At 42.3% G+C, this 115,343-nt stretch carries 109 protein-coding genes, 7 tRNA genes, 2 rRNA genes and 1 riboswitch (1 of these 119 cut by a window edge); of the genes, 82 read left to right on the top strand and 36 right to left on the bottom strand.

Translation table 11 applies throughout. The features are described 5' to 3' along the window. From NST73_RS00980 to NST73_RS01005, 6 genes are all read left to right on the top strand, one after another. Positions 1-863 (top strand): 23S ribosomal RNA (locus NST73_RS00980) (it extends 2,068 nt beyond the left edge of the window). A gap of 61 nt (positions 864-924) precedes the next feature. After that, positions 925-1,040: ribosomal RNA gene (gene rrf, locus NST73_RS00985) — 5S ribosomal RNA — on the top strand. Between the two features lie 43 nt (positions 1,041-1,083). Next, positions 1,084-1,158 (top strand) — tRNA-Asn (locus NST73_RS00990). A 1-nt stretch (position 1,159) separates the two neighbouring features. After that, positions 1,160-1,232 (top strand) — tRNA-Thr (locus NST73_RS00995). Between the two features lie 361 nt (positions 1,233-1,593). Continuing rightward, positions 1,594-3,033 (top strand): SulP family inorganic anion transporter, encoded by a 1,440-nt coding sequence (locus tag NST73_RS01000; RefSeq protein WP_342499307.1) that lies wholly within the window; start codon positions 1,594-1,596, stop codon positions 3,031-3,033. 61 nt (positions 3,034-3,094) lie between these two features. Next, positions 3,095-4,060, top strand: a complete 966-nt coding sequence (locus tag NST73_RS01005) for a bile acid:sodium symporter family protein (protein ID WP_237562576.1) — start codon at positions 3,095-3,097, stop codon at positions 4,058-4,060. Between the two features lie 38 nt (positions 4,061-4,098). Here NST73_RS01005 and NST73_RS01010 read toward each other — a convergent pair whose 3' ends face one another. Genes NST73_RS01010 through murQ form a run of 6 tightly spaced genes read right to left on the bottom strand, consistent with a single transcriptional unit; the run spans position 4,099 to position 11,828 of the window. Beyond that, complete coding sequence (locus tag NST73_RS01010) at positions 4,099-5,346, bottom strand: DUF1343 domain-containing protein (protein WP_024719111.1); 1,248 nt, start codon at positions 5,344-5,346, stop codon at positions 4,099-4,101. 11 nt (positions 5,347-5,357) lie between these two features. Further along, entirely contained in the window at positions 5,358-7,277 is a 1,920-nt protein-coding gene (locus tag NST73_RS01015) for a glycoside hydrolase family 3 protein (protein WP_160758210.1), read from the bottom strand. Between the two features lie 13 nt (positions 7,278-7,290). Further along, positions 7,291-8,646 carry a penicillin binding protein PBP4B gene (gene pbp4b, locus NST73_RS01020; protein WP_060832001.1) on the bottom strand — a complete coding sequence of 452 codons (1,356 nt, stop codon included), beginning with the start codon at positions 8,644-8,646 and terminating at the stop codon, positions 7,291-7,293. Between the two features lie 12 nt (positions 8,647-8,658). Continuing rightward, positions 8,659-10,038 carry a PTS transporter subunit EIIC gene (locus NST73_RS01025; RefSeq protein WP_017358875.1) on the bottom strand — a complete coding sequence of 460 codons (1,380 nt, stop codon included), beginning with the start codon at positions 10,036-10,038 and terminating at the stop codon, positions 8,659-8,661. Beyond that, a complete protein-coding gene (locus NST73_RS01030) occupies positions 10,035-10,904 on the bottom strand; it encodes a MurR/RpiR family transcriptional regulator (protein WP_007498558.1) in 870 nt (289 codons plus the stop codon). Before NST73_RS01030 ends, NST73_RS01025 begins: the two co-directional genes overlap by 4 nt. A gap of 12 nt (positions 10,905-10,916) precedes the next feature. Then, positions 10,917-11,828 (bottom strand): N-acetylmuramic acid 6-phosphate etherase, encoded by a 912-nt coding sequence (gene murQ, locus NST73_RS01035; protein WP_342499308.1) that lies wholly within the window; start codon positions 11,826-11,828, stop codon positions 10,917-10,919. A gap of 220 nt (positions 11,829-12,048) precedes the next feature. Here murQ and NST73_RS01040 point away from each other — a divergent pair. The 21 genes from NST73_RS01040 to NST73_RS01140 all read left to right on the top strand — a co-directional run bounded on the left by NST73_RS01040 (position 12,049) and on the right by NST73_RS01140 (position 28,582). After that, positions 12,049-12,123, top strand: a tRNA-Glu gene (locus NST73_RS01040). Between the two features lie 6 nt (positions 12,124-12,129). Then, positions 12,130-12,205 (top strand) — tRNA-Val (locus NST73_RS01045). A 3-nt stretch (positions 12,206-12,208) separates the two neighbouring features. Further along, positions 12,209-12,281 (top strand) — tRNA-Thr (locus NST73_RS01050). Positions 12,282-12,309: 28 nt separating this feature from the next. Further along, positions 12,310-12,394 (top strand) — tRNA-Tyr (locus NST73_RS01055). A gap of 4 nt (positions 12,395-12,398) precedes the next feature. Next, a tRNA-Gln gene (locus NST73_RS01060) sits at positions 12,399-12,470 on the top strand. A 136-nt stretch (positions 12,471-12,606) separates the two neighbouring features. Next, positions 12,607-13,518, top strand: coding sequence for an arginase (gene rocF, locus NST73_RS01065; RefSeq protein ID WP_144668375.1), 912 nt, complete (start codon positions 12,607-12,609; stop codon positions 13,516-13,518). 185 nt (positions 13,519-13,703) lie between these two features. After that, entirely contained in the window at positions 13,704-14,267 is a 564-nt protein-coding gene (gene sigW / locus NST73_RS01070; protein WP_007498553.1) for an RNA polymerase sigma factor SigW, read from the top strand. A 14-nt stretch (positions 14,268-14,281) separates the two neighbouring features. After that, the gene (rsiW, locus tag NST73_RS01075) at positions 14,282-14,908 is read left to right on the top strand and encodes an anti-sigma-W factor RsiW (RefSeq protein ID WP_008344028.1); all 627 of its coding nucleotides are present in this window, start codon (positions 14,282-14,284) and stop codon (positions 14,906-14,908) included. Positions 14,909-15,111: 203 nt separating this feature from the next. Continuing rightward, positions 15,112-15,933, top strand: a complete 822-nt coding sequence (gene cdaA / locus NST73_RS01080) for a diadenylate cyclase CdaA (protein ID WP_008344027.1) — start codon at positions 15,112-15,114, stop codon at positions 15,931-15,933. Continuing rightward, entirely contained in the window at positions 15,926-17,332 is a 1,407-nt protein-coding gene (locus NST73_RS01085; RefSeq protein ID WP_035704327.1) for a YbbR-like domain-containing protein, read from the top strand. The genes cdaA and NST73_RS01085 overlap by 8 nt, the downstream gene beginning before the upstream one ends. A 25-nt stretch (positions 17,333-17,357) precedes the next feature. Then, a complete protein-coding gene (gene glmM / locus NST73_RS01090) occupies positions 17,358-18,704 on the top strand; it encodes a phosphoglucosamine mutase (protein WP_008360584.1) in 1,347 nt (448 codons plus the stop codon). A gap of 577 nt (positions 18,705-19,281) precedes the next feature. Further along, positions 19,282-21,084, top strand: a complete 1,803-nt coding sequence (gene glmS, locus NST73_RS01095) for a glutamine--fructose-6-phosphate transaminase (isomerizing) (protein WP_046527275.1) — start codon at positions 19,282-19,284, stop codon at positions 21,082-21,084. A 481-nt stretch (positions 21,085-21,565) separates the two neighbouring features. Continuing rightward, positions 21,566-21,922: a DUF2200 domain-containing protein gene (locus NST73_RS01100; RefSeq protein WP_024719119.1), complete on the top strand. Its 357-nt coding sequence runs from the start codon at positions 21,566-21,568 to the stop codon at positions 21,920-21,922. A gap of 160 nt (positions 21,923-22,082) precedes the next feature. After that, positions 22,083-22,274, top strand: a complete 192-nt coding sequence (locus tag NST73_RS01105) for a PLD nuclease N-terminal domain-containing protein (RefSeq protein ID WP_017358881.1) — start codon at positions 22,083-22,085, stop codon at positions 22,272-22,274. A 14-nt stretch (positions 22,275-22,288) separates the two neighbouring features. Then, positions 22,289-23,206 carry an ABC transporter ATP-binding protein gene (locus NST73_RS01110; RefSeq protein ID WP_024719120.1) on the top strand — a complete coding sequence of 306 codons (918 nt, stop codon included), beginning with the start codon at positions 22,289-22,291 and terminating at the stop codon, positions 23,204-23,206. Next, positions 23,203-23,967, top strand: coding sequence for an ABC transporter permease subunit (locus NST73_RS01115; protein ID WP_301232083.1), 765 nt, complete (start codon positions 23,203-23,205; stop codon positions 23,965-23,967). The genes NST73_RS01110 and NST73_RS01115 overlap by 4 nt, the downstream gene beginning before the upstream one ends. A gap of 156 nt (positions 23,968-24,123) precedes the next feature. After that, positions 24,124-24,843, top strand: coding sequence for an ABC transporter ATP-binding protein (locus tag NST73_RS01120; RefSeq protein ID WP_024719122.1), 720 nt, complete (start codon positions 24,124-24,126; stop codon positions 24,841-24,843). After that, a complete protein-coding gene (locus NST73_RS01125; protein WP_301232082.1) occupies positions 24,812-27,277 on the top strand; it encodes an FtsX-like permease family protein in 2,466 nt (821 codons plus the stop codon). Before NST73_RS01120 ends, NST73_RS01125 begins: the two co-directional genes overlap by 32 nt. Positions 27,278-27,282: 5 nt before the next feature. Further along, the gene (locus NST73_RS01130) at positions 27,283-27,795 is read left to right on the top strand and encodes a PadR family transcriptional regulator (protein ID WP_048002314.1); all 513 of its coding nucleotides are present in this window, start codon (positions 27,283-27,285) and stop codon (positions 27,793-27,795) included. Positions 27,796-27,921: 126 nt separating this feature from the next. Then, on the top strand, positions 27,922-28,314 hold the full coding sequence (locus NST73_RS01135; protein ID WP_301232081.1) for a RidA family protein: 393 nt from the start codon (positions 27,922-27,924) through the stop codon (positions 28,312-28,314). A gap of 70 nt (positions 28,315-28,384) precedes the next feature. Then, on the top strand, positions 28,385-28,582 hold the full coding sequence (locus NST73_RS01140; RefSeq protein ID WP_041091718.1) for a hypothetical protein: 198 nt from the start codon (positions 28,385-28,387) through the stop codon (positions 28,580-28,582). A gap of 119 nt (positions 28,583-28,701) precedes the next feature. On the opposite strand, the gene NST73_RS01145 is transcribed toward NST73_RS01140, so the two are convergent. Beyond that, a complete protein-coding gene (locus NST73_RS01145; RefSeq protein WP_342499309.1) occupies positions 28,702-31,704 on the bottom strand; it encodes an amino acid adenylation domain-containing protein in 3,003 nt (1,000 codons plus the stop codon). A 386-nt stretch (positions 31,705-32,090) separates the two neighbouring features. Between NST73_RS01145 and NST73_RS01150 the strand changes: the two genes are divergently transcribed. The 12 genes from NST73_RS01150 to NST73_RS01205 all read left to right on the top strand — a co-directional run bounded on the left by NST73_RS01150 (position 32,091) and on the right by NST73_RS01205 (position 41,773). After that, entirely contained in the window at positions 32,091-33,218 is a 1,128-nt protein-coding gene (locus NST73_RS01150; RefSeq protein ID WP_144668345.1) for a DUF418 domain-containing protein, read from the top strand. A gap of 173 nt (positions 33,219-33,391) precedes the next feature. After that, complete coding sequence (locus NST73_RS01155; RefSeq protein ID WP_008343911.1) at positions 33,392-33,763, top strand: GntR family transcriptional regulator; 372 nt, start codon at positions 33,392-33,394, stop codon at positions 33,761-33,763. Between the two features lie 5 nt (positions 33,764-33,768). Continuing rightward, positions 33,769-34,644, top strand: a complete 876-nt coding sequence (locus NST73_RS01160) for an ABC transporter ATP-binding protein (RefSeq protein WP_144679773.1) — start codon at positions 33,769-33,771, stop codon at positions 34,642-34,644. After that, complete coding sequence (locus NST73_RS01165; RefSeq protein WP_341014715.1) at positions 34,628-35,233, top strand: ABC-2 transporter permease; 606 nt, start codon at positions 34,628-34,630, stop codon at positions 35,231-35,233. The genes NST73_RS01160 and NST73_RS01165 overlap by 17 nt, the downstream gene beginning before the upstream one ends. A gap of 185 nt (positions 35,234-35,418) precedes the next feature. Next, positions 35,419-35,634, top strand: coding sequence for a helix-turn-helix transcriptional regulator (locus NST73_RS01170; protein WP_193804009.1), 216 nt, complete (start codon positions 35,419-35,421; stop codon positions 35,632-35,634). Further along, on the top strand, positions 35,631-35,930 hold the full coding sequence (locus tag NST73_RS01175) for a hypothetical protein (RefSeq protein WP_008343907.1): 300 nt from the start codon (positions 35,631-35,633) through the stop codon (positions 35,928-35,930). Before NST73_RS01170 ends, NST73_RS01175 begins: the two co-directional genes overlap by 4 nt. 55 nt (positions 35,931-35,985) lie before the next feature. After that, positions 35,986-36,933, top strand: a complete 948-nt coding sequence (locus tag NST73_RS01180) for an alpha/beta hydrolase (RefSeq protein WP_342499310.1) — start codon at positions 35,986-35,988, stop codon at positions 36,931-36,933. Positions 36,934-37,026: 93 nt separating this feature from the next. Then, a complete protein-coding gene (locus NST73_RS01185; RefSeq protein WP_342499311.1) occupies positions 37,027-37,917 on the top strand; it encodes an AraC family transcriptional regulator in 891 nt (296 codons plus the stop codon). Positions 37,918-38,046: 129 nt separating this feature from the next. Continuing rightward, positions 38,047-38,679: a TetR/AcrR family transcriptional regulator gene (locus NST73_RS01190; protein WP_173408444.1), complete on the top strand. Its 633-nt coding sequence runs from the start codon at positions 38,047-38,049 to the stop codon at positions 38,677-38,679. 28 nt (positions 38,680-38,707) lie between these two features. Then, positions 38,708-39,379 (top strand): hypothetical protein, encoded by a 672-nt coding sequence (locus tag NST73_RS01195; RefSeq protein WP_045034667.1) that lies wholly within the window; start codon positions 38,708-38,710, stop codon positions 39,377-39,379. Between the two features lie 27 nt (positions 39,380-39,406). Further along, the gene (locus NST73_RS01200) at positions 39,407-40,165 is read left to right on the top strand and encodes a DUF4097 family beta strand repeat-containing protein (RefSeq protein WP_342499312.1); all 759 of its coding nucleotides are present in this window, start codon (positions 39,407-39,409) and stop codon (positions 40,163-40,165) included. A gap of 219 nt (positions 40,166-40,384) precedes the next feature. Beyond that, positions 40,385-41,773: an amino acid permease gene (locus NST73_RS01205; protein WP_024719138.1), complete on the top strand. Its 1,389-nt coding sequence runs from the start codon at positions 40,385-40,387 to the stop codon at positions 41,771-41,773. A 40-nt stretch (positions 41,774-41,813) separates the two neighbouring features. Here NST73_RS01205 and NST73_RS01210 read toward each other — a convergent pair whose 3' ends face one another. The 5 genes from NST73_RS01210 to fabF all read right to left on the bottom strand — a co-directional run bounded on the left by NST73_RS01210 (position 41,814) and on the right by fabF (position 48,717). Continuing rightward, complete coding sequence (locus NST73_RS01210) at positions 41,814-42,695, bottom strand: glycerophosphodiester phosphodiesterase (protein ID WP_017358710.1); 882 nt, start codon at positions 42,693-42,695, stop codon at positions 41,814-41,816. A gap of 92 nt (positions 42,696-42,787) precedes the next feature. Beyond that, positions 42,788-44,122, bottom strand: a complete 1,335-nt coding sequence (gene glpT, locus NST73_RS01215; protein ID WP_008343899.1) for a glycerol-3-phosphate transporter — start codon at positions 44,120-44,122, stop codon at positions 42,788-42,790. A gap of 218 nt (positions 44,123-44,340) precedes the next feature. Next, entirely contained in the window at positions 44,341-45,111 is a 771-nt protein-coding gene (locus tag NST73_RS01220) for a SurA N-terminal domain-containing protein (protein ID WP_342499313.1), read from the bottom strand. 152 nt (positions 45,112-45,263) lie between these two features. Then, positions 45,264-47,327, bottom strand: coding sequence for a thioredoxin domain-containing protein (locus NST73_RS01225; protein WP_342499314.1), 2,064 nt, complete (start codon positions 47,325-47,327; stop codon positions 45,264-45,266). Positions 47,328-47,484: 157 nt separating this feature from the next. Continuing rightward, positions 47,485-48,717 (bottom strand): beta-ketoacyl-ACP synthase II, encoded by a 1,233-nt coding sequence (fabF, locus tag NST73_RS01230; protein ID WP_335364812.1) that lies wholly within the window; start codon positions 48,715-48,717, stop codon positions 47,485-47,487. 103 nt (positions 48,718-48,820) lie between these two features. Here fabF and NST73_RS01235 point away from each other — a divergent pair, with 103 nt between their 5' ends. After that, on the top strand, positions 48,821-49,657 hold the full coding sequence (locus tag NST73_RS01235; RefSeq protein WP_008359338.1) for a helix-turn-helix transcriptional regulator: 837 nt from the start codon (positions 48,821-48,823) through the stop codon (positions 49,655-49,657). 186 nt (positions 49,658-49,843) lie between these two features. Continuing rightward, positions 49,844-50,053, top strand: a complete 210-nt coding sequence (locus tag NST73_RS01240; RefSeq protein ID WP_039169340.1) for a hypothetical protein — start codon at positions 49,844-49,846, stop codon at positions 50,051-50,053. A gap of 145 nt (positions 50,054-50,198) precedes the next feature. Here NST73_RS01240 and NST73_RS01245 read toward each other — a convergent pair whose 3' ends face one another. Further along, positions 50,199-50,705: a hypothetical protein gene (locus NST73_RS01245; RefSeq protein ID WP_058336284.1), complete on the bottom strand. Its 507-nt coding sequence runs from the start codon at positions 50,703-50,705 to the stop codon at positions 50,199-50,201. Positions 50,706-50,823: 118 nt separating this feature from the next. Between NST73_RS01245 and NST73_RS01250 the strand changes: the two genes are divergently transcribed. The 10 genes from NST73_RS01250 (at position 50,824) to NST73_RS01295 (ending at position 56,346) form a co-directional block, all read left to right on the top strand. Further along, positions 50,824-51,138, top strand: coding sequence for a metalloregulator ArsR/SmtB family transcription factor (locus tag NST73_RS01250; RefSeq protein WP_008343888.1), 315 nt, complete (start codon positions 50,824-50,826; stop codon positions 51,136-51,138). Between the two features lie 83 nt (positions 51,139-51,221). Then, positions 51,222-51,650, top strand: coding sequence for a DMT family transporter (locus NST73_RS01255; RefSeq protein WP_008343887.1), 429 nt, complete (start codon positions 51,222-51,224; stop codon positions 51,648-51,650). Between the two features lie 13 nt (positions 51,651-51,663). After that, a complete protein-coding gene (locus tag NST73_RS01260) occupies positions 51,664-52,128 on the top strand; it encodes a DMT family transporter (RefSeq protein ID WP_039169334.1) in 465 nt (154 codons plus the stop codon). Between the two features lie 122 nt (positions 52,129-52,250). Further along, on the top strand, positions 52,251-52,511 hold the full coding sequence (locus NST73_RS01265; RefSeq protein ID WP_003217059.1) for a metal-sensitive transcriptional regulator: 261 nt from the start codon (positions 52,251-52,253) through the stop codon (positions 52,509-52,511). Positions 52,512-52,636: 125 nt separating this feature from the next. Further along, complete coding sequence (locus NST73_RS01270; RefSeq protein WP_008343885.1) at positions 52,637-53,119, top strand: DsrE/DsrF/DrsH-like family protein; 483 nt, start codon at positions 52,637-52,639, stop codon at positions 53,117-53,119. 14 nt (positions 53,120-53,133) lie between these two features. Further along, positions 53,134-53,490: a rhodanese-like domain-containing protein gene (locus tag NST73_RS01275; RefSeq protein ID WP_144679760.1), complete on the top strand. Its 357-nt coding sequence runs from the start codon at positions 53,134-53,136 to the stop codon at positions 53,488-53,490. 52 nt (positions 53,491-53,542) lie between these two features. Further along, complete coding sequence (locus tag NST73_RS01280; RefSeq protein ID WP_056703615.1) at positions 53,543-54,103, top strand: sulfurtransferase TusA family protein; 561 nt, start codon at positions 53,543-53,545, stop codon at positions 54,101-54,103. 15 nt (positions 54,104-54,118) lie between these two features. Beyond that, positions 54,119-55,246, top strand: a complete 1,128-nt coding sequence (locus NST73_RS01285) for an MBL fold metallo-hydrolase (protein ID WP_342499315.1) — start codon at positions 54,119-54,121, stop codon at positions 55,244-55,246. A gap of 34 nt (positions 55,247-55,280) precedes the next feature. Continuing rightward, a complete protein-coding gene (locus tag NST73_RS01290) occupies positions 55,281-55,511 on the top strand; it encodes a sulfurtransferase TusA family protein (RefSeq protein WP_008343881.1) in 231 nt (76 codons plus the stop codon). Between the two features lie 58 nt (positions 55,512-55,569). Then, positions 55,570-56,346, top strand: a complete 777-nt coding sequence (locus NST73_RS01295) for a sulfite exporter TauE/SafE family protein (RefSeq protein WP_144679753.1) — start codon at positions 55,570-55,572, stop codon at positions 56,344-56,346. Positions 56,347-56,398: 52 nt separating this feature from the next. Here the strand turns inward: NST73_RS01295 and NST73_RS01300 are convergent, their stop codons facing one another. Together NST73_RS01300 and proS are read right to left on the bottom strand one after the other, a co-directional pair. Continuing rightward, a complete protein-coding gene (locus tag NST73_RS01300; RefSeq protein ID WP_164071373.1) occupies positions 56,399-56,575 on the bottom strand; it encodes a hypothetical protein in 177 nt (58 codons plus the stop codon). A 309-nt stretch (positions 56,576-56,884) separates the two neighbouring features. Then, a complete protein-coding gene (gene proS / locus NST73_RS01305; RefSeq protein ID WP_017358725.1) occupies positions 56,885-58,318 on the bottom strand; it encodes a proline--tRNA ligase in 1,434 nt (477 codons plus the stop codon). A gap of 398 nt (positions 58,319-58,716) precedes the next feature. Beyond that, positions 58,717-58,816, top strand: a riboswitch (purine riboswitch). Positions 58,817-58,893: 77 nt separating this feature from the next. Here proS and NST73_RS01310 point away from each other — a divergent pair. Beyond that, on the top strand, positions 58,894-60,066 hold the full coding sequence (locus tag NST73_RS01310) for an MFS transporter (protein ID WP_072367560.1): 1,173 nt from the start codon (positions 58,894-58,896) through the stop codon (positions 60,064-60,066). A 53-nt stretch (positions 60,067-60,119) separates the two neighbouring features. On the opposite strand, the gene NST73_RS01315 is transcribed toward NST73_RS01310, so the two are convergent. Both NST73_RS01315 and NST73_RS01320 read right to left on the bottom strand, forming a co-directional pair. After that, positions 60,120-60,497 carry a hotdog domain-containing protein gene (locus tag NST73_RS01315; RefSeq protein WP_203144052.1) on the bottom strand — a complete coding sequence of 126 codons (378 nt, stop codon included), beginning with the start codon at positions 60,495-60,497 and terminating at the stop codon, positions 60,120-60,122. Between the two features lie 138 nt (positions 60,498-60,635). Then, positions 60,636-61,403, bottom strand: coding sequence for a GNAT family N-acetyltransferase (locus NST73_RS01320; protein WP_203144053.1), 768 nt, complete (start codon positions 61,401-61,403; stop codon positions 60,636-60,638). A gap of 207 nt (positions 61,404-61,610) precedes the next feature. Between NST73_RS01320 and NST73_RS01325 the strand changes: the two genes are divergently transcribed. The 4 genes from NST73_RS01325 (at position 61,611) to NST73_RS01340 (ending at position 64,450) form a co-directional block, all read left to right on the top strand. Further along, positions 61,611-62,069, top strand: coding sequence for a MarR family transcriptional regulator (locus NST73_RS01325; protein ID WP_024719151.1), 459 nt, complete (start codon positions 61,611-61,613; stop codon positions 62,067-62,069). A 348-nt stretch (positions 62,070-62,417) separates the two neighbouring features. Then, positions 62,418-62,879 carry a DUF523 domain-containing protein gene (locus NST73_RS01330; RefSeq protein ID WP_039169309.1) on the top strand — a complete coding sequence of 154 codons (462 nt, stop codon included), beginning with the start codon at positions 62,418-62,420 and terminating at the stop codon, positions 62,877-62,879. Positions 62,880-62,908: 29 nt separating this feature from the next. Further along, positions 62,909-63,325 (top strand): DUF5301 domain-containing protein, encoded by a 417-nt coding sequence (locus tag NST73_RS01335; protein WP_008343869.1) that lies wholly within the window; start codon positions 62,909-62,911, stop codon positions 63,323-63,325. A gap of 297 nt (positions 63,326-63,622) precedes the next feature. Further along, on the top strand, positions 63,623-64,450 hold the full coding sequence (locus NST73_RS01340) for an aldo/keto reductase (RefSeq protein WP_008343867.1): 828 nt from the start codon (positions 63,623-63,625) through the stop codon (positions 64,448-64,450). A 51-nt stretch (positions 64,451-64,501) separates the two neighbouring features. On the opposite strand, the gene NST73_RS01345 is transcribed toward NST73_RS01340, so the two are convergent. Then, positions 64,502-65,584 carry an iron-containing alcohol dehydrogenase family protein gene (locus NST73_RS01345; RefSeq protein WP_058336291.1) on the bottom strand — a complete coding sequence of 361 codons (1,083 nt, stop codon included), beginning with the start codon at positions 65,582-65,584 and terminating at the stop codon, positions 64,502-64,504. A 199-nt stretch (positions 65,585-65,783) separates the two neighbouring features. Here NST73_RS01345 and NST73_RS01350 point away from each other — a divergent pair, with 199 nt between their 5' ends. Both NST73_RS01350 and NST73_RS01355 read left to right on the top strand, forming a co-directional pair. Further along, positions 65,784-66,752: a rhodanese-related sulfurtransferase gene (locus tag NST73_RS01350; protein WP_007498459.1), complete on the top strand. Its 969-nt coding sequence runs from the start codon at positions 65,784-65,786 to the stop codon at positions 66,750-66,752. Between the two features lie 343 nt (positions 66,753-67,095). Further along, complete coding sequence (locus NST73_RS01355) at positions 67,096-68,715, top strand: APC family permease (RefSeq protein WP_024719047.1); 1,620 nt, start codon at positions 67,096-67,098, stop codon at positions 68,713-68,715. Between the two features lie 34 nt (positions 68,716-68,749). On the opposite strand, the gene NST73_RS01360 is transcribed toward NST73_RS01355, so the two are convergent. Then, positions 68,750-68,950, bottom strand: coding sequence for a hypothetical protein (locus NST73_RS01360; protein WP_035390601.1), 201 nt, complete (start codon positions 68,948-68,950; stop codon positions 68,750-68,752). Between the two features lie 185 nt (positions 68,951-69,135). Here NST73_RS01360 and NST73_RS01365 point away from each other — a divergent pair, with 185 nt between their 5' ends. The 4 genes from NST73_RS01365 (at position 69,136) to NST73_RS01380 (ending at position 74,428) form a co-directional block, all read left to right on the top strand. After that, complete coding sequence (locus NST73_RS01365; protein WP_008343858.1) at positions 69,136-69,972, top strand: PRD domain-containing protein; 837 nt, start codon at positions 69,136-69,138, stop codon at positions 69,970-69,972. 236 nt (positions 69,973-70,208) lie between these two features. Further along, on the top strand, positions 70,209-72,068 hold the full coding sequence (locus NST73_RS01370; protein ID WP_008343857.1) for a beta-glucoside-specific PTS transporter subunit IIABC: 1,860 nt from the start codon (positions 70,209-70,211) through the stop codon (positions 72,066-72,068). 18 nt (positions 72,069-72,086) lie between these two features. Further along, on the top strand, positions 72,087-73,508 hold the full coding sequence (locus NST73_RS01375) for a glycoside hydrolase family 1 protein (protein WP_008343856.1): 1,422 nt from the start codon (positions 72,087-72,089) through the stop codon (positions 73,506-73,508). Positions 73,509-73,690: 182 nt separating this feature from the next. Beyond that, the gene (locus NST73_RS01380) at positions 73,691-74,428 is read left to right on the top strand and encodes a hypothetical protein (protein ID WP_203144057.1); all 738 of its coding nucleotides are present in this window, start codon (positions 73,691-73,693) and stop codon (positions 74,426-74,428) included. Between the two features lie 15 nt (positions 74,429-74,443). On the opposite strand, the gene NST73_RS01385 is transcribed toward NST73_RS01380, so the two are convergent. Beyond that, complete coding sequence (locus tag NST73_RS01385; RefSeq protein ID WP_203144058.1) at positions 74,444-74,779, bottom strand: hypothetical protein; 336 nt, start codon at positions 74,777-74,779, stop codon at positions 74,444-74,446. 439 nt (positions 74,780-75,218) lie between these two features. On the opposite strand from NST73_RS01385, the gene arr reads away from it, so the two are divergent. Next, entirely contained in the window at positions 75,219-75,635 is a 417-nt protein-coding gene (gene arr / locus NST73_RS01390) for an NAD(+)--rifampin ADP-ribosyltransferase (protein WP_342499316.1), read from the top strand. 61 nt (positions 75,636-75,696) lie between these two features. On the opposite strand, the gene NST73_RS01395 is transcribed toward arr, so the two are convergent. The 6 genes from NST73_RS01395 to NST73_RS01420 are packed head-to-tail and all read right to left on the bottom strand — an operon-like array spanning position 75,697 to position 83,186. Further along, positions 75,697-77,616 (bottom strand): BglG family transcription antiterminator, encoded by a 1,920-nt coding sequence (locus NST73_RS01395; RefSeq protein ID WP_342499317.1) that lies wholly within the window; start codon positions 77,614-77,616, stop codon positions 75,697-75,699. Then, the gene (locus tag NST73_RS01400) at positions 77,613-78,497 is read right to left on the bottom strand and encodes an ROK family protein (protein ID WP_342499318.1); all 885 of its coding nucleotides are present in this window, start codon (positions 78,495-78,497) and stop codon (positions 77,613-77,615) included. Before NST73_RS01400 ends, NST73_RS01395 begins: the two co-directional genes overlap by 4 nt. A 57-nt stretch (positions 78,498-78,554) precedes the next feature. After that, a complete protein-coding gene (mngB, locus tag NST73_RS01405) occupies positions 78,555-81,218 on the bottom strand; it encodes a mannosylglycerate hydrolase (protein WP_326111505.1) in 2,664 nt (887 codons plus the stop codon). Positions 81,219-81,246: 28 nt separating this feature from the next. After that, on the bottom strand, positions 81,247-82,365 hold the full coding sequence (locus NST73_RS01410; protein ID WP_017358746.1) for a PTS fructose transporter subunit IIC: 1,119 nt from the start codon (positions 82,363-82,365) through the stop codon (positions 81,247-81,249). Positions 82,366-82,401: 36 nt separating this feature from the next. Beyond that, complete coding sequence (locus NST73_RS01415) at positions 82,402-82,731, bottom strand: fructose PTS transporter subunit IIB (RefSeq protein WP_007498438.1); 330 nt, start codon at positions 82,729-82,731, stop codon at positions 82,402-82,404. Beyond that, the gene (locus NST73_RS01420; RefSeq protein ID WP_024719036.1) at positions 82,728-83,186 is read right to left on the bottom strand and encodes a PTS sugar transporter subunit IIA; all 459 of its coding nucleotides are present in this window, start codon (positions 83,184-83,186) and stop codon (positions 82,728-82,730) included. The genes NST73_RS01415 and NST73_RS01420 overlap by 4 nt, the downstream gene beginning before the upstream one ends. Before the next feature lie 242 nt (positions 83,187-83,428). Between NST73_RS01420 and NST73_RS01425 the strand changes: the two genes are divergently transcribed. After that, positions 83,429-86,095, top strand: a complete 2,667-nt coding sequence (locus NST73_RS01425; protein WP_342499319.1) for a S8 family serine peptidase — start codon at positions 83,429-83,431, stop codon at positions 86,093-86,095. A gap of 108 nt (positions 86,096-86,203) precedes the next feature. Further along, the gene (locus tag NST73_RS01430; RefSeq protein WP_007498435.1) at positions 86,204-86,686 is read left to right on the top strand and encodes a hypothetical protein; all 483 of its coding nucleotides are present in this window, start codon (positions 86,204-86,206) and stop codon (positions 86,684-86,686) included. A 346-nt stretch (positions 86,687-87,032) separates the two neighbouring features. Here NST73_RS01430 and NST73_RS01435 read toward each other — a convergent pair whose 3' ends face one another. The 3 genes from NST73_RS01435 to mmuM all read right to left on the bottom strand — a co-directional run bounded on the left by NST73_RS01435 (position 87,033) and on the right by mmuM (position 90,155). Next, a complete protein-coding gene (locus NST73_RS01435) occupies positions 87,033-87,653 on the bottom strand; it encodes a hypothetical protein (RefSeq protein ID WP_017360397.1) in 621 nt (206 codons plus the stop codon). A 113-nt stretch (positions 87,654-87,766) separates the two neighbouring features. Beyond that, a complete protein-coding gene (gene mmuP / locus NST73_RS01440; RefSeq protein ID WP_073415794.1) occupies positions 87,767-89,170 on the bottom strand; it encodes an S-methylmethionine permease in 1,404 nt (467 codons plus the stop codon). A gap of 46 nt (positions 89,171-89,216) precedes the next feature. After that, positions 89,217-90,155: a homocysteine S-methyltransferase gene (mmuM, locus tag NST73_RS01445; protein ID WP_259254092.1), complete on the bottom strand. Its 939-nt coding sequence runs from the start codon at positions 90,153-90,155 to the stop codon at positions 89,217-89,219. A 336-nt stretch (positions 90,156-90,491) separates the two neighbouring features. On the opposite strand from mmuM, the gene NST73_RS01450 reads away from it, so the two are divergent. The 4 genes from NST73_RS01450 (at position 90,492) to NST73_RS01465 (ending at position 93,076) form a co-directional block, all read left to right on the top strand. After that, positions 90,492-91,322, top strand: a complete 831-nt coding sequence (locus NST73_RS01450) for a YitT family protein (RefSeq protein WP_025206673.1) — start codon at positions 90,492-90,494, stop codon at positions 91,320-91,322. A 689-nt stretch (positions 91,323-92,011) separates the two neighbouring features. Then, on the top strand, positions 92,012-92,329 hold the full coding sequence (locus NST73_RS01455) for a PadR family transcriptional regulator (RefSeq protein ID WP_025206674.1): 318 nt from the start codon (positions 92,012-92,014) through the stop codon (positions 92,327-92,329). Further along, complete coding sequence (locus NST73_RS01460; RefSeq protein ID WP_144679718.1) at positions 92,322-92,909, top strand: DUF1700 domain-containing protein; 588 nt, start codon at positions 92,322-92,324, stop codon at positions 92,907-92,909. Before NST73_RS01455 ends, NST73_RS01460 begins: the two co-directional genes overlap by 8 nt. Continuing rightward, positions 92,906-93,076 (top strand): hypothetical protein, encoded by a 171-nt coding sequence (locus tag NST73_RS01465; protein ID WP_162835678.1) that lies wholly within the window; start codon positions 92,906-92,908, stop codon positions 93,074-93,076. Before NST73_RS01460 ends, NST73_RS01465 begins: the two co-directional genes overlap by 4 nt. 209 nt (positions 93,077-93,285) lie before the next feature. Here the strand turns inward: NST73_RS01465 and NST73_RS01470 are convergent, their stop codons facing one another. Further along, positions 93,286-94,503: a multidrug effflux MFS transporter gene (locus tag NST73_RS01470; RefSeq protein WP_144679716.1), complete on the bottom strand. Its 1,218-nt coding sequence runs from the start codon at positions 94,501-94,503 to the stop codon at positions 93,286-93,288. Positions 94,504-94,714: 211 nt separating this feature from the next. Between NST73_RS01470 and NST73_RS01475 the strand changes: the two genes are divergently transcribed. After that, complete coding sequence (locus NST73_RS01475) at positions 94,715-95,251, top strand: GNAT family N-acetyltransferase (RefSeq protein WP_008342165.1); 537 nt, start codon at positions 94,715-94,717, stop codon at positions 95,249-95,251. 57 nt (positions 95,252-95,308) lie between these two features. Here NST73_RS01475 and NST73_RS01480 read toward each other — a convergent pair whose 3' ends face one another. Further along, positions 95,309-95,515, bottom strand: a complete 207-nt coding sequence (locus NST73_RS01480; protein WP_008342164.1) for a hypothetical protein — start codon at positions 95,513-95,515, stop codon at positions 95,309-95,311. 114 nt (positions 95,516-95,629) lie between these two features. On the opposite strand from NST73_RS01480, the gene NST73_RS01485 reads away from it, so the two are divergent. Further along, positions 95,630-96,166 (top strand): DUF402 domain-containing protein, encoded by a 537-nt coding sequence (locus NST73_RS01485; protein WP_144679714.1) that lies wholly within the window; start codon positions 95,630-95,632, stop codon positions 96,164-96,166. A 37-nt stretch (positions 96,167-96,203) separates the two neighbouring features. Here NST73_RS01485 and NST73_RS01490 read toward each other — a convergent pair whose 3' ends face one another. After that, complete coding sequence (locus NST73_RS01490) at positions 96,204-97,817, bottom strand: S8 family serine peptidase (protein WP_342473840.1); 1,614 nt, start codon at positions 97,815-97,817, stop codon at positions 96,204-96,206. 188 nt (positions 97,818-98,005) lie between these two features. On the opposite strand from NST73_RS01490, the gene NST73_RS01495 reads away from it, so the two are divergent. The 4 genes from NST73_RS01495 (at position 98,006) to NST73_RS01510 (ending at position 102,497) form a co-directional block, all read left to right on the top strand. Next, entirely contained in the window at positions 98,006-99,490 is a 1,485-nt protein-coding gene (locus NST73_RS01495; RefSeq protein WP_144679709.1) for an amidase, read from the top strand. A gap of 45 nt (positions 99,491-99,535) precedes the next feature. Further along, positions 99,536-100,099 (top strand): TetR/AcrR family transcriptional regulator, encoded by a 564-nt coding sequence (locus NST73_RS01500; RefSeq protein ID WP_024719023.1) that lies wholly within the window; start codon positions 99,536-99,538, stop codon positions 100,097-100,099. A gap of 80 nt (positions 100,100-100,179) precedes the next feature. Beyond that, positions 100,180-101,202, top strand: coding sequence for a quercetin 2,3-dioxygenase (locus NST73_RS01505; RefSeq protein WP_144679707.1), 1,023 nt, complete (start codon positions 100,180-100,182; stop codon positions 101,200-101,202). A gap of 161 nt (positions 101,203-101,363) precedes the next feature. Further along, on the top strand, positions 101,364-102,497 hold the full coding sequence (locus NST73_RS01510) for a zinc-dependent alcohol dehydrogenase (protein WP_035390568.1): 1,134 nt from the start codon (positions 101,364-101,366) through the stop codon (positions 102,495-102,497). 21 nt (positions 102,498-102,518) lie between these two features. Here the strand turns inward: NST73_RS01510 and NST73_RS01515 are convergent, their stop codons facing one another. After that, the gene (locus NST73_RS01515; protein WP_007498406.1) at positions 102,519-102,956 is read right to left on the bottom strand and encodes a MarR family transcriptional regulator; all 438 of its coding nucleotides are present in this window, start codon (positions 102,954-102,956) and stop codon (positions 102,519-102,521) included. A 262-nt stretch (positions 102,957-103,218) separates the two neighbouring features. On the opposite strand from NST73_RS01515, the gene NST73_RS01520 reads away from it, so the two are divergent. The 4 genes from NST73_RS01520 to NST73_RS01535 all read left to right on the top strand — a co-directional run bounded on the left by NST73_RS01520 (position 103,219) and on the right by NST73_RS01535 (position 107,617). After that, complete coding sequence (locus NST73_RS01520; RefSeq protein ID WP_061417791.1) at positions 103,219-104,727, top strand: AMP-binding protein; 1,509 nt, start codon at positions 103,219-103,221, stop codon at positions 104,725-104,727. Between the two features lie 67 nt (positions 104,728-104,794). Continuing rightward, positions 104,795-106,177, top strand: coding sequence for an amino acid permease (locus NST73_RS01525; protein WP_019743569.1), 1,383 nt, complete (start codon positions 104,795-104,797; stop codon positions 106,175-106,177). 100 nt (positions 106,178-106,277) lie between these two features. Beyond that, positions 106,278-106,643, top strand: a complete 366-nt coding sequence (locus NST73_RS01530) for a VOC family protein (RefSeq protein WP_008342155.1) — start codon at positions 106,278-106,280, stop codon at positions 106,641-106,643. A 113-nt stretch (positions 106,644-106,756) separates the two neighbouring features. Further along, positions 106,757-107,617, top strand: a complete 861-nt coding sequence (locus tag NST73_RS01535; RefSeq protein WP_144679705.1) for an alpha/beta hydrolase — start codon at positions 106,757-106,759, stop codon at positions 107,615-107,617. 39 nt (positions 107,618-107,656) lie between these two features. Here NST73_RS01535 and NST73_RS01540 read toward each other — a convergent pair whose 3' ends face one another. Both NST73_RS01540 and NST73_RS01545 read right to left on the bottom strand, forming a co-directional pair. Next, positions 107,657-109,084 carry an alanine/glycine:cation symporter family protein gene (locus NST73_RS01540; RefSeq protein ID WP_017358609.1) on the bottom strand — a complete coding sequence of 476 codons (1,428 nt, stop codon included), beginning with the start codon at positions 109,082-109,084 and terminating at the stop codon, positions 107,657-107,659. Between the two features lie 33 nt (positions 109,085-109,117). After that, positions 109,118-110,098, bottom strand: coding sequence for a glutaminase (locus tag NST73_RS01545; RefSeq protein ID WP_008342152.1), 981 nt, complete (start codon positions 110,096-110,098; stop codon positions 109,118-109,120). A 517-nt stretch (positions 110,099-110,615) separates the two neighbouring features. Here NST73_RS01545 and NST73_RS01550 point away from each other — a divergent pair. The 3 genes from NST73_RS01550 (at position 110,616) to NST73_RS01560 (ending at position 114,130) form a co-directional block, all read left to right on the top strand. Then, the gene (locus NST73_RS01550) at positions 110,616-111,902 is read left to right on the top strand and encodes a sensor histidine kinase (RefSeq protein ID WP_144679703.1); all 1,287 of its coding nucleotides are present in this window, start codon (positions 110,616-110,618) and stop codon (positions 111,900-111,902) included. A gap of 4 nt (positions 111,903-111,906) precedes the next feature. After that, on the top strand, positions 111,907-112,845 hold the full coding sequence (locus NST73_RS01555) for a response regulator (RefSeq protein ID WP_024719015.1): 939 nt from the start codon (positions 111,907-111,909) through the stop codon (positions 112,843-112,845). 193 nt (positions 112,846-113,038) lie between these two features. After that, on the top strand, positions 113,039-114,130 hold the full coding sequence (locus NST73_RS01560) for an SEC-C metal-binding domain-containing protein (RefSeq protein ID WP_024719014.1): 1,092 nt from the start codon (positions 113,039-113,041) through the stop codon (positions 114,128-114,130). Positions 114,131-114,178: 48 nt separating this feature from the next. Here NST73_RS01560 and NST73_RS01565 read toward each other — a convergent pair whose 3' ends face one another. Next, positions 114,179-115,219 carry a DUF4352 domain-containing protein gene (locus tag NST73_RS01565; protein WP_135010205.1) on the bottom strand — a complete coding sequence of 347 codons (1,041 nt, stop codon included), beginning with the start codon at positions 115,217-115,219 and terminating at the stop codon, positions 114,179-114,181. Positions 115,220-115,343: the final 124 nt, after the last annotated feature.

The raw sequence follows: 115,343 nt of genomic DNA on the forward strand, positions 1-115,343 counted from the left end.
AGGTTACCCGCGACAGGACGGAAAGACCCCGTGGAGCTTTACTGCAGCCTGATATTGAATGTTGGTACAGCTTGTACAGGATAGGTAGGAGCCTTGGAAACCGGAGCGCTAGCTTCGGTGGAGGCATCGGTGGGATACTACCCTGGCTGTATTGACCTTCTAACCCGCTGCCCTTATCGGGCAGGGAGACAGTGTCAGGTGGGCAGTTTGACTGGGGCGGTCGCCTCCTAAAATGTAACGGAGGCGCCCAAAGGTTCCCTCAGAATGGTTGGAAATCATTCGCAGAGTGTAAAGGCACAAGGGAGCTTGACTGCGAGACCTACAAGTCGAGCAGGGACGAAAGTCGGGCTTAGTGATCCGGTGGTTCCGCATGGAAGGGCCATCGCTCAACGGATAAAAGCTACCCCGGGGATAACAGGCTTATCTCCCCCAAGAGTCCACATCGACGGGGAGGTTTGGCACCTCGATGTCGGCTCATCGCATCCTGGGGCTGTAGTCGGTCCCAAGGGTTGGGCTGTTCGCCCATTAAAGCGGTACGCGAGCTGGGTTCAGAACGTCGTGAGACAGTTCGGTCCCTATCCGTCGCGGGCGCAGGAAATTTGAGAGGAGCTGTCCTTAGTACGAGAGGACCGGGATGGACGCACCGCTGGTGTACCAGTTGTTCTGCCAAGGGCATCGCTGGGTAGCTATGTGCGGACGGGATAAGTGCTGAAAGCATCTAAGCATGAAGCCCCCCTCAAGATGAGATTTCCCATTCCGCAAGGAAGTAAGATCCCTGAAAGATGATCAGGTTGATAGGTCTGAGGTGGAAGCGTGGTGACACGTGGAGCTGACAGATACTAATAGATCGAGGACTTAACCTATATTCTAATGTGAAAAATGAACATTGTTATCTAGTTTTGAGAGAACATTCTCTCCATCAGGTTTGGTGGCGATAGCGAAGAGGTCACACCCGTTCCCATACCGAACACGGAAGTTAAGCTCTTCAGCGCCGATGGTAGTTGGGGGTTTCCCCCTGTGAGAGTAGGACGCCGCCAAGCTTTTTGTTTATATCCTTCCAATGGAAGAAGTTACTTTATCCATTCCGCAGTAGCTCAGTGGTAGAGCTATCGGCTGTTAACCGATCGGTCGTAGGTTCGAGTCCTACCTGCGGAGCCATGCTTCCATAGCTCAGTAGGTAGAGCACTTCCATGGTAAGGAAGAGGTCAGCGGTTCGAGCCCGCTTGGAAGCTTTCCTCTATATGATAATGGTAAATGTTAAGGTTTCTCGTTGATGAGAAGGCTTTTTTTGTTTGTTTTAAAATAAGTTGACGTTTATTGATCTTAGTTACTCATGAAAATAGAAAATGACTCGAGCGATTTTGATGGAAGCTTTGCCTTAGCTTTCTATATACTCCTTCTATTTGTTCTTGATTCTTCGGCGTATTTCTTTTATCCTTACTAAAGTGATGACTTCCTCTCTTACAAAAGACTCTGTACGTTCCTCTTTTTCTCCGAAATTGAATGGTTATTGTTTTTTCCTTTTTGTATCTCCGGTTTTTTATTCGCCTACTTTTTCCTTGTACGGTATGTATATAAAAAGGAGTAGATGGTTTGAAAGATTTATTTGTAAAGCAAGAATGGTTTGGACATGTGCGTCAGGATGTGCTGGCGGGTATTTTAGTGGCCTTGGCTTTGATTCCTGAGGCGATTGCGTTTTCGATTATTGCGGGCGTTGATCCTAAGGTCGGTTTATATGCTTCGTTTTGTATCGCGATTGTGATTTCGTTTGTTGGTGGACGGCCAGGTATGATCTCTGCCGCTACTGGGGCTATGGCGCTGGTTATGGTCAATTTGATTGCAGATCATGGATTGCAGTATTTGTTCGCAGCTACGATTTTAACAGGCTTGATTCAAATTGTGTTTGGATTGTGCCGTGTTTCTCGTTTGATGAAATTTATTCCGAGGTCTGTGATGGTTGGTTTTGTTAATGCATTGGCAATTATGATCTTCATGGCACAGCTGCCGCATTTCGTTGGGGAATCCATGGCTATGTATGTCATGACAGGTGGGGCTTTGTTCATCATTTATGTATTACCGATGGTCATCAAAGTTGTTCCCTCTCCACTCATTGCGATTATTGTGATGACGATGATTGCTGTATTTGGGCATATTGATGTCAGAACAGTTGGGGACATGGGAGAGCTTCCTAGCTCTTTGCCAACTTTTCTTATTCCCAATGTACCGTTTAGCTGGGAAACACTTGCTATCATTTTTCCTTATTCCTTAGCACTTGCGATGGTTGGTTTACTTGAATCTTTATTAACAGCACAGATTGTAGATGATATGACGGAAACGTCTAGTCGTAAAAATAAGGAAGCGAGAGGCCAAGGAATTGCCAATGTGGTGGCAGGATTTTTTGGCGGTATGGCTGGCTGTGCGATGATTGGTCAATCTGTGATTAATACAAAGGCAGGGGGACGAGGCAGGCTTTCTACCTTTGTGGCTGGTGCATTTTTAATGGTATTGATTTTTGTTTTGGGTGATGTGGTTGTTCAAATTCCGATGGCTGCTCTTGTTGCTGTCATGATCATGGTTTCTATTGGTACCTTTGATTGGAGTTCATTCCAGCAGCTAAAAAAGAACCCCAAAACAGATTCTCTTGTGATGCTTGTCACGGTCGTGACGGTGGTGTTCACTCATGATTTATCCAAGGGTGTTTTTGCAGGGGTGCTGCTTAGTGCCGTATTCTTTGTGGCTAAAATATCAAAACTTCATATCACCTCTACAGAAAGCCAAGCTGGTACATGGATTTATCGAATTAAGGGACAAATTTTCTTTGCTTCCGTGACTGAATTGATTCAAGCCTTCCATCATGGAAACGACCTGAAAACGGTTGTGATTGATTTGTCTGAAGCGCGTATATGGGACGAATCAGGTGTGGCCGCAATTGAACGTGTGAAGGAAAAATATCGTACAGCTGGTGTAGAGGTGGACGTAGTTGGAATGGATACGTCTAGTCAAAAACTTATGAAACAAGTGATCGGATCTTAAAGAGACTTTTCTGTTTGTTACAATAGAACAAGGAAGAAAGTGAAGGATGGAGGTGGCCGGCATGCTTGTCCGTTTGAATCAGGTGCTCGGCCGGATGATGCCGCTCATTACGCCTGTCAGCGTGCTACTTGGTGTATTATTGGCGGCGTATTTAAAAGATTTCACCTTTTTGGTGCCTTGGGTGTTTGCTGTGATGACATTTTCAGGGAGCTTGTCATCTACTTTTTCAGCTTTAAAGCATACGGTGATGCATCCATTGCCTTTGATTTTATCGTTTATGATTTTGCATGTGCTGATGCCCCTTTATGCATGGTCGGCGGGGCATTTGATATTTGCAGGTGATGCTATGACGATCACCGGTTTGACGCTTGCGATGGTGATTCCGACAGGTGTGTCTAGTTTAATATGGGCGGCAATGTATAAAGGGAATGTGGGGTTAACGTTATCTATCATATTAATTGATACATTGCTTTCGCCATTGATTGTGCCAGTAAGCTTGTCAATCTTCGTTGGTACACAGGTCCATATGGACATGGTGGCGATCATGAAAGGACTATTCGGTATGGTGGTGCTGCCCTCTATTTTAGGGATGCTCGTTCGTCAGTATGCAAAGCCATCGGTGACAAAAGCAATGAGTCAGACCTTGGCTCCTTTTTCAAAATTAGGCTTGTTTGTTGTCGTATCGATTAACAGTTCTGTTGTCGCCCCATATTTGCGTGAACTGGATGTTGCATTTTTTAGCAAAGCAGCGACTGTCTTTTTCATTGCGATGAGTGGGTATGCTTTTGCGTGGTTGATTGGAAAGGCGATGAAATGTACCCAAGGAGAAATTGTGGCGATTGTGTATACGGGCGGTATGCGGAACATTAGCGCGGGTGCTGTGCTTGCCATTAGCTTTTTCCCGCCTGCTGTTGCTGTTCCTGTTGTGATTGGCATGCTGTTTCAGCAAGTGCTTGCAGCCTTGTTTGGCTTTTTACTTCATCGTTTCGAGCTGAAAGTACCTGCTGTGACTAAGTCTTTATCATGAAAAAACCTCCATCCTTTAAGATGGAGGTTTTTTTGCGATTAATAGATGAGGTATTTCTTCCGTTTCTTTTCGAACGTTTTCAGGTCATGGTGGTATTGTTTCATGATGTGTTTAATGGAAGTGCCTTTATTGATTTCTTCTTTGATCCAGCTATTCCCGATGAGTTTATCAAAGCTGCCTGTTTGTAGGAATTGAAAGTCATTAGGATACAAGTCATGTATTGCTTTGATGATGGATAGACCTGTTTTGACTGCTTCGAATGATTTTCGGTCTGTGACATAAAGCTGTACCCCGTGAGACAAAGTCCCGGCATGTTTTGAAAAGGTAGGGGTAAATGAAACAGGTCTAAATTGAACGCCTTTTAGTTTTAACCCATTTAAATGATCTGCTAGCTCGTTGCTATTGATATATGGAGCGCCAATGAGTTCGAACGGTTTTGTCGTTCCTCTGCCTTCAGAAACGTTTGTGCCTTCGATTAATCCTGTTGCTGGGTAAACAAAGGTACTATCAACGGTCGGCATGTTAGGTGAAGGGAGGACGAACGGCAGCTTCGTGTCATCGAACGTCATGGATCGTTTCCAATGTTTCATTTTGATCACTTTTACATCAGCGTTGATATGAAACTCTTTATTAAACATGTATGCAAGTTCTCCAGTTGTCATCCCATGTCTTAATGGGATGGGATAGAGACCTACAAAAGAGGCGTGTTCTGGCTCTAATACAGGTCCTTCTACTTTTAGCCCGTCTATTGGGTTTGGACGATCTAAGACAACAAATGGAATGTTGTTTTCCTTAGCTGCTTCCATTGCATAAGCCATCGTGTAAATATAGGTGTAATAACGAGTACCAACGTCTTGAATATCAAATAGCAGGACATCTACATTTTTGAGCATTTCAGGAGTTGGCTTTCTTGTTTTTCCATAAAGAGAGTAAACAGGCAGGCCTGTTTTTTCGTCAGTATACGATTCGACGCCTTCTCCTGCTTGTGCATCACCGCGGACGCCATGTTCAGGCCCATACAAGGCAGTCAGTTTAATATCGGGGTGTTCAAATAGCAGATCGACACTGCTTTTCATGTTTGCATCAATGCCTGTAGGATTCGTAATAAGCCCTACTTTTTTCCCTTTAAGCCAAGAGAGGTTACTTGAGAGTAATGTTTCGATACCTGTTTTGACTGTTGCTTTTTTTCCTTTTGTATCTGTTCGTTCTGAATCTGCGGGGGAGGCGGCGGTCAATGTGCTGATCATGAGAATGCTAGCGAGTATCAAGCTTGCTGTCTTTTTCAAGAGAATCCCTCCTATTTGATCTGTTTTCCTTTTAAATTGAGTCCATAGCCAAATGGGTAAAGGGTTTGATTAGGATGAGTGACTGATGGGATAGCGACGGGTAATTTCCCTTTAGGTGAGGCCGCTCCAAAAATCACTTCTAGTCCCGCAGGAATATTCGGTTGATTGAATTGTCCGTTTGAGTACCCTTTAAAACCGTACACAGCTAGTAAGGCATCGGCTTCTTCAAAATTTGCCGCATCATAAGGGTTTCGGAGACTCATGATGACCAATTTTTTGTTTTGTGCTGCTGCTTCTTTCATGACAGCACGAGGGAAGGCCGTTGCCCATTTTTTCGGATCCTGTACACCGTCATCAATGACGCCATCATTCACAGCCGGGTCATTTTGGACAACGTAAGAGCCGGTAATGACATAGTCAGCATTTTGAATGAGTTTGGCTGTTTCTTTGGAGAAGCTCTTATCTGCAAATGCGTATGATTGGATTTGCACAGGTTTGATCTTTTTCTGTTTGATCAGAGATTCAATTGTGACGGACATTGCTTTTGTTTGATCTTCGTACGGTGCCATGAGTACGATTTTGTCATTCTTTTTAGGCTTAAAAGGCAAGGTTTTGTCGTTGTTTTTAAGGAGAGTGATTCCTTCGCGTGCCATTTTTTGTTCTGCTTTTCGGTGCGACTTTTGACCAACGAGCTGTGTGGCTTTTTTGATTTTCTTCTCAAGGCTTACTGATTTATTGGCGGAAATGATGCCGCGTTTGATCTTTAATTGAAGGATTTTTTCGACAGATTGATTGATCTGAGATATCGGAATTTCGTTTGTGAGAACTGCTCTTTTTAAAGCATTGAACACATTCTCTAGGTTTTTTTCTGTCTTTAAGGACGTGACAGGTGCTGGCATGAGGGCAATGTCGACGCCTGCTTTAATAGCCATTACTACAGCTTCTTCCTGTCCGAAGTTGTCTGCAATCGCTTTCATATTGAGGGCGTCTGTTACAACCACTCCTTGAAAGCCCATGTCTTCTTTTAATAAGTTTGTGATGACTTTTTTTGATAAGGTTGCTGGAACCATAATGTCCTCGCCATCTTTTTTGCTTTTATACGTTGTGTCATCAATGGCTGGGAATTGAACATGAGCGGTCATGACCATATCTGCCCCTGCGTTGATTGCTTGTTGAAATGGATACAGCTCCACCTTTTTAAGACGATCTAGATTATGTTCTACAAGCGGAAGACCGTAGTGACTATCAACAGCTGTATCACCATGTCCTGGGAAATGCTTTAATGTGGAAATGGTCTTTTCCTTTTGAAGTCCTTTCATGGTTTGCAGACCAAGTCTCGTGACAAGTTCAGGGTCAGAGCTAAAGGAACGGACACCGATGACGGGGTTATTCGGGTTATTATTTACATCAAGAACAGGAGAGAAATTTGTATTGATACCTAGAGCGTTTAATTCTTTGCCGATGATTTTTCCAGTGTCATAAGCATTTTTCTTACTTCGAGAGGCACCAATCGACATATTTCCTGGGAAATGTGTTCCCTTTTGTAGTCTTGTGACGATTCCGCCTTCTTGATCAATGGAAATGAGTAAAGGAATGTTGGGTGATGCTTGTTGAAATTCATGTGTGAGTTTGACGGTTTGTTTCGTATCAACGACATTTTCTGCAAATAAGATGACACCGCCTAAATGATATTTTTCTACAAGGTGAGAGACTTCTTTATTCATTTTTGTGAAGCCTGTGGGAGCTGATTCACCTTCTGCTTGCCAATTGCGAAAGTCTGGCATGAGCATTTGGCCAATTTTTTCATCCAAGGACATGTCCTGAACCATTTGTTTGGCAGTTGGGAGAGGGGCGGAGCTCACCTTTTCCGTTGGAATGGAAGAGGTGAGCAGGGCCAAAACGAGTGCAGTGGGGAACAGAGCTTTTAACATCGAATTCCTCCTTTTACTTAAAAGATTCGTAGATTGCAGTCATGATGCTTCCATAAGTACCAGTTGGGAAAAGGTCACCTTCAAATTGATTTGGGTTGACTTCAGGTGAAACGACGGGTGAATGTTTTTTATTTGTCAGCAAGACGACGCCTAGATTGTGTTTTGGATCAATCAATGTCATCGTTCCGGTCCAGCCTGTGTGTCCATACGCTTCTTTACTTGCGTATTTCCCAAACATCCATTCCATGTCAGTATTGCCGTTTTTCCGCCAGCCTAGCCCGTAAGTTGGGTTCGTGTCTGATGATTCCGTAAAGAGATCGATAGAAGCTTGGTCAAAGATGGTTGTTTTCCCATAGCCTCCTTTATTGAGCATCAGTTGAAGCAGTACGGCCATATCTGATGTGTTAGAGAAAAGTCCAGCATGTCCGGAGACACCTGCCATTGAGTAGTAGGCTTTCTCATCGTGGACTTCACCTAGCAAGGTATACCTGCGAATGTTTTCAAAATCAATGACACCGTCGCGTGTATTGCCTAGACGCTCGGTTGCTGCAAAATGCTTTGGCTTGAATCCCTTTTTCAGCGGATTGAACATGGTATGTTTTAGACCAAGCGGTCGATAAATCGTCGACTCTACATATTGATCAAGTGGCATACCGGTTTTTTTCTCAATGATCATGCCTAACAGCATGTAATCAATATCACTATAAATATGCTGAGTGCCTGGCTTGTATTGCAGAGGCACCTTTGGCAGCCATTTCATGGTTGTTTGTCTATCTTGAGAGAAAAAAGAGCCCGCTTGCTCTTTGCTATAAAATAAAACACTGGAAGGCAGTCCGGCAGAATGGGTGAGAAGATCCTTGACTCGAAGCTGATCTTTGCCGGTTACCTTTGCATCTGGTTCATCTTGAAAGTCAGGCAGGATGGTTTGTATTTTTTCATTTACATCTAGTTTTTGTTCATATACTAGCTTTTGCAGGGCATAGTTGGTGGCATACATTTTTGTGTTGGATGCCAAATCGAACAGTGTGTTCTTTTTCATTTTCTTATAGAATTTGAGTTCTGTTGTCCCTTTATATTTTTGTCTGTAGCCATAGGCTTTTTGATGGACGATCTGACCATCCTTGATAATGATGAGTGCTGCCCCTGGAAACCCTGCTTTGATATCGTTTTGAATCATGTGATCAACCTTCCTAAGCTGCCTAGAAGAAAAACCTACTTGTTCCGGTCGTTTTGCTTTTTTTAAGACGGGATATTCTTCAGGTGCTGTTTTAGACAAAGACGATACAGGATGGGAGCTAGTTGCAAATGTTTGTACTGGTAACCCTAGGAGCATGAACAGACTTGTGATGATGAGAAAATATTTCTTCAAGAGCTAGACCTCCTATTGCTTATTTTCCTCGAATTCAACAGCCATATCATCATGAAATCCGAATAAGTATGTGAAGATAAATCCAGCGACATATGCAATGAAGAGACCTATTAAGTAAAGCAGCATTTGATGTGTGTGAACGATAAAGGTTAATGGGAGACCTGATACCCCGATTGCTTTAGTGGCGATTTGGAAATAGGCTTGAAATGCTCCGCCGATTCCTGCGCCGAGACAAGCAGTGAGGAAGGGTCTTCCGAGCGGGAGTGTGACACCGAAAATGAGCGGTTCTCCAATTCCAAGCATTCCTGAAGGAAGTCCGCCTGCAATGGCTCTTTTCAGCTTTTTCTTTTTTGTTTTCATATAAATGGCAAAAGCAGCACCGACCTGTCCTGCGCCTCCCATAGCGAGGATTGGCAGAAGCGGGTCATCTCCAATTGAATTAATCAGTTCCATATGAATAGGTGTTAGGCCTTGGTGAAGTCCAGTGACAACAAGAGGAAGGAAGGTCGCACCAAGAACAAATCCGGCAAAAATACCGCCAATGTTTAATAGATAAGTAAGTCCAGAGGTGATGGCATCAGATATAAATCCGCCGACTGGCATGAAGATAACGTACGTGAAAATGCCTGTAATGAGTAGTGTGATGGTTGGTGTGACGATGATATCGAGTGATTGCGGGACGAAGCGTCTGATCCGGGTCTCAACAAGTGCCATAAAAATAGCTGCAAGAAGAACACCGATAAGTCCGCCTCTACCTGGTAGAATATTAGTGCCAAATAACATAATATCAGCGGCAGCTGGGTTAATGATGAGAATACCTGCTAATGCGCCTAATGCAGGAGAGCCACCAAATTCTTTTGCGGCGTTTGTTCCTACTAATATACCGAGATAAGCAAACAAGCCTGAGCCTATAACGGTTAGGATAATCGCAGCTTGAGATTTTTCATCGAGCCAGCCTGCTTGCACGACCGCTTTTGTAATACCCGTTATAAGACCCGATGCAACGAGTGCTGGAATAATGGGAATGAAAATGCTGGCGATCCGCCGTAAGAACAGCTTGAATGGTGTGCGGTTCTTTTGTGAAATAGCTTGTTTGTTTTTCTGTGCTTCGTTGTTTAAGTCATATGAACCTGAGGCATTGAGTAGCTGTTCAAACGCACTTGATACTTGGTTGACAACACCTGTTCCTAAAATGATTTGCAGTGTTTCCGCTTCGACGACGCCAATGACGCCATCGAGTTCTTTGATCGCGGTGGTTTGCACTTTTTCACGATCAATGGGTGTAATTCGGAGACGTGTCATACAATGTGTGTGGGAAGAAATGTTTTCAGAACCACCACAGAGTGAAAGGATGTCTTTCGCCAACTGCTGATATTTCTTTTGATGACTCATGTTGAATCCCCCTTTGTTTTTCGTTTCATGGAGCGGATGGCATGCCTTGTTTTGTCAATATATTGTGCTGTCTGTTCATATTGACGGGAGGCTAAACTGAGGAACAAGACATCGATTAAATAAAGCTGTGCCATTCTAGAGGAAGTGGCAGCACTACGAAAAGGTGCTTCATTGGAACCAGACGTCGATAGATGAACATCACACAATGCAGAAACGCTTGTATGCCCTGGATGCGTTAAAGCAATGGTTTTTACTTCATTTTCTTTGGCGAGCTGAAGGGCTTGGATGATGTCTAACGTTTCTCCAGAAAAGGATATACCGAACACAATGTCATTCTTTCCAGCATTTGCGATGACCGTAGATGCGATGTGCATGTCAGTAAAGGCTGTAGCTGCATAATTGATTCTGAGAAATTTCTGCTGGGCATCAGCTGCGACGATGCCAGATGCACCCACACCGATAAAATGGATTTGGTTTGCATTCAGCAGCAGTTGAACAGCTTTTTCTAAAGCTTCTACATTTAAAATAGAGGCTGTATCTTTGATCGATTGAATGGTGTTTCCTGCTGTCTTTTGAATAATGGATTGAAGTGGTTCATCTTGTTCGATATCCCGGTAGCCTTGTTTATCAGTGTGCATTAAATCTCCAGCGATCCGCATTTTCAAATCGTGATAGCCATCCAGCCCGAGAGACTTACAGAGGCGGATGACGGCAGAGCTGCTTGCACCGGCAGCCTGACTGATTTCATGCACTGTGCTTTTAATGACTTTGTCAGGATGGGCAAGGATATAGTCTGCAATGATTTTTTCAGATTGGGGAAGCTTTGATTTCATTGTGTGTAGTAGGGTGAGTCCGCCTGCTGACATGAGTTTCCTCCTTTAAGATTGATGACGTAAGATGGCTTTGTCGATGTGACCATCTGCTTTGTTGAGCAGGTCTTTGGCTGTCTTTTTATCTGTTTTGGTTTGGAGCATGACGATGGCTGTTTTAACTTCTAAATCGGCTGCTTCAAGGGCTTTTACGGCTTGTTCGTAGGAAGCATTGGTCACATGCTGAATGATGGTGATGGCGCGTTCTTTCAGTTTATGATTGCTTACTTTTACATCTACCATCAGGTTTTCATATACTTTGCCTTGTCTGATCATGACAGAGGTGGAAATCATATTTAAAATCATTTTATGAGCGGATGCGGCTTTCATTCGTGTTGACCCAGTGATGGCTTCTGGTCCTACGACGACTTCAATGGCGCAGTCTGCTAGTTCGCTAATCTCTGCTTGTTCATTGCAGCTGAGGGCTACTGTTTTTGCTCCAATGGTTCTAGCATAGTTTAAAGCGCCAATGATATAGGGTGTTCTACCGCTCGCCGCGATGCCGACAACCGTATCTTTTGATGTCAGGTGAATGTGTTCTAAATCTTTTTGACCAGCTTCTTCACTGTCTTCCACATCTTCTGCTGCATGTGAAAAGGCAGAGTCGCCACCGGCCATGATGCCTACGATGACATCAGGTGAAATGCTATAGGTAGGTGGACATTCGACCGCATCCATTACCCCAATTCTGCCGCTTGTTCCAGCGCCTAGATAAATGAGTCTGCCCCCATTCGAGATGGATTCAAAGGCAAAGTCACTTGCTGTCTTTACGTCTGGAAGGACACGGTTGACGGCTTGAGCGACCTTCATATCTTCCGCATTTATCATTTGGAGTATTTCTAGCGGGCTTGCTTGTGAAATTCTCATGGTGTTAGGGTTTCTTGATTCTGTTGTCAAAGAACGCAGTTGAGATGGCTGCATGTGACATACCTCCTTATTTCTTCATTTTCAGTATATTGAGTATGACATGAAATTTCAATATTATATTTAAATACTGAAATTATATTTCAGTTGAAATGTTGTGCTGATGAGGGTTGAATAGTTAGAAAATAAAAAAAATAAAAATCCCCTTTACAAAAGGGGGACAACCTGTATATAATAACTTTTGTCAGCTTCACGGAAACAGTAAACTTGACAAACTGGCCCGTTGGTCAAGCGGTTAAGACACCGCCCTTTCACGGCGGTAACACGGGTTCGAATCCCGTACGGGTCACCATCATGTGGAGGATTAGCTCAGCTGGGAGAGCATCTGCCTTACAAGCAGAGGGTCGGCGGTTCGAGCCCGTCATCCTCCACCATATGCCGGTGTAGCTCAACTGGTAGAGCAACTGACTTGTAATCAGTAGGTTGGGGGTTCAAGTCCTCTTGCCGGCACTGTTTTTCTTTTATCAATTCCATATGTGGAGGGGTAGCGAAGTGGCTAAACGCGGCGGACTGTAAATCCGCTCCCTCCGGGTTCGGCGGTTCGAATCCGCCCCCCTCCACCATTTTTGGGCTATAGCCAAGCGGTAAGGCAACGGACTTTGACTCCGTCATGCGTTGGTTCGAATCCAGCTAGCCCAGTTAAGACACCTTTTTTAAAAAGGTGTCTTTTTTTATTTTGACGATTGGAATGTATAACTATTCAAAATATTGTTGAGTTGAGTCAGAAGGCACCGAGAAAGTAAAATATAAGCATGAACGGAAAGGGGATGTACATATGGGAGATCAAAAGAAGGTCACGATTGTTGGGGTGCCGATGGATCTCGGTCAAATGAGAAGGGGCGTCGATATGGGGCCGAGTGCCATTCGCTGTGCTGGTGTAAAAGAAAAATTGGAATCGCTTTCATTTGATGTCGAGGATTTAGGGGATATTCCCGTTGAGCAAAGGGATGATGAGAAAGGTCTCTATACAAGTGAAAAACTGAAAAACTTAACGGAGAATGCTGGCGCAAACCAGCTTCTTGCTGAAAAGGTTAGCAGTATTGTGCAGTCAGGTTCGTTTCCGCTGATTTTAGGCGGGGATCATAGCATTGCAATTGGTACACTAGCCGGTGTAGCCAAGCATTATGAAAATTTGGGTGTCATTTGGTATGATGCACACGGTGATTTAAATACAGAGGAAACCTCTCCTTCTGGAAATATTCATGGGATGCCGCTTGCTGTCAGTCTCGGCTTTGGGCATGATGATCTAATCAATATTGGCGGTTATACACCTAAAGTAAAGCCTGAGAATGTGATCTTGATCGGTGCTCGTTCTTTAGATGAAGGAGAGCGGGCATTGATTAGAGAAAAAGGCATTAAAGTGTATACGATGCATGAAATCGATCGATTAGGGATGACGAGAGTAATGGAGGAAGCCATCGCGTATTTAAAAGAAAGAACAGATGGTGTTCATTTGTCGCTTGATTTAGATGGGCTAGATCCTGCAGAGTGCCCTGGCGTGGGAACGCCGGTTGCTGGCGGCATCAGTTATAGAGAGAGTCATCTTGCAATGGAGCTTTTAGAGGAAGCAGGTATTTTGACTTCTGCTGAGTTTGTTGAGGTGAATCCGGTATTAGATGAGAAAAATAAAACAGCAGAAGCGGCAGTTGCATTAATTGGTTCTTTAATGGGTGAAAAGCTATTATAGAGCGGGACTTGTTCCCGTTCTTTTTTTAATTTTGGGGAAATTTAAGGATATGTTAAGGTTTTTACCGGCTGATAAGCGTAACATGCTGTCAAAAATTTGTTACACTATTTTTTAGAGGAGAATGAAACCTTTTGGAACGAGGTTCGTATACATAAAGACCGGTGAAGGCAGAGGTTGAATATACTATGGAAACAATGATTAAAAAGAGAATTAAGCAAGTGAAAAAAGGCGACCAGAACGCATTTGCAGACATCGTAGACCTGTATAAAGACAAAATTTATCAGCTGTGCTATCGTATGCTTGGGAATGCACATGAAGCAGAAGATATTGCGCAGGAGGCGTTTATTCGTGCCTATGTGAATATTGAGAGCTTTGATGTGAATCGTAAGTTTTCCACGTGGCTGTACCGCATTGCAACCAACCTGACCATCGACCGTATTCGTAAAAAAAAGCCGGATTATTATTTAGATGCAGAGGTGGCAGGGACAGAAGGACTGAATATGTATTCTCAAATTGCGGCTGACGGCATTTTGCCAGAGGACGAGGTGGTGTCGCTTGAATTATCGAGCACCATTCAGCAAAAAATTTTAAGATTACCCGATAAATATCGCTCGGTCATCGTATTAAAGTATATTGATGAACTCTCGTTAAAAGAAATTAGTGAGATTCTGAATATACCAGTTGGTACGGTGAAAACGAGAATACACAGGGGTAGAGAGGCTCTCCGGAAACAGTTGAGAGACCTTTGAGTGAGGTGATTTTGATGAGCTGTCAGGAAAAAATCGTCCTGCTTATGCATCAGTATTTAGACGGGGACATTGAGCCCGAAGATGAAAAAGAATTAAAGAGCCATCTGCAATCGTGTGAGGAATGCCGTACTCATTTTCAACAAATTGAGAAATCCATCGCGCTCGTGCAGAGTACATCTCATATAGAAGCACCATCTGATTTTACTGCAAAGGTGATGGCAGGTCTTCCAAAGGAGAAAAAGCGTGTGTCGATTCAAAGATGGATCAAAGCTCATCCGCTAATGGTCGCCGCTGCCCTCTTTGTCATATTGATGGGAGGCAGTCTGTTTACTAGCTGGAATACGGATCATAATTTCAGTGTGTCAAAGCAGCCGAATCTCGTGGTTGAAAATGATACAGTGACGGTCCCTAAAGGGGAAACCGTCAAAGGTGATGTCACTGTGAAAAATGGCAAGCTGATTGTAGAAGGCAAGGTTGATGGAAACGTAACAGTCGTCAATGGAGAACAGCTGACTGCTTCTGCCGGACAAGTCACTGGTCAAATCAATGAAATTAATGAAGTGTTTGATTGGGTTTGGTACAAAATGAAGTCTACAGCACAAGACGTGATGCGGGTCATTGGGCCAGAGGAACAAAAGTAAATCAAACAGTGTGAGAGCAGTCTCTAAGGGACTGCTCTTTTTCTATTGATGGACAGACTTGAATGCCAGCCAGATATGGCAACTATTTTCCTTGCTGAAACAAAATGTGGTATAATAGCCACGCTATGTACTTACACATAGGCTCTTTTTTTATAAAAAATAAATCGAACGAAGAATAACTGAAAATTCTGGAGGACGAGGAAATGGCTTTAGGGGATATTCCTTTTTTGCAGTACCTCGGTAATGCTGTTGATATTCTCGTTGTTTGGTATGTGATATATAAATTAATGATGGTCATCCGCGGAACAAAAGCGGTTCAGCTTTTAAAGGGAATTGTCGTCATTGTTCTCGTCAGGATGGGAAGTGCGTATCTCGGTCTTAACACACTTCAATGGCTGATGGATCAAGCGATTACGTGGGGGTTCCTTGCGATCATTATTATTTTTCAGCCAGAGCTAAGGAGAGCGCTTGAGCAGCTTGGGCGCGGCCGTTTCTTCTCTAGAAGCGGAACACCTGTAGAGGAACAGCAGCAGAAAACGATCGAGGCAATTACAAAAGCAATTAACTATATGGCAAAACGAAGAATAGGCGCGCTATTAACGATTGAGCGCGATACTGGGATGAATGATTACATAGAGACCGGAATTCCTTTAAATGCAAAGGTGAGTTCTGAGCTGCTGATTAATATCTTCATTCCGAATACACCGCTTCATGACGGCGCTGTGATTATGAAGCGTGATGAGATTGCAGCTGCAGCGTGTTATTTACCGCTGTCTGAAAGTCCTTTTATTTCTAAGGAGCTCGGTACACGTCACCGCGCGGCAGTTGGTATTAGTGAAGTAACGGACAGTTTAACCGTCATTGTCTCCGAGGAGACAGGCGGCATTAGTGTCGCAAGAAATGGTGATCTCCATCGAGAATTGACAGAAGAAGCGCTTGAAGAAATGCTGATTGCTGAGTTTAGTAAGAACAGCAAAGATGCTTCCTCGACCAAATGGTATTGGAGGGGCAAGAAAAATGGATAAGATTTTGAATAATCGCTGGGCCGTTAAGTTTCTTGCATTGGTCTTCGCTTTATTGCTGTATGGTGCAGTCAATTCAGCGCAAGCGCCCACGCCGAAAAAAATCGGTGAATCCTTTTTCCCAACATCGACAACAGACGAAGCAACCTTAACGGACATTCCTGTTAAAGCGTATTATGATGACGAAAAGTATGTAGTCACTGGTGTGCCGCAGACAGTCAATGTCACGATTAAAGGATCAACTAGTGCTGTGAAAACAGCAAGGCAAACGAAAAATTTTGAAATTTACGCAGATATGCAAAACCTTACGACAGGTACACATAAAGTCGAATTGAAGGCAAGAGATGTATCGAAAGGAATCACGTTAACGATTAATCCGTCTGTGACGACTGTGACGATACAGGAAAAAACGACAGCTGAATTCCCTGTTGAAACGGAATTTTATAATCAAAATAAAATCAAAGACGGCTATTCACCAGAGCAGCCTATTGTGAATCCGAAAAATGTCACGGTTACTGGCTCAAAAGACGTGATCGACAAAATTTCTGTTATTAAAGCATTTGTGAACTTAGAGGATGTCGATCAGCAAATTGAGAAAGAAGCGAAGCTCACTGTGTATGATAGCAGTGGGAATGAGCTGCCAGTCGAAGTGAGTCCGTCTGTGGTAGATATTACGGTCCCGATTACGAGTCCAAGCAAGAAAGTTCCGTTTAAGATTGAGCGGACGGGCAGCTTGCCAGATGGGATCAGTATCTCAAGCATCGAGACAAGCCCAAGTGAGGTTACAGTCTATGGTTCTCAAAAGGTGCTGGATGCACTTGATTTTATTGACGGCGTTAAGCTCGACCTAAGCAAGATTAAAGATGATACAGAGATTGATGCTGACATTCCACTGCCAGATGGTGTGAAAAAGGTATCGCCTGAAACTGTTAAAATCAAAGTGAAGGTTGCAACAGCTGAAGAAAAAAAGATCGATAATGTCCCAATTTCTGTCGTGGGTCTGAGCAAGGATCTTAGCTCTGCATTTGTGAGTCCGTCTTCTGGGCGTCTCACACTAACAGCAAAAGGTTCAAAGAGTGCAATTGATAAACTAAAGGCTTCAGATATTGAAGCCTATATCAATGTCGGGGACTTAAACGAAGGAACACATGAGGTCAAAGTACAAGTGAATGGCCCTCAAAATGTGACGTGGACATTATCTAGATCGAAGGTCAAAGTGAAACTGACTTCTACTGATACAGAAGATCAGCCGGCTTCTACGAATGATCGGAAAGATCAATCATCCGATGATGATCAGGAAGAGAAGAGTCAAAAGGAATCAACACAAGATAAAGCAAAAAAAGAATCGAGTCAAAGACAGCGGGTCAAAGAAGATAATAAAGAGGACGCAGCGTCCTCTTGAATGGTAAAAAAGGAGCGATTGAAACATGGGCAAGTACTTTGGAACTGATGGTGTAAGGGGTGTGGCTAATAGCGAATTAACGCCAGAGCTCGCATTTAAAATTGGGAGATTTGGCGGCTATGTGCTCACGAAGGATAAAGAACGTCCAAAGGTACTCGTTGGACGAGACACGCGTGTATCTGGTCATATGTTAGAAGGAGCACTCGTAGCAGGCTTACTGTCAATTGGGGCTGAAGTCATGCGTTTAGGTGTGATCTCAACACCTGGTGTGTCTTATTTAACGAAGGCAATGGATGCAGAAGCAGGTGTCATGATTTCAGCTTCGCATAACCCAGTTCAAGACAACGGAATTAAATTTTTCGGCGGTGACGGTTTTAAACTGTCAGATGAACAGGAGAATGAAATCGAGCAGCTGATGGATCAGCCGGTCGATCAATTGCCACGCCCAGTTGGAGCGGACCTTGGAACAGTAAATGACTACTTTGAAGGCGGTCAGAAATACTTGCAATTCTTGAAACAGACAGCAGACGAGGATTTCACAGGTATTCACGTAGCGCTTGACTGTGCACATGGTGCAACATCTTCTCTTGCAACACATTTATTTGCAGATTTAGATGCAGATGTGTCAACAATGGGAACATCACCAAACGGATTGAATATCAACGATGGCGTAGGTTCTACTCATCCAGAAGCACTTTCTGCTTTTGTGAAAGAAAAAGGAGCAGATATTGGTCTTGCGTTTGATGGTGACGGCGACCGCTTAATTGCAGTCGATGAAAAAGGTGATATTGTAGACGGCGATCAAATTATGTACATATGTGCACGTTATCTAAAGGGTGAAGGCCGATTGAAGGATGACACGGTCGTGTCAACGGTCATGAGTAACCTTGGTTTCTATAAAGCGCTTGAGAAGCAAGGCATTAAGAGCATTCAAACCGCTGTTGGTGACCGCTATGTGGTCGAAGCGATGAAAAAGGATGGCTATAATGTCGGAGGCGAGCAGTCAGGCCACTTGATTTTCCTTGATTATAATACGACAGGTGACGGCATGCTTTCTGCGATCATGCTCGTGAATACACTAAAAGCAACAGGAAAAACATTGTCAGAGCTTGCAGCTGAAATGGAGAAATTCCCGCAACTTCTAGTGAATGTGAAGGTATCCGATAAGTATAAAGTGGAAGAAAATGAAAAAGTAAAAGCTGTGATCCAAGAGGTTGAAAAAGAGATGAACGGTGACGGACGTATCCTTGTGCGTCCATCAGGAACAGAGCCGCTTGTACGTGTCATGGCAGAGGCGAAAACAAAAGAGCTGTGTGATGAATACGTGGCTCGCATTACGGCTGTTGTCAAAGAAGAAATGGGTATTGAGTAATTGATGTAAAGCAAATCGCTAAGCAGCGGTTTGCTTTTTTTCGAATAAACGTCATAAGAGGAAAGTTCTATACGAATGATATAAGCGAGGGCAATTTGCTGCTTGCTTTCATACATAAGAGAGCACATCAAAGGTAGAACATGACAAGCCTCATCGCATATAGTGTAGGGAGGTCTTACTTTCTAACATGATGGGGATCACCCGCTAAATTGTGATTGACGGAGGTCAGACCTTATAGTACAATCATCCTTGTGTTACTGGATTTTTATTCTAGCAGGAAAGGCAGGGTAGATGTTCAGCCACTCTTATAATTATAGCGCCCGAACTAAGCGATCGAACGACAGATGCTTAGTTGACGAGGATGGAGGTTATCGAATTTTTCGGCGGATGCCTCCCGGCTGATCAAATATAGAGATCACAGCCGTAAGTGTTTCTTTAAAGCAAAGAGGTGACTCTTTGTACAAAGGGAATACACATGATCTCCCAAATTAAACATGTAGAGAGGGACGAAGAAATGTCCCTTCTATTTTAGTAGGCTTTCTTTGTCCCTTTCACATGATCGGGAGGAAGAATATTTATGTGTGGAATCGTAGGTTATATTGGTCAGAATGATGCGAAGGAAATCTTATTAAAAGGTTTAGAGAAGCTTGAGTACCGTGGGTATGACTCAGCAGGTATCGCTGTGGCAAACGAAGATGGCGTGCATGTGTTCAAAGAAAAAGGACGTATCGCTGAGCTTCGTGAAGTCGTTGATGCAAACGTGGCATCTTCAGCAGGAATTGGACATACACGCTGGGCAACACACGGTGTACCAAGCCATTTAAATGCGCATCCGCATCAAAGTGCTTCTGGCCGTTTTACGCTTGTTCATAACGGTGTCATCGAGAACTATGTACAATTGACACGCGAATATTTACAAGACGTCACACTAAAAAGCGACACAGATACAGAGGTTGTTGTTCAAGTCATCGAACAATTTGTGAACAGAGGTCTTGATACAGAGGAAGCTTTCCGTCAAACGCTTCTTCAACTAAAAGGCTCTTACGCAATTGCTCTTTTCGATAACGAAAACAAAGAAACAATCTATGTGGCGAAAAACAAAAGCCCATTATTGGTTGGTTTCGGCGAAGATTTCAACGTTGTGGCTTCTGACGCAATGGCGATGCTTCAAGTAACAAACGAATATGCGGAATTAATGGATAAAGAAATGGTCATTGTCACAAAAGACGAGGTTATCATTAAAAACCTTGACGGTGATATCATGACACGTCCTTCTTATATCGCTGAGCTAGATGCAAGCGACATCGAGAAAGGCACATATCCTCACTACATGTTAAAAGAAACGGATGAACAGCCGCTTGTTATGCGCAAAATCATCCAAGAATATCAAGACGCAAACGGCAAGCTGTCAGTCGCTGGCGATATCGCAAGCGCAGTAGCAGACGCAGACCGCATTTACATCGTGGCTTGTGGAACGAGCTATCATGCAGGACTTGTTGGTAAACAATATATTGAAGACTGGGCAAAAGTACCTGTAGAAGTCCATGTAGCAAGTGAATTCTCTTACAACATGCCGCTTCTATCGAAAAAACCGTTGTTCATCTTCCTTTCTCAATCTGGAGAGACTGCGGACAGCCGTGCTGTACTGGTTCAAGTCAAAGAGCTTGGTCATAAAGCATTAACAATCACAAACGTACCAGGATCTACGCTTTCTCGTGAAGCAGACTTCACATTGCTTCTTCATGCAGGACCAGAAATCGCAGTGGCTTCAACAAAAGCTTACACAGCACAAATCGCTGTTCTTGCGATCCTTGCATCTGTTGCAGCTGAATTAAATGGTCAATCACTTGACTTTGATCTTGTGAAAGAGCTTGGGATTGTGGCAAACGCAATGGAAGCCCTTGTCGATCAAAAGGATGAAATGGAACAAATCGCTCGTGACTTCTTCACAGTGACACGTAACGCATTCTTTATCGGAAGAGGACTTGACTACTATGTGTGCCTTGAAGGTTCACTCAAACTAAAAGAGATCTCTTACATCCAAGCAGAAGGATTTGCTGGCGGAGAACTCAAACACGGCACGATTGCTTTAATTGAAGAAGGCACACCGGTCATTGCCCTTGCAACACAAGAGCACGTGAACCTCAGCATTCGCGGTAACGTCAAAGAAGTCGTTGCACGTGGTGCAAACCCATGTGTCATCTCACTAAAAGGCCTAGAAGACGAAGGCGACCGTTTCGTCCTTCCAGCTGTACACCCAGCACTTGCACCACTTGCATCTGTTGTGCCATTACAGCTAATCGCTTACTACGCAGCACTTCACCGCGGGTGTGATGTGGATAAACCACGTAACCTTGCGAAGAGTGTGACGGTGGAGTAGGTTTTAAATAAAATCGGTTTTTTGATACCCCTTTAGATATAATTGTCTAAAGGGGTATTTTTGTGTCAATAGAACTAGCAGTTGAAAGATTTAAGCTGAACTTTGATTGATAGATACTATTTCCATGATGCTATGATGATAAATATTCTTAGGGGGAAATATTATTTTTATTCGATACGTAAAAAAAGAAAAATGGGGAATTGTTTTTTTCATAATTGGTTATATTGCATTGTTTGTCATTTCTTATTGTTTAATTGGTGGTCCTGTCTCAAGCGGAGGACCAATTGGTGTATTCCTTGGATTTTGTATCGTTCAATTTCTTAAATATAGAGCTTTCAAAAAAGATGAAAGAAATAATAAAGGCATATATCATCGTTTATAAGTTGTATTTTTAACACATTATACTAAGTGCATAATGAGAGGGAGTTCCCTTGAGAAAGCGTGACAGTTTAAATATTTAACGAAGAAAGAGAGCAGACACATGACCAAACATAAAATTTACACAATGAGCTTTGCAAAAGTCTATCCTCTCTACATCGCAAAGGCAGAGAGAAAGGGTCGAACGAAGGCTGAGGTTGATACGATTATTTGTTGGTTGACGGGGTACAGTCCAGCAGAGTTACAGCAACAGTTGGACAAGCAGATAGACATTGAAACCTTCTTTGCTGACGCCCCTGAGCTTCATCCTTCCCGCAGTTTAATCAAAGGAGTCATCTGTGGTGTTCGAGTAGAGGACATTGAGGAAGAAACCATGAAAAATATTCGGTATCTAGATAAGCTGATTGATGAGTTAGCCAAGGGAAAGAAAATGGATAAGATTATGCGAGATTCATCATGACCATCACAAGCAAGCCCAGTGAATAACCCTCACTGGGCTTTTTTATATTTATAGACCATTCGATTGATAAAAATAAAAACCATTTGAACGAATTCCCTCTTCATGTCGTCAAAAGAAGTAATACCAAAACAAATTAACGTTTGAAAAGGGAGTGGCGTGGATGGATATGAAGCTGATTTTACCTCTTATTTTGCTACAAGCCATTTTAATGGTGATTGGTTTGTTTGATTTGTTGAAAAGAGATCCATCGAGGATTAGGGGAGAAGTGAAGTGGGTTTGGGCCTTGGTGATTGTGTTTGTGGCGAGTGCCGGTCCTATTGCGTATTTCATTTTTGGTCGTAAACAATCTTAGTAGGGGGGATTCGCTTGAATATGTTGGAGTGTCACGGGCTGACGAAATCGTATGGACGGCATGAAGTGTTAAAAGATGTCTCGTTTTCTGTTGGGGAGGTTGGATGTGTTGGCTTTTTAGGAGTCAATGGAGCGGGGAAGACAACGACGATCCGGATTTTGACGGGGCTTGCTCGTCCTACGTCTGGCGTTGTGAAGGTGGCAGGTTTTGATGTCGAAAAGGACATGGATCAAATCAGTCAGGTGATTGGGTACTGTCCGCAGCATCCTGCATTTTATCAGGACATGACGGGGCAGGAATGGATGCATTGGGTTGGCGGGTTATTTCATTTAGAGAAACACACCATTCGTTCCAAAACAGAGGAGCTGTTGAAGCTTTGCCGGGTGTATGAGGCGAAGGATCGTGCCATTGGCAGCTACAGCGGAGGGATGAAGCAGAGACTTGCCATTGCGCAGGCATTGATCAACAGCCCGAAGGTCCTCATACTAGATGAACCAGTGTCGGCACTTGATCCTATGGGGAGAAAAGACGTCCTGACTTTGATTGAGCGTCTAAAGCATGAGATGCTGATCTTTATGTCGACCCATATTTTAGATGACATTGAACGAGTGGCGGATCATATTATCATGATCAACAGCGGCAAAATTGAGATGTCCTCTTCGATGAAACAGCTCAAAGAAGACTATATCCAGCCCGTGATTGAATTTCAATTAGAACAACAGAATCCGAAACTAGTGGCTTTGTTAAAAGAACGGGATTGGGTGGAGGAATGCATGGAGACAGGGGACACTTATCAGGTACGAGTGAAAGATCAACAAATGGCATTGAGAGAGCTGCCGGGTCTCATCACTGAAGCTGGCGGTGTTCTTCTCCAATATCGACTATCTAAGCTAACGCTTGAAGATATTTTTATGAAGGTTGTGACGGCATGATGATGTTGAAAAAGGAATTTAGGGAGTTATTCACTAGTTATAAAATCTTATTTGTGCCAATCATTTTTACGATTTTAATGATCACCCAGCCTATTACGCTCAAAATGCTGCCAGATCTTTTGTCGAAATCAGTGAATCTACCTGAAGGGTCTACATTTTATATACCAGAGCCTAGTGCTGGAGAAGCTTTAGCCAGTGCATTGAGTAAATTTGATTCGCTCGGCGTGTTTATCCTCATTATGATCGTGATGGGGACGATTGCTGGAGAGCGTGCATCTGGTGTGACAGCCATGATTATGGTGAAACCGATCAGTCGAATGAGTTATTATGTCTCGAAACTATGCGCCTATGCCTGTTTAACTTTGTTTAGTTTGATAGTGGCGGTGCTAGCTTCCGTTTATTATGTGAACATTCAATTTGGGCATGTGGCTTGGGGCGATGTGTTAAAAGGAACGCTTTTGTATTATCCAAACCTACTGCTTATTGTGGTGTCGACCATTTGTGCATCGGCATTCTTTAAGCGTTCAGTGACTGCGGGCGGCGTTTCCCTTTTGATCAACCTCATCCTGTTTACCGTTCCTTCGTTTTATGAGGATGCATTAGGGAAGTTTGCACCTAAAGGCGTCACAAGTGCGGCTGAGGAGATGATTCATAGAGGGACTTATTCGGATCAGGCGCTTACAAGCTTTCTTGGTGTATCGGTATTGATTGGTTTCTTTTTTCTCATCGGATGGTTTCTTTTTAGAAAACAAGAATTATAGCATGATGTACCCTTTGGATATGAAAATCTAAAGGATTTTTTTATATATTTAGTAAGTAATAAATAAGATGTAAATACATATTATCATGATTTAAATGTTGAAATAATATATACTTAGTATATAATTACTCCGTAAAGGGATGGGAGGAGTTTGCAGATGATTCAGATCAAGCATGTGAAGAAGGAGTTCATTCAAGGCCAGGAGCGGACTGAGGTGCTGAGGGGCGTTGATTTGACGGTAGAAGAAGGGGAGTTTGTAGCGGTGATGGGACCGAGTGGTTCTGGAAAAAGTACATTACTTCAGCTGTTAGGCGGGCTTGATCTGCCTACTGATGGAGAGATTTTGATAGATGAGCATCAGTTAAGTGAGATGAATGAGAAAGAGAGAACGATTTTTCGCAGAAAACAGATTGGGTTTGTGTTTCAAAATTATCAGCTGCTGCCTACATTAACTGTCGAAGAAAATGTGGCGTTTCCGCTGCATGCAGATGGACGTTTAACAAAGGAGAATCAACAGACGGTTGTAGAGCTGTTAGAGGCTGTTGGCTTGAATGGGCTTGGGCGGAAACGGGCTAGTTTGCTGAGCGGCGGGCAGCAGCAGCGTGTAGCGATTGCAAGAGCTTTAGTCAATCAGCCGTCAGTGCTGTTAGCAGATGAGCCAACGGGGAACTTGGACCGACATAGAGCGGAGGATATTTTGGCGTTAATGTGCAAGTTCAATCGAGAAAGCAAGCAGACGATTATTATGGTGACGCATGATATTTTCGCAGCGGGGTTTGCGGACCGAATCATCCTTTTTAAAGACGGTGTCATTGATCAAGTGATTTCTAGAAAGGATGATGATTATGCTCAGTATGTGGCGAATTTCATGGCGTAACATGCTTCAGCATAAAAAGCGGTTCGCCATTTCTGTCTTAGGCATCATGGTGGGGATCGCTTTTGTCACGTCGATGCTCATTGCCGATCGAACGACAAATGATGTGTTTCATTACTATGAGCAAATGTATGTCGCTGATGCAGATTATTGGGTGTTGAGTGATGATCATACGTATGATGAGGAACAGATCTCCTCCATTTTAAAACATCCTGATGTGACAGGATCATTATTAGCGCTGGATAAACAGACGTTTTTTGAGGTAGAAGGTGATCACTCTCTTAACCAACGGGCGGTGCGCATTACCGGGGTGCAAGATCAAACGAGCTCTTTACTGAAGCTGCCTGTGATTGAAGGGCGTTTGGATAATCAGGGGTTGGTCATTCCAGATGTTGTGGCGAAGCTGCTGAATAAAAAAGTGGGAGATACCATTCGTTTTTCTGATTTGGGCGAAGCGAAGGTATCTGCCATTGTGGAATATACACAGCTGCTTTCAAGTCCGAGTGACTGGAAGAGTGCAGAATCATCGAGCTTTCGTGTGATGGCGCCGCTTGATTTATTGAGAGACTGGACGGGACTCGATCATCAGCTTTCTTATATGAGATTTCAGACGAATGATGGCGGAGAGCAGCTCTTTCAATCTTTACAGAAAGAGTTCAAGGATGCCGATGTTTTTGTCCAGCCTGTGGTGGCGGATGACCGGCAAAGTAATGACATTGGCGGGTTGTACACGTTCTTTTACCTCATCGCAGGGCTGTCGATGTTTATGAGCGGTTTTATCGTGTTTAATATGATTTATACGAGTGTGATGGAACGCAAAAAAGAATTTGCGATTATGAAGAGCTTCGGTTATACACAGGGCTCTGTTTCTAAGCTGATGTTAATTGAGGTTTTGATCTTGGCATGTATTGGAACCGTCATTGGGGTGCCGATTGGCGTTTGGCTTGGGGATGTGTTCATGCAAACACTGCTTGGTGTGTTTGCTTTTGATATGGTGTATTCGTTAGATTGGCAAGTGCCTGTTGTAATAGCAGTGATCATTGGTATTGTGTTCCCTGTGCTGTTTTCGTTATTTCCGATCTATCATGCAGGGAAAACGTCTGTGCTGCTGACTTTAAAATCCACAACCCAAACTTCTGCACCGAAGAAACAATCGGTCATTAGAGCGGCGATAGGGATAGGCTTGCTTTCATTTGTATGGGTGGATCATCCGGCTGCTTATCTTGCCATTTTAGCCAGCATGGTTCTGTTATTCCCATTTTTTCTGCTCTTTTTGAACCGGTTGTTGGCGCCTCTTTTGAAGCTTGTTTTTGGCTATCCAGGTCATCTATCAGCGCAGCATGTCACGCAGCAACTGAATCGAAATGCGAATACGGCGGCGATTCTAGCTGTTGGGATTGCTGTGATCTTGCTTTTAAGTGCGGTCATTGAATCGGCTCCAGATGGCTACGAAAAAGAGATTCGTCAAACGTATGGAGGCGATCTCAGGGTTACTTCTGAAGCCCCATGGACGAAAGCGGATCAAGAAAAGCTGTCATCCTATGAGGCTGTTGAGCGGGTGGAACCGATGATGGAAGCGGCTCCTTTGACATGGGAAACGGCTGATGGAGAGAAAAGACAATTTTCTCTGATCGGCGTAGAGGAAAAGGGACCGTCTTTTATAGAAGATGACAATAAAGGCGATTTGTATCAACATTTAGCAGAAAAGCCCTCTATCGTGTTAGGAGAGCGTGCGTTTGATGAATGGGGTGGGCGTATTGGAGAGAGTGTGTATCTCAATGCACCTTCTGGTCGGCAGCAGTTACAAGTCATTGATGTGGTCAAGACTTCTCATCATTCAGGTTATGTGGCATTTGTCGATCAGACATTTTTACAAGAGGATTTAGGGTGGACGCAGCCCCTTGATATCCTGCTTACGTTAAAAGACAAAGGGGCCGGTGAGTCTTTACGAGATCAGCTATGGGAAGACTTTGGGCAGCGGCTTTCAAAGGTGAAAACAGTAGAGGATGAGATTGAATCAACGACATCGGCTTTAACTGGTATGAACGAGTTAATTTCTATGATGCTCATTTTCATTATGGGGCTCGCGAGCATTGGAACAGCCAATACACTGTTGATGAATACGCTTGAACGTACATCTGAGATTGGCACCATGCGGGCGCTTGGGCTGACAAAACAGCAGGTGAGAAAAATGATCGTCGGAGAAGGTCTGCTCATTGGGTTATCAGGTGTGATTGGCGGCATTTTATTTGGTGTGATTCTTCTATATGTCTCAAGCCAATCTGATTGGCTCGGTGGATTTGTTTCATTCCAATTGCCGCTTGTGCATCTACTGCTGGCAGTGATCGTAGGAATTGCACTCAGTTTAGCGGCTTCGTGGATTTCTAGTGCGACAGCGAGTAAAATAGAGATGATATCATCTCTCAAAGAAGGTTAAATCATATGTCAGTGAAATACGGAATTTTAACATCGCTCTGTCAGCAGCAACATCATGGATATGAATTAAAGCTAGAGCTGGAGTCATTGCTCGGAATAAAAGGAAAAATCAACCCGGGTCAAATCTACACGACGCTTGATCGGTTAATTCGTGATCAATTGGTGACAGCAGTGGGAATAGATGACCAAGATCGAAAGCTGTACGACGTGACGGAAGAAGGCAGACAAGAGCTGGAATCATGGCTGTTGGCGCCTGTTCCGTATCATGCTGCAAAGGATGATTTTCACTTTAAATGGGGCTGTGCACGGAAAATCAGATTTCATCAAGAAAAAGAAATGCTTCAGCAGCAGAAAGCCGTCATCATGAAAGATGTGATGGAACTCACGAAGCTGAAAACGGAATGTCTTGTGCAAGGTGATGAGAGTCGGTACTTATTGATTTCTGGCACGCTGCTTCATTTAGAGGCGGATTTGAATTGGATTCATCAAATTGAGCATCGGAGCGGAGCATCATTTTAGAGAGGTCTTTCTTTTGAAGAAAGGTCTTTTTTTTGGCTTCGTTCGGAGCATACGCAGATAGGATGGGAAGAAAGTTTGGTATGATAGGTGTAAATTGATTGTATTTTCAGAAAAGGGGTTTGATCAATGAAAACATCACGTAATCCTGAGACCATTCACGCGCCAGTTGCACCGTACATCCATCAAATAGAGACAACAGGGCCGCAGCGGTGGTTAACCTTATCAGGGCAAGTGGGGATGGAAGTCGATGGGACCATCCCAGCGAGCCCGATGGAACAGCTCGAGCTAGCGTTAGAGAATGTAAAACGCAATGTAGAAGCGGCAGATATGAAAGTAGAAGATATAACGAAGCTTGTGTTTTATTTGGTAGGTGAGTTTGATGCTGAGAGAAGAAAACGAATCATGGGTCAGTTTTTAGGAGACCATCTGCCTTGTATGACGATGATTTATGTGGTGGCTTTGGCTTCACCTGCTTTAAAGGTTGAGGTGGATGCTTGGGCTTGTCGGGATATGGATTGATGAAATGATTGTTTATATCAGTTGAATATGCTAAAAATGGTATAAAAAGTGTTAATAAAGAGGTGGTTTTTTGTTTCAATCAAACCAAGAATTGAAAAAAACGGTGGTCTTTTATGCAGGTGTGGGAGCTGTTTTGCTGATTCTCATGATGTTGAAATGGCTGCCGGTTTCTGCAGATTGGGAGTTGCCGTTGATTTTGTTTGGATTGGGGATTTTGTTTTATGTGAAGCGTGTGCTTTTTAAAGAAGAAAAAGATCATAAGGCATAAGTTTTCTACCGAGGTGATCTAGAAAGGTACAGCTGATGAAAGGTAAGTAATAAAAGGTTGGATGTTGCATCCAACCTTTTATTACTTCCTGTACTGAGTTTAAAAACAAGGGAATGCTTTTATATTCTCAGGGCAGTGTTTGAATCAAATTTTAAAAATCCAATGTCCTCCATGTATTTGAAATAGCGTTTGATTAAATGATCATCCATAGGGGGATAGGTCATTCCATGTGCTTGGAGAACCGTTTGAGTATTTGTTGAGTCAAAGTGCGCCATGTTTTCGTATAGTTCCCAGACTGTTTTGTCTCGTTCTACCTTTTCAGTGAGCATTGGAAGAAATGGCGTAAGGGCGTTGTCTGCGTGTTGGTCGCTTGCTTGAATGAGAGCTTCTACCCAATCGTTATATGCTTTCTTTTCTAATGGATAGCCTATTTCTTCTGTGATTTTTTGAAAAAATTCACCTAATTCCATGCTTTCTTCTTGAGGTGGAACGAGGTGATAGGCTTTGCCGAAGTTGGCTGGATCCTTGCATATGGTTGTAATGGCTTTTGAAACAAAGTCGACGGGTACGAATTCTTTTCGTTGATTCGGTAGCTCACCGTAAGCCTTTAATTGGATGCATCCTTTGATTAGTCTCGCCATGTAATCCTCTGTATTATGAACGCCTGTTTGACTGTCGCCCATGATGAAGCCGGGGCGAAGGACTGTGATCGGCACGCCACGTTTTTTTGCTTCCCACATGATTTTTTCTGCCACCCATTTACTTTGAGAGTACCCAATGTCCTTTTCTACAATAGGAAGATAAGCATCGATGGATGTATCTTCAAAAAGAACGGTCGTGCCATCTAGATACCCGGCAGGTCCGAATATGGCAATGGTCGATAAGAAATGAACAGGCTTTACCTGTTCTGTGCAGGCGAGTTTGATGATATTTTCTGTGCCGGTGACATTTGTATCCTTGTGCATGTGATAGGGCTGAACGTAATTGACTTTTGCTCCATTATGATAGATGGCATCAATGGTTTGGGCGAGTTGTTGAAATTCCTCTGTTGAGAGTCCTAGTTGAGGCTTGTCCAAGTAACCTACAATCGGTTTTAGTTGTTTCAGATAATGTTCGTCCCATAGGTGATATTTCTCCATATTTACTTGTATTCTCTGTCTTGCGTGCTGTTTGTCCCTTGCTCTGATGACACAATAGATTTGGATGGAGGGATTCATTCGAACAAGCTCTTTAATGAGATAAGCGCCTAGAAAGCCGGTTGCTCCTGTTAATAACACGGCATTCTGCTTAAAGGATTTAGAATCGAATAGGTGCTTTGGCTGAATCTTTTCATCTAAAAATCCCTCTGATGTGAGCTGTTGTTTCGGCTCAGGTGTTTGATTTTGTAGCATAAGATGAACTTGTTGAATCGTAGGATGTTCATAAAGGGTGCTGGCAGGTAGTTCAACGTGTAATGTCTCCTGCATACGCATTAAGGTTTTGGCGGCAAGGATGGAGTTTCCTCCTAAGTCGAAGAAGTGATCGTTTGTGCCAATGGGCTCTACCTTTAATAGATCTGTCCATATTTCACAGAGTGCTTCTTCGGTTTGATTAGTTGGTGCGACATATTCAGTTTGCAGTTTGGGTCTGTCGAAATGATGTCTTGGTAGTGCTTTTCGATCGACTTTTCCATTTGTGGTCGTAGGGAAGTTTGTCAATAGAACATAATGTGCAGGGCGCATGAAATCAGGGAATGTTTTCTTTGCATAAGTTTGAATGGTATATAGATCCCATGTCTTTTTGTTGGACGGAATGATGTATGCAATGATGCGCTTATCCCCAGGTATCACTTCTGTGGCTGTCACCAAACAGGATTTAACACTTGGATGCTGGATCAACACATGCTCAATCTCGCTAAGCTCAATACGAAAGCCTCTAATTTTGACTTGGTCATCCTTTCTACCAATATATTCAATCAGCCCATCAGGTTGTTGTCGAACAAGATCCCCTGTTTTGTAATAGGTTCTTCCATTCCGTTCGATGAAACGTTCCTTTGTTAGGTTTTCTCTTCGCCAGTAGCCTAATGCTAGTCCATCTCCTGAAGTGATGAGTTCCCCTATTTGTCCTTGAGAGACAGATTCACCTTGTTCATTTGTGATGTCAATGATGGTTCCTGCTACAGGTCTGCCAATTGGTATACTGACGAGATCATCCCAGGTGTCTGGCAGTTGAAAAGTTGTTGTGAAGATTGTATTTTCTGTCGGGCCATAGCCATTAATGATGGTCGTATGTGGGAGCTCCTTTAATGCTTGATGAACGACTTGAGGAGACATGACATCTCCGCCAGAGACGATGTATTTAACTGATTTGATATCGTTCAGGTGTGACTCCATCATCAAGTTGAACAATCCAGTAGTTAAAAAAAGAATCGATACATCATAGTCTTTAATGGTTTGACTGACGAGTTCAGGAGTCAGTTTTCCAGAAGGAGGAATAGCGAGTGTCGCTCCATTTAATAAAGCGGACCATATTTCAAATGTAGAGGAATCAAAAGAGATGGTAGATAATAATGCTAAGGTATCAGAAGAATTAACGGGCAGAAAGGAAGGGTTATGCGTTAGGTGCATGATACATCTATGTGTAATGACAACACCTTTTGGTTTTCCTGTTGTGCCAGAGGTATACATGATATAAGCGGCATCAGAAGGTTTTACATCAAAAGACGGGTTTGACGTTGATTGTGTAAGGATGAGATGTTTTTCTTTATCTAAGTAGATAGTAGGAATAGGCAAGGAGGTTAGGCTTTGAGTGACATGTGATGTTGTGAGTAAAAACGATAGTTCGGCATCTTCAATCATAAATTGAATACGTTCACTAGGGTAATTTATATCTATAGGCACATAAACGGCTCCTATTTTGGTGATAGCGAGAATAGAGACAATCAATTGTGGTGATCTTTCTAAGGCTAGGCCAATATGAGAAGCTTTCGTTACGCCCATTTTGATAAGGTAATTGGCGAACTGGTTACTTTGTTTCTCAAGTTCAGCATATGTGATGTTCTGATGGTTGCACGCTAAAGCTGGATGATGCGGCGTGTGAGTGGCGTGGTGTCTCATGATATCACATAAATTTTGATCATTCATGATGATATTCCCCCTCTAGAATTTGATAGATTAGGAATGTTATTCCTAAATCCACCCAAAGTGTATATGAAGAAATATTCATTGTCAATGAAGGTTATATTAACAATGAAATGTAAAATTTATATAATAATTGAAATAATATGCAGATATATTGTCCTATTTAGAGATAAAATGTATGGGACCCTCGGCTTTTTCCTTGAATGAGCGTTTTGATGATCAAGAGGAGATGAAAATAGGGGGAAATTGAATCATAAGATAGGCTGGATTCACTGATAGGATGAAAGATCACTTTTTTATTAGAAATATATATACTATTTCGAAAAATATTTGGTAAAATATACAGGTATATCTTAAATTTGTTATATATTGTTTAAGGAGCTGTCGTGTTGAAGGGATCTAGGGTTGAGTTTATTGATAGTTTACGTGGTTTTAGTTTATTAGGTATTTTGATTGTGAATATGCTTAATTTTCAATATGATTATGATTTTGAGAAGATGTTTGATCCGAGCATATGGGGGCAGGAGTTTGGGGTATATGTGACGGAAATCTTGTTCCAGGGGTCATTTTATCCGATTTTCTCCTTTTTGTTTGGGTATTCTTTTATCAAACTGATTGAATCTACAAAGGCCAAGGGGCTGAATACGAATGCCATCGTCGTCCGCCGCGGCTTTGGTCTTATTGTGCTTGGGATGCTGCATTTAATCTTTATTTGGAGTGGCGACATTCTTCTCTATTATGGAGCTTGTACGTTTTTCCTAATGATGTTTATACACAGCCGAATCAAAACAGTGTTTATATGGTCGGGAATTTTAGGTGCCATATCTTTAGTGATTTATCCATCTCTAATGAATTTTATTTACGGAAATTCTGAATTATTAACAAATGTATATGGAACTGGTACATATGGCGATATTGTGTTGAGCCGGATTACAATCGAAGATGATATGGTAATCGTCTCCATCATGATGGCAATTGTAACACTTACTCTGACACCAATTTTAAGTCTTCTCTATGCTCCTATCATGATCGGTCCATTTGCACTGCTTGGCATGGCGATCGGGAAAAAAGGTCATTTGACAGAAGAAGATCGAGGCATGGCTTATCGTAAAGGCTGGGTTTGGATGATTATCATCGGGCTCGCTTTAAAATGTGCGACGTTCAGTGATGCTCCTTGGAGTGAAATGGTGTTGACGTTAGGAGCCTATGTCCTGACGATCGGTTATATTCAAGCTTTTATTGTCTTCTACTATTCAAAGGCTGCACAAGGGTTGAAACGTCTGCTTGCAGGACTGGGCCGATTGTCTTTATCAAACTATTTGGCTCAATCTATTATTTGTACAACGATTTTCTATTCTTACGGACTTGGGTTATTCGGACAAATGGGCTCAATGTTTGGACTGCTACTTGCTGTTGGACTTTACACAGCTCAGCTGTTCATCAGCTATCTATATTTGAAAAAGTGGAGAAGAGGGCCTGTGGAATGGCTTATGGGAAAATGGGTATATTGGAGATAAATTGATTTGTTGAGGAACCGCATGGCTGAAGAGCTGTGCGGTTTTTTAGTTGGATCGCATTCAAAAAAGTTAATAAAAGGAGTTGAATATTTTTTCAGTGTGTATATAATGTATATATAGCGTATATACAATATTTCATTGCGAATACCAGTACAGAAAAAAGAGGTTTTTATATGCAAATTACGATTTCTAACCATTCTAAGGAGCCTATCTATGAGCAGATTACGACGCAAATCAAATCGTTGATCTTAACGGGGGAGCTTGCAGAAGGTGCGGGACTGCCGTCTATCCGAAAGCTGGCGAAGGATTTACAAATCAGCGTCATCACAACAAAACGTGCATATGAAGAGTTAGAGAAGGCAGGATTTATTTATTCGATTGTCGGTAAGGGATCATTTGTTGCCGAGCAAAACCTAGAGGTCATGAGAGAGAAAAAATTGAAGGTGATTGAGGAACAGCTTGGAGCGGTTGTTACAAACGGCAAGGAATTAGGCTTATCTTTTGATGAATTGCAGCAGTTATTAAAGTTCTTGTATGAGGAGTGAGATGAGTGGAGCACGTGATTGAATTCAAAGGAGTATCAAAACGGTTCAAAGACTTTTCTGTGCAGAATCTCGATTTACAGGTCAAAAAGGGCTTTGTTACTGGGTTTATTGGAGAAAATGGAGCTGGTAAGTCGACCACGATTAAAATGATCATGAATTTGTTAAAACCAGATTCTGGTGAGGTTAAAATTTTTGGATTAGATTATCGCACCCATGAAAAAGAGATTAAGGAACGAATTGGCTTTGTTTACGATGCTAACGTTTTTTTCCCAGGATTGAATTTAAAGGACATCAAACGAATTGTGGCACCTGCCTATAAACGCTGGGATGACCATCTTTTTTATCAATATATTGAACAGTTTGGTCTGCCGCTGAATAAAGCGATCAAGACATTTTCAAAAGGGATGCAGATGAAGGCGTCACTTGCGATTGCGCTGTCGCATCATGCCGAGCTGATTATCATGGATGAACCAACTGCTGGTTTAGATCCGGTCTTTAGAAGAGAGCTGCTCGGCACGTTACAAGAATTGATGATTGATGGAAATCGAACGATTTTTTTCTCAACGCATATGACGACTGATTTAGATCGCATCGCGGATTATATTGCGTTTATACAAAATGGAAGATTGGTCTTTCAACAGTCGATTCATGAGGTGGCGGAGAATTATGCGCTGGTAAAGGGGAGCCTGGATTTGCTGGATCGAGACACAGAAAAGGCGTTTATCCATATTCAGCGTACGGCAGCCGGATTTGAAGCATTAACAGATCGGATTGATGAGGTGAAGCTTATTTTCGGGGATGCTGTTGTGATTGAACCGGCGTCGCTTGAGGATATCATGTTTTATTTGAAAGGCGGGGTTGCGCATGTTTCATTTAATTAAGCGTGATGTGATTTTGCAAAAGAAGCAGTTACTTATTTTTATTCCGTTTATCTTATTTTTCATTTTCATGGATGTCCATCCAGTATTAACGTTTCTAGTCGCTAGTGTCTTCATTCCATTTAACACATATGCTTATGATGAGAAGGCAGAAACGAATATTCTATTAAATTCCTTGCCCTATACACGTAAAGAAATTATCGCATCACGTTATCTTGGCGCCATTTTCTATATGAGTATTGCGATCGTGCTGACAAGTGCTGGATTATTTGTGTTTGGGAAGCTGTTTTCGCTGTCAGATATTGCGATTGGCAGCGGGTTGTTTTTATTGTTCGCAGCATGTACGTTTCCATTGTTTTATATCTTAAAGCCTGGTTATATCACAACGGCAGTGATCATTGGCTTTATCGTATTATCTGCTATGGGACCGCCTGTTGTTCTCTATTTAGCAGAGCAATTCAGTGGGATCACTGATTTTATCATGAATTTATCGATCCCTATTGTCTATACGGGGTCAACTGTACTGATTATGCTCATCTACTTGCTGTCTTGGGGACTTTCTACTGCGATTTACCAGAGGAAAGTGTTTTAAATCAGAAGATCACATCATTTATAGAAGAATCATTCATTTTGAGGTAGGCCTTTCAAAATGGATGATTCTTTTTTGCATCCGGTGAAATTGACATACAGAAGAAAAGAGGTTATTGTTAATTAACATAATGTTAATTATTTTTAACATATTGTTAAATAAATCATCCTTTAAGAAAGGAATTTGAAATGGAGATTAAAAATAAAATTAAGGTATTACGGGCAGAAAGAGACTGGACACAAAAGGATTTGGCAGAGAAGTTAGGTGTGACTCGTCAAACTGTGGCAGCGATTGAAAATGGTAAATATTCTTTGTCTTTAAAATTAGCATTTCAAATTGCTAGGACATTTGAAGTTGATTTGTATGACGTATTTCAAGAGGTCGACAAGGAGGAACAACAATGATAACGACGATCATACTTTATTCTCTCATTACCCTTTCTATTTTAAGCACGGCCTTTCAATTTAAGAAAAACCGTGAATATAAACATGATGAACGAGGTCAATTTATTTTAGCGAAAGCCGGAAGTTTTTCCATTATAGGTGTGGCTTTAGCCTATATATTGGTTGCTGTCGTTCAATCTTTGGTCCATCAATTCTCATCTCCAACAGAGTGGTTTTATATAGCAATTACGTTTATGTATGTATCAAGTGTTTGCGCAAATACAATCGGCATCATCTATTGTGAAAGAAAATATTAATTTTCATCGATGGATGTAAGCTAGAGTTCTTCATCATGAAGGGAAGAGAAAACCAATGAAAAAAATATTGAGAATCATGTTGATCTCCATAGGCACCATTATCACGGTCATGGTTGTTTTTCTAGCTACTGTTTATTTTGTAAACCTCGTTAGTAATGAACGGGAGAAAGGGAAAATAGAAGCTTATGGGCAAAAGGTCTTGGTGGATGGGAAGGAGATGAATGTGCTCATTGAAGGCGATGGGAAAGAAACGATTGTCCTTCTCCCAGGCTATGGAACTGCTTCACCCGTGCTGGATTTTGAACCGTTAGTCAAGGAGTTATCGCCATATTATAGAGTCGTAGTGATTGAACCGTTTGGTTATGGTTTAAGTGACGACACAGATAAAGTAAGGACAAGTCAAAACATTGTGGATGAGATTCATGAATGTTTGCAAAAACTCAATATTAAAAAATATACGCTAATGGGTCATTCGATTTCTGGCATTTATGGATTAGAATATGTGAATCAATACGAAAAAGAAGTCCAAGCCTTTGTTGGAATTGATAGTAGTTTTCCTAAGCAGGAGGATGCAGATGAATTGCCAGTTCCCAGCTTACAGCTGCTTCATCAATCCGGCTTTTACAGATTGATAGTGAAAATGAATCCAGATCAACTGGTGATGCCTAAAGTAGATGATCAAACGAAAGCTCAGATTAAAATGCTGACTTTCCGAAATTTCTTGGATGAAAGCCAAGCTAGTGAGGCAGAAAACTTTAAAAACAATTTTAAAAACGCTCAACGCCTACATTTCCCTAAGAAGCTCCCTGTTGCTTTCTATCTAGCGGATCAAACGGAGAAAGAAACACCAAACTGGAAACCAATGCATGAAGAGCTGCTGAAAAATGTAGACCACGGAAAAGTCGTTACTTTCAAAGGCGGCCATTATTTGCATCATACGAAATCAAAAGAAATCGCAGATGATGTGAGGGAGTTTCTATCGAACAACGAGCGCTCACGTTAGCGTTTTTCCTCCTCAGCTGGACAGATGAAACATCGCAATTTTGATCAAAACGAGTGAACTGATTTGTTTTATGATCAAGAAGAGGTGAGGGAGATGATGTATAGTCGGGTGACGCAAGAGGTGATTTCTTATTTGGAGTCGCATTTGATGGATGAGCTGTCGCTGAAACAGGTGCATGAGAAAGTAGGATATTCACATTTTCATTTGCTGCGTGTATTTAAACGAGAAACCGGGCTGTCGATGGGGGAATATGTGCGGAAACGAAGATTAGCTACGGCTGCACAGCTTCTTTTGTATACGGATCAGGGGATTTTAGACATCGCTTTTTCGTTACAATTCCAATCGCAGGAAGCCTTTACGCGTGCTTTTAAGCATCTTTATTCTTTACCTCCCGGAATGTACAGGTCCATGATGAGAGACATGCAAATGAAAAAGGAGGAAGATTCGATGACATTACATGAAGCAGTACCTGGCTGGGGTTTGAGTGGTTCACATCCGCATATGTATGAGATGGGTGTTGATACAGCAGAGTTTCATACGGGAAAGCAATCAGGTGTTTTATCATCTAAAGAAGGCGTACAAGAAGGACAGTTTGCGACGATGATGCAGGGGTTTCAAGCAAAAGAGTATGTAGGCAAGCGGTTGAAGCTCTCTGCTTTCTTGAAAACAGAGAATGTATCTTCAGCAGGAATTTGGATGCGGGTAGATGACGGAAAGGGTGATACGGTGCAGTTTGATAATATGCAGAATCGACCTGTGACAGATTCTACGGAATGGAATCAATATGCGATCGTATTAGATGTTCCTATGCGCAGTGAATCCATTCATTTTGGAGTGCTACTCAGCGGTCATGGAACAATCTGGGCTGACGGTTTTCGATTTGAGGAAGTGGATGAGAAAACACCTACAACGAATATGGTGGAGGCTTCGGCTCTGCCAGATGTGCCGATGAATTTGCATTTTGAGCTTGAGAAGACCGTGTGAGCGGTCTTTTTTTGTTGTATACAAATCTGCATGAACCGTTTATAATGAAAAATATAATTAAACATACCGACGGTCGGTATGTAAAAGGAGGCGTTTGAACTGGCGCGAAATAAGTATCCAGAAAAGACGATGCAGCAAATTTTGGACGTGTCGACAAAGTTGTTTCAGGAAAAGGGATTTGAAAAGACAAGTTTGCAAGATATTATCCATGAATTGAATATGTCAAAAGGGGCTATTTATCATCATTTTAAATCGAAGGATGAAATATTACGCGGCGTGATGGATCGGCAGTTTCGTTATGCAACCGAGAAGCTAGAGGAGTTAATTGAGCATACGGAGGCAGCTCATGCGAAAGAGAAGCTGCAGCTTATTCTGGAGCAGCTTGTGGCAGACCCGCAGTCTCATTCGATTGATGGGATCTTGGTTGATCAGATGAAAAACCCACAATTTGTGATTGAAGGCATGAAGACAGGTGTCAATCAGGATGCTTTGAGAATCAAACAGTTAATCATTGAAGGGATTGAGGATGGTTCGATGGAAACTGCGTTTCCTGGTGAAGTGGCAGAAGTATTTTTGCTTCTTGTGAATATATGGTTGAATCCCACCTTGTTTGTACGCAATCATGAAGAAACGGTCCAGCGTTTGTGTTTTTTAAAGCAGATGATGAAGGGTCTTGGCGTGGATATTGTGAGTGATCTATTTATTCAAAAGGTGACAGCGCACTATGCTGAAATTGGCGGGTATGATCTGCCCGAAAAGTAAAGAATGCCAACTGATAGGAGGATGACGTATGATTCATTTTATGAAGGTTGAGCTAAGAAAAGGCCACATGAAGCAGTATATTCAAGCTAGTTTCATCGCGAGTATTGTGCTGCTAGTATTCATCTATTTTATTGCGTTTGCTGCAAAAATTGAACGCGAACCGGGTTTTCAGCAATATACGAATATTTATTTGTTAACGAGTACAGTATGGATGATCTTTTTTTCTATCATCACAGCTATGCTGTATTGGCGTGTAGGCAAGACTGTTTATCAGGAACGCACATCCAATTCAGTGAGATTCCTTTCTCATATGATATGGATGGTGTGCCTTTCAACGTTTGCGATGATGTGCAGTATCATTCCTTCGTTTGTTGTGTTTAGTGTGACTGAATTGTTTTTCCCTATTGTTCACGATACGCTGACGGCAGGTTCTCTGTTTCAATTGATGAAAACATTCTTTATGTTGATTGTTTGTGTTCAAGCGATTGGCATGATGGCGATGAGAATAGGGTTGAGCAAGAAATCTGTTTTGATGACCGTCCTGACTGCAATTGTTTTATGTGCTGTTTTAGGAAATGTATCGCTCGCCATTTATGGCAATGATCAAATGAACCTCATCCTGTCAGGAGTGATGATTGCAGCAGTCCTCATTGTGATCTTGGAATTGTGGAGCCGCATCGGCCGGCTGCAAACGAGGTAATTCATGATGGGAAAAGGATGGAGACATGTGAAGCATACGGTTCAAATTGAAGAAGCAATAACGGAACTTTCATTAAACTGGCTGGTGGGAGATGTTCGCCTTTATCACCATGATCATCCTTATTTATTGGTGAAGCAGACCACCAATCACGTATTCCCCCATCGGTATTTACTGCATCATCAAGTGCAGGAAGGCAGGCTAGTCATTCAAGATAAAAGAAAACGAGCGATCAGCTTGGGGCTTCATCTTCATCAAACGAATTTGGAGATTTACCTCCCTCAGGCACAGTTACAGTCCTTGTCTATTCATTGTAAAGGAGCAAATCTACTTTTGGATGGACTGAAGGTGAAGGAGGCTGACTGCCAATTGATTTCTGGAAAGTCCATGTTTACGGGAGAAATCAAGCATCTGCGCTTGCAGACAGTGGGTGGACTTATCTCTAGTCAACAGCTCAACACGCAGACATTGAGCCTGCGTACTACTTCGTCAAAAGTGGAGATGGTAGGTGCTTTTTCAGATATTGATCTGAATTTAATAGGCAGAAGGGTACAGATACATTCAAAGGCCATGCTGCATTCGCTCAAATCGACGTCAACTGGATCATCTGTCAAAGTGGCGATTCCGGAAAATGATGGATTTATTTGTTATGTGAAGAAAAGATCAGGTACTTTTCACAATGACTTTCCTTGTGTTGATGATCAGGATAGAATGGTTTATAAAAATGGAGGGAAAAGCTTTGAGGTCGATATAAGGGGAGGTTCTTTTCTATTAAGTGATGGTCATTGAAGCGATGATGATCCTCTGATTCGATATATCAATATAAAATAATTTGAATATCTTTTTATGTCAGAATATTTTGTTAATAGTGTTTTCCTCAAAAAAACAATTGTTTTTTAAGGGTAGATTTATTATGATAATATACATCGAAAGATTGAAGATTTTGAATCAGAATGAAAATTCTGATTTTTTATTTTTTATGTTGTTTGTTGATGAGGGGGAATAGAAGTGGCTCAAAAGGAATTAAAGAGAGGGTTAAGTGCTCGTCATATTCAAATGATTGCGCTTGGCGGCACAATTGGTGTTGGCTTATTTATGGGGTCAGCTAAAGCCATTCAATGGACAGGTCCATCGGTTCTTCTCGCGTACGCAGTGTGTGGTATTTTTATCTTTTTTATTATGCGTGCGATGGGAGAAATGTTGTATCTTGAACCGAGTACGGGATCGTTTGCTACATTTGGGCATCAATATATTCATCCGCTTGCGGGGTATATGACAGCTTGGAGTAACTGGTTCCAGTGGGTCATTGTTGGAATGTCTGAGATTATCGCCGTAGGCGCTTATATGAAATATTGGTTCCCGGAGTTACCGGCGTGGATTCCCGGATTAATCGCCATGATCATTTTAGGTGCGGCCAACTTGATTTCGGTTAAGTCATTCGGTGAGTTTGAATTCTGGTTTGCGATGATCAAGATTGTGACGATTATTTTAATGATCATTGCAGGTTTAGGCATTATTTTCTTTGGGTTTGGCAATGGTGGAACAGCGATTGGTTTGTCTAACCTTTGGGCGCACGGCGGGTTCTTTACAGGTGGATTTAGCGGTTTCTTGTTTGCATTGTCCCTAGTGATTGCTGCCTATCAAGGGGTAGAGCTCATTGGGATTACTGCAGGTGAGGCGCAAAATCCGCAAAAGACGCTGACAAATGCCATCAAAAGCATCATCTGGCGTATTTTGATTTTCTATATCGGTGCGATCTTTGTCATCGTAACGGTGTATCCGTGGGATCAGCTGAATACGCTCGGCAGTCCATTTGTGGCGACGTTTGCGAAAATTGGAATTACGGCAGCAGCAGGTATTATTAACTTTGTTGTCATTACAGCAGCGATGTCCGGCTGTAATAGTGGAATCTTCAGTGCGGGGCGTATGCTTTATACATTAGGTGTGAATGGACAGGCACCTGCTTTCTTTACAAAAATTTCGAAGAATGGTGTACCGTATTTTGGGACATTTGCTGTGCTGATTGGTTTAGCGGTTGGGGTGGTCTTAAATTACGTTTCTCCGCCAAACATTTTCGTTTATGTGTATAGTGCGAGTGTCCTTCCTGGTATGGTGCCTTGGTTTGTGATTTTAATTAGTCACATTGGCTTCAGAAAGGCGAAGGGGGCAGCGCTTGATCAGCATCCGTTTAAGCTGCCGCTTGCGCCATTTTCTAACTATTTGACAATCGGATTCTTGCTGATGGTGCTTGTGTTTATGCTGATTAATCAGGATACACGAATTTCTCTCATTGTGGCAATTGGGTTCTTGATTTTAGTGGCGCTTAGCTTTTTTGTATTTGGAATTGGTAAACGAAAACCGATTGAAACAGCTTCTTCTGATCAAACGGTGGAATAATCAAAAGCCTTGCGGAGTGGACCCGCAAGGCTTTTGTCGTTTACAGAGAAGCTTTGACACGCTGAAAGACATCTGGAAAGTTGGTGAAAAGACCGGTGACGCCGTATTGCAGAAGACGTGTCATGTCTGCTTCGCTGTTTACCGTATATGGGTGAAGGAGGAGTCCGTGGCTTCTGACCTGCTGTACATTTTCAAGTGTCAAAGCTCTAAAATTCGGTCCGACCCCCACTGCATACGATTTGATGAAGTCGAGCTGATCATCTGTAATAGACGTCATTTGCGCTCTATCTAATAGCTGTACTTTTGGAAGCCGAGGGGCGAGTTTCTGCAATTTTAATAGACTTTCTTGGCTGAAAGATTGGATGATGACCTGCCCTTTTCTCGTATGTTTTCCAAGAAGATGATGTTTCTTTAAGACGGCCAATAGTTTTTCTTCCATTTGCGGATAGATGTCTGGTTTTTTGGTTTCAATATAATAATTTTCTCGTTTACCGAAGTAGCGTAATACCTCATCTAATGTGAGGACTTGCTGTCCAATAAAGTGGGCATTTTGTTTGTCGGGGTTGGCTTCGTTAAACCATGCACCGGCATCGAGCTGTTTGATTTCGGCAAGTGTGAGGTCTTTGACCCAGCCTGTTCCGTTTGTCGTCCGGTCAACCGTTTCATCGTGCATGACGATGAGGTGTCCATCCTTTGTCATTTGAAGGTCAAGTTCGAGGTAATCTGCATTCATCTTTGTGGCGAGCTTGTAGGAAGCTAGGGTATGCTCTGGGGCATACCCTGATGCTCCGCGGTGTGCAACGGTTAAAATGCGATCTGGAGATAAAAGATGTTCATGTGCCGATATGGTGGTCGGCACCCAACCAAAAGACAGTAAAGCAAAAGAGAGTAACACGAAAGCAAGTAATCTACTTTTCTTCATATTTTATCCTCCTTTTACGGTAACTGCCTCCATCATAAGAAATAGATGTAAAGGGCATGTTGGGCGGAGATGAATCTTTTATGTGATTTTCATTAAGCTTGCTCTACGCGCTTTCCTGTATTCCATGTCATGGCGAGGAACACAATTGCAAGGATACAAGAACCAACTAGTAAAATGAAACCTCCTGTCCAGTCATAGTGATCGACGACGACACCCATCATGGCATTAGCAAAAGCAGAGCCGCCAATATATCCAAAGAATCCTGTCAACCCGGCAGCAGTGCCAGCGGCTTTTTTCGGAGCGAGATCAATGGCTTGCAGTCCAATGAGCATGACGGGTCCGTAAATTAAAAACCCGATGCTGATGAGGGCAATGTTATCAACCATTGGATTGCCAGCAGGGTTTAACCAGTACACAAGAACCGCAATTAATACGCCAATCATAAAGAGGACGCCAGCAGGTGCGCGGCGGCTTCTAAAGAAGCGGTCACTAATCCACCCGCACAATAATGTACCAGGGATGCCTGCATATTCATAAAGGAAATAAGACCAGCGTGAATGCTCTGGTGAGAATCCTTTTGCTTCTGTTAAATAGGTAGGTGCCCAGTCTACGACCCCGTAACGGACAAAGTACACAAAGACGTTGGCAATGGCGATATACCAAAGGAATTTATTGTTGAGTACATATTTGAACAAAATCTCTTTTACGGTTAATTCTTTTTCTTGATCTTCATATTGTTGTGCCGGATAGTCATTTCGGTATTCTTCAATTGGCGGAAGACCAGCGGATTGCGGGGTGTCCCGAACGAGAAGAATGATGACGAAAGAGACGATAATGGCGATGATGGCAGGGAAGAAAAAGATACTTTTCCACGTCGCAAACAAAACAATTCCTAATGTAATAAGCGGTGCAAGAATCCCCCCGCCGATATTGTGAGCGACGTTCCAAATGGACATTTTCGTACCACGTTCACTCACCGAAAACCAATGCGCCATCGTTCGTCCGCATGGCGGCCATCCCATTCCTTGAAACCAGCCGTTTAAGAACATGAATAAAAACATGATCCATACACTGGATGTCACCCATGGAAATGAGACAAATAGAATATTGATAAGAGCTGATAGAAAGAGTCCAGCGGCTAAAAAGTATCTTGGGTTACACCGGTCTGAGATCATCCCCATAATGAATTTACTAAAGCCATAAGCGATTGAAACAGCCGCCAGTACAAAGCCTAATTCACTCTTTGTGAACCCCTCTTCCTGTAAATAAGGGATGGCAAATGCGAAATTTTTGCGCAGCAAATAGTAGCCCGCATATCCGATAAAGATTCCCAAAAAGACTTGCAGCCGTAGCCGTTTATAGGTTTCGTCTGTTTTGGCATCATCGAGCCTGTCGATATGCGGAGCTGGTTTAAACCATTTGAACATAAACATCCTCCTCTTGTAGATATGACTGAAACAAAAGTACGAGGTCTGTCTTTGATCTTGTACTTTTTCAGAGACAAAAGAATTGATAACGCTTTCTTTTGTACTCCCATCATATCGGATGGAGAAGATGTTTATGATGAGGCTTTTGTCATTATTTTGGAAAAACAGTTCGTGAAGTGATGAAAAAAATCCGCACAATGGCGGATTTTTAATAGTGGTTAAATTGATACATCAATTTTTGCAGATTTCTTTAGTTGATCAATTTCTTTTTGTACTTCTTTTTGCTTTTCTTGAGATTCTAACTGCTTCTTGATTTGTGATTTGACGTCTTTGAAATCAGGTGCTTTTTGTTTTTGCTTTTTCATTTGTTCGGCGTATTGGTCATAGTACGCTTTGACGTCTTTTTCAGACACAGAGGCTGATTTAATTTCTTTGTCGACATATTGGCTGTATTTGATGCTGTCGGCAATATCATTTTTCAGCTGATCCATTGTCAGTCCGCTCTTTTTGAGTGCTTCTTCAAATTGAGCATTGTCTTTAAATTGTTTCTTTTCTTCTTTTAGCTGCTTATCGACTTGCTTGTCAGAGGCTTTATAGCCCTTCTTCTCAGCATCTTGCAGGATGAGCTCTTGACCTACTAGCGCATCAATGGTTTGCTTCTTGACAGCTTTTGCGCCTTCTTTAGATGTTGGGTCTTGTCCTGACTGCTGAAGTTGACCTTGAATGGTCGATAAGGCGCTATTGTATTCACTTCCTGTGATTTTATCTTTGTTGACGGTCGCAACGACCTTTTGATCATCAATTTTTTGTGCGTCTAATTTCTTTTGCATCTCTTCCATTTGCTTTTGCTGCTCTTTTTGGTCAGCCTGTGTTGTTTCCTTGCTTTTGGCTGAATCGTTTTGCTTATCCTGTTTCGCATCGTTTGATGAGCAGGCTACAAGCCCCACTGATAACAGACAAGCAATGAGTGTATATGATACTTTTTTCAATTATTTTCTCTCCCTTCGGTATGAGAACATCTAGTGCGCATTCTAACCGTTTTAGAGGAAAAATAAAACCGTACAGATGAATTGTTAGCGGATTGACATGTTTTTTATCTGTTTGTCCTCATTTTGTCTTCTCATAGTCATCATATGACAGCTCAAATTTGAAATAATTGTTCCATCGCTTCGTCGAGATTGGTGATCGGCTGGCGGCAGCTGTAGTTTTCACAAATATAGACTGTCGTGCTGTCGTTGATCGTTTTGTAATCTTTTGCAAAAGGTGCGAGCCTTGCTAATTCTTGCCCTGTTTCGGCAGTTAAAATGAGATCAAATGGCATGAATCGTTTTTGCAATGCTTGTAGAAACTGTTCTTTTTGCGGATCGCCCTTTTTCCCGAGAATAATGATTTCTCGTTTTACGGCATATTGGCTTAATAGTCCTTGTAAAAAGGCGGTATGTCCGCTTGGATAGGAAGAGACATCGACGTAAAAGGCGCTGAACATCTTCTCTAGTGTTTCGATCCAGTCTTGACGTCCGATCATTCTGCTTAGTTTCAGAAGCTGTTGGAGTGCAGTACTGTTACCAGACGGCATGGCCCCGTCGTATACTTCTTTTTCACGAACAATAAGCGCTTCTGCATCTGAGCCTGAGAAGAAAAAGCCCCCGATTTGCTCATCCCAAAACAGTTCAAACATATTTTCAGCAACGGCTCTGGCTTTTGTCAGCCAATCTAGGTCAAAGGTCGCTTCGTATAAAGACATATAAGCTGTGAGCATGTGCGCATAATCTTCGATAAAGCCTAGATGCTTCACGTCCCCTTCCCTGTAGCGGACCATGAGCCGTCCCTGTTGAACGAGCTGTGTTTCGAGAAAAGACATTGCCTGTTTTGCCATGCGTATGGTTTCTTCTTCATGAAAGACACTCCTTGCTTTGGCAAGTGCGGAAATCATCAGCGCATTCCATGAGGTGAGTACCTTGTCATCGATTAGCGGTGCAGGTCGCTGCTGTCTTACAGTGAGTAAGATGTGTCGAGCGGATTGCAGTTTGGAATGAAGGGTTTTGTCGTCGATTGAATATGCTGCCTTGATGTCATCAAATGAGGTGGAAATGGTATGAGGGATGTTCTGTCCTTCAAAATTTCCTTCCTCTGAGATGTGGTAGACCGCACAAAATAAAGTGCCGAGGTCATCGCCTAAATGGGTCATGATCTCCTTTTTTGTCCAAACGTAATATTGCCCTTCCTTTCCTTCTGAATCGGCATCGATTGCCGAATAAAAAGATCCGTCACGATTCATCATGTCTCGTTTGATAAAATGAATGAGGTCTTGGACAAGCTTTTCGTACTCAGGGTGTTGAGTGATTTGATAGGCTTCGGTGTAGGCATCTATTAGCAAGGCGTTATCATACAGCATCTTTTCAAAATGCGGCACAAGCCATTTTTCATCGGTTGAATATCGAGTAAATCCAGAACCAATATGATCATAAATACCGCCGTTTGCCATACCGTTTAACGTTTTTGTGACAGCATATAACGCATTTTCTTGCCCTGTCCATTCAAAATAACGCATGAGAAACGTGAGCATATGAGGCGCAGGAAATTTAGGCGCAGAACCGAAGCCGCCATACAGCGTATCAAAGCTGCTCATGAGCTGATAATAGGCTTTGTGAATCGACTCCTGAGTGAGCGTATTCTCTGTCTGTCCTGCTGCCTTGATCCGCAAATTATTTGTTGCCTTTTCTGCCAATGATTCAATATGATCTCGATCGTTGTGATACGCATCCAGCAATTGCGTCAGTGCTTCAATGAAGCCAGGACGGCCGTAAGCACTTCTTTTTGGAAAATAAGTCCCCGCATAAAACGGCTTTTGATCAGGCGTGACAAACACGTTGAGCGGCCAGCCGCCTTGCCCAGTCATCATCTGACAAACGGACATATACATCGAGTCAATGTCTGGACGCTCCTCACGATCGACTTTGATTGAAATGAAATGCTCGTTTAGGATGTCGGCGACTTGTTGATCTTCAAAGCTTTCGTGTGCCATGACGTGGCACCAGTGGCAAGTGGCATAGCCGATGCTGACAAGCACCGGTTTATTTTCACGTTTCGCTTTGTCGAAGGCTTCTTGCCCCCACGGATACCAGTGAACTGGGTTGTGAGCGTGCTGAAGGAGATAAGGTGATTTTTCCGTGATGAGTGGGTTGGGTGTTTGGTTCTTTGGCATGGGTCACCTGCTCTTTCAATTTTTTAAGTATTTTCTTTTCTCCATTTAATATATCAGATTGCTGAGGCTCGTCATATTTTGTCTGTGAGGTATTCCCATCATAAAAAAACAAGGGCTATAAACCCTTGTTTTGTCATTATTTCACCTTTTCACTACTTCAATCGTAATGTTTTAACAAGATGGCTGAATTATGTCCTCCAAAACCAAAAGAATTGGATAGCCCATATTTCAATGGAAGCTGTCTCGCTTCTAATACAACATCTAAATTGCAATCTGGATCTTGTTTCTCTACATTAATAGTTGGCGGAATCATTCCTCGTCTCAAACTTTCCACTAAAGCAATCGCTTCTACTCCGCCTGCAGCACCAAACATGTGCCCAGTCATTGACTTGTTCGCAGTTGTTGGAATTTCACCTGATCGATCACCAAATAATTTCTTAATGGCTAGAACTTCTGAACGATCACCTACTTGTGTACTTGTTGCATGAGCACTAATAACATCGATTTCACTTGTTGATATATCTGCACTGCTCAATGCTTTCTTCATGGCTAAGTAGGCACCCCTACCTTCTGGGTGTGAAGCGACCATATGATGTGCATCTGAACTAGCCCCGTATCCCACTACTTCACATAATATCGGCGCATCTCTAAGAATTGCGTTGTCTAATGATTCTAATACTAAGATACCTGCGCCTTCACTCATAACAAAGCCATCTCTATCTGTATCGAATGGACGGCTGGCTCGACTTGGGTCTTGGTTTCTAGTAGACAGTGCATGTGCGTTTCCAAAACTAGCCAAAGATATCTGGTTGACGGCAGCTTCTGCTCCACCGGCAAATATAATATCTGCTTCATCATTTCGGATCGCATTGAAAGCTTCACCAATAGAAGTGTTACCGATAGAACAAGCTGTGACTGGTGACAATGATGGCCCTTGTGCGCCTAATTTAATGCTGATTTGGGCCGCAGCTGCATTTGAAATCATCATGGGGACAAGGCTAGGGCTTACTCTCGATGGACCTCGTTTATCTAATACATTCACCTGATCAACAAGCGATTGTATGCCCCCGATTCCTGAACCAACATATACGCCTAAACGTTCAAGATCTACTTGATCTAACTGTAATTGCGAATGTTCTAATGCTTGTTCGGCTGCTGCTAAGGCAAACTGACTAAAACGATCTAATCGTTTTGCTTCTTTTCTCCCTAATATTTCATCTGCATCGAAATCACGAACGATTCCAGCTATTTTTGTTTTATAATCAGTCGTATCAAAAGAATCAATGAGAGATATTCCCGATTGTCCTTGAACTAGTTGATTCCAAAAGCTATCTATATCATTTCCAAGTGGAGAAATAACTCCCATTCCAGTAATGACAACTCTTTTCATGATCATTCCCTCCTTGTTTTTATTAACTTTAGCCATTGTGTTATCCTATTACAAGTTGTTGTTTATCCTAGTATAATGAATAATATTTTAAAGGGTGATCATATTGAAACCTGAAACAAGACTTCAAGCATTATCAGAATTTCTAAAAAACCAACGTTCAAAAATCACGCCTCAAATGGTTGGTTTACCTGTAGGAACCCGCAGAAGAACACCAGGGCTCAGAAGAGAAGAAGTAGCTCAACTAGCCGGTGTGAGTCTTACTTGGTATACATGGTTAGAGCAAGGCAGAGATATAAAAGTATCTACTTCGGTATTAGATGCTATTTCTAGTGCATTACAATTAAATAACGATGAAAGGAGATATTTGTACGCTTTAGCGTTAGAGGAAGGTGTGAAACAATCCTATATCATTGAGAATGAGAAGGAAATCAGTCCGGCTTTAGTGAAAATTTTGCAGGAACTTCGTTATTGCCCAACAATTATATCTGATAGAAGAAGTCAGATTGTTGGGTGGAATCAAGCAGCAGCTAATGTATTTTTGGACTTTGAACAAATCATCCCGGCAGAAAGGAATATCATACGCTTACTATTCGCAAGAAAGGAATTTAAAAGTTTAGCCGTGAATTGGGAGCATTTTGTAAGAGGATATATCGCCATATTTAGAACGTATTATGGACAGTATGTGGCGGACGACTGGTATGAGCAATTTATAGAAGAAATGGAGCAGGCATATCCTGAGTTTCGTAAAATTTGGAATGAAAATGAGATCAGTTATGCACCTGAAGTATTAATTGAATTTCGTCATGCTAAGGTAGGGAAAATGTTGTTTAATCTCACTTCATTACAAGTGTACGGGGATACTGATTTAAGATGCAGTGTCTATACTCCAGTTGAGGATACTGAAACGGAGCTTAAGTTGAAACGTTTAATTGAAGGGTAGCTATTATTTGGAGAGAAGAATAGATTTGAGGTATCCTTCCATGTTCAGAAAGTAAATAAATTAGGTATTTATGATAGAAATTATTTCTTTACTTCTTAAAACTTAATCATGACATTTAGCTTCTTCGGATATCGCTGTTTGAGACATGCCGCCTATTCGCTTATCTAGTTCAAAAGGAGAGATAAAATGGATTATGTTTATCAGAAAAAGGAGAAGAAAAACGGTAATTGTGTTATTTCCGTTAGAGATAGATGGGAGAATTCAATAATTGAATTTGAAAAAAAGCAACATCATATTGATATAGTGGTTAATTACCGTAATGATAAGACTACGAAGTATTCAATACCAATAGACATTTGTGAAAAAGTTTACGATGATTTGCAAAGAGGTAATTGAGGGGATTTTGGTTCTTTCAACTACCTCCGTGTTACATTTATATTCGCTTTTCTATTCATAACTTCAATTTATCTTTGCTTAACCAAGGTTACGCTTCTACAATCTCTAATAACACAGCATTTTGATGTAACTTGTCAATTCTCCACTACCTCTTCACTAGTACATATTGTAAGTTTTCTAATTCAAACATATCAATCAGTTCATCGATCCCTTTAAAATCGATATGTTTTCCAAACCGTTTTGTGCTTAGGTCAATTTCTACATCCAATTGATCGTCCTTTTCTTTCATTTCGAGTTCATTTAGACAAGAATAGATTTCGATGTTTTCTCCTTTTGACAGCTCTTTTTCAATGAATTTAAAAAGTGCACGAAGAGAATGAATGATGTCTAATTCATAAACAAAAGGGTGCGTGAATTTGTTTCTTACCGCTTCATTGACGGGATCTAGATAATCAATGTGAATGCCTTCGAAATCCTCTTCTGTTTCAAATACTTCTATCAAAAGATCATCTTTTTGATAGATTTTGGGCTTTTTTTGTTTTTTATCAAACATGCTGATATTGAGTTCAGAGAATGGTTTATAGGTAGGATTTTGACCAATGGTACCAAGTGGCAGTTCTTTGTTTGATCCAATATAATGCTGTAAAGTCATGGGTTGCCCTCTTTCCTTGAAATATTCCTTATAGCGTTGATTATTTCCTTTTTACCAATTTAGAGGTGAATATGCAATGGCTTGACATATCGGTATTTCTAGATATACAATGTCTGCCATGGAACCTATTGATGTGTTTAAGGCATTATCGAATGAAACAAGGTTGAATATTTTAAAGTGGCTCAAGGAACCAGAGAAGCATTTTCCTAAGCAAGGCGCTCATTTACCGAAGGAGGTTAGTTATAAGGGGGGCGTTTGTGTTGGGGATATTCAAGAAAAGGCGCAAATTTCTCAATCAACGGTCTCTAGCTACTTACATTTGATGCAAAAGGCTGGTCTGCTTGAATCGGTACGGCATGGACAATGGACATACTATAGACGAAATGAAGAATTTATCCAACAGATCGGACAATATATGAAAACAGAGATCTAAAGGATGTGTGATTTCTGTTTTTTTCTATTCTATATATCTGTTTATCTAGATATATAAAAATATGAATCAAAGGAGATTTGATGATGCGTTTAATTTTTTATGTGCTTGCACTATTAGCGGGTGCGGCACTTAGTTTTGAAGGAGCCATCTATGCGGAGCTTGGGAAGTCGATCGGACAGTTAGAAACGAGTTTTTATAACTTTTTTGTCGGTTCAATTATTATGGGGCTATTGTGGCTCTTTTTTGGCAAAGGTGACCTTTCCTATACGTTGAAGGCACCAAAATGGTCGCTACTTGGCGGAGCGATGGGGGTTGTGTATTTAACGTCTATTGTGGTGAGTGTTCCATTCGTTGGTGTGGGGGTAACGATGGTCGCTGTCATTATTGGTCAGCTGTTGATGAGTATGGTGATTGAGCATTTTGGCTGGCTTGGGAGTCAGAGAACGAGAGTAAACAAAGAGAAGGTATTTGCGGTCATTTCGATGATCATTGCCCTTATTCTTATTCATTAGGAGGAAAGTCGATATGGCATTATTGTTAATTATATTTACTTTAATCGGAGGCATTACGTTAAGTGCGCAATCTTCCATAAACGGTACGTTTAGCAGGAGAGCGGGTACGATTGAAACGACCTTTTTGACCTTTTTAACGGGTACGATGTTTTTAATCATTCTGATTTTATTCTTTGGGAGCGGCCATCTGTTGAATCTCTTGCATGCACCAAAGTGGCAGTTGAGTGCGGCTTTTCTTGGAACGGCTTATTTAATCCTGACAGTGATCGCTGTTCCGAAAATCGGTGTCATTGCTGCGAATATTGCGGGGATTGCTGGGCAGCTTGTCATTGGAATGGTCATTGATCATTTTGGCTGGTTCCATAGTCTGGTGATTTCACTTGATCTCAAACGCATATTGGCATTGTTCTTTATGCTGATCGCTCTTTATTTTATTTACAAAGGAAATAAGCGCTCTCGAGAGGAAGCGAGTGCTTAAAGAGAACGGGCTGCTGCGGCATTTGCTCTCAGCAGCTCTTTTATACTGATTCATCATGTTTGACTAAATACCTATCAGGGTATACTATCTGATCATAGGGACAAGAGAAAGGAGTGTTAAACGTGGAGTATAATCAGCAGATGAAGAATCGTCTTCGCCGGATTGAGGGACAGATTAAAGGGGTTCTTGCGATGATGGAGCAGGGAAAGGATTGCCGCGAGGTGGTAACACAGCTATCTGCATCACGCAATGCCATTGATCGTGCAATGGGTGTGATTGTGAGTACAAACCTTGAACAATGTGTCCGTGAAAGTCTTGAGCAGGGCAAGGATACAGAGGGGCTTGTCAAAGAAGCGGTTGAGCTCTTGGTGAAAAGCCGGTAAGAAATTCCTCAGCCTTTGGAGGTTGACGAATTTTTTTACTTGTTATAATATACCCTTACCGGTATGTGTATATATTTTTTGTTTTCTATATACCCCCATGGGTAATTAAGATAAGGAGGATCATGATGGAGGAACAGAAAAAACGAACAACAATTGTTTTATTTAGTGGAGATTATGATAAAGCGATGGCCGCTTATATTATTGCAAATGGCGCAGCAGCTTATGATCACGAGGTGACTATTTTTCATACTTTTTGGGGGCTGAATGCGTTGCGTAAGGAAGAGATGGTGCCACTGAAGAAGGGATTTTTAGAAAAAATGTTTGGCAAAATGATGCCGCGTGGCGCTGATCGAATGGGGCTGTCAAAGATGAATTTTGCAGGAATGGGACCGAAGATGATCAAGCATGTGATCAATAAACACAATGCCATGACCCTGCCGCAGCTCATTGATATGGCGAAGGAACAAGAGATCAACCTCGTGGCATGTACGATGACGATGGATCTTTTAGGGCTGCAGGAGAATGAATTACTAGCAGACATTCAATATGCCGGTGTGGCAGCGTATTTAGCAGAGGCAGAAATCGGGAATGTGAACTTATTTATCTAGGGGGGTGTCCATACATGATTCAAACGCTTTTGCTCATTATTGTGATCGCTTTGCTTGTGAGCCGTTTTCTTCCCGTACGGGGTGTGAAACAAATGGACGCAGCTCATCTGAAACCTAAATTGCATAGTCGGCATCAACAGCTGATAGACGTGCGATCACCTTTAGAGTTTCAAACAAATCATATAAAAGGATTTCAAAATATCCCCTTACCACAGTTAAGGAATCGATCGCATGAGCTTGAGAAAGACAAAGAAGTGTATGTGATCTGCCAGAGCGGGATGAGAAGTATGCAGGCGGCTAAATTGTTAAAAAAACAGGGATTTACCCACATTACGAATATCAAGGGTGGCATGAATGCTTGGCGATTATAGGTATAAATAGGCTTTAAAAGATACCCCCACCCCTATAAAAGGAGGAAAAACAATGCAGCAACCAACAGCAATTCTAGATGCAAAAGGATTGGCATGCCCAATGCCCATTGTCAAAACGAAAAAACAAATGAATGAGCTCTTGCCAGGAGATGTGCTTGAAGTGCAAGCAACCGATAAAGGGTCTACAGCGGATTTAGCAGCTTGGTCAAAAAGCGCCGGTCATGAATTTTTAGGAACAAAAGTAGAAGGACAGGTGCTTCATCATTTGATTCGTAAAGGCGGAGCGAAACAGGGGGAGGAGCAGTCAATGATTTCGGAAATGTCGTTGAACATGTTTCAACAGAAGGTAAAAGAAGATCAGTCATTGTTTATTTTAGATGTACGAGAGCCAGATGAATACGAAGCGGGTCATATTCCAGGAGCTGTTCACATCCCTCTCGGTGAGGTGGAACAACGTGCTGAAGAATTGAACCGAGAGACGCTCATTTACCTCATCTGTCATTCAGGCAGAAGAAGTGAATTAGCCGCACAAAAGTTAAAAGAAAAAGGATTTCATCAATTGATCAATGTAGTGCCAGGCATGAACAGCTGGACAGGAGAGATTGAAAAATAGGAGCTGAATGAACCAATGACTGTAAAAGCAATGACAGCAGAACAGTTAACAAAAAGGATCATCAACAAAGAGCCGATCTTTTTGTTGGATGTACGAAACGAATCAGATGTGCAGGACTGGAAAATTGAAGGGAAAGCCGTTGAATATTTAAATGTGCCTTACTTTGAGCTTCTTGATGGCGTAGAGGATATGGTGGAGAACATACCGGATGACCTAGATGTACTGGTCGTTTGTGCGAAAGAAGGCTCTTCTATTATGGTGGCAGAGATGCTGTCAGAGGCAGGCAGAACGGTCCATTATTTGCAAGGCGGCATGAAGGCATGGAGTGAGCATTTAGAGCCAGTGAAGATCGGTGATTTAACTGGCGGTGGAGAGTTGTACCAATTTGTGCGAATGGGCAAGGGGTGCTTGTCCTATATGATCATGTCGAATGGGGAAGCTGCGATTATTGATGCGGCTAGAATGACGGAGGTCTATACGCAATTTGCTAAAAAACATCAAGTCACGGTGACGCATGTGTTTGATACGCACCTTCATGCGGACCATATATCTGGCGGGAAAAAGCTGTCTGAACTGACTGGTGCTATCTATTGGCTACCGCCAAAAGACGCCGAAGAGGTGACATTTGATTACAAACACCTTGAAGAAGGACAGCGTGTGACGATTGGAGCGACGGAGATTGAGATTCATGCCCTTTATTCACCGGGCCATACGATTGGTTCAACCTCTTTTATCGTAGACGGCCGTTACCTCCTTTCAGGTGATATTTTGTTCATTGATTCGATCGGAAGACCTGACCTAGCCGGTATGGCGGAGGACTGGGTAGGTGATTTGAGAGAAACCCTTTATACACGATATACGGCGCTTTCGGCAGAATTGATTGTGCTGCCTGCACATTTTATGATCGTGGATGAGCTGAATGAAGACGGGAGCGTTTGGAAGGCGCTAGGCGCTTTGTTTGAAGAAAATCACGGGCTGAACATTGAAGATGAAGACGTATTTAGACAAATGGTCACGCAGCATCTCCCTGCACAGCCAAACGCTTATCAAGACATTCGGTCTACCAATATGGGGAAGCTGCATCCAGACGAGGAAGCGCAGCGAGACATGGAAATTGGTCCAAACCGTTGTGCGATTCGATAATGTTCAATAAAATAAAGAAGCGAGGGATGATCAGATGACATCAGATCACATTTTAGACGTAACCGGGCTTGCATGCCCGATGCCGATTATTCGGACGAAGAAAAAAATGAACGACTTGGCAGAAGGTCAAGTATTAGAAATACATGCAACAGATAAAGGAGCCAAAGCTGATTTGGCTGCATGGGCTAAGTCAAGCGGACATGAATTGATCACGCAGACGGATGAAGGACATGTGCTGAAGTTCTGGGTGAGAAAAGGGTCCTAAAGGGGAGAGGGGTATCTATGAGGGAGCCCCTTTTCCTTTTGCAAAGGAGGAGACCAGCGTGGATTTTGCATTTTTCATTACTTTATTTATCATCGGATTTATTGGTTCCTTCTTATCAGGAATGGTCGGAATAGGAGGATCGGTGATCAACTATCCCATGCTGCTTTATATCCCGCCTCTTGTCGGAGTGATGGCATTATCGGCACACGAGGTTTCAGGGATTGGTGCCATTCAAGTACTATTTTCGACACTCGGCGGTGTGCTGGCGTATCGAAAAAGCGGATTTTTACATCGACCATTGATTTTATATATGGGGAGCAGTATATTGGCAGGGAGTTTATTAGGCAGCTATTTATCACATTTCCTTCCAGAGAAAGGCATCAATGTAGTCTATGGCCTGCTTGCCATTGTCGCTGTCATTTTAATGCTTGTTCCGAAAAAAGGTCAGCAGGCAGAAGCGGATGGAGAGGTGACCTTTCATAAAGGACTGGCGGCTGGTATTGCCTTTGTGATCGGAAGTGTATCGGGTGTATTAGGTGCAGGCGGTGCCTTTATTTTAGTGCCGGTGATGCTATCGATTCTCAAAATCCCTGTGCGGATGACGATTGCCTCGTCTTTGGCGATTACGTTTCTCTCTGCGATCGGCGCATCGGCTGGGAAAGTGCTGACTGGTCAAGTCATGTTCTTGCCTGCTCTTGTCTTAATGGTAGCCAGTTTGATGGCCGCGCCGATTGGGGCGAAAATTGGCCAGAAAATCAATGCCGTTTATTTGCAATGGGCGCTTGCCGTGATGATTACAGCCACAGCGATCAAAATCTGGGTGGATTTATTATAAGAAAAAGACCAACAACTGAGAGCAAGGGCTCTTTTCCATGTGTTGGTCTTTTTTATTTTATGTCATCGTGCTCGATATACGTTTCAAGTGCAGGGTGGTACTCTTTTTGATAATGAAGATTGGGGCATGTTTTCACGACTTTGCCTTGCAAGGCATTGGACTTCGAGACATCTAATGCTGTTTTACATTTTGGACAGCGTTCGTTAAAAATTGAGAGCCAGCGCTTCATAGATCACCACTCCAGTTAAAGTCTTAAAAACCGATTATATTAATATGAATTATAGGGGATTGTGTGAAGGAGGTCAATGGATATTTGGCTCTTTTTAACAAAAAAGAAGCATCGTATAAGATGCTTCAGCGTATAGACAAACCCTTGCATTCTTTGTCAGCCTTGCATGCTGGCGCTCATGATTTTTAATTTCGCTCCGCGCAAGTGCTCGTCTTTCCTAGAGTCCAAAGGCTTTCCGTCACGCTGAAAAGAAGACAAAGGGCTAAAATAAAGTTCATTTTAGCCCTTTGTCAACAATTTGAAGTATGATTAATAGGCTTTTGCCCAGAACACCATATCAGAAGCAGGTTTCCCGCAGCAGACACATGTGTCAGAAACGGATTCTTGTTCAAACGGGATACAGCGTGATGTCGCCCCTGTTCTCTCTTTGATGTCGTTTTCGCAGTCTTCATCACCGCACCACATGGCTTTGATCAACCTGTTTTCTTCGGCAAGAAGCTGCTCGATGTCTTCGATTGTGTGGGCGTTTGATGTTTTTTCATGTAATCGTTCTTTTGCTTTTTCGTACATCGTCTGTTGAATGTCTTCAAGCGTGGACGTGATGGTTTGTTCAAGTGCATCTAATGTGACGGCTTGCTTTTCACCAGTGTCTCGTCTTGCGAGCATGACCTGGCCTTTTTCCATATCCTTTGGTCCTACTTCTATGCGTAATGGGATGCCCTGCATTTCGCATTCGTTGAATTTCCAGCCAGGCTGTTTATCACTTGCATCGATGTCAGCGCGTGCGATGCGGGCGAGTCGATCCTTTAATTCATAGGCATGATCGAGGACACCTTCTTTATGGGAAGCAATTGGCACAACACGTACTTGGGTTGGCGCAATGTTTGGCGGCAGGACAAGCCCTCTGTCATCGCCATGCACCATGATCATAGCGCCAATGATTCTTGTGGTGAAGCCCCATGATGTTTGTTGGACATGCTCTAATTTTCCTTCTCGATTTAAAAATTCAATGCCAAACGCCTTGGCAAATCCGTTGCCGAAGAAGTGAGAAGTGGCGGTTTGCAGGGCTTTTCCGTCATGCATCAAGCTTTCAACCGTATAGGTGAAGCGAGCGCCAGCGAATTTTTCTTTCTCTGTTTTTCTTCCTTTAATGACAGGGATCGCTAGAAGCTCTTCACAAATAGACGCATAGACATGGAGCATTTTTTCTGTTTCTTCAATCGCTTCTTGCTCAGTCTCGTGACAAGTGTGCCCTTCCTGCCAGAGGAATTCAAGGGTTCTAAGGAATGGACGTGTTGTCTTTTCCCAGCGGACGACATTGGCCCATTGGTTATATAGCTTTGGTAAATCACGATAGGAATGAATGATGTTTTTATAATGCTCGGCGAACAGCACTTCAGAGGTTGGTCTGACGCAGAGTCTTTCTTGTAATTCCGAATCACCGCCATGTGTCACCCACGCCACTTCAGGAGCAAAGCCTTCGATATGATCTTTTTCCTGCTGGAGAAGGCTTTCTGGGATAAAGAGCGGCATATAGACATTCTCGTGACCCGTTTCTTTGATTTGACGATCAAGTTCGTCGCGAATATTCTCCCAAATTTTAAAACCGTATGGCTGAATGATCATACTGCCTCTAACGCTTGAATAATCGACGAGACGCGCCTTTGTGACAACATCTGTATACCACTGGGCAAAGTCGTCTTCCATGCTTGTAATTTTCTCAACAAATTGTTTCTTTGACATTGCAGGTTCCTCCTTTTTAAAAACAAAAAAGCTGTACTTTAAGTTAGGGACCATTCCTGGTGGTACCACCCTAATTTAAAGCACAGCTTTACACTCGATCATGATAACGGTATGAACCGCTGTATGAAACAGAACTAAATCGGCAGGTTCACTTGAAGATGTCAGTAGGAACTTCTCAGCACCGTTCCCTCTCTGGTAAAGATCGATTCAAGCTACTATTCCAGATCTACGTTGATCCTTGTTCGTTGATTTTTCATCAGTTTACCTGTAAATGGGGGAGAAAGCAAGTTGGTCCGCAAGTTCATTTCATGCCTTTCTGAGGTCGTTTATGTCGAAGAGCCATTGGCAAACATTTTCTGTTTTTGCAGCTTGCACGTTATGGAAGGCTATGCTAATATATTTGAAGAAAAAAATAGACTTGTATAACCTCAATAATATGGTTTGAGGGTTTCTACCAGGATCCGATAAATCCTGATTACAAAAGCGCGCTTTCCTTTTTTGTAATCAGGGTTTTTTTGTTTGTCTGCACCCTGTATCAAAAGTGAAAGCCATGATATAGAGAAGGGATGTTAGACATGAACTGGAGAGTTTATTTATTAGCTGTTTCTACTTTTGCGGTTGGATTAGTTGAGCTTGTGGTCGGGGGCATTTTGCCAAGTTTAGCAGAGGATCTCAATGTGTCTCTTGCGACAGCTGGGCAGCTGATCACGGTATTTGCGATTGTGTATGCTATTTCAGCACCGGTGCTACTGACCGTCACAGCCAAAATCGAACGAAAGCGTCTTTATTTAATCGCATTATTGGTCTTTACATTAGGCAATGTATTCACATATTTTAGTTCCACCTTTGCCCTTGTCATGATCTCTAGGGTCTTGATTGCCATGAGTACAGCGCTTGTTGTGGTGTTATCATTGACGATTACGGCCAAGCTGGTGGAACCGGCGCATAGAGCGAAAGCATTAGGTCTGATTTTTATTGGGATTAGCTCATCACTTGTTCTCGGTGTACCGATCGGTATTTTTATTACAGAGAGCTTTGGCTGGAGAGTGATGTTTTTAGGAATCAGTATTCTGTCAGCCATATCTATGGTACTCATTTATTTTCTATTGGAGAAAATGCCTGTTGAAAAAGTCACGCCGCTTAAAGAACAAATTCGTTCTTTAGGGCATCCGAAAATTTTCAGTGCACATTTGATTAGTTTGTTCATGCTTGCTGGTCATTATATGCTGTATTCTTATTTCACGCCATTTCTGATGGAAGTTCTCCATATGACTCCGTTTTGGATTAGTATTTGTTATTTGGTCTTCGGGCTTGCGTCAATTGGCGGGAATGGGTTTGGCGGCTGGCTGAGTGACAAACTAGGATCAGGAAAAGCCATTTTGCTTGTGACCATGGCGTTTGCCATTGTGATGTTTATCCTTCCTTATACAGCGGGAGTGTTTATGCTCTTTATGGTGATGGTTGTCCTCTGGGGTGCTCTTAGCTGGGCACTGACACCTGCTTTGCAGAGCTATTTGATTCAAACAGACCCTGTAACGTCTGATATTCAGCAAAGTTTAAATACATCCGCTTTGCAAATTGGGATTTCCATTGGATCAGCAGTGGGCGGCGTCATGTTTACAATGACTGGTTCATCTGTTGATTTGGCTAAATTCGGCGCTATTTTTGTGCTGATTGCCTTTAGCTGTGCAGTGATTTCATTAAAGAGACCGCCGCTTTATATGGATCGTCAGCATCACGCTGAATAGAAGAGAATAAGAACGTTTTCGTGTTAGTTAGCTGCCTCCTCGTAGGCAGCTTTTTATTTTTTTAAAACCACACCTTCGCTTTTACCAGTAATGACTTCTTCTCCATGCTGATTGATATAACGGGAAAAAAGGTGGACACGATGGTATTTTTCAAGGGGTTCTACCTTGGTGACGGCCATCTGACAGGTAATGGTGTCACCTGTATAAACAGGGCGAATGAAGGTACATGTCATCTCTTGACCGATAAAATGAAACTGACCGCCAAGCTTCGTGGCTAGACTTGCTGTGAGAAAACCGTGTACCATGAGCCTGCCTTGATCATCTAGCACGGTATGATGTTTGCCAAGATCACCTGTCATGTTTCCAAATTGAATCACATCTTCATGCGTATAGGTTTTGCTTGTTTGAAATTGATCGCCTGGTCGAACCATCTGTTTTTTCAGCTCCTTTTTTTAAATGTACCAAAGGAGTGAATGAATGTACATTCATTTTTGTGGTGAGATGTTGGAAGCAAAGAAGAGACAGGATGCCTTTCTTTGCCCTTGATACGTCAGGAAAAATGTCATCTTCTATTCAAAAACTACCATTTCTCCAATTGGTTGAAATCCGGCACGCTGATAGATATGTTTGCCGCCATTTGAGGCTTGTAACATCACACACTTTTGTTTGTTATCTGTCTGGGTCAGAAGGTAATGAAACATGTCACTGCCAAGTCCTCTTCCGCGGTGTTCTGCCTTTGTGATGACATCATAAATACCGTAGCTGTCTGCTGTTTCGATCAATAAGCCCGTTGTGACCGGTTTGTTGTGTTCATATCCAACGAACATGCGGGTACTCGGGTGTAATCGTTCAATCGAAAAGCGCTGGAAATAGCTGTTTAAAGCGATTGCCTCAGGTGATCCTTCGAAAAGTTCGGTAAATAAATGTTGATAATCGAGAAAAGTTTGATCGTCAGTCACTTCCTTGATCGTAAGCGATTGAGAGGTCCTTTGATCGATGTCGTTTGTATGTTCAAGCATCATGATGGTATTGCGTTCCACTTCTTGAAACCCATATTTCTGCATGATATTCGACCAATCGGGGTGAAGCAGGCTTTGAGTGATCCATGTGCTGAATGTTAGTTGCTGTTGCTGCATTTGTTCGATGGCAGCTTCCACTTTTTGTTGATCTTGTATGTGCGCTGAAATGGGTAATAACAAATTGAACGTGTCAGTTGATATATGCGTGTTTGATAGAACGAAATCTTCCGTTGATAGGAACGATCCGTTTACAACAGAAGAAAACAAATTTATTTTTTCTTCTAACTGGCGAATGGCCATTTGCTGCTCTGTTTTCATTCTCTCACCTTCTTTTTTTGATTGAGGGTTACCTATCATAAATAATAGCAAAGAAAAGGAAATTGTGCGGTCTCTTGTAATCTAGTAAAAAAGTTCTCTTATTTATCAGGTCTGATGACCCATTCTTTTCCTCATCCCCACATTTCTTTTGACTCCTTTATTGATTATTAGTACCATTTTATTAACCAGTTAAGAGTGGAGGTTCAGATGGAAACAAACGAGCAGATTGTCTTAAAAGCGATTCAAGATTTGATTATGCATAGGGAAAAGAAACGGAACGATCCAACAGATCCACTGATTACCACGACTGATACACTCAAGCAAGATTGGACACTTACACAGCTTCATATTTTATCTATGATTCAAGCAAACCCTAATGAATCCAATAATACATTTCTTTCACAACAACTAAAACTATCAAAACCAGCCATTACAAAGGCTGTGAAAAAGCTCATCGAAAAAGGCATGGTCGACTATTGCCACCGGCAAGGTGACAAGAAATCCGTCTATTATTCACTCACAGAGGAAGGCACACAGCTTGCGGCACTGCATGATGAGCTTCATGAACAGGCAGTCTCCTCCTACTTAGAATTCCTCCATGAATTTAATGAAGACGAGTTACAGGTTATTGAGCGCTTCTTAAAGGCTTGGAAGGAAAAGATATAAATAACGGACCGAAAGCTTTCTATAAACTAGATGCTTTCGGTTTTTTTATGGTAAAATTAACATATATTGACGTTATTCGTGATGATGATTGAGGGAGGGAGCCGTGTTGGTGAAAGAGATGATGGAGAATTTTAAAAAATCTATTTTTATCATGCCGTTCGTCGGATTGTTTGTCAGCTTGCTATTATTTGTTTATTTTTTTGGGATCACAGGAGTTGAAGGGTCCATGTGGGCGGCTGTTTTGTATTGTGCTCTGCCCTTTCTGATGTACACGATACTCTGTTTGCCTTTATGGATTTATTTTAAAGTCAGCAAAAAACGTTCAATACATAGAAATGAGGAACATACATGATCGTTGTTAGCGCTTGTCTTGCGGGATTAAAGGTCCGTTATAATGGCAGCCATCGATTAGATCAACGTATCGAGGAGCTTGTGCAGGAAGGAAAGGCGGTAACAGTTTGTCCTGAGCTGCTTGGCGGCTTCTCTACACCAAGACCTCCCGCAGAAATTATTGGTGGAGATGGTCATGATGTCTTACGGGGGCAGGCTTCTGTTGTTGATGTTCATGGAACAGATGTGACAGAGATGTATGTAAATGGTGCACAAGACACGCTTAAGCAGGTTCAGACTCTTGGCGCAACATCCGTCGTGTTAAAAGAGTACAGCCCTTCTTGCGGAAGCCGGATGATCTATCGGGGAGAGTTTAACGGGAAGACAAAGGCTGGGGACGGTGTGACGTCTGCCTTGCTGAAACAGCATGGGATTCAAGTATTCTCTGAGGAGGATGATTGGACCTCGCTGTTTGTATAGGGATGGCGTGAATTGAAGGAGGAGTTAGGTTGAAGAAGTGGATCATTGGTTTAGTAGTCGTTATTTTCATCGGAATAGGTCTTTATTTTATGATCAATGCCAAAACATATGCTTTTGATGATGTGGTCTCGATTGATAAAGATAAAGTGACTTCTATTCAAATTGAGCATGATGATGAGCGCGTTGTAGTGGATAAGAAAGAGGATATTCAAAAGTTGCTGAAAAAATTTTCGGGTATTCAATTAAAGAAAATAAACGAGGCTAAAAAAGCCTCAAAAGAATCTTATTGGATCAGAGTGTACGAGAACGAAAAGCAAACTTATGGTCTGACTTTTTATGACCAAAGCTTTTTAGAGACATATGATGGTTCTAAAACAAAAAATCGAATCAGTGAATACCAAATCGTTGATGCAAATCAAGTCGATATGGGACAATACATCAAATAAGATCATTCAGTATATGAATGGTTTCAGCGTGTAGACAAACCCTCGCATTCTTTGTCAGTCCTGCGTGCTGGTGCTCACGAATGTCAAATTCGCTCTGCACCAGTACTCGTCCTTCCTAGGGCTGCAAAGGTTTTCTATCACGCTGAAAAGAAGACAAAGGGCTAAAATCAAGTTCATTTTAGACCTTTGTCAACTATCTGAGATCATTCAGTCTATGAATGGTTTATCTTCATGCATGATCTTTCGCACATTCGGGTATAGTGCATGGTAAGCAAAAATGAAGCGGAGGTTTGTTTGATGAGTGGATTAACAGATACAGTCACATTAGCAAACGGAGTGAAAATGCCGAAGCTTGGCTTTGGTGTGTGGCAAGTAAAAGATGGGGATGAGGCTGTAAATGCAGTCAAAGACGCACTAGAAGCGGGCTATCGCAGTATAGATACAGCAGCGGCCTATCAAAATGAAGAAGGTGTTGGCAAAGCCATTCAGCAATCAGGCATCTCTCGCGATGATCTGTTCATTACGACAAAAGTGTGGAATAGTGATCAAGGATATGAGTCAACGCTTGAAGCCTTTGAAACGAGTATGAACAAACTTGGTCTGGATGTATTGGATCTTTATTTAATCCATTGGCCGGTTGAAGGCAAATATAAAGAAACGTGGAAGGCGCTAGAAAAGCTGTATAAGGATGGCCGCGTGAAAGCCATTGGCGTGTGTAACTTCCATCAGCACCATTTAGAAGATTTATTAGAAGAGGCAGAAGTGGTACCAATGGTCAATCAAATTGAGCTGCATCCGAAGCTGACGCAGGAGCCTTTACGTGACTACTGCAAGGCAAAAGGCATTCATGTAGAAGCATGGTCGCCATTAGGCAGCGGAAAACTTCTTAACCATCCGGTGCTTCAAGATATTGCGAAAAAACATGAGAAGTCAGTGGCGCAAGTCATTCTTCGATGGGACTTGCAGCATGGCATTATCACCATTCCGAAATCTGTGACGAAGAGCCGAATCATCGAAAACACAAACGTATTTGATTTCGAGTTGTCCGCCCATGAAATGAGTGTCATTGATCAGCTCAATGAAGATGAGCGCACGGGTCCAGACCCAGATAACTTCGATTTTTAATATAAGAAAAGCACGGGCGGGATGCCTGTGCTTTTTTATTTGCCGGTATGTTCAGACCGTTTTTTGAGGCTGATAGGTCTCAATGATTTGAATGGCGTCGACAATTTGCTCTTTCGTATAGTCTCCAATCAAACAAAAGGTTTCATCTTTACTTGCAGCATGGTTTGCCACTGTATGTGCTGCTTCCTCTAGATGAGCTGTGATGCCAAGCTCACGCATCGTTCTAGGTAATCCGAGTGTTTGATAAAGCTCAAGTAATTCTTCTACTTCCGTCATACGGTTTTCTGCAGCAAGTTGAACGAGAATGCCATAGGCCACTTTTTGTCCATGTAACACATGATGTGTTTCATCAATAAATGTTAATCCATTATGAACGGCATGGGCTCCTGCCATTCTGCCATAACGTCCTCCGTAGCCGCCGACTGTTCCGGCTAACGTAATGATCGTATCTGTTACATCTGCAAAGGCTTGAGAAAGCTGACCTGTTTTTAAACTGCTAACGGCTTCTTCACTATGAGTCAGAAGAATGTCACGAACGTACACTGCCTGCTTTAATGCAGCATGTACCATGAGCGGCAAGGTGCCTTTTGTGTTGCGAATAATGGCTTCCGCTTCATACCATTTTGCGAGCGTATCCCCAATTCCGCTTTGGAGATAGGAAAGAGGAGATGAAAGCAAAAAAGTATGATCAATTAACGTGAGATAGCTGGACCGCTTATGATAGTCGACCCTCATGAAATTCCCCTTGTCATCATAAATGACGCTGAGCGGTGTAGAAGCCGCACATGTCCCAGGAATCGTCGGCACCATGATCACTTCAATTTGGAGAGCGTCGGCAACAGACTTCGCTGTATCTAAAATCGTGCCGCCACCGATCCCGATGATCACGTCTGAACTCTTGAGTTCTTCCGCAATTCGTGTGATCGCATTTGGTGAACTGTAACCTTTATGCTGAACAACAGGCCACTCGGATGGAAGCTTTGTGTACTGTGAAAAGGCTTGATATGAGTCATATCCTGTCACTATAGCTGGTGACTGAAAGGGAGTAACAAATGACTCGATTTCATGATAAATCCCCTTTTGAGAAATAAACTGGTTAGGACCGCTTCTGACGATCTCTTCTGGCTGGATCATTGACTTATGCTCCTTTACGAAATCATATAGTACTTAAATCATCTCATTTTACAGAAAGTTCTGTCAAATAAACGGACAATATGAGACCATAGACTCTTCCGTTTTATGGAATTGAACTGCTGACATTGCCTTAAGGTATGTATTTCCTGTATGATATAAAATGGTATGTTTTGATTAAATTTAAGAGGTGTTTATATATATGGAAAAACAATATCGTGTATTACTTTACTATCAATATGTCCCCATTGAGGATCCAGAAACGTTTACAGCAGAGCATCTAGCATTCTGTAAGGAACTTGGTTTGTTAGGTCGTATTCTTGTTTCATCTGAAGGCATAAACGGAACCGTTTCTGGTACCATTGAGCAGACGGACAAGTACATGCAAGCATTGAAAGAAGATCCACGCTTTGCGTCCATGCCAATTAAAATTGACGAAGCAGATGGTCATGCGTTTAAGAAAATGCACGTCCGCCACCGAAATGAATTGGTGAATTTAAGTCTTGAAGATGATGTGAATCCGTTAGAATTAACGGGGAAACATCTCAGCCCAGTTGAATTTTACGAGCAAATGCAATCACCTGATACGGTCGTGATTGATGCACGTAATGATTATGAGTTTGATGTCGGTCACTTCAGAGGTGCTGTGCGCCCTGACATTGAGACATTCCGTGAATTACCTGAGTGGATTCGTGACAACAAAGAGATTCTTGAAGGGAAAAAAATTCTGACGTATTGCACAGGCGGCGTACGCTGTGAGAAATTCTCAGGGTGGTTAAAGCGTGAAGGCTTTGAAGATGTATCCCAGCTTGACGGTGGAATTGTCACGTACGGAAAAGACCCAGAAGTTCAAGGAAAGCTATGGGACGGTCAATGTTATGTGTTTGATAACCGCCTAACGGTTCCAGTCAATCAAACAGAGCACGTCGTGGTAGGAAAAGATTTCTTCACTGGCGAACCTTGCGAGCGTTATGTGAACTGTGCGAACCCTGCGTGTAACCGCAAAATGATTGCAACAGAAGAAAGCGAGCATAAATATATGCGCAGCTGCAGCCATGAATGCCGCACAAGCGAACGTAACCTTTATGTGAAACAGCACAATTTATCTGAAGAAGAAGTTCAAGAAAGACTAGCTGTCATTGAAAAAGAACAAGCAATCTCACAAGGATAAGAGGGTTTCCCTTTTATCCTTTTTTCTTTGAATGATACGTGTTCAGAGGGAAGAGGAAGTCATTTCCTCTTTCTTTTTTGTTTTGTTTTTTTCAAAATAAGGGTAAAGGTAGTTAATCAGTCTAATAGATTGAATAGTTGAAAAAGCGCTTTCTTTTGAAATAAGCATGTTCGACTATTTCAGAAAATGGAGAATTGAGAGATAATATAACAGGCAAAAAAATGAACAAAGATAAAAGTTCAGATCAGAAAGTATTTGCCAATGGAATGAAAGGTGAGCTGCTATAAAAGAAAGGCGCTTGCTCGACACATGCTCTGTATTTTAATCGAAAGGTGTTATGAACATGAATCATTTGCATCGTAGGATGGGAACTTTCGCTTTAATGATGGTAGGTCTTGGCTCAATCATTGGTTCAGGATGGCTCTTTGGTGCGTGGCGGGCTGCTCAAATCGCCGGCCCTGCTGCTATTTTGTCATGGTTGATCGGGATGGTTGTTATTTTATTTATCGCATTGTCTTATAGTGAACTCGGGTCGATGTTTCCAGAGGCAGGCGGAATGGTCAAATATACGCAATATTCACACGGCTCTTTTATTGGATTTATCGCCGCTTGGGCAAACTGGATTGCGATTGTCTCAGTGATTCCTGTTGAGGCAGTGGCCTCCGTTCAATACATGAGCTCATGGCCTTGGGAGTGGGCAAAGTGGACAAGCCATTTGGTCACAAAAGGGGTTTTGACGACCGAGGGGCTCATGGTGGCAAGTGTGCTGCTGGTGATTTATTTTCTGCTCAATTATTGGACAGTTGGGTTGTTTTCAAAGGCGAATACATTCATTACGGTTTTTAAAATCGTCATTCCAGGATTAACAATTGGTGCGCTCTTATTCGTAGGTTTTCATAGTGAGAATTTTACTTCTGGAACAAGTATTGCGCCGAACGGCTGGGCGAGTGTGCTCACAGCTGTGGCAACATCAGGGATTGTATTTGCTTTTAATGGCTTCCAAAGCCCGATTAATATGGCAGGAGAAGCGAAAAATCCAGGGCGTTCGATTCCAATCGCCATTGTTGGATCGATTTTGATTGCAACGGTCATTTATGTGCTGCTGCAAATCGCTTTTATTGGGGCTGTCGATCCATCAATGATAGTGAATGGCTGGGGGCATTTGAATTTCAACTCGCCATTTGCTGACCTTGCCATTGCGCTAGGGATCAACTGGCTTGTCCTTATTTTATATGCAGATGCGTTCGTTTCTCCTTCTGGAACAGGGATTACGTATACGGCGACGACGTCTCGTATGATTTATGGGATGGAAAAAAACAAGTACATGCCGAGTGTACTTGGCCGTCTGCACCCAATTTACGGTGTGCCTCGTCCAGCGATGTTTTTTAACTTAGGCGTATCGTTTATCTTTCTGTTTTTGTTTAGAGGATGGGGGGTTCTCGCTGAAATTATCTCTGTGGCGACCCTGATTTCCTATTTGACAGGACCTGTGACAGTAATGACGCTGAGAAAGACGGGCACAGATTTATATCGTCCACTGCGAATTAAAGGACTCAGCATCATTGCTCCGCTTGGTTTTGTCTTTGCATCATTGACACTGTACTGGGCGAGATGGCCGCTGACGGGTCAGGTGCTGTTCATTATTCTCATCGGTCTGCCAATCTATTTTTACTATCAAGCAAAAGCGAAGTGGAAGGGCTTTGGCCGTCACTTTAAAGCAGGTGCTTGGATGGTTGTGTATTTGCTTGTGATGATGACGATTTCTTGTCTCGGCAGTGATAAATTTGGCGGGTATAACGTCATTCATTATGGTTGGGATATGGCGCTCATTGCAGTTGTGGCGTTGTTATTTTATATGTGGGCACTCAAAAGTGGATTTGAAACAGAGTTTTTAGAAGATGCGAAAAAAATTAATGATGAACTGCGTGCTTCTCAGAAAGAAGCCGCCTCATCTAAGGAATAACGGAAGGGCTGCCTGAATACGGAGGGCAGCCTTTTTATTTGGATAGATGATGCATGACATGCTGCTTTAGCCAAGTGGTAACGCCGTGTAGAACGGTGGCTGTCACAAGACAGATAAGCGCATATCTCCATAGCTGATCTAAGCCTTGTCCACTAAGCCAAAAAACAATACCTAGAATAAAGAGAGTCAGAATGAACATGAATAAAAAAGATGCTGACCAGAAAAAAGCCTTCATCGAAGGTCACCTCCTCGGGGTATTGTATGCAGGCCGAGGGAGGATCAGACCAGCAAGAAAGAAGTGAAAATATCGTTAAATCTATTTCAAAAGTCAGATAAAAACGCCAAGTGATTTGACAGTTGTGTTAAGATGAGAGCATATTTTGAGTGTAGATGGCTGGTTATAGACGGAGGTGTTTGGAGATGCAGATTCAAAAGGTTCTAAACAATAATGTCATTAGTGTGATAGATGAACAAGGAAAAGAAATCGTCGTCATGGGCAGAGGCATCGCTTTTCAAAGACGTCCCGGCGACCCGGTGGACGAGGCGTTAATTGATAAAGTGTTCCGCCTAGAAGATCATTCCGTACATGAGCGGATGAAAATGTTGCTTCAAGAGGTTCCATATGATGTCGTCAAGGTGACCGAGGAAATGATCCAATACGCACATACAAAGCTGAACCGAAGATTAAACGAAAGTCTGCATGTATCGCTGGCAGACCATATTCATTACGCCATCGAACGATTAAAGAAAAACCACTTGATTGAGAATTCGCTGATTTGGGAGATTAAACGTTTATACAAAGATGAGTTTCTCGTGGCGAAGGAATGCCTTGAGATGATTGAAGATCGTCTTCATATTGAACTGCCTGAAGATGAAGCGGGCTTTATTGCCATGCATATCATTAATGCAGAGCTCAATGAAGACATGAATACAACGGTCAATATCACAAAAGAAGTGAATGCCATACTGACCATTGTGAAATATCACTTGAACATGGAATTTGATGAAGACTCGCTCAACTTTTATCGTTTTCTCACACATTTACGCTTTTTCGTACAGCGTCTCATCAACGAAACGTTACTCGTCAGTGAAGATCAAGATTTATATCAGCTGATTAAAGTGAAATATCCGAAGGCGTACGAATGCGCAAAGAAAATCGCGGAATATGTGTATCAAACGTATCATCGCGACCTGACATCAGAGGAGATGCTCTATCTATCGATTCATTTGAATCGACTCATCAAACGAGAAAAATAAAGATAGAATTTTAAAAGAAAGCGTTGACATCATAAAAAGTGAGTGGTACTATTTGCTCATAAACATAAAAGAATACGGTTTCACAATGATCGTCTTAGAGGATTGTGACTGTTCGGCAGGCAAAACCTAAACGTTCACTGAAAAAGCGCAATAGCAAGTTGCGACTATTTTTGGTGCCCGTTTAGGTTTTTATTTTGCCTAAAAACGTATTTTTTTGAAAAAAAGGGGGTTTTTGTATGAGTCATCGTCAATTAGCAGAAGACATTATCAAACATATCGGGACAGAGAAAAATGTTCATTCATTGGTTCACTGTGCCACAAGACTTCGCTTCACATTAAATGACAGATCAAAAGCAGATAAAGCGGCCATTGAAAAATTAAATGGTGTGGTGACTGTCATGGAAAGCGGCGGCCAGTTTCAGGTGGTCATTGGCAACACCGTACCAGAGGTATATCGAGAGATTGGGGAGTTTACGAATCTATTAGAGGATTCCACTTCTTCATCTGCAAGATCAAGTGAAGAAAGTACAAGTCTTTTTGGAAAATTCGTCGACATTGTTTCTGGAATTTTCACACCGCTTCTAGGTGTCATGGCGGGTGCCGGTATTTTAAAAGGACTTCTAGGCATCTGTATCAATGCAAAATGGTTATCTCCTGAAGATACGTCGTATCAAATTTTATTTGCCGCATCAGACAGCTTGTTCTACTTCCTGCCGCTGCTGCTCGCATTCACTTCTGCTAGGAAGTTTAAAGCGAATCCATTTGTCGCTGTGACGATTGCAGGTGCACTGATCTACCCGACTATTCAAGAGCTCACAAAAGGCGGCGGAGATGTGTCGTTCTTCGGCATTCCGGTTGTCTTAATGTCTTATACATCAACGGTTATCCCGATTATTTTGGCAGTGTTTGTGATGGGATATATCGAACGTTTCTTTAACAAAGTCATTCATGAAAGTGTGAAAAACTTTATTACACCACTGATTTTACTGGTCACGGTCGTTCCACTGACACTGATCGTATTTGGACCATTTGGTGTGTATGCAGGGAACGGAATTGCAGCCGTCCTGCTGAAAGTATTCTCCTTTAGCCCTACACTTGCCGGTGCTTTAATTGCGATGGCATGGCAGGTTCTTGTCATTTTCGGTATCCATTGGGGGCTTGTGCCAGTCATTTTAAATAATATTGCGGTTCATGGAAAAGATCATATTAAGCCGGCTACTGCGCCAGCTGTATTTTCACAAGCCGGTGCTTCAATCGGTGTTATGCTGAAAACAAAGAACAAAAAGCTGAAATCATTAGCTGGATCGACAGCGGTTTCTGCTGTATTTGGAATTACAGAGCCTGCTGTATACGGCGTCACACTTCGTTTGAAAAAACCATTTATTGCAGCGGTTATCTCTGCCGGTGTCGGTGGTGCCATTATCGGTTATTCACAAAGTATTGCGATCGCATCAGGTCTTCCGAGTTTACTCACACTTCCGATCTTCTATGGTCAAGGGTTTACAGGATTCTTAATCGGAATTTCCGTTTCATTTGTCCTTTCAATCGTCTTAACCTATTTGATTGGATTCAAAGACCCTGTGGATGAAGAAGATGCTCCTGCAGCTAGTTCTGCACCAGCATCTGAAAATGAACATGGTGTCAAAGCAGCTCATGTGAAAAGTCCTTTATCTGGCGAAGTCATCAAGCTAGAAGAGGTGCAAGATAAAGCCTTCTCATCTGGCGCTTTAGGTAAGGGGGCAGCCATTATTCCATCAGAAGGCAAGCTGTTTGCACCAGTAACTGGGGTCGTGACAACGGTATTCCCAACAGGACATGCATACGGTCTCACCTCTGAAAGTGGGGCAGAAGTACTCATTCATATTGGACTGGATACTGTACAACTTGGGGGCCGTCATTTTACGCCGAAGGTTGAGCAGGGCCAAACCATTACAGAAGGTGAACTGCTTGCGGAGTTTGATATTGAGGCCATTCAAGCAGCGGGTCTTTCTGTCACAACACCTGTGATTATTACCAATTCCGGTGAGTTTAGCGATATCATTGAGACAGAAGAAAAACAAGTGACACCAGGACAATCATTTTTACACTTAGTTTAAGAAAGGGAGGACATAATCATGAGATATTCAACACTAGCACCATTTCCAAAAGACTTTTTCTGGGGCGGATCGACTTCCGCCTATCAAGTAGAAGGTGCATGGAACGAGGATGGCAAGGGACCTTCAGTCATTGATATGAGAGAAAGCTATCCTGAAGGAACAACTGATTTTAAGGTAGCCAGCGATCACTATCATCGATATAAAGAGGACGTGAAGATGTTTGCAGAAATGGGCTTGAAGGCTTATCGTTTCTCCATTGCATGGACACGTATCATTCCAGATGGAGATGGGGAGATCAATCAAAAGGGAATTGACTTCTACCATTCTCTCATTGATGAATTGCGCCGCTATGACATTGAACCAATTGTGACGATGTATCACTTTGATTTACCTCATGCGCTTCAAGTGAAAGGCGGATGGTCAAATCGTTCGACAGTCGATGCGTTTGAGCGTTATGCGGAGGTTTTGTTCCAGGAGTATGGCGAGAAGGTAAAATATTGGCTGACCATTAATGAACAAAACATGATGATCTTACATGGATCAGCTTTAGGTACACTGGATCCAAATTTAGAAAATCCAAAAAAAGAACTATATCAGCAGAACCACCATATGCTTGTGGCACAGGCGAAAGCCATGACGCTTTGTCATCGTTTGCTGCCTGAGGCGAAAATCGGACCAGCGCCAAACATTGCCCTAATTTACCCGGCATCTCCAAAACCTGAGGATGTCATTGCTGCGGCTAATTACAATGCGATCCGCAACTGGCTATATCTTGATATGGCGGTATTCGGTCGTTATAACAACCTTGCATGGGCATACATGAAGGAAAAAGACATTCTTCCTGTGATTGAAGAGGGAGATATGGATATTTTGAAAAGTGCAAAGCCAGACTTCATTGCCTTTAACTACTACACATCTCAAACGGTTGAAGCGAGTAAAGGAGATGGCAATGATGAATTTGCCCGCGGCGGAGATCAGCATTTAAAATCTGGTGAAGATGGCGTCTACAAAGGCGGCAACAACCCGTTCTTAAGTAAAAATGCATTTGGCTGGGAGATTGACCCTACCGGTTTCCGATCAACGATGCGTGAAATTTACGACCGCTATCAGCTACCTCTTATTATTACGGAAAACGGACTAGGCGCTTTTGACAAGTTAGAAGCGGATGGATCGATTCAGGATGATTATCGAATTGATTATTTAGAAAAACATATTGAACAAATCAAATGGGCGATCACTGACGGTGTTGAGGTATTCGGGTACTGTCCGTGGTCAGCCATCGACTTAATCAGTACACACCAAGGCTGCTCAAAACGTTACGGTTTTATCTACGTCAACCGTGATGAATTTGACCTGAAAGACCTGAAGAGAATTCGGAAAAAGAGCTCTTATTGGTATGAAACATTGATCGAGCAAAATGGAGAGAACATCGGGAAGTAACAGAAAAAAGCCAGTCACCTTATTAGCGGGTGGCTGGCTTTTTTGTTCGTTCACTTTATCGGCTTGTGTCATTTGTCTATCATAGAAGTTTCCTTAAATCTATCTTAAATCCATTGATACACTCATTTTGATTTGATAACCTTGATTTTGGAATTTAATACAAAAGGAGGAATATAAACAAAATGTTCAAAAAAACACTTTTAACCCTAATTACCCTAGCTCTTGTCATATCAATATGGACTCCATTTTCATCAGAAGCATCAGCAGAAACACACTCTATCAATTCACAAGAATTAAAAGCGTTAGTAACACCGACGGTTCTACAAAATGAACAAGCTAACAAAGAATTAGACGAACTTGAAAAGAAAATGGGGGAATACATAGAAAACCTTCCATTTACAGAAAAAGAATTTGAAAACATGACAGAGTCAGAACAAAATAAAGTGATCGATCAATATTTCAACAATGAAGAATTTTTAGCTTTAGAAAACCGAATGAAACAACTTGACTCGAAAAGTAGTCAGAGTGAAATCACAACACAAGCACTACCAATATTTTTCGTACCAATCGCAATGACCGTAGGAAGAGTTGCTTTATGGGCCATAAGATCAAAAGGCGCAAAAGTTGCACTGAAGTATTTGAAAAACAGAATAAAAGGTTTTGGGAAGAACTATCATATCGATTGGTATGTAAAAAATAGAAAAGGAAAAGTCGAGAGTCTTGTAAAAGTGTTCCATAAAAAAGGAAAAAAGAAAATACGAGTATTTGCAGTTGATAACGGAGTCATACCACTAAAACCAGGATCATCAAACTGGTACTGGCATTTTCACGTAGCTCCAAAAATTAATATACACCATGCTCTGAGAGCATCAGTACCAAGTAAACACAAAGCTGTAAAAGGTAGAACAATACTCCACTAAAAAAGAAAAGCCCTATTAGGAGGGCTTTTCTTTTTTAGCATCGTAATCTTTAATAATTTCAATTGGATCAATTGCATCATCATCTTGTACATATTGCTCTACATAAGGAGTCATCAACTTCTCAAACTTATTTTCATCATCTACTAAAGCAATACAAGTTTCATATCCTTCAAAATCAGATGGGTATAAATTTGCAACAGCACTACCAGTTTTTAAAGCCTGATCTATCGCATTTTTTAATTCCAATAGACCTTTCCTGTTTCCTAAAATCAATGCTTCTCTATGATGAGTTTCTTGAGCATATATATTACACATCTCTAAAACATCATCATCATCCACTTGAATAGACATACAAAAAGCACCTCCAAAGTAAAATTTAGTTAATTATATAATTATTGATGCCAACATGCCAAGACCTCAAACGTCTCATTGGCTACTTTATCCTCATCTTCTTCAATCCTGCTCAGAGTTTCTTCCTAGGCATCAATACGCTATTTCCAAAACTGTCACCAACATTTTTTTGCCCTTTTTTTCCTCCTGCTCCGTTGCCGTAATTAATTTTTTAGTTTCTTGAGTTTCTTTTATGGCGTCTAACAGCTTTTTATCTCTTTCAAGAAGACTGCTTTGTATGTATGCTTGCTGTTTTTTCAACTTGCTGGAGTTTACCGATCACATCTTACTCTCTACTATCATTATACCCCGAATTTAATCTCATTTATAGACTGTTTTCCGCCCGCATCAGCCCGTATACTGTTATACGCAAGTCAAAAACGATAAGGGATGTGGCTGTATGAATGACAAGAAAGATGTTTTAGATCATGGGCCGTTTTTTCATGGGACGAAAGCGGAATTGAAGATTGGGGACCTGCTTGAACCGTTGCATTTATCCAATTATCAGGATAAACAATCGAACCACATCTATTTCACCGGAACATTAAATGCAGCCAAATGGGGAGCTGAATTAGCCCGGTCTGATGCAAAAGAGAGAATTTATGTTGTAGAACCGACAGGCGAGTTTGAAGATGATCCGAATTTGACTGACAAAAAATTTCCCGGTAACCCGACCCGTTCCTATCGATCGAAATCCCCTTTGAAAATTGTCGCAGAATTAGGCGATTGGGAAAGACATTCCGATGAAGAAATCAACCATATGCTGGCGTCGTTAAAAAAGTTAAGGGAAGAAGGAAAAGATGTCATATACGATTGATTTGTATGTGAGGAATAGATGAATAAAAGGCCGCCCGATTTCACTTGGGCGGCCTTATGTGCTATTGAAACAGGACATGCATCAGCTCATCAAATGTCCTTGCATGTGTCAAGGAGTGAAGGCGGTCAGGACTGTCTAATAAATCGACAGCTTGTTCAAAAAATTGATTCATGCAGGCAGCGTCATCTTTCTGAATGGCTAACAAGAAAATCAGAGATACTTGATCTCCCTGCCAATCAATTGGCTGTTTCAATCGTGCAATTGCCACGCAGGAGGTGCCTTCATTTGTGATGAGCGGGTGAGGCATTGCAATCCCCTTGCCAAGATAGGTCGATGACATTTGCTCCCGCTCCAGCACGGAGGAACGAAAAGAAGATGAAACAAGCTGATGCGCCTCCAGCCGGCTGCAAAGCGTATCTAATACCTCTTCTTTGCTTGAAAGGTCCACATCCAACAAGGTCAATCGTTTTTGGAAAAAAGCCATCAGCTCCTGCGAAGGGGCACCGTGTCCGTTTAACAGGTGAATGACCTCACTCACACGCTGGACATCATGATGTTCAAAAAAAGCATTCACTTGAATGATTGGTTTCCCCTTTGGTGCGAGAGGTACGGTTGTAATAATCACATCACATGGCAAAGTCGTGCTAAAAGCGTAATCCTGATAAGAATAAAGCTCAACAATCTCAAGCTCATGTTGAAAGGCCGCCTTCAATTTAATTTCAAGTAGCCGTGCCGTTCCTAGTCCAGATCCGCATACAATAATGGCCCTCTTTTTTTGCGAGGTGTCAAGATGACTTCTTTCAAATGAAGCAGCAATATGTAAGGCAACATATGCCGCTTCATCTTCATTTGGCGTCCGCACCAGCTGTAAGGCATTGAGTCCGCTGACGGCCAAATCAAACGGATAAGGATAAGAAGTTTTGATCTCATGCAAAAGCGGATTTTGTAAAGACACGCCGTATTGAATTCGATTTAATAATGGCTTCATATGCAGCATCAAATCTTGACGCAGGATATCGTCATCTACAAAACGATGACCGCTTGTTTTTTCAATGTGCTGGAGAAATCGTGTCACTGCCTGACGTACTTCTTCTGTTGTTTGGTGCTCATCGATTTCTTTCCACGTTTGATTCGCTAAGAGATGCATCACCAAGTAATCTGTTTCATCCTCTGATAAGGTGACATGAAACGTGTCGCTTATTTGATGAGTGATCTTTTGAGCGATTCTTGTTAACACTGGCGGTCTTTGTGTATGAGTGGTACTGGCGGGTATTCGCTGTTTTTTTTGCGTTTGTTGAATGGCAATCGCTAAGTGAATCACTAAATTCTTTAGGGCAATATCTTTAATGAGCAGTGATTCTTGATATAGATTTGTCAGCACAATGGATCGAATGGTTTCAAGGGAAATGTCAGGGAAATGAAGCTGTTCCCGCTCAGTTATATGAGATAGGGCGGGTTCTTCTTCAAGCAGTAAGTCTGCGTAGCACGTCCTTTTTTGCAATTCGTCTCCGTCTACTTTTAAGCCAAATCCAGGCTTTGAGACAAGGGTCATACCGTAACGGGCTAACAGCTCCCGTCCTTTTTTTAAATCACTGCTGACTGTCATACGGCTGATGAACAATTCTTCTGCTAATTGATCAATTTTTAAGTAGTCTGATTGAAGCAATAGTTTTCTCATCATAAATCGTATGCGCTCTTCTGGCATGACGGGGACGAGAGAGCGGGCAGGAAGCTTTTGCTGATGGAGCCAAAGCAGGAAAGCGTCTTGGTCACTTGTTAAGAGCGTATACCCTTTCCCGCGGATGGTCTTGATCATGGCTCCAGCTTGTGTTAACAGCTCGTTTGCTTCTTTGATTAGATTGCGGATGGAACGGTCAGATAAGCGAAAAGAGGTAGTGAGCTCCTCCAGCTTCACGAACCCTTTCGTTTCAAATAGCCGCTGAATGAGCTGGTAGGTTCGAGTATCTGCCGTCATCATCATTGCGCCGCTCCTTGTTCCTTTAAGGCATCAGCTCCAAGGGCGATGGCTCCCATTAAACCAGATAATCCGTCAAAGGAAGGCTTTGTGACGATTTCATTTAATGGCTTTGGTAATTGTAAGTAACCATGAAGACGTTTGTCTGTTTCTTCAAGGATGAGCGGCAGCAAGGCCGGCTGTTTCATGACACCTCCACCAAATATAATGCGTTCTGGTGAAAGAGTGAGTAATAAATTTGCGGTCATTTGCCCAAGATAATAAGCTTGAAGTGACCAGGCAGGGTGCTCCTCTGGCAGCATTTGTGCCAATGTATGATAGCGGCCTTCTATGGCAGGTCCAGATGCTAGTCCCTCTAAACAATCATGGTGGATCGGGCAGCAGCCTCCATAGTTGTCATGAGGGTGGCGCTGAACAGTGATATGTCCCATTTCTGGATGAAGCAGTCCGTGAATGAGGCGGTTTTCAATATAGGCACCGCCACCGATTCCCGTCCCAACCGTGATATAGATCAAGGAATTTGGTCTGTCTGTTTCCGTTGAAAAACGAGCTTCACCGAGCGCCGCACAGTTCACATCCGTATCAAGCTTCATAGGGAGACCGAGTGCTTGTTTTAAGGTTGAGAGTAAAGGGAATTGGCGCCAAGCTGTTTTGGGTGTTTCGAGAATCGTTCCATAGCTGGGGCTGTGTTCTTTTACATCGACAGGTCCGAATGCGCCTATGCCAATCGCATCAACTGGATGCTCTGTAAAGTATTCGATCACTTGCCGGCATGTTTCTTCTGGGTTCCCTGTTGCAAAGGAAGTCATATGTTCAATCGTTCCGTCTGTTGTTCCGTAGCCGCAGACAAATTTTGTACCGCCTGCTTCGATGCCTCCAATTCGCATGATCAATGCCCTCCATTAAAGAGAGGCGGAATCCAAATGGATCCCGCCCCTACATGTTCATTTTTTCTTTACAATGTAGGTTTGTACCTGACAAGGTGTGAGCGGTTCAATGTGTAATGATCCATGTTGTGCTTTCAGTATATGTCCTTCAGGTGTTTCGCCTAAATTCGCTGTTTCTCCATGTTGTAGAGATGAACTATTGATTGAAGCGGCTGTTTGACGTGTTAAATATGGATTGAAGAGACGAATGACAATGCCTGTTCCATGCTCTTCCTTTTTCAAAGCGCTTAGAACGGCCCCGTCTGTTTCAATGTCAAGCAGGCTATAAGTAGATTGTAAGTCTTCTTTTTCATCTCGGAAAGAGAAAATTAAACGACCGTTTAAAAAGTCTGCCCGCTCGTAGCACTGAACCGGGGTGGTGTAACGTTTAGCAAGCTGAGCCAAGTGTCCTTCACTTACCGCTTCTTGGCTATAGTGCATGCCAAAGGAGAAAGATAGCGATCCTTGAAGCTGGGCGTCAGGTGTTTCCACGATTTTTTCTCCAGAAGCCCGGCCGGGACGGTAAAGAAGGTTTTCTTTCCCCATTTTTCCGAAACAGCGGAAGAGTGTGTAAGCAATGGTTGTGTAGCCCGCGCCTGTGATTTGGTATTCTCTGACGCAGTCCGTCAAAAGAGAGACACCATATGCTTCATCGCGAAGTGCAACAAATGATTGCATGGGTTCAATGGTAATCGGTTTTTCTTCCCAATGTTCATTGTTCCACCATTCAAGCTCTTGCGTCAGCTCCGTTGGACGTTCGATGGTGCCAAACTGTTGATCGCTGAGTGATACGTTTGATGCAATACCAGTATCAAAGAGTACCCGTAGACGGTGGTCTAGTGCATGGTTGTCAACATTCACATGAAAACGGATGACCGCTTCATCTTTATTTAAAGCCACCTTCGCTGTGATCGGTAGGGAAGTCGTCCCCTTTTGCTCCGAACGTTCCTCTAAATCATATGGGACAGTCAATTGAAGCTTGATGGTGAGCTCTTCCTGTAAACTGCTTTTCGATACGGTAATGTCTGCTGATGAGATATCTTTAGATGATACATAAAGATCCTCACGCGGTGGTGAATAGTTATAAGAATCCCCATCATCTCCGTTGTCTTCAAAGATCATTTGCTCAGAGAATGTTCGTCCAGTCTGTTTATCCGTAATTTCTAATGACCCATTGTCATTTGCTGTAATGTGGTAAAACGTATTTTCAATGACACGGCCTTCTGTTTTTTCCAAAATGGATTCACTAGATTCATCGAAAACCATGCTGACTTGTGTATAACCAACGGATGGCAAGTCGACTGCTTCAATGAGTAAAACAGCTTTCCATACTTGCTTTGGCATGTACACTTCTTTGCTTGGGTTAAGTGAAATCTGCTGTGCTAAGACATAATCTGTCACATCGGTTTTGCTTTTGACTGTGTAGTGAAGAGTTCGTCCATCAGCGTCTTTTAGTGTAAATGGACGTTCTGTGATAAAGGTTTCGACTTCAATGACTTCAGAGCGCTTTGAAGGCAGTGTATTAAATAAAGTGAACGTGATTTCTTGCTCAGTTTGCAGCCGGATGGCGATGAGACGCATGTGTAAGTCCACCAGATTCTCGGCGATTTCTTTTGCCTGTTTATAGCGGAAGAAGACATCTTGATTCGTCGTATCACTATTACAGCCGCCAATGCTGTCATGCGCTGCATTTTCAAACATGAGGTACCAAATATCACGTACCGTGTCATGCGGATAGTCATGTCCGAGTGAATAGCTGATTGTAAGGATCGGCTCCATCACATTGACAAGATAGTTTTCAATTTGGTTGTTTAAGATTTTCAAATCTGCTCTTGTTGAAAAAATGGACTTATGAATTCGCATATGCTTGGCATGAATGAGTTCTCCTTCTAATGTCTCAAAAGAAGTCCGCTCTTTTTTCACTGCTGCAATGTAGTCTTCTAAACTGCTGATTTGATAGTTATGCTCGTCTATTTCATTGGCTTTTTCTAATAAGTCAGGCAGGTTTTTACGAATAGGCGCTTGGTCAAAGCCATTTGGGAAATAGACATTCTTTGTCGTGGCTTTTGCTTGCAGCGCCCCGATTTTTTCAGAAAGAAAGGCTTGCAGGTCTTCATCTTTTTCAGGAATATTTCCTCCGTAGTAGTAGCCGAATGGCAGATTCACTGCAAACACTTCACTGCCATCCGCCCCGCGCCAATTAAATTCTGTGTGATTCGTCATATGATCAGAAACGCCGCGCCAAAAGGCTGTATCGACTATACCAAAGCCTTGATAAATTTGAGGCATTTGTGCAGATTGACCGAAGGAATCAGGGACATAACCGACCTTCATGACATGTCCAAACTGCTGACAACGCTCAATCCCATATTGCAGATTCCGTACAATCGATTCCCCAGAAATAACGAGCTGATCCGTTTGTGTATACCACGGACCGATGATGAGGCGTTTTGCTGTGACGAGCTGTTTGATTCGATTTTCATCCTCTGGGCGCCATTTCAAGTAATCATCTAGCAAGGATGCTTGTGCATCGAGCATGAAGTAATGGAACCGTTCATCTGTTTCGAGGGTGTCCAATATGTCCATTACGCTTTTCATTAAGTAGATACGGGAGCGGGAGGTGGTAAAATACCATTCCCGGTCCCAGTGAGTATGTGGAATCACATGTACATTGACAGTCATTGTGTAACGACACCTTTCTTTGTTCAAATTATCCTTCTAGCACAAGGTCAAAATCATCTTCTTCTTTCTGCTTCTGATCATGTTCTGGCTTTTGGGGTTCTTTTTTCTCAGAGAAGTTCACAAGTAGGTTGGCACCAATTCCAATAACAAGTGCGCCAGTTAGCGCGCCGATTAAATACGCCCACCAGTTTCCTACTGAGAAGAATCCGTATAGTCCACCAATTGGCGGCATGATGTCATGGACACCTAATAAGGCAGCGACCCCGCTTCCTGCAGCACATGCGACGACATTCAGCGGAATCAATTTCAAAGGATTGACGAGTGTAAAGGGAATGGCTCCTTCTGTAATCCCGATAATCCCCATCACAAGACCGCCTCGTCCGGCTTCTCTGAAGGTAGGAGAGAAGTTGCGTTTTCGAATTAATGTCGCAAGCCCGTATCCTAGCGGCGGAATGACAATCGCGATATTGACGAGAATGGCAGGAAGATAGACACCTGATAGGAAGAGTGCGTTACCAGCCATCCAAGCTGATTTATTCACTGGGCCGCCAAGATCAAAGCCAATCATGGCGCCTAGAATGAGAGCAAGTGCGAGTGTGCTCGTTCCATCTGCGACCATGCCTTTGATCCATTCAATTAATGCGGTGTTCAAAGCCCCTAATGGACCGCCTAGCAGAACGGACATGAGAAGTCCGGTTAAGCCAACAGTAATGAGCGGTAAGATGAGCAGAGGGACGAGTCCAGCTGCGGAGCCTTGAATTTGAATTTTTCTTTTCACAAAGAGAGCGACATATCCGGCAAAGAAACCTGCAATGACGGCGCCGATAAAACCAGCATTTGTTGAGCTGGCAAGAGCTCCGCCGATAAAGCCGGCCGCAAGACCAGATTTATCTGCAATCGAATAGGCAATAAAGCCAGCGAGCAGTACGTTCATTAAGCCAATGCCTGTCCAGCCAACCTGTTCCATCAAATAGGCACCATGTAAAATGCCGCCTGCATCTTTATAGGCGTTTAAATCTGACACACCAAAACCTAACCCGACTAGTTTGGCTAAACCAACGATAAGTGAAGCTCCGATGATCACCGGAAGAATATAAGAAATACCGGTCATGAGGTGGCCTTCAATGACTTTTAATTTTGCTTTCATTCTGCTTTGCTCCTTTCTATATGGCATTGCTCTTGTTTATTGGGATTCAGATTTTTTCTTTTCAACCAGCGCAACGGCTTTTGTGATGATTTGCTCGGCATTTTTTAGGGCGCGTCCGATTTCGACACGAACAGTAGGAATACCTGAGAAGCGTTCAGCGTCGTTAATGTGCTGATTGGAGGCAATGATGCAAAGGTCTGCCTGCTTGGCTTCCTCTGCTGTAATGCCATTCACCTGTCCCATAATTCCTTGCTGTTCGATTTTAATCTCGTGTCCAAGCTGTTTACCCGCATTCTCTAATGCTTTTGCTGCCATTGGTGTATGAGCTAACCCTGCTGGGCATGAAGTGACACCGACAATTTTCATTGTGTAATCCCCTCTTTCAATTGTTGTTCAATGACTTCGTAATAATAGTCTGCTGTTTGACCGGGTTGAATCTTTTCGATGAAAGCAGGCTCCATTAAACTTGTGGCAATGCCAGACAGTAATTTGAGGTGTGTGACATTGGCCTCTTCAAGTGGAACGAGCAGTGTAAATAAATAGCTTGTTGGCAAATCGTCGAAGCTTCCCCATTCAATGGGTTGTTCAAGTTCTAAAAAGAGAAGTGAAGCCGTTTGAACAGCAGAGCTTTTTGTATGAGGAATCGCAAAACCTTGCTGAAGTCCTGTTGAGACTTCGTCTTCGCGTTTCAACAAATCTGTTAATAACCCTGACTGATCGTTTGTAATGTGAAGGTCTTCAGCTTTCTCGGAAATGTATTGTAAAATCTCATTCTTTGATCGACCGTTTACTTGTGTAAAAACATGATCTTTTTGGAACAAGCTGATCCCTTCTCTCTTGTTTGTTAAGCGCTTACAATTTGATTGTAATGTACTTTTCGACATGGTTAAATAGCATCATTTTCCGTTTGAAATGGCAAAAAGTTTATGAAGCGAACAGACTAGTCATCTGAATATCTCAAATCCTAGCTTAAAACGAGTTTAATTATGTCAAAAATAGATTCTACTAAAAAGGATTCTGTGATATTCTTCCAAGGTATTGTAAAAGATAAGGGGGTCTTTTCATGTTTAAAAAGCAGGTCAAATCCTGTGTGGTTGTACTCATGGCCATCATTCTATGTATGGCTGCATTACCTGGGTACGAGGCATCAGCAGTTAGTAAAGGCACAAGTGTCAATGAAGCCATTGGGTTGAAAGATGGTGAAGTCATCTCAGGTACATTACAGAATGAAAAAGAAGAGTCATGGTACCAAATTACGCCATCTGCAGATGATGTGGCAAAACATACACATATGCAAATTTCTGTCAAAAGCAAACAAGTGTTATCTGTATCGGTCTACCCAAGTAAGGATAGAGCGATAAAGGATGACACTTATTCGAGATATCGTGTGGACACAGCAAGTGGAGAGACAGAAATCAACTTCCCGCATGCATGGTCAGGTCCTTACTATGTCAAAGTGCTGTATTTAGGTTCAGAGGAAGATAGCCGTGATGAGGAAGAGGATGTAGCATATACAATCGGGTATAAAGGTGCGAATCTTCCGCCATCTGAACCGATTTTCCCTGAAGAAGAAGAGCCAACGATCATCATTATTGAGAAAAAGCATGGACGTGAAATTCTTCAATCCATTCGTACGATCGAAGACAAACGATTCAATGAAACAGCCGATGGTCAGAAGCTGACACGTCTGCTACAAAAAACAAAGCCGTTTCTCAAATCTAAACTCATCAACAATCAAAAAAAGCAGCAAACGGTGTACAATCATTTGCTTACATTAAAATCATTGCTGAATGACGTAGAGAAAAATGGTGCATTCAGCGGTCATATCGTCACAGAGAAAGAGCAACAGGCGATCCGTTCCCTTTTTGATATGCTCAAAGAGGCAAGTCCAGCCTATTTAAAAAAGGAATTAGAAACAGTGGGGCAAAAAGTAGGAATCGATCAGCTTGAAGGAAAATCGATCGGTTATGTATTAGAGAAACAAAAGCTTGTTCCAGAAGAAAAGGTCAACACAAACAAAATCATCTTTAAATTAAAGGATGGACAAACGCTTCAATCCGCAAAAAAGAAAATGAAAAGCTACGGAATTCAAGAAAACCGTGTGACATCTCAGTCAGTAAATCCTTTATTTAAAGGAATGTATGTTTATGATGTACCGGCAGGGAAAGAATCAGCAGGCAAAACGCTTAAAGCAGGCAAAGCTGTGATCAAAAGCACGGCGAGAAAGCTTTCTAGTATGCCGAATGTTGAATTTGCAGAGCCTGTACAAACGTATCGTGCGCTCAGCAATGACGCGCAGTATGGTTACCAGTGGCCGCTGAAAAACAGTGCCCAAAACAGTGGGAAAAAAGGCGCTGATGTGAAGTTTGAACAAATGAATACATTGATTGGTACAAGCAAAATGAAGCAAACGTTAATCGCTGTTGTGGATACAGGTGTCGACAGCCGTTTGTCTGATTTAAGCGGAACGGTTCGTACAGACTTAGGTGCCAATCTGATTGGCCGTAATAAAGATGCAATTGATGACAATGGCCACGGTACCCATGTGGCAGGTATCATTGCAGCAAAAGCCGATAATCATTACTCCATGGCAGGGCTGAATCAACATACAGGAATCATCCCAGTCAAAGTGCTGGATGCGTATGGATATGGAGATACAGAGCATATTGCTCTTGGCATTAAACATGCAGTGGACAAAGGTGCAAAGGTCATTAACATGAGCCTTGGCGGCTACTACAGCAAGGTCATTGAATATGCGATGAACTATGCTGCACAAAAAAACGTATTAGTGGTAGTGGCGAGCGGAAACGATGGCATTCCAGAAATGGGTTATCCTGCGACTTCCAAGTACGCCATGGCAGTTGGTGCAAGCAATCGCATGGATATTGCCGCTGAATTCTCAAGCTATGGGAAAGGGTTAAGCATGTCTGCACCAGGATCTGATATCCCAAGCTTAATGCCTGATGGGAATGTTTCATACCTGAGCGGGACATCAATGGCTACACCGTACGTTGCAGCAGCAGCAGGATTACTGCTTTCTAAAAATCCAACCCTGAAACCAAATCAAGTGAGAAATATTTTACAAAATACAGCGGATGATATTTCATTTAAAGCTGTTGATGGAACAGATGACATTTTCTATGATGAATATGACGAGCCTGTTGTTGATCCGAAAATTCCGGGTATCGATTGGATGACAGGACATGGCAGACTCAATGCTTTTGCCGCGTTAAGCGCTGTTGAATTAAACGCATCAGTTAACAAAGTAGAAGATCAGCATCAAAAGGTGACAGGAAAGGCGAAAGCCGGCGCTGCCATTTCTGTGTATAGAGGCAAAACCCTGCTTGGAAAAGGCACGGCAAGCAAAAAAGGAACCTTTAGTGTGAAGATCAAGCATCAAAACAAAAATAAAGTGCTTCACATCAAGATGTCAAAAGGAAAGGCTGCGACTTCGCTCAAAACGGTCGTGAAAAAGGGCAAAGCGCCAGCTAAGCCAAAGGTGAATCGAGTAACAGTGAAAAGTAAAACGGTCAAAGGAACTGCGGGTGCAGGCTTGACGATCAAGGTGAAGAACAAATCAAAGAAAGTCATTCAAACGGTCAAAACCAATAGCAAAGGCGCATTTACGGCTAAAATCAAGCCGCAAAAAGCCAAAACCGTCTTGTATGTGACAGCTTCAGATGTGAGAAAAAGAGAAAGTAAAGCAGTGAAAGTTGTTGTGAAAAAATAGTCTTGTAGCTTCCCTTTTGAATAAAAAGGGGAGTTTTTTGTTTTTTACTGGAAAAATGACAATAACTGTCGATAGTAATATAGTAGGAAAAAAAAGGAGGATTTATCGATGAAAAAAATCATGTTTGCTTTCTTTCTATCATTGCTTCTCGTTTTCCCAAGCTTTGCACATGCAGAGGAAACAGGAGCAGTACCAGCATCCGTACAAGTAACAGGCGTCACAGCAGCAGACGGTGGTATGGTCAATTACGGTTCTGGCAGTAAATATCGTGTAGGTTCATATTATCCAGCTACTTTTAAAGGAACATTAAAGGACACAAGTGGTCAACTCATGGCGAATCAGCCAATTCAGCTTTATTTTGAAGCAGCAATCAAATCATATGCTCAAACAGCGACAGGTACAACAGACGAGAATGGACAATTTTCACTAACGATTCAAGTTCCTGCAGGTGCAGGCTACCGTACATACAATAATGCAGGCTGGTCTACACATTACTACGATATCGTTCCAGTGACTTTCACTTCAAACGACATCACGCTATCTTCAAATGTGACAAGTGTGTATCATTTGGCATATACATCACGTTACTAATCTGCTAGAAGAGGCGACTTGGCGCAAGCCCTGTCGTTTTCATAGAAAAAAAGGATGTCAGCTAGTGACATCCTTTTCTTTTTGTTAGCAAACCTGCTGGGCGGCAACCGAAAGAGTCGATAAACAAACACTCATGAGCCGTTTCTCCCAGATTCGATCGAGCATTGAGCTTTACATCTTGAGCTTTGATGGATAAGAACTTTGAATACTTGAGCTTTCAGCTTTGAACGTTCAGCTTTGAGCTTTTATCATGGATCATCCTAAGATGATCATCAGATGAGGAGGGAATGACCTTTCCCTCGGAGGTGTTTAGTCCTATCGATTTTCGGCTCACTAACAAAATCGACTAGTCGATCTGTATTTTTGTCAAGGTATTGCTTTCTGATAAGGAGAAATCCACTTCCATTTGGAAATCTTCAATCTCTTTCGAAAGCTGTTCAATCTTCACTCGAAGACGAAGAGGGTCAATGATCGCCGCCTCATTTTCAGCTAGGAATGACTTGACGATCTCTTGGTTGGCAGCGGCTTGTGTTTTTCCGTCTTTCCCAAATAGTGTTTCTAAATGTTGATCCAGTCTCTTTTTCACATCTTCATTGATTTGTTCTGACCGGTCAACCAGCTCTGTGTAGACCTTTTTTAATTTTCGTAAATAACGAATATCGTAATCTATGGATGTCTTGCGTTCAATGGCTTCTGCTACGGTCATGCTAACACCCGCCACCTCAATCGTTGTCGTAGCATTCGACACAACGATGGCTGATTTAATGGCATTTCGGCGTTTGATTAATGCTTGAATCGATTGGTCATCTGCTTTTGCCTTTTTTTCTACTTCTTCTTGATTTTGAAATCCGTTCTGTATATGTTTCCCGATGACCAAGCCACCGAGTACAGCTTCATCAATTGTTCGGTTGATTCTTTTATCTAACATTTTCAGTTCACTTAATGCTCTTGTAATGGTCATTTCCATATTAAAAACAGCTCCCTTGATTCGTCCTGAAAATCATAGATTCCTATCATATACCAAAATGTCTTTGTTTTGCTAGTGATATCCTTTTTTGGGACAAACAAAAAACCCTGGTGCTATACACCAGGGTTTTCTCGTTTTTTCTGAATCCATGTTGTCACGTAATAGGCAGCATAGCAGAGTGCGATAAAAGGGATACCGCAGATAAGAGCAATACGCTGATTTGGATCAAAAGCAATGCCGATCACAGATGCAAGGCATAGGAGGAAGGCAGCAATCGGAACCACCGGATAGAGCGGGGTTCGGAAAGATAAATCATGAAGCTGTCCGCCATCCTGTAAGAATTTTTTGCGAAACATGAACTGTGAAGCTGCAATTCCCATCCATACAACAACAACGGCGAGTCCAGAGATTGACACAAGAACCAGATACACCGTTTCAGGTGCGATGACACTCGATAGCAAAGAGAGAATGCCTCCAATCATACTCAAAATGAGTGCATTCAAAGGAATTCCCTTTGACGTCAATTTTGCCAGCTTTTTAGGTAATGTTCGTTCTTCAGAAAGGGACCATAGCATGCGAGATGAGGCGTATAGCCCTGAGTTTGCAGCAGATAAGATCGCCGTCAGAATGACAAAATTCATGAAATCTGCCGCATAAGGAATACCGATGCGGTCAAAGACCACAACGAAAGGACTTTTGATCACCCCGGCTTCTTCTACTGGAATTAAGCCGGCTAAGACCACGATCGTTCCGACGAAAAACAGGACAAGACGTAGCACAGTCGTGCGAATCGCCCGGGGAATGGTCTCATCTGGATTGACACTTTCGCCCGCAGCAATCCCAATTAGCTCAGTACCCGAAAAAGCAAAATTAACAGCCAGCATGGTCATTAAAATCGGTAAAAAGCCGTTTGGGAAGAGACCCCCATCTCCAGTGAAGTTAGAGAAGAACGGAGCGGCCTCACCGCCTTTTAGTGGAATCAATCCAAACATCGCCGCTCCGCCAAGAATAATAAAGAGAATAATAGCCATGACTTTAATGCTAGAAAACCAAAATTCCGATTCTGCAAAAAACTTAACTGTAAAAGCATTGAGTAAAAAGATGAGAAGCGCAAAAACACCGCTCCACATCCAAACCGATGTGTCCGGGAACCAGCGCTGCATTAAAAGACCTGCCGCTGTAAATTCTGAACCAAGTGCCACGGTCCATGTCAGCCAATAAAGCCAAGCCACTGTATAGCCAGTGCCGGGCCCAATGTATTTTGTTGCATATGTGTGAAAAGCGCCTGTAACCGGCATTGCGACAGACAGTTCACCTAAACAGAGCATCACGAGGTACACAATTAATGCCCCAACCAGATAAGCCAAAATCGTTCCCGCAGGTCCGGCCTGATTGATCGTATATCCTGAGCTTAAAAAGAGTCCTGTGCCAATCACGCCGCCTAAAGAAAGCATGAACAGGTGACGGCTTGTCATTTTTCGTTGATATTGTTGTGACTGATCTTTTTCTTGTTCCATGTCTTCCCGCCCTTTTGCTTATAAGTATGTGTGTTGAGTCATGATGCTACGATGTTGCTTGTTTTAAGATATCTGTAATATCTTCTGGTGTCGTCCGGCAGCAGCCGCCGATGATTTGTGCACCGTCTTTATACCATTGCTGCGCACATTCACCAAATGTATGGTGAGACGTATCTCCGCTCCAAACCTTTTCTTCAGGATCATATAATTCCCCTGAGTTCGGATACACGACAATCGGTTTGCTCGTCCCTTTTTTCATCTCCTGAATAAGAGAAGACATATATTGCGGCGGTGTACAGTTTACGCCAACAGCAGCGATCTGCTCATATGGCTCAAGTGCTTGTACACAGTCTCTCAGCAGATCCCCTTCACTAATATGCTTGCCATCCTTTGCGCTAAACGTGATCCACGCATACACACCGCTGAATTCATCCTCCAGCAGTTTAGCGATGGCGATTGCTTCAATGAGACAAGGGATGGTTTCACAAGCGAGAATATCTGCACCAGCCTCTACCAATGCTTGAATTCTTGGTCTGTGAAAATCAATGAGCGCCTGTTCTGTGAGTCCGTAATTTCCCTTATATTCTGAACCATCAGACAAATAAGCGCCGAAGGGCCCCACAGATCCAGCGACAAATGGTTTCGTCCGCTCTTTACGATGTGTCTCATCCTGCCAAAACTGCTCACATGCTTCTTTTGCTAACGTGACAGATCGTTTCATTAATTCGATGGCTTCTCCTTTTGTATAGCCTTTTTCAGCAAAGCCATCAATTGTCGTTTGGTAGCTGGCTGTTGTTGCACAGTCAGCACCTGCTTGGAAGTAGTCCAAGTGTACTTGCTGAATCAATTCTGGCTGTTCAATGAGGATTTTGGCTGACCATAAACTGTCGTTTAAATCACAGCCCTTTCGTTCAAGCTCTGTTGCAAGTGCACCATCTAAAATCAAAGGTGTGTGAGCCTGTAAACGGCTTTGAATAGGATTCATATAAATCAAACAGCCTCCTTTGTCGATCGGAAATAATGGATATGATATGAGGCAGTAGTTTAAATGACTAAAGTGTTTTTGTCAAGGAGAGGAATAAGCATCATACGACGGAAAAACCCTGAAAACATGCGGGTTTGAGTGCATAAACATACAGTTGAAATAATAGAAAACCAAGTCATTGACAGCCTCTAAAAAGAGATATATATTATGGAAAGGTTCATTTCAGAAAGCTTCATCAAAAGGCGCCGTCTTTTGATTTTTATTTTGTCCAACGACTGTCTTCTTTCGTGCAGAAAGAGGGTTTTTTATATGCTTAGAAAAGGAGGAAAGAAGAAATTGAAAAAATGTGTAAAAGATATTGCAATGATTCTAGTTGGTTCTTTTTTATTTGCTGCAGCTGTGAACATGTTTGTCATTCCACTTGAGTTTGGTGAAGGCGGCGTAACGGGGCTGTCCATCATTTTCTACTATATGTTTGAGATTGCGCCGTGGCTGACAAACCTTGTGTTGAATGCGATTTTATTACTTGTGGGGTATAAATACTTGGACAAGAAGACCACGATCTACACAGTGGTAGCTGTCGCAAGTAACTCTCTATTTTTACATTTGACCACTACATGGGTGGTGAATGTCCATGAATTGATCATTGGTTCTATTTTCGCAGGGATCATCATTGGTATTGGCATTGGTCTTGTTTTAAGAGCGGGCGGTACAACAGCGGGATCTGCCATTCTTGGGCGAATTGCGAATAAGTATCTAGACTGGAACGTGAGCTACGCCATCTTGTTCTTTGATCTAATCGTTGTTTTTGCTTCTTACTTTATTATTGGTGCGGAAAAATTAATGTTTACGATTGTGATGCTGTATGTGGCGACTAAGGTGATGGATTTCGTCATAGAAGGGCTTAACACGAAAAAAGCAGTGACGATTATTTCTTCATGCAAAGATGATATTGCAGAAGAAATCAATCACACCTTGGATCGAGGCGTGACCATTTTAAACGGTCGCGGTCATTATTCGAAGGAATCGAAGGAAATTCTCTATGCAGTCATTCAAAAACAGGAGCTGATGCGTTTAAAGAAAATCATTAAGAAAATTGATCGAGACGCATTCGTTGTTGTCCATGACGTGCGTGATGTGTTTGGAGAAGGATTTGTGAATATATAAAAAGTGAAAAAAGACACCTCCACTATAAAGTGGGGGTGTCTTTTCATATGTTGAGTGATTTTATGTTTAAGGGACTATTTTTTCAAGGTATCATCTTTTTTCTCGTTACTTTTCAGAAAGAAAAAACGTATACACTCAGCAATGGCGGCTCCCACCACAAACAGGATGATGGGTGTAATGGTAAAAGGTTGTTTGAAGATGAACAAATACACGATATAACACAAAGTTAGTGTAATGACTAAAGTGAGATAATTACTCCACATTTTTTTCAAGGTCATCAGCTCCTCGTTTTTTAAGGTCTACCATTATTCGGTATTGGTTGGGTTGAAAAGAACTAGCCACTTTCAGCCGTTCTCATCACTTTAATTCGAGTTGAGTGTTTGTAAAACTTAGTATGAAGTTCATAAGGATACGCCATTGTGAATGAACTTCTTAATTCCATAAAATTCAGCTTATCCCTTTAAAATAAAGAGATTAAATGAGTTGTTTTCTATGATATTCGTTCCTGTGTATGTTTGTTGTCTACAATAGACACACGCTAGATTTATCTTGATCAGGTGAAGCCTTGAAGAAAGAGAAACTTCCTGTATGAAAATTTATAGGGACGTTGAGAGTGAAAAGTTGCAAAAGATACCTCTTGTCACATCATACTATGTATTGTATAGTATAAATAGTTAGGAGTTGTAAACATGAATGCACAACTAAAAAAAGGATTACTGGAATTCTGTGTACTGGCGGTATTAAAGAAAGGCGATTCCTATGGTTATCAAATGATTAAAGATATGTCCCATTGTATTGAGATTTCAGAATCGACATTATATCCGATATTAAAGCGGTTAGAGCAAAACAATTATGTGGAGACCTATTCACAGGAACATAACAGTCGATTAAGAAAATACTACCGGATGACAAAGAACGGACGGGAGCATATCGCGCAATTTTTAGCGGAATGGGATCAAGTGATGGCGATTTACGACTTTATTTCTGGAGGACAGAGCAATGAATAAAAAAGAATTTTTAGCCAGCTTAGAGAAGCACCTGCATCGTCTAGGCGAAAAAGAAAGTGATCGGTTCATCGAGTATTACGATGAAATGATCGAGGATTATCAGGAAGATGGCTACAGTGAACAGGAGGCAGTTCATCAAGTCGGTCAGCCTGCCATTATTGCTGAAGGGATTTTAAAGGAACAAGGAATCAAAACCATTCAGGTGCCGACGTTTGGAGAAAAAGCCACAAGGCTCTCCATCCTCATTTTAGGCTTTCCGTTATGGGGCAGCATTCTAGCAACAGTCTTCCTGCTGATTCTTTCTGTGTATATGGTGATTTGGTGCGTTCCACTCGTGACAGGTACAATGACGCTAGTTGGTTTGCTCGGTGGTTTTTGGAGTATCATTGGTTCTCCATTTATTTCTCAGGATGGTTTGCATGTGGTGGTGACGCAGATCGGAGTTGGGATTCTTCTATTAGGTGTCGGATTATTAAGCGGCATAGCCACGGCGTATTTAACAAAGCTATTTGTGCAAGTGACTGTTCAAACCACTAAGGCATTCATGGGAATGTTTAAAAAGAAGGTCGTGAGAGTATGAACGTGAATGATTTAAAAAAGCAATGCATCAAATGGGGGATCATCTTCACCGTTGCCGGAGGAATTGTCATGGCAATTGGTTTTGGACTTTCAGGCTTTGACCTAGATGCATATCAAAACAATGACCAGAACAATGTGTTCCGCACGATCAATTGGAGCAAGCCATAAATGAAAGACCCGCTTATGCGGGTCTCAGCGTGTAGACAAACCCTCGCATTCGGTGTCAGTCCTGCGCTTCGGTGCTCACGAATGTCAAATTCGCTCCGCGCCGATGCTCGTCCTTCCTAGGGCTGCAAAGGTTTTCTATCACGCTGAAAAGAAGACAAAGAGCCAAAATAAAGTTCATTTTAGCCCTTTGTCAACAATCTGCGACCCGCTTATGCGGGTCTTTTTTTCGCTCTGGCAACAAAGAAAAAATAACAGCAAAGTGCGCCAAGGTCACAGAGCATAATAATCAGTCCCATGGGAAAGGCAGTCTGGCTTCCAGCTAAGCCGACAAGGGGTGTCATGCATGCGCCAAGAAGCATTTGTGCCACACCGATGAGGGCAGCGGCACTTCCAGCATGCGCACCGTGATGCTGCATCGCAAGAGAAGGAGCAGACGTGCCGACAATCCCAACGCTAGAGACCACAAAAAAGAGCGGAATGAGGATGCCATAAAGCCCTGCATCAATAGAGATCATCACACATAAGGTGACGCCTCCTAAAGCAGCTGTCAGCAGCCCAATGCGAAGGACTTTCTCCTCACCAATTTTCGCAGCAACGCGGGCAAATACTTGTCCGGCTGTGATGATGCCAAGACTATTCACCGCAAAGGCAGCACTGAAGCCCTGCGGAGAAAGGTTGAAAATCTCCTGCAATACAAACGGTGATCCAGAGATATACGCAAACATGGCGGCGAAGACAAGTCCTTGTGAGAGAGCATATCCGACAAAGAGTCGATCGCTCGCTAGAATTTTCATCGCACCTAGGATCTGTTTGAAGCCTCCAGTCTGTCTACGTTCCACAGGTAAGCTTTCTTTCAATGAAAACATCGATCTTAGAAGCATGAGCGCCCCGAGGATTCCTAGCAGAACAAACACACCCTGCCACGTCGTGAACCGTAACATTTGTCCGCCCACGATCGGTGCCGCTGCTGGAGCCACTCCGTTGACTAACATGAGCAAAGCAAAGAATTTCGTCATTTCTGAGCCTTCAAAATGATCTCGCACGATGGCTCGTGCAATGACAATGCCTGCTGATCCAGCAAGTCCTTGAATCAGCCTTAAAAGAATGAATGTCCAAATTGATGTGACCACTGTGCATAAAAGAGAGGCCGCAATAAAAATGATTAATCCAACCATCAGCGGCTTTCTTCTGCCGACTGTATCACTGATTGGACCTGCAATCAGCTGTCCAAGCGCAAGTCCAATCAAACAAGCCATGAGACTTAACTGAGACAGCGCCGTGCTTGCTTCAAAGTCACGGGCGATATTAGGTAAAGCAGGTAAATACATATCCATTGCCAGCGGTGCAAGGGCTGTTAAAGAGCCAAGAAGCGCGGCAAGGAGGAATCGATTTTTTTTCGATTCTTGGGGATAAGATAAAGAATTCATATGATGCCACTCCTTGTATACGTCCTCAAATCAGCATAATGAATCAAGCTTTCCATTTCAATCAAAATTTTCAAAGAAAATTTCGTGCAAAATAATTGATCTTTAAAAGAAGACTCTTTACATTGAATGAGTAGAGAAAAGAATCAGATCATCGGCATGCAGTGATTGCATGATACGTATATCCATTCATAGACAAACAGGAGGTGCTGGCATGGAGCAACAAGAGTTGATCATTCGTCAAGCAGTGAGTGAAGATCATGAGGCGATCACACATGTGCTGATCAAATCATACGCACAGTATGAGCCTCAATTTACAGAGGAAGGCTGGCAAAACTATTCTGCAGCACTGCGGGCGGCTGTAGATAACCCAAACATGGAGTTGATGCTTGTGGCCGAGCTTGAGGGCAAGGTCGTGGGGACCCTTCAAATGTTCCGATCATCAGAACAGGCATATGACAAGCCTGAGATGGGGATTACTTCAGCGATTGTCCGGTTTTTAGGGGTAGATCCTGATGTGAGAGGAAAAGGCATTGCAGAGTCATTGTTGCGTAAAAGTATAGAACTGACGCAATCGTGGGGCGAGAACGTCCTGTACCTTCATACGTCGGATAAAATGCAGGCCGCCATTCGTTTATATGAAAGAATGGGCTTTGAACGGGCACTTGATAAAGAATTTGTGAATCAAAATGGGACGCATGTGAAGAGCTATCAGTATGTGATCAAAAAAGAACAGCCGGCTGGCTCATAACACGCTGTATAAGAAGAGGAAGAGCATGTCCTGCATGGACGGGGCTCTTCCTCTTTCTCATGATACCCATACGTTCAGTGCCATATATGAAAAGCACCATGAGATTAATCCGAACATGACAAAGAATTTCAACACATGTTCATAAGGGGTCAGCTTTCGATCTCTTTTCGTTTTCACAAGCCGCCAGTAAAGGGCATAGCCACAAAAAACCAAGATGATTTGTCCGAGTTCTGCTACGGTTTCGATGATTGTGATTCCGTTCATTTGTTTTCACCTCACCATATGTCTTCCATAGGCAGCAGCAGTGAACCTTTATTTCTTCAAAAGAAAGCAGTGTATACTAGAATAAGAAGTAGATGCAGAAGGGGTTGTGACCGATTGTTTCCGCTATATGCAAATTCTTGGGATGACGTCATTGAGAGAAAAATCAAATACGATGATCAGGTTGTGGAACATATGTGTCAGCTGTTAGACGCACAGGAGCAGCAAGTCGTGTTGTTTCATAAAATTCAAGAACCATTTACAATGGTTGCTGGTGATGGCACTGTCACGATTCCAAAAGGGAGTTATACGACCGCCTATTATTGGACGGACCGGCCTTACAATGTCTATTTTTGGCGGGATGATCAAGGCAATGAACTTGGCTCTTATTTGAATATCGTCAGACATACATGGTTTGAAGAACGGACGGTTGTTTTTGAAGATTTATTGATTGATCTACTCGTTCTTCCGAATGGTGATTTCTTTGTTTTGGATGAAGATGAACTGCCGGAGAGTTTAGCTTCCTTTGAACACGGCTCGGTTCATCGAGCAATCCGTGATGTCATCCATTCGTTAGCGCACATCCTCGATCAAGTAAGGCTGGATGCGAAAGGGAAGTATCATCACACCCTCTTTCAGAAGATGTTGAAATAGAAAAAACGATTCCTTGCTGAAAGGAATCGTTTTTTTATCAAACCTTGATCCGGTTTAGTCGTTTTTGTAAAGCAGTTTTTGTTTTAGATGCTTTTAGTTGTTTGACCGCACTTTGGGCGGTTGCTTTTGTTTTCTTTGTTCGTTTGGCTTCGGCTTTTTTGACTTTTTGTTTGGCATCTGTCACTTTTTTTTGATAGGCGACTTGTTTTTTGACTTTGTCGAGCCGGTTTTGCAGGCTTGTTTTTTCTTTGCCTTTGGATAGCTTTTTAATAGCCGTTTGGGCACTTTTAATCGAGCCTTGGGTTTTACTTTTTTCAGCTGATTTGACCTTCGCTCGTGCGTCACGAATATCAATGGCTGTTTGGACTTTTTTGACTCGGTCAGTGAGTGCGGTTTTTTGTTTACTAGCAGTCAGTCTGCCAATTTTCGTTTTGGCTTGATCAACATCTGTCTGTTTTTTAGATGTTTCGGCTGTTTTGACTGCGCTTGTCGCAGTCTTTAAAAAGGTTGACTGCGGCACATATTGCACGCGGCCATAGCCGAATTGTGGATCTTTTCCTTTTGCACCAAGATCCACTGTATAGCTGCGCAATAAAGTACGGAGCTGAACATTTGTTTTCTTAGGATGTAGCTGTTTTAACAGCGCAAGCATTCCTGTGACATGTGGTGCCGCTTGTGATGTACCCGTTGCATACCAATATTCATTTTTCAAATAGGTACTGATGACGTTCTCGCCGGGAGCGGAAAATTCAATTCCTTTCCCCGTATTAGAGATGGAGGCGAGTTTGTCTTTGTCAGTCGTTGCGGAAACAGCAATGACGCTATTGTATGCGGCAGGATAACTAATCCCATTCTTCTTTCCATCATTTCCACTTGCAGCAACGACCAGCAGTCCTTTTTTGTATGCTTCATCAACTGCTGAACGTAAAATCGGAATGTTATCTTCAAAAGCTAGACTTAGGTTGATGATATCCATCTTATTGCTAATTGCCCAATCAATGCCTCGGAGCAGACTGTATAAGTCGCCTTCTCCTTTTTTATCTAATACTTTTACAGCATACAGCTTCACACCAGAAGCGACACCGACCGTACCGTAATCATTATTGAGCGCCCCAATTGTACCGGCGACATGTGTTCCATGTCCTTCATCATCTTTGTAAGAAGACGTGTAATTGACGAATGATTTACCGCCGGCTACCTTTAAATCTTCATGTGGGAAAATACCAGTATCGAGAACGGCTACTTTCACATTTTTCCCTGTCACGCCTTCTTTGATTGCTTGCTTTACATTGAGCTTCTGCAAGTTATAAGATTTTTGTACCAAAGCATCCTGACCAGTAGCAGCAGCTGTTTTTTTCACGGTAGAAGCAGCGAGTTTGACCCTAACGTTTTTTGAAACATAAGCGATGTTTGGGTCTTTTTTAAGTGAGGTGACAGCTTGCTCATCTGCTGTCACTGCTACAGCTGGAAGATGTATGTATTGAGCGTTCACTTTTTCACTTTCTTGAATAGCCGTCTGTTTTCCTTTTTGATTTTTATAGACGATGATGACATCTGTTTCTTTTGGTGGTGCAGCTGCCTGCGAATGGAAGGGCAAAGCAGTTGTCAAAGCAAGAAGAAACGCGATGACCACGACGATTTTCTTTTTCAAGGCAATGGCTCCTTGCATATGAGGTGACCTCCGTCTTTTTTTCTTTATTATATCGGAGAAATAAGATAGATGGTTAGAAGAATCATAGTCTAGAAAGAAAGTTTTTTTCACACGTATCCCGAAATTGAATTTCATAGAATTCTAGTAGACAATAGAGAGATCATAATATGAGAAAGAAGGACATGCCGATGAATGTAAAAGAGTATATGACGTATGATGCGACGGGACTGGCGTCACTTGTGCAGAAAAAGCAGGTCACGCCCGAAGAACTTGTACAAGCTGCATTTACTAGATTGGAAGAAGTGAATCCCGTACTAAATGCGGTGATTCAGACAAGACGAGATCAAGTGTTCAAAGACATGAAGTCACTAAATGCGGATCAGCCGTTTGCTGGTGTTCCGTTTGTGTTGAAAAATATATCGCAGGGGCTGGAGCATGAACCTTTGACGGCGGGTGCTTTGCTGTTAAAGGATGTAAAGGCGAAAACAGATTCCCACTTTGTCCGTCGATTGAAACAGGCTGGGCTCCTCATGATCGGTCATACGAACACACCTGAATTCGGATTGCGAAATGTGACAGAACCCTTTTTATATGGTCCGACGAGAAACCCTTGGAATGCTGACTATTCTCCGGGCGGTTCAAGCGGCGGGACGGCAGCAGCTGTGGCAAGCGGCATCGTACCTGCGGGTGGAGCGAGTGATGGCGGAGGGTCTATTCGGATTCCGGCATCCTTTACTGGTTTATTTGGACTCAAGCCAACAAGGGGGAGAACACCGGTCGGCCCGGGTGCAGGAAGGCAGTGGCAAGGAGCTTCCATTGACTTTACACTCACAAAAACAGTTCGAGACAGTGCAGCCCTGCTTGATTTGCTTCAAGTCATTCAGCCAGAGGCTGCGTTCCAAACGCCATTATATGACGGCAGCTATCAGGAGGACTTGGTGAAACGAACGCCTTCTATGCGAATTGCTTACAGTGTAGACTCTCCAGTAGGCACGAAGGTGAGTGAGGAAGCAAAGCAGGCAGTCTTGAACACTGTGAAATGGCTGAGTGAACAAGGGCATCAAATAGAAGAAGTGAAGCCGGACATTGATGGTGTCCATCTGATGCAGCAATATTACGTCATGAACAGCGGTGAAATGTCTGCCTTATTTACCTCTCTGGCTCGTTCATTCGGGCGTCCGGTGAAGCCGGAGGAGACAGATATTGTGGCATGGGTACTGGCGGAAGCAGGAAAAAATGTGACGGCTGCTGCTTATACAGAAAGTCTTGATGCATGGGATATGGCCGCTGCAAAAATGGCCGCATTTCATCAAACCTACGATCTATATGTGACCCCAGCTACTGCCTATTCGGCTCCAAAGGTTGGCGAGCTGATGCATAACGATCAAGAAATGTCTGCATTGTTACGTGTGTCATCCCTTTCAATGCAAGCACAGCAGGATCTGATTTATGAAATGTTCCTCAAGAGTTTGACCTACACACCATTTACACAGCTGGCTAACCTAACCGGCCAGCCATCTATGAGTGTGCCAGTTCATCTCACAGAAGCAGGCATGCCTTTAGGCGTACAGGTGACAGCACCGAAAGGAAAAGAGGACTGGCTGCTCAGACTGGCGTCAGAAATAGAATCATCCTCATTATGGAAAGGAACGCATCCATTACTGAATCAATAATACAATGGCATTGACGTTGGTCTATGGAGGAAAGGAGTGTCACACGTGAGTACGAAGGACAAAATCATTCAAACGGCCGCACTTCTTTTACGTAAACAGGGGTATCATGCGACAGGGTTGAATCAAATCATTAGAGAGAGCGGCACGCCGAAAGGGTCTCTTTATTATTACTTTCCAAATGGAAAAGAAGAGCTAGCCATAGCAGCCGTTGAATATATTAGTCAAAGGGTCATCGATCAAATTGAAGAAAGTTTTGCCTATTCTGATGACCCATATGTCGCCGTCGATCATTTTATGACAAATATCATTCGGGGTTTTATGGAGCAAGAAAGTGAAAGAGGGATACCGATTGTCTTACTGGCGGCAGAGTCAAAACCTGAACATACAAAACTTCATGCTGCATGTAAACAAGAAATGATTCGCTGGCAAGAGCTTGTCAAAGAAAAGTTGATGAATAGCGGATATGATGAAACAAAAGCGGATGAGCGGGCATCTCTCCTTCATTCAATGGTCATCGGCGGATTATCAATGACTACTGCATTAAAGCAAACGACACCTTTAGAGCACGTAAAATGTTACCTTAGACACTTATTTATGCGAGAAGAGTAAAATCTCTCGCATATTGCCTATCTATTATATCAATTGGTCTATATAATAAAGATAGTCAATTAGTCATGAGGAGTGATGGGATGTCGGAGCAACCACAATCGATCAAGCAATCCGAAGATACCTCTTTTTATACCGTGTCAGGTTCGGGGGAGCTGTATGGTTTGGAAAATCAGCTTGTACATGTGCTGGCAGAAGCAAATCAAACAAATCAACTGTTTGAGCTTGTCTTAATCACAGGTGGGAAAGGTGCTTACTTTCCGCTGCATTGTCATGAGACGCTATTTGAAACCATCTTTGTGCTGGAAGGGAAGCTGGAAGTGATACTGGACGGTAAAAAGTATATGATGACGGCCTGTGATTATATTCATATTCCGCCCAAAACAATTCATGGCTATAGAATGCATAGTCACAAAACAAGGTTTATTTCTTATACACTGGGCGGGCAAATGACAGATGTCTATCTGCAAATCGGAAAGAGGCTGTTGCAGAATGAATGGCCGATGACTGATCACCCATTTGATGCAGACAGCTTTCATCAGGCTGAAAAAGAAAGCGATATCATGTTGATGCACGGCATTAGGGAGCTATCCAATACAACCAAGCCAGCTGTTTTGTTTCATAGTCAGCTCCCGCGCGCAGTGCAGCCATATGTGCTGGAGGCTGGTGAAGGAAAGCAATACATGGTCGAAGGTCAGCTTCATGAGCTGATTGCGACAACAGAAACAACAGGAGGCGGATTCAGTTATTTTGTGATTGAAGGGACAAAGGGAAAAGGCTTACGTCCGCATTATCATGAAGTGCATACAGAAGCACTTTATTGTGTTGAAGGCAGAATGAATCTTCAGTTAAACGGAGAAAATATTTGCTTGATGCCGGGGGATTTTGCTTATATTCCTCCGAATACCGTTCACTCGTATGAATTAGTGTCTCATTCAAATAAATTTTTGGTTTTGCTGCTGCCTGGCTATATTGAGCAAGTGTTTGAACAATTTGAAGAAGCACAAAGTCCAGGTATGTGCCCTTATTTTATACAGGAAGGGAACATGATGGAGGGTGGGGAGACCTCTGCTCAGTATGATTTGGTGTTTGTCGAAGAAAAATAGCTGTGTAACGCGTTACACATATTGAAGTAAACAACCTGCTGAATCAATCGGCGGGTTATTTTGTTTTCCCTTATGGAACAGCATCCATATTCATATGCATGAACCATCCATTCAAGGTGAAGCTATAGAAATGATGACTTGAACTAAAGGAGGAAATGCAGATGAGAGCTGTCACCTATCAAGGGAAAAGCCGCATTGCGGTAAAGGAAGTAGCTGCACCATCTATACAAGATCGTGAAGATGTCATCGTTCGGATAACATCTACAGCAATTTGTGGGTCAGATTTACATTTATATCAAGGGAATTTCCCGCTTCCTATTGGCTATGTGATTGGGCATGAACCGATGGGGGTGGTAGAGGAAGTCGGGCCGGATGTCACTGCGGTGAAAAAGGGAGATCGTGTCGTCATTCCATTTACCGTGGCGTGTGGTCAATGCCAGTATTGCCATCACCATTTAGAAAGTCAATGCGATCACTCAAATCCCCATTATGATTCAGGCGGACTTTTTGGATACAGTGAGAAATATGGGAATTACCCCGGAGGACAGGCTGAATATTTACGTGTGCCCTTTGGAAACTATACACCATTTAAGGTGCCGGATGATTGTGAGTTAGAGGATGAACAATTGCTGTTTTTATCAGATGTTCTGCCAACTGCTTATTGGAGTGTAGAACACGCAGGTGTAAAAAAGGGGGATACGGTCATTGTGCTAGGATGTGGACCTGTTGGGTTAATGGCACAGCAATTTGCTTGGCAAAAGGGCGCAGAGCGGGTCATTGCTGTTGATTACATAGACTATCGCCTTCACCATGCAAAACGAATGAGCGGCGTAGAAGTATTTGATTTTACAGAAGACCCTGACATGGGAGAAACCCTAAAAGAGCTCACAAAAGGTGGGGCGGATGTTGTCATTGATTGTGTGGGGATGGATGGGAAAAAGTCACCGCTTGAAAAGATTGAACAGAAGCTCAAGCTGCAAGGCGGAACGATAGGGCCCATTCAAATTGCCACAAAAGCCGTGAGGAAATGCGGGACTGTTCAGCTGACGGGTGTGTATGGAGGTCTTTACAATATGTTCCCATTGGGTGCTTTTTTCGCAAGAAACGTCACGCTGAAAATGGGACAGGCGCCAGCGAGAGGGTACATGTCAAAGCTTTATCAAAAAGTGACAACCGGGGAAATTGATCCTAGAGCGATCATCACACATCAATTGCCGCTAGATGACGCAGCTCATGCGTATCACATATTCAATGAAAAACAAGATGATTGTATAAAAGTCATCTTAAAGCCATAAAAAGAAGGCTTAGGATATTTCCTAAGCCTTTAATGTGCGCTCGTCCATCATTTTTTCGATTAATTCAAAAAATGTTTTTTTATCTTCTTCTGATAGGTGATTGAACAGTTGATTGACAAGTAGCTGACGATTGTCGATCATTTGTCTGGCGATTTGTTCACCTGATTCAGAGAGTGTAATCCATACCGTACGGCGGTCATTGTTATTTCTAGAGCGGATAATCAGCCCTTCATCTTCTAAGTGATTGAGAGCGGTTGTTGTTGCGGAGGGAGATAATGAAACTTCCTGCAGAATATTTTTCACAGTACATGATTGATGGCGGTAGATGATGCGTAAAATAAACCCTTTTACATTCGTGACGTTTTTCGGGATATTCTCTTCATCTATTCGTTTCGTCGCCTTTAAATACTTTGTCAGTGCATGGTCTAACAAACTTGCCTCTAGCTCGAAATGTTGCATTCTCCATACCTCTTTTCCTATTGCATTCGCATTTTCCGATCAATTACTAGGTCTATCTTATCATAATAAGCATCATCATTTAAACCAAAATGGAAGACGGCTATAAAATTACCTATATTATCAATTAATAAAAGGAACAATTCCAAAATGAAATGATTTTACTTTCATCTCTTTTTATTTTAGAATGTGAATGAGATAAAATCTACCAATCCAATTCTCTGGAAATTGGCTATTGGACATCAAACGTTTGGAGATGAAGATATTGAATACTTTACAGGCATTACTAAACGACAGAATGGAACGCTCTTCACAAATTGAAGCGGTAACTGGCGGAGGTGTGTCTTATACATTTGAAGAATATGCAAAACGCATTGATCAGCTGGCACATTACTTACACCGTAAAGGAATTCGAAAAGGTGACCGGGTGTGCTTTATTTGTCAAAACCATCATCACTTTTCTACGATTATGCTGGCAGCCATTAAAGCAGGTGCAGTCGCCGTACCGCTTAGCTGGCAGCTTACCTCTTTTGAGCTAGAAGGTATCTTGAAAAAAGCAGAGCCAAAGGCTTTATTTTTTGACCGTGAATTCCGTGACATCATTGCGGCAGTGAATGTGTCTTTAGAAGATTGTCTCATGGTGGAATCTGGTGTCAATGCGAAAACAACACAGCTGTTTGAAGACATATTGGCGTCTAATGATGGAAGTGATCTTGCTGAAGAGGTATCAGAAGAAGATTTGGCCATGATTTTATTCACCTCAGGTACAACAGGCAATCCAAAAGGCTGTATGGTCGGACATGGACGAATCTATCAATTTTTAACACGACGTGGGAATCGAGGATTTGATCTGAAAGGAAAACGGTACTTGGCAAGTCATCCGCTGTATCATATGAGTTCTATTAATCACTTGATTGCAGCTGCAATTGAAGGGTATACGTTAGTCTTCTTACATGATGCAACACCGAAACGCATTTTAGAAACGATTGAGAAAGAAAGAATTACGTTTATGATGGCTTTCCCATCAGCTTATACGTACATGCTAGAAGAAATGAAGCGCGGTTCGTACGATCTCTCATCTTTTGAAATTGCGATTTCTGGTGGTACGAAGGTACCGGTACGCTTAATTAAAGATTACAAAGAAGTAGGCATTCAGATGATGCATGGCTATGGAAGTACAGAAGCGTGGGTTGTGAGTGCGTGGCATCCAGCGATGGGCGAGGATAAGATGGGCTCTGCTGGTAAAGTGGATCCGGATGTAGAAGTCAAAATCGTGCATCCTGAGACAGAAGAGGCGCTCCCAGCTGGAGAAATTGGCGAGGTCGTCATGAGAAGCCCATTTTATTTCTTAGGCTACTATCATCAACCTGAAGCGACAGAGAAAGTGCTCAAAGATGGCTGGTTCCATATGGGGGATGCAGGCTATCTGGATGAAGACGGTTTTCTTTACATCACAGGGAGATACAAAGATGTGATTCTATACGGTGGGGATAATATTTATCCTGACCAAGTGGAAGAGGTCATTGATCAAATTCCAGGTGTAATTGAATCTGCTGTCATTGGGGTACCAGATGACTTATATGGTGAAGTACCAAGTGCGTATATCGTAAAAGACGAATCTGTCGATTTCTGCGAAGAAGATGTGGTGAATTACTGCAAGGAACGTTTAGCAGATTACAAAGTGCCATCCATTCATTTCACGCAGGATCTGCCAAAAAATAAACTTGGTAAAATCATGAAGAAAGATTTACGTGAATTGGTTGTGAATGCGTAGGACCTATTCTGCTATAATGAAATTTGAATGATTTTTTTGTTTTTCTAACGTTTTGGAGGGAAAGGGTTTGCGACATATACTTCGTAAGAAACACATTCACGATTTGTTAGAACAGAGCAGACAGCAAAAGGTAAAGAAAACACTGGGCGGGCTCGATCTCACGCTCCTTGGCATAGGGGCTGTGATTGGGACGGGGGTCATGGTGTTAACCGGAATTACAGCAGCTAAGGATGCAGGACCGGCTGTTATTTTCTCCTTTGCGATCGCAGCGATTGTGTGCAGTTTAGCAGCACTTTGTTATGCAGAAATGGCTTCCGCGCTGCCAGTGTTCGGCAGTGCGTACATTTATTCATATACCACAATGGGTGAACTCGTAGGTCATCTCATGGGATGGACGTTATTATCTGTTTATATGCTGACTGCTTCAGCTGTAGCGAGTGGCTGGTCGAGTTATTTTAACAGCCTGCTGGAGGGGTTTGGAATCTCAATTCCACATCAATTTTTAGCTGGTCCAGAACAAGGCGGATATATGAATTTGCCAGCAATTATCATTGCTTTACTCATTGCGTGGATCCTATCTAGAGGAACGAAAGAAAGTAAAAAATTCAATAATATCATGGTGTTTGTGAAACTTGGCATTATTGTTCTTTTCATTGTAGTAGGTGGTTTTTATGTAGAGCCAGCCAATTGGCAGCCGTTCATGCCGTTTGGTACGGAAGGGATTATTGCTGGAGCCGCTGCTGTGTTTTTTGCCTTTTTAGGGTTCGATGCCATTTCGGCTTCTGCAGAAGAGGTGAAAAATCCACAGCGGAACCTGCCAATTGGCATTATTGGTTCATTGCTCATTTGTACGATCATTTATATTGTCGTTTGTTTGGTGATGACAGGCATGGTGCACTATACGAAGTTGAATGTGACAGAGGCAATGTCTTATGTATTGCAAAGTGTCCATCAACATAGCGTGGCTGGTATTATTTCTGTCGGTGCTGTGATTGGATTGATGGCTGTGATTTTCGCCAATAATTATGCGGCAACTCGAATTGCTTTTGCGATGGGGCGGGACGGGCTCTTGCCTAAAGTGTTTTCAAAAACAAACAAAAGTGATACACCGGTTGCCAGTATATGGGTGATTGGCGGGATGACAGCTGTTATTTCAGGGTTTATTGATTTGAAGGATCTGTCCAACCTAGCCAATATTGGTGCATTATTAACGTTTGCGATGGTGAGTTTATCCGTACTCATTTTGAGAAAGACACATAAACAGCTGGAAAGGGGATTCCGGGTTCCGTTTGTACCGGTTTTGCCAATTATCTCGATGGGCTGTTGTGTGTTTCTGATGCTCAATTTACCAGGCCGGACATGGCTGTACTTCGGGGTTTGGCTGATTATCGGTGTCGTCATGTACGCAGCGTATTCTAACAAACACAGTGAATTAGCGAAATCTGCTTGAGAAAAAGGTGCAAATCCGTTGACGATTTGTGCCTTTTTTCATACGATTTGGGATAAGCTATATAAGAGATAATGAACGGAACAAGAGGAGGATGAGGGAAATGATCAGCGTTAGTCCTTATATTGTTGTAGAAGACGTCAAAGAATCTCTTCAATATTATCAAGGAATTTTTGGCGGAGATATTCGTATCTTAAATGAACATCAAGACCGTGTATTGCATGCTGAGCTGCACCTTGGAGAATCACTGCTCCACTTTTCAGATACATTTGGCCGCACACCAAAACCAGAGAATCTTCGATTGATCATGCAGTTTGACAATGAGGAAGAGTTAAAGGCTGTATACGAGGCGCTTGAAGCTGACGGAGATGTCCTTGTGGAATTACAGGATACGTTTTTTGGCGCACTTCATGGACAAGTACAAGATCGGAAGAATGGTCTGATATGGGTGCTGAATTATATGAAATAAATAAAGACCTTCACCCTTGTGAAGGTTTTTTTGTGAGTGTTTTTATTTTCTGAAAAATGGAAAATATGCTATGTTGGAAGAATGATAAGACATGGGGAAAGGGTGGAAAAGGAATGGATCAAGTTGAGTTTCAATATATTCAAACAAACGGCATAAAGCTTCATACGGCAATGGCTGGTCCTGAAGATGGCCCACTGCTGGTTCTGCTGCATGGATTTCCTGAGTTTTGGTATGGTTGGAAAAATCAAATCCTCCCCCTGGCTGAGGCGGGGTATCGTGTCGTTGTTCCTGATCAAAGGGGGTACCATCTGAGTGACAAACCGGAAGGAGTCGAATCATACGTCTTAGACAAATTAAGAGATGATATCGTGGGATTAATTAAGGCGCTGAGCCCAAATCAAAAGGCTATTGTCGGCGGACATGATTGGGGCGGAGCGGTTGCTTGGCACCTTGCTTCAACCCGTTCTCAATATGTAGAGAAATTAATCATCGTCAACATGCCGCATCCTCGTGTGATGATGAAGGTCCTTCCGTTTTATCCGCCGCAGTGGAAGAAGAGCTCTTATATCGCGTTCTTTCAGCTTCCAAATGTACCAGAGGCAGCCCTTCAAGAAAATCACTTTCAAAGACTGGATGAAGCCATTGGACTGTCTGCTAGACCTCATCTGTTCACGAAGGAAGATGTCTCAAGCTATAAGCTGGCATGGACGCAGCCTGGAGCCATTACGTCCATGTTGAATTGGTATCGAGCGATTAAAAAAGGCGGCTTTGAAAAACCGATTTCCAAACGAATTCTCGTGCCTGTCCGAATGATTTGGGGAATGGAGGACAAATTTCTAAGCAGAAAGCTCGCAAAAGAAACGATCAAAATTTGCCCAAATGGACAGCTGATTTTTGTCGATGATGCGACTCATTGGATCAATCATGAGAAACCAGATGTCGTGAATAAGCTCATTCTCGAATTTTTAGCATAAAGAAATAAGCTCTGATCATATGACCAGAGCTTATTTGTTTTATCCGATTTGATTCTTTTTCAAGGAAACAGGTTCGTCGTCCCAGCATTCAATCTCTTCATTGTTTGGAACGGCATTTTTATAGAAAACAGGATCTTTGCCTTCTTTTTTCTGTCTCATGTAATCCTTCAGTGCTGCAAAGGCGACTTTGGACAACATGGTAATGGCAATGAGGTTGACGATGACCATGAGACCCATGAATAAGTCGGCTAGACCCCAAACGAGAGGAACAGTCGCAACAGCTCCGAAAAGAACCATGCCAATGACAGCAACACGATAGATGTTGAGCCAAATTTTATTCGCTCCCAAGAACTCAATGTTCGTTTCACCATAGTAATAATTACCAATTAACGTACTAAAAGCGAATAAGAAAATCATGATCGCCAGGAATCCAGAAGCCCAAGGCCCAATGTGCTGGCTTAATGAAGCCTGAGTTAGCTCAATTCCTTCCAGATTGGTTGTTTTATACGCATCAGAGAACAGAACAAGAAAGGCTGTACTTGTACAAATAATTAACGTATCTGTTAACACACCAAATGCTTGGATTAATCCTTGTTTGACTGGGTGGCTCGTGACAGCAGTTGCTGCTGCGTTAGGGGCACTACCCATACCGGCTTCGTTTGAGAAGAGACCGCGTTTAATCCCTTGTAACAATGCTCCACCTAATGTACCGCCGGCAAACTGTTCAAATCCGAAAGCATGCTTCACAATCGTACTGATGACACCTGGTAGTTCAGTGATATTTGTGATAATGACAAAGAAAGCAATCCCGATGTAAGCAACGGCAAGAAAAACGACAATATATTCAGATGCTTTTGCAATCGCTTTGATTCCTTTGAAAATAATGAACGCAAAAATAACAGCCATAACGATTCCGACAGTTAAACGATCTAGGCCAAAAGAGTTTTTAAAAGCGACGGTGATTGTATTTGATTGCACTGCGTTAAAGACAATCCCAAAAGAGATCGTGATCAGGATGGCAAATAAAATCCCCATCCAGCGCTTATTTAACCCTTTTTCCATGTAATAAGCAGGTCCACCGCGGAATCCTGTTTTATCTTTGACTTTATACACCTGAGCTAGTGTACTTTCAACAAAGCTTGAAGCAGAACCGATAATTGCGACGATCCACATCCAGAAGATTGCGCCAGGTCCACCGATCGCAATAGCGATGGCAATCCCTGTGATATTCCCTGTTCCTACACGTGCTGCCATACTGATGGCAAAAGCTTGGAACGGTGAGATTCCCTCTTTTTCTTTTCTTCCTTCTTTTAGAACACGCAGCATTTCTTTCAGCATTCTGACTTGCAGGAAGCGTGATCTATATGTGAAGTAGACCCCTACTCCAAGTAACAGAGCAATGATTAGATAAGTCCAAATAAAATCATTTGTAGTTGTTAAATAAGATAGCAAAGCTTTTTCGTTCATAACATCACCTCTTCGAATTCATCACTGTTCTTTTTAAAAAATACTGAGATCCCACTCTTTGGCGAGTTTCTTCAGCATCATGACACCGGTAATACTATTTCCACAATCGTCAATGGCGGGACCATAAATGCCGATACCGCAGCCTGTCTGAAATGGGAATTCTCTTCTTGCGCTTGGCGGAACGCAAGCCATGATTCCTCCAGACACACCACTTTTGGCTGGAACGCCTACGAAAGCAGCAAAATTACCAGACGCATTGTACATGCCGCATGTCAGCATCAATGCCTTTGTTAGTCTTGCGATATCTTTTGGGATGACTTGGACTTGTTTAAAGGGATGGTAGCCATCACTTGAAATAATCAGTCCAATCAAGGCGATGTCCTCTGTTGTGACCTCAATGGAACATTGCTTTAAATACACTTCTAACGTGTCCTCGACATCTGATTCTAAGTAATTGGTTTCTTTTAAATAATAAGCAAGTGCCCGGTTGCGGTGTGCAGTTGCCCATTCTGATTGATAAACCTCTTCATTAACAGAAGGACGCTTCCCTATTAAGTTTTCGATTAAATCGAAAATATATGCTAGCTTTTCTGTAGAAGTCTTTCCAGGAAGGATGGAGGATACGGTAATAGCTCCAGCATTAATCATTGGATTAAAGGGCTTCCCTGGTTTATGCATCTCAAGGCGGTAGATGGAATTAAATGCATCACCAGTTGGCTCTACATCTACCCGATCCAAGACGTACGGAACGCCTCTTCCTAAACAGGCAGCTATAAAGCTGATGACTTTTGAGATACTTTGCAGGGTAAAGGGAACGTCCCAATCACCATAACGTACAGATGATCCATCTGGGCCTATCACGCTGATACCAAGTTGAGAGGAATTTACTTTTCCGAGTGCTGGAATGTAGCCAGCGTTCTGCCCGTTTTTGTAATACGGACGTATTTCTTCTGCCCATTGATCAACAGAAGACTGGCATGCGTGTTGTGTATTATTAGAAATTGCTGTTTTCATACGATTCCTCCAATCAAAAATCAAAAAGTACCCTATTGAATTGGCGGATGACAAAAAATGCGATCAAATAGGCACGAAAACATGTTACACATCTTCAAAGAACTTGTCATGCGCTGCTTGTACCACTCCTTTACACCTAAATATATGTTCAAATGAAGGCTTTGGCGGCGAAACAACAAAAAGGGTTTTTAGTGAAAATTCAGAAAACGCTTACATATAGTTTCACTAAAATTGTTCATTCAATTTATCTTGGAAACTACACAATCTGACGAAAATCTACAGAAAAACTTACAAATAAAAATCAGTCTGCATGTAATTGTCTAAACAATTCCCATTATTGTAGACAATCTCCAAATCGTAGAATGGCTGAAAGGTCACCTTGCCTTCTCGGAGAATAGTCATAAAAAATGATTTTGAAGAGAGAAGTAGCCGTGAAAATAATTTTTTTGCTCATTGTGAAGCAAAGAGTCTCCTTGTATACTGTGGCTATGTAAACAGGGGAAGGGATGTCAGTCATTTGAGTTTAAACCAGCTTGTCAAAAAAGACGCATTTATTTTGATTTTTATGATCGTCATTGTGCCGCTTGCGGGAGAGCTGAAGTTTTATCCTGTGAATGAAACATTTCGTATTAGTTTTGGGGCACCTGCGTTTTTCTTTTGCTTATTACTTTTAAGAAAATCAAGACCATTGCTGCCAGGGTTTTTAACAGGCGCAGCCATTGTCCTATTTCGGGTAGGTTTAGATCTTATTCAGCAAAAAGCTGATCTGGCTCTGTCATTTTATCAGCAGTTTCCGAGCTTCTTTTTTTACTTTACTTATGCTTTTCTTTTCTTTGTTGTCCAAACAGGACGTTTCAAGCAGCGTTCCATTTTTATTGGGCTGATCGGACTGATGATTGAACTGCTTGCTGATTTTGTTGAGCTGTTTGTACAATTTTTAGTGTTTGATACAACCATGACTTTCTCAAAGCTGAGTGATATGATCCTCATTGCATTTGCTCACAGCTTCGTGGTCATCAGCTTTTTTAATATGATGAGGCTGTATGAGGCACAATCAAGAGAGAAACAAATCATGAAGCAAAATGAGCATATGATGATGGTCATTTCAAATTTATATGAGGAAACAGTTCATTTAAAGAAAACGTTAAATCATACAGAGCACATAACGCAAGAATCCTATCGGCTCTATCGTCTGCTGAATGAACATGAGGCAGGAAAGAAAGTGAGTCAGGAGCTGCTGAAGCTTGCAGGGGAAATACATGAAGTTAAAAAGGACAATCAGCGTATTTACGCTGGGCTTTCAAAGCTGATTTCAAAGGAAAACATGCAAGATTATATGAGGGCAGAGGATCTTGTTCAAATCGTGATTCGCATTCAAGAGAAATATGCGCTATCTCTCGGGAAGAACATTTCCTTTACATCTGATATAAAAGGCATTCACTTGCATGAGTATCATGTGTTCATTTTCTTATCGCTGATTAATAATTTAATGGCAAATGCAGTTGAAGCAATCAAGGATGATGGAGCCATCTCACTCGTATTAAAAGGCAGTCATGATAAAATAGAGATTCGGGTCGAGGATGATGGACCGGGTATCCCTGAGAAATTGAGAGAGATTGTATTTGATCCTGGATATACCTCAAAATTTGATGCATATGGAACACCGTCAACTGGGATTGGCTTATCCTATGTGAGAGAGCTGGTTCAAGAGCTGGACGGTCAAATCCAGATTGAGCAGAAAGAAACGAAAGGAACAGCTTTTCAGCTTGTCCTTCCGATAAAAAATTTAATACAGAGAGGGTGAGTGTATGCGATTTTTCATTGCAGATGATGATCGTGCAATACGCTCGATTTTAGGTCAGATCATTGAGGATGAGGATCTAGGAGAGGTCGTGGATGAAGCTGATGACGGCATTGGATTAGAAGCGCATTCATTGAACCTGAAAAAAGTAGACATCCTTCTGATTGATCTTTTAATGCCAGCTAGAGACGGCATTCAAACCATACGTCATATTCACCCTGAATTCAAAGGCAAGGTCATCATGATATCTCAAGTAGAAGCAAAAGAGATGATGGCAGAAGCCTATGAACTTGGAATTGAATATTATATTCATAAACCCGTCAATCGAATTGAGATTGTCAGTGTCATTCGAAAGGTCATGGAGCGGATCAAGCTCGAAAAATCAATTTACGATATTCAAGCTTCTCTTCGGCATGTGCTGCCATTAGAGCCAGTGATTTCTCATGAGACAGGTACTGGATCAAAGCGAAGAACGATGAAAGAGGCAGGGGAATTCCTCCTATCTGAATTAGGAATTGTCGGAGAGAGTGGCTCTAAGGATTTACTAGAGATATTGATCTACTTACATGAAACGCAGACAGCCAATTCTCATGAGGTGAATTTTCCGCCATTAAAGCAGCTATTTATCAAAACGGCGGAACGAAAGCTTGGTCGTGGTGCGGCGGATGTGGAAGTGATGCGGGAAGTGAAAGCAGCAGAGCAGCGAATTAGACGAGCCATCCATCATTCCTTAAATCATTTCGCATCACTTGGGCTCACAGATTTTTCAAATCCTAAATTTGAGCACTATGCGTCGAAGTTTTTTGATTTCACTGATGTCAGCCAAAGGATGAAAGAAATGCAGAAGACTTCTTCATCTGCAGGGTCAACAGGCAGAGTCAATACGAAAAAGTTTGTGCAAATCTTTTATTTTGAAGCAAAGCAGCTATTCGAAGGGATGAGCTGAGGGAAATCTATTGGAATGATTGGAGAAAATAAACAGAGACAGAGTGCTTTTGACTATGAGCCGCCTTGCTCTTTTAGACGTCTTTGTTATTTATCTGATCATTCTGATTTTTCTTTTTTCTTGAAAATAAAACTCTCCTGTGCAATCGTTTGTTAAAATAGTGAGGTTAGACTAGAATGTCGGAGGTTTTATTTTGGGAAAAATTAAACGAAATGCGCTCTGCCCATGCGGAAGCGGAAAAAAATATAAACATTGCTGTGGTCAAAAATCAGGCGGAGAACAAACGTCTGAGCTTGTGTTTAAGGAAGCTGTACAAGTTCAAAAGGATTTAATGAATTATGCGTTCTCTAAGCATCAGAGAGCGATCAATCAATTCATTAATGAGTTTTCTTTCCTAGCAGATATGGATAAAGAAACGCAACAAATCTCAGTCTTTCATTTGAGTGTATGGGGCATTTTCTTCCGCCCATTAACAGATAAGAAAGAGACTATCTTCCAAGAATTCCTGACAAAAAAAGCAGAAGATATTACCCGTCCTAAAACAAGACAAGTGGTTGAATCTTGGACAGACATGGAGCCATCTTTGCTTTTATTAAATGAAAAAACGGACGAGTCTCTTTACTTTGAGAATATGGTGACAGCTGAGAAGGTTGAAGTTGATGTGAAGCCGGATCAAACCGTGCTGCCAGAGAAAGGTAGTCTTGTTCTAGGTTTCCCTGTTCAGTTTGAAGAAAAAGCAGAGTTTTTCATTCAATATACGATGTTCGCGAAAGAGTTTACTGATACGCTTCTTCTTCAGGTTCGCCAGCTCGTTGAAGCACATGAGGCAAACGGAGGAGCACGTAGTACATTTATGAGAGAAGCCTTCCCTGAAGTGCTGAAGTGTATGTTTGCGAAGCAAGAAGTTGAAGAAACAGAAGCGCCTGCTCAAACAGAAGGAAGTACAGTAGGACTATCAGCAGATCGGATGGACTGGGCTAGTGACGTTCAGTTGGAAACAGCCAAGCTGATTGAAGACGGGATGAAAGAGCACGGTGACCAAAGCCTGACAGATGGCGCTTTAACAGTTTGGAAAGCTTACTGTGATCAGAAAGCACCTGTGATCCGTAAAGCGGCGTCATTTGCTGCGGGAATCGAATATTATATTCATTCACTTGCAAGCGATGCCCCGCTTTCTCAAGCACAAGTTGCTAAAAAGTATGGTATTAGTGCGTCCACTGTATCGAGCCGATTTAAAGACATTGAAAAAGCGGTCAAAGAAGAGCAAGAGACGACTGTATCATAGCATGAAAAAAGACGCGGCACCTTTCAAGGAGCCAGCGTCTTTTTTTCATCATCTTGTTTTAATAAAACCACTCATGTATTGCTCTGTATTATAATCATTGAGGTCAATTTTCCACTGACCATCTCCGTTACGTTTCATTTTCACTTCATACTCAGCAGGGCTTGAGACTGGAGGAAGCTTTTCAAACTCAGATGCGTACATATTCAAGCTTTTCTTATACAATTCTTCTTTCGAACGGATTTTGCCGTTGTAAAACTCATCTCTTTGTTTGTCTAGTTTGTCTTTTAAGTTAGAAGCATCAATACCGGTTACTTGAGCGACAACCTTCGCTTCGTCATCTGAGATGGTTTTCACACTTGTTTCCACTTTCGCTTTATCCTTCATTGTATTTTGCATGCGTTTGTACATGGATAAAATATCGCGGTCACTGACTTCGTTTCCATATATGCCTGCACTTCTTTTAAAGTCTTTCACAAACATTTCGTGATATTTATTAACGACATCTGATTGATTGTCACCTGTTAATTCTGAGAATTGATCATTCTTTTTGTCAAAAACAATGATATCTGTATAAGCAGATAGTGCTTTTGCTGGGTTATCTAGCTTTTTCGCTGAATCCAGTATCTTTTCGCCATCTAGTTCCATTTCGATCGAATCGCTGTTTTTCTTGATGCTATCTTGGTACACGAACTGATATTTTTTGCCTTTATCTACTAGGAAATAAAGAGCTCCTGATAGTGATTTCCCTTTGTTCAATGACCCAAGATCAAGGCGGTCTTTACTGCCGTAGAATTTTAAATCAGAGACTTTGGCATCGTCCTGATAAAGGGTGAAATCAGAGTTATATAGTGAAAGGGCTTTGTCACCTTTGTTGGTGATCGTCAGGTTGACTTTTAACACCAATTCATTGTCTCGCAAGGTAGTGGTTGAGTCTTCTGGTAACGTATATTCGTAGCTATTCACTTTTACCTCTGCTGTTTTTGTTGATTTTTGGTCAGCCTTTGTTGATTTTGCTGAGCTCTGGCAGGCTGCAGAGATGATCATCACGAATGAAATCATGAGGAGTGCACTTATTTTTTTAAGATTCACAGTTGATGCTCCTTTGCTTTTCTTTCGTCATTTTCTTCCCGCTATCTGACTGAGAAAAAAGAAACAGATAGAATGGTATATTCGGGTGTTAAAGGGGAAAATCTCCTAATGACGATTTGCACTA

The sequence above is a fragment of the Bacillus sp. FSL W7-1034 genome, assembly GCF_038593365.1.
Lineage (GTDB): Bacteria > Bacillota > Bacilli > Bacillales > Bacillaceae > Bacillus > Bacillus altitudinis.

Bases quoted from the DNA above. Each gene is read 5' to 3' on its own strand.
- NST73_RS01530 (WP_008342155.1), top strand. From the start codon at position 106,278: ATGATCAGCGTTAGTCCTTATATTGTTGTAGAAGACGTCAAAGAATCT.
- NST73_RS01555 (WP_024719015.1), top strand. From the start codon at position 111,907: ATGCGATTTTTCATTGCAGATGATGATCGTGCAATACGCTCGATTTTA.
- NST73_RS01290 (WP_008343881.1), top strand. From the start codon at position 55,281: ATGACATCAGATCACATTTTAGACGTAACCGGGCTTGCATGCCCGATG.
- NST73_RS01085 (WP_035704327.1), top strand. From the start codon at position 15,926: ATGGATAAGATTTTGAATAATCGCTGGGCCGTTAAGTTTCTTGCATTG.
- NST73_RS01125 (WP_301232082.1), top strand. From the start codon at position 24,812: ATGCTCAGTATGTGGCGAATTTCATGGCGTAACATGCTTCAGCATAAA.
- NST73_RS01185 (WP_342499311.1), top strand. From the start codon at position 37,027: ATGATGTATAGTCGGGTGACGCAAGAGGTGATTTCTTATTTGGAGTCG.
- NST73_RS01165 (WP_341014715.1), top strand. From the start codon at position 34,628: ATGTTTCATTTAATTAAGCGTGATGTGATTTTGCAAAAGAAGCAGTTA.
- arr (WP_342499316.1), top strand. From the start codon at position 75,219: ATGAATGACAAGAAAGATGTTTTAGATCATGGGCCGTTTTTTCATGGG.
- mmuM (WP_259254092.1), bottom strand. From the start codon at position 90,155: ATGAATCCTATTCAAAGCCGTTTACAGGCTCACACACCTTTGATTTTA.
- NST73_RS01280 (WP_056703615.1), top strand. From the start codon at position 53,543: ATGCAGCAACCAACAGCAATTCTAGATGCAAAAGGATTGGCATGCCCA.
- NST73_RS01190 (WP_173408444.1), top strand. From the start codon at position 38,047: ATGCAGCAAATTTTGGACGTGTCGACAAAGTTGTTTCAGGAAAAGGGA.
- NST73_RS01465 (WP_162835678.1), top strand. From the start codon at position 92,906: ATGAACGTGAATGATTTAAAAAAGCAATGCATCAAATGGGGGATCATC.
- NST73_RS01375 (WP_008343856.1), top strand. From the start codon at position 72,087: ATGAGATATTCAACACTAGCACCATTTCCAAAAGACTTTTTCTGGGGC.
- rocF (WP_144668375.1), top strand. From the start codon at position 12,607: ATGGGAGATCAAAAGAAGGTCACGATTGTTGGGGTGCCGATGGATCTC.
- NST73_RS01320 (WP_203144053.1), bottom strand. From the start codon at position 61,403: ATGAAAACAGAGCAGCAAATGGCCATTCGCCAGTTAGAAGAAAAAATA.
- NST73_RS01460 (WP_144679718.1), top strand. From the start codon at position 92,322: ATGAATAAAAAAGAATTTTTAGCCAGCTTAGAGAAGCACCTGCATCGT.
- NST73_RS01155 (WP_008343911.1), top strand. From the start codon at position 33,392: ATGCAAATTACGATTTCTAACCATTCTAAGGAGCCTATCTATGAGCAG.
- NST73_RS01535 (WP_144679705.1), top strand. From the start codon at position 106,757: ATGGATCAAGTTGAGTTTCAATATATTCAAACAAACGGCATAAAGCTT.
- NST73_RS01245 (WP_058336284.1), bottom strand. From the start codon at position 50,705: ATGACTTTACAGCATTATATTGGATCAAACAAAGAACTGCCACTTGGT.
- NST73_RS01340 (WP_008343867.1), top strand. From the start codon at position 63,623: ATGAGTGGATTAACAGATACAGTCACATTAGCAAACGGAGTGAAAATG.
- mngB (WP_326111505.1), bottom strand. From the start codon at position 81,218: ATGACTGTCAATGTACATGTGATTCCACATACTCACTGGGACCGGGAA.
- NST73_RS01545 (WP_008342152.1), bottom strand. From the start codon at position 110,098: ATGAAAACAGCAATTTCTAATAATACACAACACGCATGCCAGTCTTCT.
- NST73_RS01515 (WP_007498406.1), bottom strand. From the start codon at position 102,956: ATGCAACATTTCGAGCTAGAGGCAAGTTTGTTAGACCATGCACTGACA.
- fabF (WP_335364812.1), bottom strand. From the start codon at position 48,717: ATGAAAAGAGTTGTCATTACTGGAATGGGAGTTATTTCTCCACTTGGA.
- NST73_RS01505 (WP_144679707.1), top strand. From the start codon at position 100,180: ATGTCGGAGCAACCACAATCGATCAAGCAATCCGAAGATACCTCTTTT.
- NST73_RS01310 (WP_072367560.1), top strand. From the start codon at position 58,894: ATGAACTGGAGAGTTTATTTATTAGCTGTTTCTACTTTTGCGGTTGGA.
- NST73_RS01105 (WP_017358881.1), top strand. From the start codon at position 22,083: ATGGATATGAAGCTGATTTTACCTCTTATTTTGCTACAAGCCATTTTA.
- NST73_RS01285 (WP_342499315.1), top strand. From the start codon at position 54,119: ATGACTGTAAAAGCAATGACAGCAGAACAGTTAACAAAAAGGATCATC.
- NST73_RS01475 (WP_008342165.1), top strand. From the start codon at position 94,715: ATGGAGCAACAAGAGTTGATCATTCGTCAAGCAGTGAGTGAAGATCAT.
- glmM (WP_008360584.1), top strand. From the start codon at position 17,358: ATGGGCAAGTACTTTGGAACTGATGGTGTAAGGGGTGTGGCTAATAGC.
- NST73_RS01145 (WP_342499309.1), bottom strand. From the start codon at position 31,704: ATGAATGATCAAAATTTATGTGATATCATGAGACACCACGCCACTCAC.
- NST73_RS01240 (WP_039169340.1), top strand. From the start codon at position 49,844: ATGGATTATGTTTATCAGAAAAAGGAGAAGAAAAACGGTAATTGTGTT.
- NST73_RS01425 (WP_342499319.1), top strand. From the start codon at position 83,429: ATGTTTAAAAAGCAGGTCAAATCCTGTGTGGTTGTACTCATGGCCATC.
- NST73_RS01380 (WP_203144057.1), top strand. From the start codon at position 73,691: ATGTTCAAAAAAACACTTTTAACCCTAATTACCCTAGCTCTTGTCATA.
- glmS (WP_046527275.1), top strand. From the start codon at position 19,282: ATGTGTGGAATCGTAGGTTATATTGGTCAGAATGATGCGAAGGAAATC.
- NST73_RS01415 (WP_007498438.1), bottom strand. From the start codon at position 82,731: ATGAAAATTGTCGGTGTCACTTCATGCCCAGCAGGGTTAGCTCATACA.
- NST73_RS01225 (WP_342499314.1), bottom strand. From the start codon at position 47,327: ATGCCAAAGAACCAAACACCCAACCCACTCATCACGGAAAAATCACCT.
- NST73_RS01005 (WP_237562576.1), top strand. From the start codon at position 3,095: ATGCTTGTCCGTTTGAATCAGGTGCTCGGCCGGATGATGCCGCTCATT.
- NST73_RS01170 (WP_193804009.1), top strand. From the start codon at position 35,419: ATGGAGATTAAAAATAAAATTAAGGTATTACGGGCAGAAAGAGACTGG.
- NST73_RS01360 (WP_035390601.1), bottom strand. From the start codon at position 68,950: ATGAAGGCTTTTTTCTGGTCAGCATCTTTTTTATTCATGTTCATTCTG.
- sigW (WP_007498553.1), top strand. From the start codon at position 13,704: ATGGAAACAATGATTAAAAAGAGAATTAAGCAAGTGAAAAAAGGCGAC.
- NST73_RS01275 (WP_144679760.1), top strand. From the start codon at position 53,134: ATGATTCAAACGCTTTTGCTCATTATTGTGATCGCTTTGCTTGTGAGC.
- NST73_RS01365 (WP_008343858.1), top strand. From the start codon at position 69,136: ATGCAGATTCAAAAGGTTCTAAACAATAATGTCATTAGTGTGATAGAT.
- NST73_RS01315 (WP_203144052.1), bottom strand. From the start codon at position 60,497: ATGGTTCGACCAGGCGATCAATTTCAAACAAGCAAAACCTATACGCAT.
- NST73_RS01355 (WP_024719047.1), top strand. From the start codon at position 67,096: ATGAATCATTTGCATCGTAGGATGGGAACTTTCGCTTTAATGATGGTA.
- NST73_RS01330 (WP_039169309.1), top strand. From the start codon at position 62,418: ATGATCGTTGTTAGCGCTTGTCTTGCGGGATTAAAGGTCCGTTATAAT.
- NST73_RS01345 (WP_058336291.1), bottom strand. From the start codon at position 65,584: ATGATCCAGCCAGAAGAGATCGTCAGAAGCGGTCCTAACCAGTTTATT.
- NST73_RS01195 (WP_045034667.1), top strand. From the start codon at position 38,708: ATGATTCATTTTATGAAGGTTGAGCTAAGAAAAGGCCACATGAAGCAG.
- NST73_RS01115 (WP_301232083.1), top strand. From the start codon at position 23,203: ATGATGATGTTGAAAAAGGAATTTAGGGAGTTATTCACTAGTTATAAA.
- rsiW (WP_008344028.1), top strand. From the start codon at position 14,282: ATGAGCTGTCAGGAAAAAATCGTCCTGCTTATGCATCAGTATTTAGAC.
- NST73_RS01100 (WP_024719119.1), top strand. From the start codon at position 21,566: ATGACCAAACATAAAATTTACACAATGAGCTTTGCAAAAGTCTATCCT.
- proS (WP_017358725.1), bottom strand. From the start codon at position 58,318: ATGTCAAAGAAACAATTTGTTGAGAAAATTACAAGCATGGAAGACGAC.
- mmuP (WP_073415794.1), bottom strand. From the start codon at position 89,170: ATGGAACAAGAAAAAGATCAGTCACAACAATATCAACGAAAAATGACA.
- NST73_RS01410 (WP_017358746.1), bottom strand. From the start codon at position 82,365: ATGAAAGCAAAATTAAAAGTCATTGAAGGCCACCTCATGACCGGTATT.
- NST73_RS01015 (WP_160758210.1), bottom strand. From the start codon at position 7,277: ATGTTAAAAGCTCTGTTCCCCACTGCACTCGTTTTGGCCCTGCTCACC.
- NST73_RS01480 (WP_008342164.1), bottom strand. From the start codon at position 95,515: ATGAACGGAATCACAATCATCGAAACCGTAGCAGAACTCGGACAAATC.
- NST73_RS01470 (WP_144679716.1), bottom strand. From the start codon at position 94,503: ATGAATTCTTTATCTTATCCCCAAGAATCGAAAAAAAATCGATTCCTC.
- murQ (WP_342499308.1), bottom strand. From the start codon at position 11,828: ATGCAGCCATCTCAACTGCGTTCTTTGACAACAGAATCAAGAAACCCT.
- NST73_RS01175 (WP_008343907.1), top strand. From the start codon at position 35,631: ATGATAACGACGATCATACTTTATTCTCTCATTACCCTTTCTATTTTA.
- NST73_RS01030 (WP_007498558.1), bottom strand. From the start codon at position 10,904: ATGTCAGCAGGCGGACTCACCCTACTACACACAATGAAATCAAAGCTT.
- NST73_RS01540 (WP_017358609.1), bottom strand. From the start codon at position 109,084: ATGAACGAAAAAGCTTTGCTATCTTATTTAACAACTACAAATGATTTT.
- NST73_RS01210 (WP_017358710.1), bottom strand. From the start codon at position 42,695: ATGAAGAAAAGTAGATTACTTGCTTTCGTGTTACTCTCTTTTGCTTTA.
- NST73_RS01455 (WP_025206674.1), top strand. From the start codon at position 92,012: ATGAATGCACAACTAAAAAAAGGATTACTGGAATTCTGTGTACTGGCG.
- NST73_RS01300 (WP_164071373.1), bottom strand. From the start codon at position 56,575: ATGAAGCGCTGGCTCTCAATTTTTAACGAACGCTGTCCAAAATGTAAA.
- NST73_RS01395 (WP_342499317.1), bottom strand. From the start codon at position 77,616: ATGATGATGACGGCAGATACTCGAACCTACCAGCTCATTCAGCGGCTA.
- NST73_RS01400 (WP_342499318.1), bottom strand. From the start codon at position 78,497: ATGCGAATTGGAGGCATCGAAGCAGGCGGTACAAAATTTGTCTGCGGC.
- NST73_RS01130 (WP_048002314.1), top strand. From the start codon at position 27,283: ATGTCAGTGAAATACGGAATTTTAACATCGCTCTGTCAGCAGCAACAT.
- NST73_RS01350 (WP_007498459.1), top strand. From the start codon at position 65,784: ATGGAAAAACAATATCGTGTATTACTTTACTATCAATATGTCCCCATT.
- NST73_RS01260 (WP_039169334.1), top strand. From the start codon at position 51,664: ATGGCATTATTGTTAATTATATTTACTTTAATCGGAGGCATTACGTTA.
- NST73_RS01025 (WP_017358875.1), bottom strand. From the start codon at position 10,038: ATGAGTCATCAAAAGAAATATCAGCAGTTGGCGAAAGACATCCTTTCA.
- NST73_RS01255 (WP_008343887.1), top strand. From the start codon at position 51,222: ATGCGTTTAATTTTTTATGTGCTTGCACTATTAGCGGGTGCGGCACTT.
- NST73_RS01120 (WP_024719122.1), top strand. From the start codon at position 24,124: ATGATTCAGATCAAGCATGTGAAGAAGGAGTTCATTCAAGGCCAGGAG.
- NST73_RS01385 (WP_203144058.1), bottom strand. From the start codon at position 74,779: ATGTCTATTCAAGTGGATGATGATGATGTTTTAGAGATGTGTAATATA.
- glpT (WP_008343899.1), bottom strand. From the start codon at position 44,122: ATGTTCAAATGGTTTAAACCAGCTCCGCATATCGACAGGCTCGATGAT.
- NST73_RS01250 (WP_008343888.1), top strand. From the start codon at position 50,824: ATGGAACCTATTGATGTGTTTAAGGCATTATCGAATGAAACAAGGTTG.
- NST73_RS01180 (WP_342499310.1), top strand. From the start codon at position 35,986: ATGAAAAAAATATTGAGAATCATGTTGATCTCCATAGGCACCATTATC.
- NST73_RS01270 (WP_008343885.1), top strand. From the start codon at position 52,637: ATGGAGGAACAGAAAAAACGAACAACAATTGTTTTATTTAGTGGAGAT.
- NST73_RS01135 (WP_301232081.1), top strand. From the start codon at position 27,922: ATGAAAACATCACGTAATCCTGAGACCATTCACGCGCCAGTTGCACCG.
- NST73_RS01435 (WP_017360397.1), bottom strand. From the start codon at position 87,653: ATGGAAATGACCATTACAAGAGCATTAAGTGAACTGAAAATGTTAGAT.
- cdaA (WP_008344027.1), top strand. From the start codon at position 15,112: ATGGCTTTAGGGGATATTCCTTTTTTGCAGTACCTCGGTAATGCTGTT.
- NST73_RS01430 (WP_007498435.1), top strand. From the start codon at position 86,204: ATGAAAAAAATCATGTTTGCTTTCTTTCTATCATTGCTTCTCGTTTTC.
- NST73_RS01370 (WP_008343857.1), top strand. From the start codon at position 70,209: ATGAGTCATCGTCAATTAGCAGAAGACATTATCAAACATATCGGGACA.
- NST73_RS01510 (WP_035390568.1), top strand. From the start codon at position 101,364: ATGAGAGCTGTCACCTATCAAGGGAAAAGCCGCATTGCGGTAAAGGAA.
- NST73_RS01325 (WP_024719151.1), top strand. From the start codon at position 61,611: ATGGAAACAAACGAGCAGATTGTCTTAAAAGCGATTCAAGATTTGATT.
- NST73_RS01495 (WP_144679709.1), top strand. From the start codon at position 98,006: ATGAATGTAAAAGAGTATATGACGTATGATGCGACGGGACTGGCGTCA.